General features: G+C 45.5%; 106 protein-coding genes, 2 pseudogenes, 1 CRISPR repeat array and 1 riboswitch (2 of these 110 cut by a window edge). Of the genes and pseudogenes, 27 read left to right on the top strand and 81 right to left on the bottom strand.

Going from position 1 to position 115,343, the window contains the following annotated elements; all coding sequences use genetic code 11:
* Together QP775_RS16065 and nrdR are read right to left on the bottom strand one after the other, a co-directional pair.
* Positions 1–682, bottom strand: partial view of a DUF4198 domain-containing protein gene (locus QP775_RS16065; protein ID WP_239326402.1) — the 5' portion only. 374 nt of this gene lie to the left of the window's left edge; 682 of the gene's 1,056 nt are visible here — the first part of the coding sequence; it begins with the start codon at positions 680–682; its stop codon lies off the left edge, out of view.
* Positions 683–1,247: 565 nt separating this feature from the next.
* Positions 1,248–1,730: a transcriptional regulator NrdR gene (gene nrdR, locus QP775_RS16060; RefSeq protein ID WP_239326400.1), complete on the bottom strand. Its 483-nt coding sequence runs from the start codon at positions 1,728–1,730 to the stop codon at positions 1,248–1,250.
* A 112-nt stretch (positions 1,731–1,842) separates the two neighbouring features.
* Between nrdR and QP775_RS16055 the strand changes: the two genes are divergently transcribed.
* A complete protein-coding gene (locus QP775_RS16055) occupies positions 1,843–2,064 on the top strand; it encodes an alpha/beta-type small acid-soluble spore protein (protein ID WP_028546229.1) in 222 nt (73 codons plus the stop codon).
* 79 nt (positions 2,065–2,143) lie between these two features.
* Here QP775_RS16055 and QP775_RS16050 read toward each other — a convergent pair whose 3' ends face one another.
* The 5 genes from QP775_RS16050 to polA form a co-directional block, all read right to left on the bottom strand.
* The gene (locus QP775_RS16050) at positions 2,144–2,725 is read right to left on the bottom strand and encodes a lytic transglycosylase domain-containing protein (RefSeq protein ID WP_285107520.1); all 582 of its coding nucleotides are present in this window, start codon (positions 2,723–2,725) and stop codon (positions 2,144–2,146) included.
* Positions 2,722–3,318 carry a dephospho-CoA kinase gene (coaE, locus tag QP775_RS16045; protein ID WP_285107518.1) on the bottom strand — a complete coding sequence of 199 codons (597 nt, stop codon included), beginning with the start codon at positions 3,316–3,318 and terminating at the stop codon, positions 2,722–2,724. The genes QP775_RS16050 and coaE overlap by 4 nt, the downstream gene beginning before the upstream one ends.
* A 34-nt stretch (positions 3,319–3,352) precedes the next feature.
* On the bottom strand, positions 3,353–4,069 hold the full coding sequence (locus QP775_RS16040; protein WP_285107516.1) for an MntP/YtaF family protein: 717 nt from the start codon (positions 4,067–4,069) through the stop codon (positions 3,353–3,355).
* Between the two features lie 211 nt (positions 4,070–4,280).
* Positions 4,281–5,111 carry a DNA-formamidopyrimidine glycosylase gene (mutM, locus tag QP775_RS16035; protein WP_239326392.1) on the bottom strand — a complete coding sequence of 277 codons (831 nt, stop codon included), beginning with the start codon at positions 5,109–5,111 and terminating at the stop codon, positions 4,281–4,283.
* A gap of 69 nt (positions 5,112–5,180) precedes the next feature.
* Entirely contained in the window at positions 5,181–7,853 is a 2,673-nt protein-coding gene (gene polA / locus QP775_RS16030) for a DNA polymerase I (protein WP_285107514.1), read from the bottom strand.
* A 252-nt stretch (positions 7,854–8,105) separates the two neighbouring features.
* On the opposite strand from polA, the gene QP775_RS16025 reads away from it, so the two are divergent.
* The 4 genes from QP775_RS16025 to QP775_RS16010 all read left to right on the top strand — a co-directional run bounded on the left by QP775_RS16025 (position 8,106) and on the right by QP775_RS16010 (position 12,578).
* Positions 8,106–9,584, top strand: a complete 1,479-nt coding sequence (locus QP775_RS16025) for a sensor histidine kinase (RefSeq protein WP_285107512.1) — start codon at positions 8,106–8,108, stop codon at positions 9,582–9,584.
* The gene (locus QP775_RS16020; RefSeq protein WP_285107510.1) at positions 9,581–10,276 is read left to right on the top strand and encodes a response regulator transcription factor; all 696 of its coding nucleotides are present in this window, start codon (positions 9,581–9,583) and stop codon (positions 10,274–10,276) included. Before QP775_RS16025 ends, QP775_RS16020 begins: the two co-directional genes overlap by 4 nt.
* A gap of 139 nt (positions 10,277–10,415) precedes the next feature.
* Positions 10,416–11,936 carry an S-layer homology domain-containing protein gene (locus QP775_RS16015; protein ID WP_285107508.1) on the top strand — a complete coding sequence of 507 codons (1,521 nt, stop codon included), beginning with the start codon at positions 10,416–10,418 and terminating at the stop codon, positions 11,934–11,936.
* 99 nt (positions 11,937–12,035) lie between these two features.
* Positions 12,036–12,578: a GNAT family N-acetyltransferase gene (locus QP775_RS16010; protein WP_285107505.1), complete on the top strand. Its 543-nt coding sequence runs from the start codon at positions 12,036–12,038 to the stop codon at positions 12,576–12,578.
* 367 nt (positions 12,579–12,945) lie between these two features.
* Here the strand turns inward: QP775_RS16010 and phoU are convergent, their stop codons facing one another.
* The 6 genes from phoU to QP775_RS15980 all read right to left on the bottom strand — a co-directional run bounded on the left by phoU (position 12,946) and on the right by QP775_RS15980 (position 18,747).
* Entirely contained in the window at positions 12,946–13,605 is a 660-nt protein-coding gene (gene phoU / locus QP775_RS16005) for a phosphate signaling complex protein PhoU (protein WP_239326386.1), read from the bottom strand.
* 107 nt (positions 13,606–13,712) lie between these two features.
* Positions 13,713–14,486, bottom strand: coding sequence for a phosphate ABC transporter ATP-binding protein PstB (pstB, locus tag QP775_RS16000; protein WP_028546221.1), 774 nt, complete (start codon positions 14,484–14,486; stop codon positions 13,713–13,715).
* A 12-nt stretch (positions 14,487–14,498) separates the two neighbouring features.
* Positions 14,499–15,374 (bottom strand): phosphate ABC transporter permease PstA, encoded by an 876-nt coding sequence (pstA, locus tag QP775_RS15995; protein ID WP_239326384.1) that lies wholly within the window; start codon positions 15,372–15,374, stop codon positions 14,499–14,501.
* Between the two features lie 3 nt (positions 15,375–15,377).
* A complete protein-coding gene (gene pstC / locus QP775_RS15990) occupies positions 15,378–16,271 on the bottom strand; it encodes a phosphate ABC transporter permease subunit PstC (RefSeq protein ID WP_481857233.1) in 894 nt (297 codons plus the stop codon).
* Between the two features lie 189 nt (positions 16,272–16,460).
* Positions 16,461–17,438, bottom strand: coding sequence for a PstS family phosphate ABC transporter substrate-binding protein (locus QP775_RS15985; RefSeq protein WP_239326380.1), 978 nt, complete (start codon positions 17,436–17,438; stop codon positions 16,461–16,463).
* A 121-nt stretch (positions 17,439–17,559) separates the two neighbouring features.
* Positions 17,560–18,747: a methyl-accepting chemotaxis protein gene (locus QP775_RS15980; RefSeq protein ID WP_285107500.1), complete on the bottom strand. Its 1,188-nt coding sequence runs from the start codon at positions 18,745–18,747 to the stop codon at positions 17,560–17,562.
* 539 nt (positions 18,748–19,286) lie between these two features.
* Here QP775_RS15980 and QP775_RS15975 point away from each other — a divergent pair.
* The 3 genes from QP775_RS15975 to cydS are packed head-to-tail and all read left to right on the top strand — an operon-like array spanning position 19,287 to position 21,833.
* Positions 19,287–20,642 carry a cytochrome ubiquinol oxidase subunit I gene (locus QP775_RS15975; RefSeq protein WP_285107499.1) on the top strand — a complete coding sequence of 452 codons (1,356 nt, stop codon included), beginning with the start codon at positions 19,287–19,289 and terminating at the stop codon, positions 20,640–20,642.
* On the top strand, positions 20,642–21,706 hold the full coding sequence (locus QP775_RS15970; RefSeq protein WP_285107497.1) for a cytochrome d ubiquinol oxidase subunit II: 1,065 nt from the start codon (positions 20,642–20,644) through the stop codon (positions 21,704–21,706). Before QP775_RS15975 ends, QP775_RS15970 begins: the two co-directional genes overlap by 1 nt.
* 25 nt (positions 21,707–21,731) lie before the next feature.
* A complete protein-coding gene (gene cydS, locus QP775_RS25880; RefSeq protein ID WP_481857212.1) occupies positions 21,732–21,833 on the top strand; it encodes a cytochrome bd oxidase small subunit CydS family protein in 102 nt (33 codons plus the stop codon).
* A 335-nt stretch (positions 21,834–22,168) separates the two neighbouring features.
* Here the strand turns inward: cydS and QP775_RS15965 are convergent, their stop codons facing one another.
* From QP775_RS15965 to QP775_RS15950, 4 genes are all read right to left on the bottom strand, one after another.
* The gene (locus tag QP775_RS15965; RefSeq protein WP_285107494.1) at positions 22,169–22,894 is read right to left on the bottom strand and encodes a response regulator transcription factor; all 726 of its coding nucleotides are present in this window, start codon (positions 22,892–22,894) and stop codon (positions 22,169–22,171) included.
* Between the two features lie 110 nt (positions 22,895–23,004).
* Complete coding sequence (gene pnpS, locus QP775_RS15960) at positions 23,005–24,816, bottom strand: two-component system histidine kinase PnpS (RefSeq protein ID WP_285107492.1); 1,812 nt, start codon at positions 24,814–24,816, stop codon at positions 23,005–23,007.
* Positions 24,817–24,884: 68 nt separating this feature from the next.
* On the bottom strand, positions 24,885–25,871 hold the full coding sequence (locus tag QP775_RS15955) for a bile acid:sodium symporter family protein (RefSeq protein ID WP_285107954.1): 987 nt from the start codon (positions 25,869–25,871) through the stop codon (positions 24,885–24,887).
* Positions 25,871–27,424: a fumarate hydratase gene (locus QP775_RS15950; protein ID WP_285107952.1), complete on the bottom strand. Its 1,554-nt coding sequence runs from the start codon at positions 27,422–27,424 to the stop codon at positions 25,871–25,873. Before QP775_RS15950 ends, QP775_RS15955 begins: the two co-directional genes overlap by 1 nt.
* Positions 27,425–27,707: 283 nt before the next feature.
* On the opposite strand from QP775_RS15950, the gene yfbR reads away from it, so the two are divergent.
* Entirely contained in the window at positions 27,708–28,343 is a 636-nt protein-coding gene (gene yfbR / locus QP775_RS15945; protein WP_285107490.1) for a 5'-deoxynucleotidase, read from the top strand.
* Positions 28,344–28,414: 71 nt separating this feature from the next.
* Here yfbR and QP775_RS15940 read toward each other — a convergent pair whose 3' ends face one another.
* The 4 genes from QP775_RS15940 to citZ form a co-directional block, all read right to left on the bottom strand.
* Positions 28,415–28,834 (bottom strand): hypothetical protein, encoded by a 420-nt coding sequence (locus QP775_RS15940; protein WP_285107488.1) that lies wholly within the window; start codon positions 28,832–28,834, stop codon positions 28,415–28,417.
* A 168-nt stretch (positions 28,835–29,002) separates the two neighbouring features.
* On the bottom strand, positions 29,003–29,944 hold the full coding sequence (mdh, locus tag QP775_RS15935; protein WP_239326362.1) for a malate dehydrogenase: 942 nt from the start codon (positions 29,942–29,944) through the stop codon (positions 29,003–29,005).
* 15 nt (positions 29,945–29,959) lie between these two features.
* Positions 29,960–31,258: an NADP-dependent isocitrate dehydrogenase gene (icd, locus tag QP775_RS15930; RefSeq protein ID WP_285107485.1), complete on the bottom strand. Its 1,299-nt coding sequence runs from the start codon at positions 31,256–31,258 to the stop codon at positions 29,960–29,962.
* Positions 31,259–31,394: 136 nt separating this feature from the next.
* A complete protein-coding gene (gene citZ, locus QP775_RS15925; protein WP_285107483.1) occupies positions 31,395–32,507 on the bottom strand; it encodes a citrate synthase in 1,113 nt (370 codons plus the stop codon).
* A gap of 483 nt (positions 32,508–32,990) precedes the next feature.
* On the opposite strand from citZ, the gene QP775_RS15920 reads away from it, so the two are divergent.
* Positions 32,991–33,416 carry a PH domain-containing protein gene (locus QP775_RS15920; protein ID WP_239326356.1) on the top strand — a complete coding sequence of 142 codons (426 nt, stop codon included), beginning with the start codon at positions 32,991–32,993 and terminating at the stop codon, positions 33,414–33,416.
* Between the two features lie 380 nt (positions 33,417–33,796).
* On the opposite strand, the gene QP775_RS15915 is transcribed toward QP775_RS15920, so the two are convergent.
* A complete protein-coding gene (locus QP775_RS15915; RefSeq protein ID WP_239326354.1) occupies positions 33,797–33,955 on the bottom strand; it encodes an aspartyl-phosphate phosphatase Spo0E family protein in 159 nt (52 codons plus the stop codon).
* Between the two features lie 562 nt (positions 33,956–34,517).
* Here QP775_RS15915 and QP775_RS15910 point away from each other — a divergent pair.
* Positions 34,518–35,561 carry a hypothetical protein gene (locus QP775_RS15910; protein WP_285107479.1) on the top strand — a complete coding sequence of 348 codons (1,044 nt, stop codon included), beginning with the start codon at positions 34,518–34,520 and terminating at the stop codon, positions 35,559–35,561.
* A 199-nt stretch (positions 35,562–35,760) separates the two neighbouring features.
* A complete protein-coding gene (locus QP775_RS15905) occupies positions 35,761–36,117 on the top strand; it encodes a hypothetical protein (protein WP_285107477.1) in 357 nt (118 codons plus the stop codon).
* A 620-nt stretch (positions 36,118–36,737) separates the two neighbouring features.
* Positions 36,738–37,528: direct repeats of the CRISPR family, unit length 32 nt; unit sequence GTTTCTATCCACGCACTCGTATAGAGTGCGAC.
* 177 nt (positions 37,529–37,705) lie between these two features.
* Here QP775_RS15905 and cas2 read toward each other — a convergent pair.
* The 11 genes from cas2 to QP775_RS15850 all read right to left on the bottom strand — a co-directional run bounded on the left by cas2 (position 37,706) and on the right by QP775_RS15850 (position 49,376).
* Positions 37,706–37,996, bottom strand: coding sequence for a CRISPR-associated endonuclease Cas2 (cas2, locus tag QP775_RS15900; RefSeq protein WP_239326348.1), 291 nt, complete (start codon positions 37,994–37,996; stop codon positions 37,706–37,708).
* A 9-nt stretch (positions 37,997–38,005) separates the two neighbouring features.
* Positions 38,006–39,037, bottom strand: coding sequence for a type I-C CRISPR-associated endonuclease Cas1c (gene cas1c, locus QP775_RS15895; RefSeq protein ID WP_285107474.1), 1,032 nt, complete (start codon positions 39,035–39,037; stop codon positions 38,006–38,008).
* Positions 39,034–39,693, bottom strand: coding sequence for a CRISPR-associated protein Cas4 (cas4, locus tag QP775_RS15890; RefSeq protein WP_239326345.1), 660 nt, complete (start codon positions 39,691–39,693; stop codon positions 39,034–39,036). Before cas4 ends, cas1c begins: the two co-directional genes overlap by 4 nt.
* Positions 39,683–40,543, bottom strand: a complete 861-nt coding sequence (gene cas7c, locus QP775_RS15885; RefSeq protein ID WP_239326343.1) for a type I-C CRISPR-associated protein Cas7/Csd2 — start codon at positions 40,541–40,543, stop codon at positions 39,683–39,685. Before cas7c ends, cas4 begins: the two co-directional genes overlap by 11 nt.
* A gap of 53 nt (positions 40,544–40,596) precedes the next feature.
* Positions 40,597–42,495: a type I-C CRISPR-associated protein Cas8c/Csd1 gene (gene cas8c, locus QP775_RS15880; protein ID WP_285107471.1), complete on the bottom strand. Its 1,899-nt coding sequence runs from the start codon at positions 42,493–42,495 to the stop codon at positions 40,597–40,599.
* Positions 42,492–43,217 carry a type I-C CRISPR-associated protein Cas5c gene (gene cas5c / locus QP775_RS15875; RefSeq protein WP_285107950.1) on the bottom strand — a complete coding sequence of 242 codons (726 nt, stop codon included), beginning with the start codon at positions 43,215–43,217 and terminating at the stop codon, positions 42,492–42,494. The genes cas8c and cas5c overlap by 4 nt, the downstream gene beginning before the upstream one ends.
* Positions 43,218–43,358: 141 nt before the next feature.
* Positions 43,359–45,866 (bottom strand): CRISPR-associated helicase Cas3', encoded by a 2,508-nt coding sequence (cas3, locus tag QP775_RS15870; protein WP_285107469.1) that lies wholly within the window; start codon positions 45,864–45,866, stop codon positions 43,359–43,361.
* A 461-nt stretch (positions 45,867–46,327) separates the two neighbouring features.
* Positions 46,328–47,098, bottom strand: a complete 771-nt coding sequence (locus QP775_RS15865; protein WP_285107467.1) for a LamB/YcsF family protein — start codon at positions 47,096–47,098, stop codon at positions 46,328–46,330.
* A 1-nt stretch (position 47,099) separates the two neighbouring features.
* Entirely contained in the window at positions 47,100–48,095 is a 996-nt protein-coding gene (locus QP775_RS15860) for a 5-oxoprolinase subunit C family protein (protein ID WP_285107465.1), read from the bottom strand.
* Positions 48,092–48,775, bottom strand: coding sequence for a 5-oxoprolinase subunit PxpB (gene pxpB / locus QP775_RS15855; RefSeq protein ID WP_285107463.1), 684 nt, complete (start codon positions 48,773–48,775; stop codon positions 48,092–48,094). Before pxpB ends, QP775_RS15860 begins: the two co-directional genes overlap by 4 nt.
* 208 nt (positions 48,776–48,983) lie before the next feature.
* Positions 48,984–49,376: a serine hydrolase gene (locus QP775_RS15850; RefSeq protein ID WP_285107461.1), complete on the bottom strand. Its 393-nt coding sequence runs from the start codon at positions 49,374–49,376 to the stop codon at positions 48,984–48,986.
* Positions 49,377–49,748: 372 nt separating this feature from the next.
* Between QP775_RS15850 and QP775_RS15845 the strand changes: the two genes are divergently transcribed.
* On the top strand, positions 49,749–50,603 hold the full coding sequence (locus QP775_RS15845) for a M12 family metallo-peptidase (protein ID WP_285107459.1): 855 nt from the start codon (positions 49,749–49,751) through the stop codon (positions 50,601–50,603).
* A 14-nt stretch (positions 50,604–50,617) separates the two neighbouring features.
* On the top strand, positions 50,618–50,971 hold the full coding sequence (locus QP775_RS15840) for a hypothetical protein (RefSeq protein WP_285107457.1): 354 nt from the start codon (positions 50,618–50,620) through the stop codon (positions 50,969–50,971).
* Between the two features lie 611 nt (positions 50,972–51,582).
* Here QP775_RS15840 and QP775_RS15835 read toward each other — a convergent pair.
* From QP775_RS15835 to QP775_RS15730, 22 genes are all read right to left on the bottom strand, one after another.
* The gene (locus QP775_RS15835; protein ID WP_285107948.1) at positions 51,583–52,206 is read right to left on the bottom strand and encodes an amino acid ABC transporter permease; all 624 of its coding nucleotides are present in this window, start codon (positions 52,204–52,206) and stop codon (positions 51,583–51,585) included.
* A 56-nt stretch (positions 52,207–52,262) separates the two neighbouring features.
* Positions 52,263–53,078, bottom strand: a complete 816-nt coding sequence (locus QP775_RS15830; protein WP_239326331.1) for an amino acid ABC transporter substrate-binding protein — start codon at positions 53,076–53,078, stop codon at positions 52,263–52,265.
* A gap of 223 nt (positions 53,079–53,301) precedes the next feature.
* Positions 53,302–53,946, bottom strand: coding sequence for a P-loop NTPase family protein (locus QP775_RS15825; RefSeq protein ID WP_285107454.1), 645 nt, complete (start codon positions 53,944–53,946; stop codon positions 53,302–53,304).
* A 36-nt stretch (positions 53,947–53,982) separates the two neighbouring features.
* Positions 53,983–54,333, bottom strand: coding sequence for a DUF3139 domain-containing protein (locus QP775_RS15820; protein ID WP_285107452.1), 351 nt, complete (start codon positions 54,331–54,333; stop codon positions 53,983–53,985).
* A 165-nt stretch (positions 54,334–54,498) separates the two neighbouring features.
* Complete coding sequence (gene eutH / locus QP775_RS15815) at positions 54,499–55,608, bottom strand: ethanolamine utilization protein EutH (RefSeq protein WP_239326327.1); 1,110 nt, start codon at positions 55,606–55,608, stop codon at positions 54,499–54,501.
* Between the two features lie 82 nt (positions 55,609–55,690).
* Entirely contained in the window at positions 55,691–56,236 is a 546-nt protein-coding gene (locus QP775_RS15810; RefSeq protein WP_239326325.1) for a BMC domain-containing protein, read from the bottom strand.
* On the bottom strand, positions 56,229–56,504 hold the full coding sequence (locus tag QP775_RS15805; protein ID WP_239326323.1) for a EutN/CcmL family microcompartment protein: 276 nt from the start codon (positions 56,502–56,504) through the stop codon (positions 56,229–56,231). The genes QP775_RS15810 and QP775_RS15805 overlap by 8 nt, the downstream gene beginning before the upstream one ends.
* 15 nt (positions 56,505–56,519) lie before the next feature.
* Complete coding sequence (locus QP775_RS15800; RefSeq protein ID WP_285107448.1) at positions 56,520–57,290, bottom strand: ethanolamine utilization protein; 771 nt, start codon at positions 57,288–57,290, stop codon at positions 56,520–56,522.
* An 18-nt stretch (positions 57,291–57,308) separates the two neighbouring features.
* Positions 57,309–57,944, bottom strand: coding sequence for an ethanolamine utilization phosphate acetyltransferase EutD (gene eutD / locus QP775_RS15795; protein ID WP_285107446.1), 636 nt, complete (start codon positions 57,942–57,944; stop codon positions 57,309–57,311).
* A gap of 10 nt (positions 57,945–57,954) precedes the next feature.
* A complete protein-coding gene (locus tag QP775_RS15790) occupies positions 57,955–58,761 on the bottom strand; it encodes a cobalamin adenosyltransferase (protein WP_285107444.1) in 807 nt (268 codons plus the stop codon).
* 128 nt (positions 58,762–58,889) lie between these two features.
* Positions 58,890–59,180 (bottom strand): BMC domain-containing protein, encoded by a 291-nt coding sequence (locus QP775_RS15785; protein WP_021252529.1) that lies wholly within the window; start codon positions 59,178–59,180, stop codon positions 58,890–58,892.
* 103 nt (positions 59,181–59,283) lie between these two features.
* Complete coding sequence (locus tag QP775_RS15780; RefSeq protein WP_285107438.1) at positions 59,284–60,753, bottom strand: acetaldehyde dehydrogenase (acetylating); 1,470 nt, start codon at positions 60,751–60,753, stop codon at positions 59,284–59,286.
* A 25-nt stretch (positions 60,754–60,778) separates the two neighbouring features.
* Positions 60,779–61,708, bottom strand: a complete 930-nt coding sequence (locus QP775_RS25875) for a BMC domain-containing protein (protein ID WP_285107436.1) — start codon at positions 61,706–61,708, stop codon at positions 60,779–60,781.
* Positions 61,709–61,719: 11 nt separating this feature from the next.
* Positions 61,720–62,373: an ethanolamine utilization microcompartment protein EutL gene (eutL, locus tag QP775_RS15770; RefSeq protein ID WP_239326311.1), complete on the bottom strand. Its 654-nt coding sequence runs from the start codon at positions 62,371–62,373 to the stop codon at positions 61,720–61,722.
* 21 nt (positions 62,374–62,394) lie between these two features.
* A complete protein-coding gene (gene eutC / locus QP775_RS15765; protein WP_285107433.1) occupies positions 62,395–63,396 on the bottom strand; it encodes an ethanolamine ammonia-lyase subunit EutC in 1,002 nt (333 codons plus the stop codon).
* A gap of 18 nt (positions 63,397–63,414) precedes the next feature.
* Positions 63,415–64,779: an ethanolamine ammonia-lyase subunit EutB gene (locus QP775_RS15760; RefSeq protein ID WP_285107431.1), complete on the bottom strand. Its 1,365-nt coding sequence runs from the start codon at positions 64,777–64,779 to the stop codon at positions 63,415–63,417.
* A gap of 30 nt (positions 64,780–64,809) precedes the next feature.
* Complete coding sequence (eutA, locus tag QP775_RS15755; RefSeq protein WP_285107946.1) at positions 64,810–66,240, bottom strand: ethanolamine ammonia-lyase reactivating factor EutA; 1,431 nt, start codon at positions 66,238–66,240, stop codon at positions 64,810–64,812.
* A 134-nt stretch (positions 66,241–66,374) separates the two neighbouring features.
* Positions 66,375–67,799, bottom strand: coding sequence for a sensor histidine kinase (locus QP775_RS15750; RefSeq protein WP_239326305.1), 1,425 nt, complete (start codon positions 67,797–67,799; stop codon positions 66,375–66,377).
* Positions 67,792–68,364: an ANTAR domain-containing response regulator gene (locus QP775_RS15745; protein ID WP_239326303.1), complete on the bottom strand. Its 573-nt coding sequence runs from the start codon at positions 68,362–68,364 to the stop codon at positions 67,792–67,794. The genes QP775_RS15750 and QP775_RS15745 overlap by 8 nt, the downstream gene beginning before the upstream one ends.
* Positions 68,365–68,428: 64 nt before the next feature.
* Positions 68,429–68,860 carry a EutP/PduV family microcompartment system protein gene (locus tag QP775_RS15740; protein ID WP_239326301.1) on the bottom strand — a complete coding sequence of 144 codons (432 nt, stop codon included), beginning with the start codon at positions 68,858–68,860 and terminating at the stop codon, positions 68,429–68,431.
* Positions 68,861–68,874: 14 nt separating this feature from the next.
* The gene (locus tag QP775_RS15735) at positions 68,875–69,228 is read right to left on the bottom strand and encodes a BMC domain-containing protein (RefSeq protein WP_285107944.1); all 354 of its coding nucleotides are present in this window, start codon (positions 69,226–69,228) and stop codon (positions 68,875–68,877) included.
* Between the two features lie 193 nt (positions 69,229–69,421).
* Complete coding sequence (locus tag QP775_RS15730) at positions 69,422–70,564, bottom strand: 1-propanol dehydrogenase PduQ (RefSeq protein ID WP_285107428.1); 1,143 nt, start codon at positions 70,562–70,564, stop codon at positions 69,422–69,424.
* A 386-nt stretch (positions 70,565–70,950) separates the two neighbouring features.
* Positions 70,951–71,102: riboswitch (adenosylcobalamin (AdoCbl) riboswitch) on the bottom strand.
* A gap of 357 nt (positions 71,103–71,459) precedes the next feature.
* Here QP775_RS15730 and ytvI point away from each other — a divergent pair.
* Entirely contained in the window at positions 71,460–72,575 is a 1,116-nt protein-coding gene (gene ytvI / locus QP775_RS15725) for a sporulation integral membrane protein YtvI (RefSeq protein ID WP_285107426.1), read from the top strand.
* A gap of 260 nt (positions 72,576–72,835) precedes the next feature.
* On the opposite strand, the gene QP775_RS15720 is transcribed toward ytvI, so the two are convergent.
* The 8 genes from QP775_RS15720 to QP775_RS15685 form a co-directional block, all read right to left on the bottom strand.
* Positions 72,836–73,228, bottom strand: a complete 393-nt coding sequence (locus QP775_RS15720; RefSeq protein ID WP_483312021.1) for an FxsA family protein — start codon at positions 73,226–73,228, stop codon at positions 72,836–72,838.
* Positions 73,229–73,277: 49 nt separating this feature from the next.
* Complete coding sequence (locus QP775_RS15715; RefSeq protein ID WP_285107422.1) at positions 73,278–73,796, bottom strand: acyl-CoA thioesterase; 519 nt, start codon at positions 73,794–73,796, stop codon at positions 73,278–73,280.
* A 95-nt stretch (positions 73,797–73,891) separates the two neighbouring features.
* A complete protein-coding gene (gene pyk / locus QP775_RS15710) occupies positions 73,892–75,322 on the bottom strand; it encodes a pyruvate kinase (protein WP_239326289.1) in 1,431 nt (476 codons plus the stop codon).
* A gap of 163 nt (positions 75,323–75,485) precedes the next feature.
* A complete protein-coding gene (locus QP775_RS15705; protein WP_239326287.1) occupies positions 75,486–76,451 on the bottom strand; it encodes an acetyl-CoA carboxylase carboxyltransferase subunit alpha in 966 nt (321 codons plus the stop codon).
* Positions 76,441–77,322, bottom strand: coding sequence for an acetyl-CoA carboxylase, carboxyltransferase subunit beta (gene accD / locus QP775_RS15700; protein WP_239326285.1), 882 nt, complete (start codon positions 77,320–77,322; stop codon positions 76,441–76,443). The genes QP775_RS15705 and accD overlap by 11 nt, the downstream gene beginning before the upstream one ends.
* A gap of 134 nt (positions 77,323–77,456) precedes the next feature.
* Positions 77,457–77,645 (bottom strand): hypothetical protein, encoded by a 189-nt coding sequence (locus QP775_RS15695; protein ID WP_028546168.1) that lies wholly within the window; start codon positions 77,643–77,645, stop codon positions 77,457–77,459.
* A 343-nt stretch (positions 77,646–77,988) separates the two neighbouring features.
* Positions 77,989–78,492, bottom strand: coding sequence for a phosphatidylglycerophosphatase A family protein (locus QP775_RS15690; protein WP_239326283.1), 504 nt, complete (start codon positions 78,490–78,492; stop codon positions 77,989–77,991).
* Positions 78,493–78,818: 326 nt separating this feature from the next.
* Entirely contained in the window at positions 78,819–82,454 is a 3,636-nt protein-coding gene (locus QP775_RS15685) for a DNA polymerase III subunit alpha (protein ID WP_285107417.1), read from the bottom strand.
* A 166-nt stretch (positions 82,455–82,620) separates the two neighbouring features.
* On the opposite strand from QP775_RS15685, the gene QP775_RS15680 reads away from it, so the two are divergent.
* The 3 genes from QP775_RS15680 (at position 82,621) to QP775_RS15670 (ending at position 83,934) form a co-directional block, all read left to right on the top strand.
* Positions 82,621–82,947: a YtrH family sporulation protein gene (locus tag QP775_RS15680; RefSeq protein ID WP_239326279.1), complete on the top strand. Its 327-nt coding sequence runs from the start codon at positions 82,621–82,623 to the stop codon at positions 82,945–82,947.
* A 5-nt stretch (positions 82,948–82,952) separates the two neighbouring features.
* Positions 82,953–83,438 (top strand): sporulation membrane protein YtrI, encoded by a 486-nt coding sequence (locus QP775_RS15675; protein ID WP_239326277.1) that lies wholly within the window; start codon positions 82,953–82,955, stop codon positions 83,436–83,438.
* A gap of 187 nt (positions 83,439–83,625) precedes the next feature.
* A complete protein-coding gene (locus QP775_RS15670) occupies positions 83,626–83,934 on the top strand; it encodes a YtpI family protein (protein WP_239326275.1) in 309 nt (102 codons plus the stop codon).
* A gap of 124 nt (positions 83,935–84,058) precedes the next feature.
* Here QP775_RS15670 and QP775_RS15665 read toward each other — a convergent pair whose 3' ends face one another.
* From QP775_RS15665 to QP775_RS15650, 4 genes are all read right to left on the bottom strand, one after another.
* On the bottom strand, positions 84,059–85,393 hold the full coding sequence (locus QP775_RS15665) for a DRTGG domain-containing protein (protein WP_239326273.1): 1,335 nt from the start codon (positions 85,391–85,393) through the stop codon (positions 84,059–84,061).
* 215 nt (positions 85,394–85,608) lie between these two features.
* The gene (locus QP775_RS15660; RefSeq protein ID WP_285107412.1) at positions 85,609–88,299 is read right to left on the bottom strand and encodes a YhgE/Pip domain-containing protein; all 2,691 of its coding nucleotides are present in this window, start codon (positions 88,297–88,299) and stop codon (positions 85,609–85,611) included.
* Positions 88,300–88,563: 264 nt separating this feature from the next.
* Positions 88,564–88,863, bottom strand: coding sequence for a hypothetical protein (locus QP775_RS15655; RefSeq protein ID WP_239326269.1), 300 nt, complete (start codon positions 88,861–88,863; stop codon positions 88,564–88,566).
* 213 nt (positions 88,864–89,076) lie between these two features.
* Positions 89,077–89,415, bottom strand: coding sequence for a YlbF family regulator (locus QP775_RS15650; RefSeq protein ID WP_285107409.1), 339 nt, complete (start codon positions 89,413–89,415; stop codon positions 89,077–89,079).
* Between the two features lie 306 nt (positions 89,416–89,721).
* Between QP775_RS15650 and QP775_RS15645 the strand changes: the two genes are divergently transcribed.
* The 5 genes from QP775_RS15645 to QP775_RS15625 are packed head-to-tail and all read left to right on the top strand — an operon-like array spanning position 89,722 to position 96,294.
* Positions 89,722–91,092 (top strand): YheC/YheD family endospore coat-associated protein, encoded by a 1,371-nt coding sequence (locus QP775_RS15645; RefSeq protein ID WP_239326265.1) that lies wholly within the window; start codon positions 89,722–89,724, stop codon positions 91,090–91,092.
* Between the two features lie 43 nt (positions 91,093–91,135).
* Positions 91,136–92,293: a YheC/YheD family endospore coat-associated protein gene (locus QP775_RS15640; protein ID WP_285107406.1), complete on the top strand. Its 1,158-nt coding sequence runs from the start codon at positions 91,136–91,138 to the stop codon at positions 92,291–92,293.
* The gene (locus tag QP775_RS15635; RefSeq protein WP_285107404.1) at positions 92,290–93,666 is read left to right on the top strand and encodes a YheC/YheD family endospore coat-associated protein; all 1,377 of its coding nucleotides are present in this window, start codon (positions 92,290–92,292) and stop codon (positions 93,664–93,666) included. Before QP775_RS15640 ends, QP775_RS15635 begins: the two co-directional genes overlap by 4 nt.
* A gap of 5 nt (positions 93,667–93,671) precedes the next feature.
* Positions 93,672–94,772: a YheC/YheD family endospore coat-associated protein gene (locus QP775_RS15630; RefSeq protein ID WP_483312023.1), complete on the top strand. Its 1,101-nt coding sequence runs from the start codon at positions 93,672–93,674 to the stop codon at positions 94,770–94,772.
* Positions 94,773–94,797: 25 nt separating this feature from the next.
* Positions 94,798–96,294 (top strand): YheC/YheD family endospore coat-associated protein, encoded by a 1,497-nt coding sequence (locus QP775_RS15625; RefSeq protein WP_350338979.1) that lies wholly within the window; start codon positions 94,798–94,800, stop codon positions 96,292–96,294.
* Between the two features lie 107 nt (positions 96,295–96,401).
* Here QP775_RS15625 and QP775_RS15620 read toward each other — a convergent pair whose 3' ends face one another.
* Entirely contained in the window at positions 96,402–97,079 is a 678-nt protein-coding gene (locus QP775_RS15620) for an HAD family hydrolase (RefSeq protein WP_285107400.1), read from the bottom strand.
* A gap of 208 nt (positions 97,080–97,287) precedes the next feature.
* On the opposite strand from QP775_RS15620, the gene QP775_RS15615 reads away from it, so the two are divergent.
* Positions 97,288–98,280 (top strand): YpdA family putative bacillithiol disulfide reductase, encoded by a 993-nt coding sequence (locus QP775_RS15615; protein WP_285107398.1) that lies wholly within the window; start codon positions 97,288–97,290, stop codon positions 98,278–98,280.
* A 219-nt stretch (positions 98,281–98,499) separates the two neighbouring features.
* On the opposite strand, the gene yfkAB is transcribed toward QP775_RS15615, so the two are convergent.
* The 4 genes from yfkAB to QP775_RS15595 form a co-directional block, all read right to left on the bottom strand.
* Positions 98,500–99,657 (bottom strand): radical SAM/CxCxxxxC motif protein YfkAB, encoded by a 1,158-nt coding sequence (yfkAB, locus tag QP775_RS15610; protein ID WP_481857232.1) that lies wholly within the window; start codon positions 99,655–99,657, stop codon positions 98,500–98,502.
* A 78-nt stretch (positions 99,658–99,735) separates the two neighbouring features.
* Positions 99,736–102,000: an MMPL family transporter gene (locus QP775_RS15605; protein ID WP_285107396.1), complete on the bottom strand. Its 2,265-nt coding sequence runs from the start codon at positions 101,998–102,000 to the stop codon at positions 99,736–99,738.
* Positions 102,001–102,031: 31 nt separating this feature from the next.
* Entirely contained in the window at positions 102,032–103,129 is a 1,098-nt protein-coding gene (locus tag QP775_RS15600) for an HD-GYP domain-containing protein (RefSeq protein ID WP_285107394.1), read from the bottom strand.
* Between the two features lie 132 nt (positions 103,130–103,261).
* Positions 103,262–104,086 carry an undecaprenyl-diphosphate phosphatase gene (locus QP775_RS15595; protein ID WP_285107392.1) on the bottom strand — a complete coding sequence of 275 codons (825 nt, stop codon included), beginning with the start codon at positions 104,084–104,086 and terminating at the stop codon, positions 103,262–103,264.
* A gap of 289 nt (positions 104,087–104,375) precedes the next feature.
* Here QP775_RS15595 and QP775_RS15590 point away from each other — a divergent pair, with 289 nt between their 5' ends.
* Positions 104,376–105,461 (top strand): HD-GYP domain-containing protein, encoded by a 1,086-nt coding sequence (locus tag QP775_RS15590; RefSeq protein WP_285107390.1) that lies wholly within the window; start codon positions 104,376–104,378, stop codon positions 105,459–105,461.
* 1,288 nt (positions 105,462–106,749) lie between these two features.
* A complete protein-coding gene (locus QP775_RS15585; protein ID WP_285107387.1) occupies positions 106,750–107,226 on the top strand; it encodes a hypothetical protein in 477 nt (158 codons plus the stop codon).
* Between the two features lie 88 nt (positions 107,227–107,314).
* On the opposite strand, the gene QP775_RS15580 is transcribed toward QP775_RS15585, so the two are convergent.
* The 4 genes and pseudogenes from QP775_RS15580 to QP775_RS25865 all read right to left on the bottom strand — a co-directional run bounded on the left by QP775_RS15580 (position 107,315) and on the right by QP775_RS25865 (position 108,834).
* On the bottom strand, positions 107,315–107,764 hold the full coding sequence (locus QP775_RS15580; RefSeq protein WP_285107385.1) for a hypothetical protein: 450 nt from the start codon (positions 107,762–107,764) through the stop codon (positions 107,315–107,317).
* 284 nt (positions 107,765–108,048) lie between these two features.
* Positions 108,049–108,303: a hypothetical protein gene (locus tag QP775_RS15575; RefSeq protein WP_285107383.1), complete on the bottom strand. Its 255-nt coding sequence runs from the start codon at positions 108,301–108,303 to the stop codon at positions 108,049–108,051.
* Positions 108,304–108,467: 164 nt separating this feature from the next.
* A pseudogene (locus tag QP775_RS25870) lies at positions 108,468–108,614 on the bottom strand (IS3 family transposase); the annotation flags it as partial.
* Positions 108,595–108,834: a hypothetical protein gene (locus QP775_RS25865; protein ID WP_483312020.1), complete on the bottom strand. Its 240-nt coding sequence runs from the start codon at positions 108,832–108,834 to the stop codon at positions 108,595–108,597. The pseudogene QP775_RS25870 and the gene QP775_RS25865, both read right to left, overlap by 20 nt.
* Positions 108,835–108,965: 131 nt before the next feature.
* Here QP775_RS25865 and QP775_RS15565 point away from each other — a divergent pair.
* Positions 108,966–109,920, top strand: a pseudogene (locus QP775_RS15565) (IS30 family transposase).
* A 347-nt stretch (positions 109,921–110,267) separates the two neighbouring features.
* Here the strand turns inward: QP775_RS15565 and sufB are convergent.
* The 5 genes in view from sufB to sufC are tightly spaced (at most 45 nt apart) and all read right to left on the bottom strand, a layout consistent with a single transcriptional unit that may run on beyond the window.
* A complete protein-coding gene (gene sufB, locus QP775_RS15560) occupies positions 110,268–111,665 on the bottom strand; it encodes a Fe-S cluster assembly protein SufB (protein WP_239326243.1) in 1,398 nt (465 codons plus the stop codon).
* A 45-nt stretch (positions 111,666–111,710) separates the two neighbouring features.
* The gene (sufU, locus tag QP775_RS15555; protein WP_028546142.1) at positions 111,711–112,133 is read right to left on the bottom strand and encodes a Fe-S cluster assembly sulfur transfer protein SufU; all 423 of its coding nucleotides are present in this window, start codon (positions 112,131–112,133) and stop codon (positions 111,711–111,713) included.
* Positions 112,120–113,346, bottom strand: coding sequence for a cysteine desulfurase (locus QP775_RS15550; protein WP_285107380.1), 1,227 nt, complete (start codon positions 113,344–113,346; stop codon positions 112,120–112,122). The genes sufU and QP775_RS15550 overlap by 14 nt, the downstream gene beginning before the upstream one ends.
* Positions 113,343–114,656 (bottom strand): Fe-S cluster assembly protein SufD, encoded by a 1,314-nt coding sequence (gene sufD, locus QP775_RS15545; protein WP_239326239.1) that lies wholly within the window; start codon positions 114,654–114,656, stop codon positions 113,343–113,345. Before sufD ends, QP775_RS15550 begins: the two co-directional genes overlap by 4 nt.
* A gap of 36 nt (positions 114,657–114,692) precedes the next feature.
* A protein-coding gene (gene sufC / locus QP775_RS15540) for a Fe-S cluster assembly ATPase SufC (protein WP_239326237.1) crosses the window boundary here: on the bottom strand, positions 114,693–115,343 show its 3' portion. 132 nt of this gene lie beyond the right edge of the window; the window shows 651 of its 783 coding nt (coding positions 133–783); its start codon lies beyond the right edge, outside the window; the stop codon is at positions 114,693–114,695.

Below are 115,343 nucleotides of genomic sequence, written 5' to 3'. Positions count from 1 at the left end.
TTTTAAAGGAAACAAGACCGTTTGCATCTGTCTTTAAAGCTTGCGCTTCGGAATTGCTGCGGCGAATCAATGATACGTCTGTGTCTGCCAACGGCTTGCCCTTCAGAAGTAGCTGTACTTTAACTTGCTGGTCTGGCGTAATAGCAGCCGGATTAAACTGCGGGACAAACTCCGCGCGATCCGTTGTCACTTGCTTGTTAAAGCCCTTTAACTGAGCAATACGCTGCAATGTAGGCAGATCGCTGATTGCTACAAAAGACTTCGCACTGCGTAAAGTACGGGAAGCCACTTCGCCGTTCTTAAAGATACTGTCTCCCTCAGCCGAAATAATATAAGCACCTGGAGAAGAGCTCTTCAACGAAGCAATGTAGCCGTTGTTCATCCCAGGATTCTCTGTATCCGTAATTTCACCTGTATAGTACAAGGTGGAGGAAATATCAACCTTCTTGCCAGCTGGTGTCGTCGCATACACTTTTGTCGTGTCTGTACTCCATTTTCCTTCAATCCGATAACTTGCATGATGATTAGAATGATTGCCGAGTTGTAGATCGACATAAGCAACTTCTCCAGCACCTACAATTGGCGCATGAGTCTGTGACCAACCGTCATGAGCCATAGCTGGAATAGCCATTGTAGCAGCAACGACCGAAGCAATAAGAATGGAAAGTAATTTTTTACGCATGTTTTGTTTCCTCCCTAGAATTTTTCATTTTTAGATATCGCGATTATTGTCGAGTATATTTATTGTAAATGTGATATTTATCATTGAAATGACTAACAAGAGTCATTAAATGTGAATTTTTTGTGAACAACGCAAAAAAACGTCAAAACAGAAGTTCCGACGCTGCTGCATTGAAATAAATGCTAGTTATAGACTAAAGTTATCAACTAACCTTGCGTTATAATCTTACGGACAAGATTGTGAAAAATGTAGCAATATTAAAAAGGAAGATCGGTTAGCGTAAAAGAAGACAAACATGCTAGTGGGGGAAATAAGGACAATGGAGTTCAATGGAGTACTCTGGAATCCAGATCATAATACAATAAGAGCACAACAATAGTTAAATGGATACAGCGGCAGTCCAGGGCTATATCCCAGTCCTCCTCTGCCGCTATTTCAATATCATTTCAGTTTATTGCTTATATTCTAAAGCTGAAGATTCTATATTCGTAAAGTCGCCCGAATCCACATCTCCAATTCATAGCTTCATTCTCATCGAACAACTACTTATTCGGTCACAAGATTATTAACTGTTGTTTGAAATGTCGTTCAGGTTGTCCTTGGACAGCAGGGTATTGAGCTCTTTCATAAACATGTTAATGTCCTTGAATTGACGATACACCGAGGCAAAACGAACGTACGCTACTTCATCCACCGGATACAGTTGCTCCATAACCAATTCTCCAATATCACGGCTTTCAACTTCCGCATGGGCTGTTGTACGGAGCTGTTTCTCTACTTCAGATGCGATTGTCTCTAATCGTTCAACCGATACAGGACGCTTCTCACAAGCTCGAATAAGTCCGCGCAGCAATTTCTCTCGACTGAACTCCTCACGGCTTCCATCTTTTTTTATGACGATCAGCGGTGTTTCTTCAACCATCTCAAAGGTTGTGAAACGACGACTGCACAATTCACACTCACGCCTGCGACGGATTGATTTGTTGTCATTTGCAGGCCTAGAATCAAGCACCTTGGTTCCAAAGTGATCACAATAAGGGCACTTCATCGGCATTCCCCCCACTTCTTTATCTTTTTCAAAAAAATCCCAATGGTTATGTGTAATGATATTCGCAACTTTGCGCACAATACAATTACCAACCGCAAGGAGGTGAACAAACATGAGCCAAAGCAACCGTTCCAGCAACAACTTAGTAGTGCCACAAGCAACTGGTGCTCTCGAGCAAATGAAATTCGAGATCGCACAAGAACTCGGTATTGCGATCCCGCAAGACGGGTACTACGGTAACATGGCGACTCGTGACACTGGTTCCATCGGTGGATATATCACGAAGCGTCTTGTCCAAATCGCAGAACAACAACTTGCAGGTCAATACAAATAATGATCCGTTGAGGCGTCGCGTCGAGCAGAATCATCTGCTTGTCCGACGCTTCTTCACTTATGACCCCGCTGCTATCGTGTCAAGTTCCATACACACGTTTATACTTCTCATAATAATGGAATACCCGCTGCACGTACAACTTTGTTTCGTTAAAGGGAATTTGTTGTTTAGCGGATTCAAGCGTTCCGTCCCACTTATTCGACCGCAGCCATTCACTCACATTGCCTGGTCCTGCGTTATATGCAGCTACCGCAGCAACTGTATTACTGTCATATTGTTTGATCAGCGACCTTAAATACCAGGTGCCAATCTGAATATTCGGATCTGCCTCTCGTCTCAGTTCATCTACCGTCCACATTTTTCGCAGTTTCATTTGTTTCATCGCCCAATCGGCTGTAGTTGGCATAAGCTGCATCATGCCAATCGCACCTTTCCGGGATTCTCTTCCGATCTCATAATTCGTTTCAACGCGGATAATAGCCGCTACCAGCAGCGGATCCAGATCCTGCTTTGCAGCATGTTCACGAATCGAGTCCTCATAATGGATGGGATACATCCAACGTCCGAGCCATTGGGATTGGACAAAGAGCACAAACATAAAACCAAGGAATAACACAAGCAGCACACTCTTTTTACGCAAAATTCGCATGAGTTTATTCATAGCAATCCCTTTTGACTAAGGAATTCATGAACTTGGCGTGCTGTATGCTCAATCCCTTGATCGTTATAGATGACATAATCTGCTCGTGATCGTTTCTCTTCAATATCCATCTGCGCAGCCAGACGGAGCTTAGCCTGTTGCTCTGTAAGGCTATCTCTCTTCATCAGACGTTCCAACTGAACTTGATGATGAACGTATACCACCATAACCGCTTCAAATAAACTCTCCATCCTGGATTCATAAATAAGGGGAACGTCCACCACAACCAGCTTGTCCGGCTGTTCCTGTTCGTAGCTGCGCATCTGTTCCAACATGCGCTGACGTATAGCTGGATGTGTAATTCCCTCTAGCGCCTTCCGTTCCGCCTCATCTCCGAACACAACCGCCCCAAGCCGCTTGCGATCCAACGCCCCATCCTGCAGCAGCATGTCCTGACCGAAGCGCTCCGCGATCTGTGCCAGCACCGGACTGCCAGGAAGCACAATCTCCCTGGCAATTCGGTCAGCATCAACAAGACGCGCACCTTTATCCACCAACATGGCAGATACCGTGCTTTTTCCGGAAGCGATACCTCCCGTAAGCCCAATGTTCATGCTTTCACCTCATTTCCGCTTTGAAGAGCAATCTCTAAAACAGTTTCATAATTCCCATAATGATAAGCAAACATCCCGGCAGAAAGGAGAGCTTACGAATCCAACTCCATTCGGCAAACCGTATGCCAAGCCGAATCCCAAACAGCAGAAAGCTGCCGCTGAACAACGCGATCACAATCGCAGTCAAGATCGGGGCAAAACCAAGCAGCGCTGCGCCGATTCCAGCACCAAACGCATCCAGAGATAACGCTACGCCAAGCCATGCCGCCTCAGCCGCACTGATCGTACCCGAACGATCAATGTCTGCTGCTTGTGGAGTTCGCAGTATTTGAATAATGATGCCTAATCTTCGCAACTGGAACTCAATTACAGGTCTAGAAGGATTCAACTCCCTTGTACTCGACAATGTAACATCTGAACAGTGTTCTTTAGCCGTCCCCGCATTGTCACAGAGAACTTCATGACCTGTTGTGACAGGCTGAGAGCGGACAAGCTGTATAACAGAGAAACATCCTATCGCAATCAAAATAAAGGAACCAATCCACCGTGCGACGGTATCAGAGAACCAATGAATAATAACGGAACCGACCTGCATCGACAGCAGTATAATAAGTCCCGAGCATACGGAAATAATGACAATGGACAACCACGGAATACGCAGCTTTCTGATTCCGTAAGTCATCCCTACCCCAAAGCTATCTAAACTTAGGGCAAACGCCAACACAATTAAAGATGCAGCATGAACGAGCAACCTTATTCCCTCCTGCTCCTTGCCTGATTTGAGTACATGCAGGCTGTAAACTGTTGTACCCTATCATATGGGCTGGAGCGGATATAGGTGCATACTGTGCTGTCTAGAATGATGTATTCGTAGGATTTGTTATGTTCAAAAAAATAACCGTAACGATTACGATTGAGCCATTTGCCGCATACGCTATGCGGCCTCCTTAACTATCTGCACTTTATGGACGCGGCTGGCATCGGGAACACGTATGTGTGCCTCGACCGCCAACCACCGACTTTTCAATGATGTGGCCACAAGTGACACAAGGCTCTCCCTCACGCCCGTATACTTGAAGCTGATGTTGAAACATCCCCATCTCCCCTTGTCCATTCACATAAGACTTTATAGAGGAGCCTCCAGCTTCTACAGCATCCTGCAAAGTGACCAGAATGGCGTCGTGCAGACGCTGCACTTGCTCATCCGTCAACGAATCTGCAGCTGTAAGCGGGTGAATGTTGGCGCGGAACAGTGCCTCATCTACATAAATGTTTCCCAATCCAACAACAACATGCTGGTTCAGCAGCACCGGCTTAATAAAGCTCCGACGCCTACGGAGTACTTCACCAAGCACTTTCGCATTGAACTCAGAACCAAGCGGCTCGATTCCCAGCTTGTGCAGCGGCGGCAGCTTCATCTCGTCTCCCGGCTTGAATAGATGCATCGTGCCGAACTGTCTGACGTCCTTATAACGAAGCTCGGTTCCATCTTCAAAGTGAAAAATGACATGTGTATGCTTCTCAACAGGCTCATTCGATGCGAATACGCCATATCGTCCTTCCATACGCAGATGGGATACCAGTACCAGCCCATCCAATTGGATGAGCAAAAACTTGCCGCGTCTACCTACTTCTTGTATCGTATGACCAGATAACGCAGCACAGAACGCTTCTATTTCTAAAGGACGTTGTATAATTCGAGGCAGCGTTACCGTCACCTGTTTTATTGTTTTGTTTGTCACTAGTGAATTTAATGTACGTTTAACCGTCTCTACTTCCGGTAATTCTGGCATATCTATCACCTCATGTTGTCTATTATACCGTAAAGCGTACAATAGAGGGCGCGCTGGTTGAATTTAGTGTTATTTGGACTCGTACCAGTTGGTTCCTACGCTGACATCCGCCTTAAGCGGCACTACCAATTCAATCGCTTGCTCCATCACTTCTGGTACCAGTTTCTTCATTATATCTACCTCATCGGCAGGTACTTCAAACACCAACTCATCGTGTACTTGCAGCAGCATACGGCTCTTTAACTGGAGCTTGCGCATGCGCTCATCCATCTTCACCATAGCCAACTTAATAATATCAGCAGCTGTGCCCTGTATTGGTGTATTCATCGCCGTCCGCTCCGCAAAGGATCGCAGGTTAAAGTTGGAGGCATTGATCTCCGGCAAATAACGGCGGCGTTCCAGCATCGTCTTCACATATCCATCTTGACGGGCCATCTTGACGATATCTTCCATATATTGACGAACACCTTGGAACACAGCAAAATACTGTTCAATAAATTTCGCCGCATCCTTACGTGTAATGTTCAAATTTTGTGACAATCCATAGTCGCTAATACCATACACGATTCCAAAGTTGACCGCTTTTGCAGATCGACGCATATTGGCATCCACGTCATCTGCCTTCACGCCAAACACATCCATGGCGGTCTTCGTATGGATGTCCATATCCTGAATAAACGCTTCCTTGAGCTTCTCGTCACCCGAAATATGGGCGAGTACACGCAATTCAATCTGCGAATAGTCTGCCGCTACGATGCTCCAGTCTGCTTCTGTAGGCACAAAAGCCTGACGGATCTGACGCCCTTCTTCCAGACGAATCGGAATGTTCTGCAAGTTCGGGAACTGAGAGCTTAGGCGTCCTGTGGCTGCAATCGTCTGGCGGTAATACGTATGGACACGACCTGTATCTGGGCGTACTTCCTTCAGCAAACCTTCAATATAAGTGGATTGAAGCTTTGTCATCTGCCGATAATGCAAGATTAACGGAATGACAGCATGATAAGGTTCCAGCTTCTCCAATACTTCCGCATCTGTGGAATAGCCCGTCTTGGTCTTCTTGATAACAGGCAGTCCCAACTTGTCAAATAGAATCTCGCCAAGCTGCTTTGGTGAACCGATGTTAAATTCGACCCCTGCCAGCTCATAAATCCGTGTCATCGTCTTCTCAATCGCATCTGTGAATTGCTCGCCAAGCTTCTCCAGACTCGATTTGTTAACTTTAATGCCGGTCTTCTCCATCTGTGCAAGAATGGATGACAGCGGAAGCTCAAGCTCATAATACAGCTTGCTCATCTCATACTTCTGTAAGTCCTGCTGCATCAGAGGCACCAATTCACCAATCAAATAAGCTTTGCGCGCCGTATGCTGCGCCACAAGTTCGTCTGCAGGCACTTTAAACTTGGCGCCTTTGCCGTACACCTCTTCATCCGCTTGCAGCATTGTCAGCTCATACTTGGCTGCCGTAGACTGCACGGTTGCAGCTGCATCGCTTGGGTCCAGTACATAAGCGGCCAATTGCACGTCAAATGCTGCTCCCTCCAGGACAATACCAAGCCAATGCAGCACCAGCTCGGTACGGTGCAGATCATATCCATATTTGGGCTGTTCAGCGTCAGCCAACCAAGCTCGAATCGGTGCCGCTTCTTCTGACAGAAGCATGTCCTTTGTCACATGCCAATAACGTTCCTTCGAGCCAAGAGTCAGTCCGAAGAAGTTAGCATAATGAGGATTGTCGCCATGTGCTTCTAGCACGAGCGTATCCACATCACCTTGCTTTAAGGCGGACGTTAGTTCCTGCACATTTTCCAGCGTCACCAGGATCGTCTCAAGCGCCAACTCAACTACCGGCTCCGCACTCACTTCTTCACCACTCTGCTTCGCCGCCAGCTTTTCCACCCGTTCAAGGATGGACTTGAATTCCAGTTTGCGCAGCATCGGCAAAGCCGTTGCGGAAGGGATACCTTCAAACGCCATCTTCTCACGTTCCAGTTCAATTGGAACCTCACGGTAGATCGTGGCCAGCTGTTTGCTCATCCGAGCATCATCCGCATGATTCTCGATATTCTCTTTCATCTTGCCTTTTAATTCCCCAACATGCTCCAGCACGCTTTCTACGCTGCCATATTGATGCAGCAGCTTTAATGCGGTTTTCTCGCCAACACCAGGAACACCTGGAATATTGTCGGAGCTATCCCCCATCAAGCCTTTCAAATCAATGATCTGCAAGGGCTTTAATTGATATTTCTCTTCGATCGCAGCAGGATCATACTTCTCGATCTCCGTGACCCCTTTGCGGGTAAGCACGACCGTAACATATTCTGAAGCCAACTGCAGCATGTCCTTGTCTCCGCTTACAACCATCATTGGCTTCTGCTCTTCGTCTGCCATACGTGTGAGCGTACCGATAATATCGTCCGCTTCATACCCGCTCAGCTCGAATTGAGCAATGCCCATCGCTTCCATCAATTCCTTCATTAATGGGAACTGCTCAGACAGCTCAGACGGAGTCTTAGAGCGGCCGCCTTTATAATCTTTGTAATCGCCATGACGGAACGTGATCTTGCCTGCGTCAAAAGCAACTACGATATGCGTTGGCTGCTCTTCTTCAAGCAGCTTCAGAAGCATCGTCGTAAAGCCGTATACGGCATTTGTATGTAATCCCTGCGAATTTGTAAGCGGCGGCATCGCATAGAACGCTCGGTTCGCAATACTGTTTCCGTCGATAATAATCCATTTTTCCATAATCGCACCTCAATCCAATCTCTTGTACTTCATGATATCATAGCGCGGCCCTGTTATGGAAATTGCTTGGTTGTGAACAGCTAAATGGATACCTACAATTAGTGAAAGACTGATGGATTAATGATGATATTAACATGAGTTGTGTATTCACGTTCATTTGATTGACAAGCCGGGTATTATGGATGTGAGTAGTTTGACAAAAACAGGTCAAGACTCAATGTTTCAGGGAATTCTTTTAGGATGGTGAGTGCAGTGTCGGTACGCGTGCGGTTATTACTTTCTTTTACGAGTGTACTTATGGTCACGATTATGTTGTTTGTACTAAGTGCTTATTTGGTTACGATCGCGATAACGGGAGATGTGCGGAGCTTTAGCGATTTTTATAAAAATCATTATAAGCTGCATCCGTTGTCAGCTTCTGAGGAGCGCATTTTTCTAGAGCTTAAATCGATTGCCAAAACAGATCCAGCGAAATTAATGAGTGCTGAATTGCTTAGTGATTACGACTTTCAATTGCGCATGATTCAAGCAGGCATGTATGTGCGTAAAGAGTCTAAACAGCTGTATGTGTCTCCCTCACTACGTGAGCCGCATTTAGGCGCAGCATTACCTGGATATGAAATGGGGAACAATCAAATTCGTAATACGATAAATGATGGGAATCGTTTTTTTGCTTATGCCAAGTTTGATTTTACCTTCTCTGATCAAGATCGTGGGAGTATTTATGTACTGCGGGAGCGCAGTCCATTTGCGGAAATGATTCGAAAGCTGTTTCCCATTTTTATTGGTGTCCTGTTAGCGGTCCTGCTCTTTACCAATTGGTTGTTATTTCGTCTCATTACACGTTCGATTATTAAGCCGTTAAATGAGCTTCGTCAGTCCGCAGAGCAGATCAAATCTGGAGATCTTCACTATGAAGTAAAGGCACAAGGACAAGATGAAATCGGACAGCTGTGTAGATCCTTTGAGGAAATGAGACTTCAATTAAAGCAGTCGGTTCAGCTGCAGTTGCAATATGAGGATAACCGCAAGGAGCTGCTGTCCAGTATTTCACATGATTTACGTACGCCGATTACGACTATTAAAGGTTATGTGGAGGGTATACGGGACGGTGTCGCAGATACACCTGTGAAGTTGAATCAGTATTTGGAGACCATTCATACCAGGGTGACCAGTCTAGACCGCCTCGTAGATGAGTTATTTTTATACTCCAAGCTTGATTTGCGTAAAGTTCCTTATTCATTCGAGCATGTTGATCTTCAAAGTTTCCTCGCGGATGCTTTAGAAGAGTTACACTTTGATTTAGATTTGCAAGGGATTCAACTGGAAGGAGTATTTCCTCACAGTCCATTACCCGTTCTGATTGACCGCGAAAAGCTAAAGCGAGTTATCCTGAATCTGATCGACAACGGTGTTAAATATATGGATAAAGACGCGAAGCAAATTATAGTAAGAGTCACGGAAAGTGACGAATACGCGACAGTTGAAGTTCGCGATAATGGAGCCGGTATTTTGCAGGAGCAGCTTCCTCATATTTTTGACCAGTTTTATCGAGGACTACCTCCCCACCACAAACAACCAGAGGGCAGTGGCCTTGGACTGGCTATTGCCAAACAAATTATTGAAGGCCACGGTGGGCGTATTTGGGCAGAAAGTGAATGGAAACAAGGCTGCTCTATTTATTTCACCCTTAAAAAGACAATAGAAACAGCAGATGGGGGCGATGCATGATGGCAAGCATCTTAATTGTAGAGGATGAATTGGCAATCGCGGAATTGCAGCGGGATTATTTCGCCTTGCACGGTTTTGAGATTGATATATGTACGACAGGAACAGATGGACTACGACACGCCAGCGAGGCCGTATATGATCTGATCATTCTTGATCTTCAACTTCCAGGTATTGATGGCTTCGAACTGTGCAGGCAAATTCGAAGTATGAGCGAGGTACCCATTCTGATTGTATCGGCCAAGAAAGAGGAGGTGGATAAGATCCGCGGCTTTGGGCTTGGTGCAGATGATTTTGTGACGAAGCCGTTTAGTCCAAGTGAGTTAGTGGCTCGAGCTAAGGCGCATTTATCCCGATATGAACGATTGCTTGGAAACCATAAAAAGGAAGAAGATAGAGCCATTTGCATCCGTGAGTTGACGATTGATAAAGCTGCACGTCGTGTGCATGTTCACGGTCATGAAGTTGTACTAACAGTGCGAGAATTCGATCTGCTTGTCTTCTTAGCCCTTCATCCCAATCGGGTATTCAGCAAACAAGAACTGTTTGAAAGGATTTGGGGAATGGAATCAATGGGCGATATTGCCACGGTAACGGTACATGTAAGGAGATTGCGAGAAAAGATCGAAACGGCCCCTTCGAATCCACAATTTATAGAAACCATCTGGGGGGCTGGGTATCGCTTTACGGTGTAAAGGTAAGCTGATCGGTTCTGTAATTATTATTTTCGAAGTTGTTTAGAAATTATTAATCTTTCGTTTCCAGACTGTTTCGATTCATCACGTATCATAAAGGTTAGGATCCACGAATCGAATACAGAAGGGAAGACAAATAATGAACAAACAACATTATAAAATAGCGCTTGCAGCAGCTGTGTCGGTTATTCTTGCAAATGTAAGTATGGGAGGCAGCGTGTCTGCTGAAAGTAAATGGTTGGTTGGAGCAAGTTCAGCAGTTACAGCTGTGCAGAATACTTCTGACAAAGCCACGTCTGAAGCTGCAATAGCTGTACTCGTAAAGCAAGGTGTCTTGTCTGGCTATTCGGATGGCACAATGAAGCCGCAGCAGAACGTTAAACGAGCGGAACTTGCCAAGATGGTTGTCCTTGCGCTTCAGGTCGATGGGAAACAAGCGGAACGTATCCCGTTAAATGATGTACAGCCTCAGCATTGGTTTGCGAACTATGTTCATACTCTGGTTGATCAGGAAATTATGCCAAGTAATGAGGGCCAATTTAAGCCTTATGAACATGTTACGCAAGCTCAACTGGTACAAATTATAGCTAAAGCGCTCCAAAGAGACGCTCTGTCAGTTCAATCATGGATAAAAAGCACGTTCACTGCCAATCAGCCGGCAACACGAGCTGATACTTCCCAATTGCTAGTGTCCGCACAAAAATCGATACGTTCTGAAACGGCGAAGATAACAAAACTTCGTTCACTTAACAAGGTCACAATGGAGGCGACGTTTGATCAACCATTGACACTAGCGGATGAGAGCCTCGATGCAGGTCTCAAACATTTTATCTTTAACAACGGTTTGGAGTTGGTGAATCAGCCTCGATTGAAGTCAGGCTCGTTTGCAACGTACATTTTACCTACGAAGACACAAGTACCTGGAACTACCTACACCCTTACTTATAAAAATGATCAAAAACTCACCGTTGAGGCAAGTGCTGAGCTGATCAGAATGAATATGGCACGTCAGGTAGATAGAGATTCGTTTGAGCTTGAAGCCTTAAAGGCAGATGGCGTAGCGGATTATGGGTATTTGATCTCGGCATATGCTGGTGGTCGAGGTGCCAATGCCTTTATACTGAACGACAACAATGAGCTGAACGGACAGCCCTTCCAGATTATCTCGTCTTTACGCAGTCGCAGTGTAACGATTACACCTGAAGGCGGGCAAGCTATGGTGGCAAGCTACCTACCATTTACCCAATCGACAGACGGCAAGCAGGAGCCAAAGTTCCGTCTCCCAAATGGCGCGCAGTTCAAGCCAGGAGTGAAATATACGGTCACCTCAGACTGGCTGACCGTGAAGAATGCTTCATTTGTAGCTGAGTCTGCAGCACAAGTCAAGCTAGACGCAGCTGCGCAAGTAGATGCAGCAACCGTTGCTGTTACTTTGCAAGAAGATCCAGCGGATGAGATCTTTGTACTACGTGAAGTAAAATTGACTGGTTCTGACGGCTCGGAGGCTAAGGCCCAATATGTTCTTCAAAGTCGAAAAGGCGCGACAGGCACATTCGAACTTCAGAACAATGCGAAGCTCACAGCAGGTGTCACTTACACGGTACAGCCGCTGGAAGATTGGGCGATTGCCGCTGAAGTAGTGACCTTTACCGCAAAGTAAATTATATTAGTTAGCTATGATGTTCCTCCCTTTTCATAGCTAACTAATTCGTTTAACATCTATATGAGGTTATTAAACCAATACAGGATGTGAACAAGTGTGACAAACAATAAACTTCCTGATTCTTGGGAATCCACCAATATGATATATAACAAGATGTTAGAGAATGAAATTGTAGAGATGCAGCATTTATTTTCAGGCAGCCGGTATATGAACCGATGGGATGGTAATGAATATAATCCGCAGCATATTAATCACTGCTATTATTCTGGGGATTTACCTCCTGATGGAAAGAAAGAAAACTATCGTATATTTACAATTAAGAGTAAAGAAAGCAAAGAATTAATAGGCATGATAAGTTTATATCACGGGTATCCAACAATTGAGTCTGTTTATATTGTATTTATCTATATAGATCAAAAATTACAAAGCAGAGGGTATGGGGGCGAAACAGAAGCTCAATTGTGTAAAGAACTTATTAAACTAGGATACAAGTATGTACGAGCAAATATTGCGATAAAAAATTGGCCTGCAGTCAGATTTTGGACGAAGGCAGGATTTAATGGGATAAGCGGTATATTTGGAGATAAGATTCATTCGGACAACACATTTGCGAATATAGAATTGATCAAAACTTTGTAATCAAATCAGAAAACCGCGCTACACATTTGACGATTATTAATCTGTTGAAATAGTAGTTTTTTTGGCCTCTCCCCTGCTAACAGGAATTCCTCAATAGGGATTCACAAGCAGCATTAAGAAAAGTAAGAATTTCCGGACAAATCCACCTTTCTCTTTGCTCTTGACTTTTAATTCCTACTGCTTGTTCACAGATACGCAATATGAGTAAAAGCAGTAGAACAGCACACATACCAATAAGCAGGCGGGCCTCTTTAATCCTACAAAGGGCCCGCCTGATCTTGATCTTATTTAACGTTCAATTTGAATGAATAGCATTATGCACACAACAGGCCAGATGGAAAAATCCAACTTGGCGTGTGTACCCTTTTTAGTTGTTCAGATCGGGTCTTTCGTTGGTTACTAAATACACGATACTTTCACCGATGTTGGTAGCATGGTCCGCAATTCGTTCAATATAACGACCAACAAACAGCAACGACATCGCTTGGGAAGCATTTTGCGGATTCTCCGCCACATATGTCAGCAGCTCGCGGAAGATCTGACTGTATAGTTGATCTACGTTGTCATCTTCCTTCGCCATTTTATAAGCCAAGTCTACGTTTTCTTCCACATAAGCTTGCGTGGATTCGTTAATCATGAGCTGTACGATCTCCGCCATACGTGGAATATCAATAAGCGGCTTAATTAGCGGCTGGCCATTCATACGAACGACAACCTTAGCTACATCGATCGATAAGTCTCCCATCCGCTCCAAATCGTTTGAGATCCGGAAGGCCACCAAAATACGGCGCAGGTCCTTGGCTACCGGCTGCTGGGTCAAGATAAGTCTGGAGCCAAGATCCAGAATCTTGGTTTCCATGCCATTCAGATCAACATCTTCCGCAATAATCTTTTTGGCACGTTCCACATCTTGAGTCTTTAACGCCCCTATGGATTCAGATAGCGCTCGCTCAACATGGCGCCCCATATCCACTAATAGCTGGCTAAGTTCTTCCAGTCCTAAGTCAAATTCTTTGCGCTTAATCATCGGTTCTTCCTACTCTCCTCGCTAGCCGAAATTTAGTCTATTTTCCATCTTTATTGACCACTCTACTTACCTATGCACATTCCCTATCTGAGTAACTTCATCATCCCTTAACCGAATCGACCTGTAATATAATCTTCCGTCCGCTTATCGCTTGGGTTTGAGAACAACGTTTCGGTCTGATCAAACTCTACCACTTCACCATTTAAGAAAAATACCGTCTGATCGGACACACGTGCTGCTTGATGCATGTTGTGTGTAACCATAACGATCGTATAGCGGTGCTTCAGTTCTTGTACCAGTTCCTCGATTTTCAGGGTGGAGATCGGGTCAAGTGCAGACGTTGCTTCGTCCATCAGCAAAATGTCAGGATTGACCGCTAATGCTCGCGCAATACAGAGACGCTGCTGTTGGCCACCTGAAAGGCTGAAAGCCGAACGCTTCAAATAATCTTTCACTTCTTCCCACAATACAGCTTGCTTCAAGCTTTGCTCCACAATCTCGTCAAGCTTTGCTTTGCTGCGAATGCCATGCAGCCTCGGTCCATAAGCAATATTGTCATAGATCGACTTCGGAAACGGGTTTGGCTGCTGGAATACCATGCCGACCTTCTTCCGCAGGGTCTCCACATCGACCTCATTGCTGTAAATATTCGTACCACCAATCTCTACTTTTCCTTCGATACGCGTCCCAATAATCATGTCATTCATCCGGTTAAGTGTACGGAGAAGCGTTGATTTACCGCAGCCCGAAGGGCCGATAAAAGCAGTAACTGCCTTTTCCGGAATCGTCATCGATACTTTCTTCAGCGCGTGATAGGTTCCATAATAGAGATCCAAATCTTTAATGTTAATGAGAGTCTTTAATGCCGTCGCTGTGCTCATGCGCTCGTCTCCTTACACATTTTTCTGATATTTATTGCGAAGAATAATAGCTGATATATTCATCAGGACAAGCATCGCCAGCAAGACGATGATTCCTGCCGCTGCCAACTCGTGGAATGCGACTTGCGGTCTGGATACCCAGTTAAAGATCTGGATCGGCATTACCGTAAACTGATCCATGATGCTTTCTGGCAAGAAAGCTACAAACGTCAAGGCACCAATCATTACAAGCGGAGCTGTCTCCCCGATCGCACGGGACAAGGCAAGAATGACTCCTGTTAAAATGCCTGAAATCGAGGACGGAAGCACCGAACGTGCGACCGTTTGCCATTTAGTTGCACCAAGTGCGAACGACGCATCGCGGCGAGCTCTTGGTACTGCTCGTATCGCTTCTTGGGCAGACACGATAATAATCGGCAGCACGAGCAGCGTCATCGTGAGAGAACCGGACAATAGACTTCTTTCGAGCGCCATACCGCGCACAAAGATCGTCAAGCCCAAAATGCCGTATACGATAGATGGCACGCCTGCCAACGTGCTTATATTCAATTGGATAAAGCGTGTGATGGCATTCTTCTTGGCGTACTCTTCCAGATAGATCGCCGCTCCTACGCCGAGTATGAACGAGATCGGTGCCATAATAAGAACCATATAAATGGACCCCACCACTGCTGACTTCATCCCCGCTTTTGAAGCGAGACGTGACGGATAATTCGTGAACAGGTCCCAATTCAATCGGGACAGACCGTCCATCATAATACTAATTAATAGGGCCATCAAGGCTACGATACCGATCGATGTCGCAACAATAAACAGCAGATGAAGGACAAGGTCGGTCTTGCGACGGTTGCTGATTTGCTTGCGGTTCGCATCCTGAAACATCGTCATGAATTAATACTCCTCCCTGAAACGTCTTGCCACATACAGAGCCAGGATGTTCAACAAGAATGTAATGATGAACAACGTCAACCCGACGGCAAAGATCGTTCCATACTCCACTGAGCCGTGCGGCGTATCACCCAAGCTTACTTGAACGATGTAAGCCGTCATTGTCTGTATGCTTTCCAGCGGATTAAGTGTTAAGTTCGGGGTAGATCCCGCTGCAACTGAGACAATCATTGTTTCGCCGATTGCACGTGAGAACGCCAATACAGCAGACGATACGATACCCGAGAAAGCAGCTGGCACGACGATCTTTAATGCCACTTCAAAGCGCGTTGCTCCGAGGGCATATGCACCGTGGCGTAAGCTTTTGGGCACTGCAGACATCGCATCCTCACTAAGGGATGATACCATCGGAATAATCATAATCCCGACGACCAATCCTGCACTGAGTCCATTAAACACACTCATATCCGGGAAAATTGACTTCAACAGCGGCGTAACAAACGTAAGCGCAAAGTAGCCGTAAACGATGGTCGGAACGCCGGCAAGCACTTCAAGTACAGGCTTGACGATTTTGCGAACACGCTCAGGCGCGTACTCGCTTAGGTAAATGGCACTGGCGAGACCGATAGGTACAGCTACCAATATGGCAATCAGCGTAATTAAGAAAGTACCGCTTAACAACGGCCAGATGCCAAATGCCTTCGGTTCGATCAGCGGACTCCACTTTCCGCCAAATATAAAATCAAAGATCGGAACACTCTTGAAGAATGAGATCGTCTCCGAGAACAGCGTGTACACAATTCCAATCGTGGTTAAAATAGATACACCCGCACATAGGAACAAAAGAATGGGCATCACTTTGTCTGCTACATTCATTTGCTTATTTGTAAAGGACATATTCGTTTCCGGCTTCGAAACGTTTACTTGCATAATGGTTAACCTCACTTTGCATCTTTTACAATTTGTTAACAATATCTCAATGAAAATGTGATGTCCCTATTTGGTTGCATCGTGGAGACATCACATTTCCATACCTGTTGTATGATGCTGATGGGATTGGACCTATCTAAGCGATTGATTCGCTTGTTATTGGCCCAGTTGCTTCAACTGCTCATCATATTTTTCCTGCGGAAGTGCTACGTAACCCGCTTCTGCCGCTACACTGCCTGCTGTCTTTAAGTAGTATTCAACAAAAGCTTTGACTTCTGGCTTCTCCATATGCTTCTTGCTCACATAGATCAGCAAAGGACGGGATAATGGAGCATAGCTGCCATCTTTGATCGTTTCCAAGTTAGGTTCTACCGTTGCTTTTCCGTTGTCAACCGGAACCAGCTTCAAGTTCGCTTTATTCTCTTCATAGAATGAGAATCCGAAGTATCCAAGTGAGTTTTTGTCACCCGTTACACCCTGTACAATCGCATTTGTATCAGCGGCAAACGTAATTTGACCATCGTTGCGCATCGCTTTGGACTCACCGTTAATTTCTTCTGTGAAATAGTCGAAAGTACCATGATCAGCACCAGGAGAATACACTTTGATCTCTTCTGCAGGCCAGCCTGCACGAACATCAGCCCATGTTTTTACTTTGGAATTAGGTTCGTAAATTTTCTTCAACTCATCCGTGGACAACTTGTCAACAAATGTGTTCTCCTTGTTCACAACAACGGTCAAACCATCATAAGCCACTGTCAGTTCCAAATACTCAATGCCATTCTTCTTGGCTTCTTCCGCTTCTTTGTCTTTAATTGGACGCGACGCGTTGCTGATTGCCGTCTCTCCCTTGGCGAAGCGCTTAAATCCGCCACCCGTACCTGCTGTGCCTACAGACACTCGAACGTCTTTATGCTCCTTGCCGAACTCCTCCGCTACAGCCTCCGTCATCGGGTACACTGTGCTCGATCCGTCTATGTCAATCGTTCCGGACAATTGAGCTGCGCTTTCTGCTCCTGCATTGTTTCCAGATCCTGCTTCTTCCTTCTTAGCACTGCTGCCGCATGCGGACATTACTACAGCTATTACTGTAATTAATGTCAAGAGCATGATTTGTTTTCCCCACTTCTTCAAGTAAATCCACCCCTTCTGAATTGTTACTACCATAGCTAGTAATTGTTGTTTGCTTACAATTCATAGTTTATCGTCCAAGTGTTAAGACTGTTTGGCATATATGTTAACGCAATGTAAAAATTCAAGCATTTTCAGACATCGCTGATAAATGATGCTGTGCTTCCTTCGCTTTCATCGACATCCGATTGGCATAATCATCTACCTGCACGAGACTTTCCCTATTATCAGCGATCATACGGAACAATCGTTCGAACTGTGACAACGCCGTCTTCAGTCCCGCAACCGTATGATGAGTCTCAGCTGCAGAAGCTTCGCTTGCTTGTACGGTGGCCGAGAGTGAGCGTCCCATCTGAAGCAGAGTCTCTTCAATCTGATCTGTCGCCGATTTCGTAAGTACAGCCAACTTGCGGACTTCCGTAGCTACGACCTCAAAGCCACGGCCATGTTCTCCTGCGCGTGCCGCTTCAATAGAAGCATTAAGCGCCAGCATATGGCACGTATCCGACCACCCTCTAATGATACCGACAGAATCGGCTACTGCCGCGGCATGCTCCGTTAGCTCTTCCGTCTGTCTCTTCTGTTCCTCTGCCTGCTGGGCAACAAGCTGAAAGGAACTTGCCACTTTATCCAGCACCGATTTCCCCTTCAGTGTCTCCTCGATCATTTCAGCCGCATGCTCTAAACCCTCTGATGCTGAAGCACGTACATGCTCCGCTTCTTGTCGAATGACAGTTAATGAGCCCATGGTCGACTTTACGGTCGATTGTTCTTGCTGCGCATGCTTTTCGCGCATGATTTTCGAGAGTGCGGTTATTGACTTGGGACCGATTACGCCCGCCAATCTCCCCTGCTTCGTAAATACAATGCTGTCGTACATTCGTTCTTCAGGGCGCGCAGCCACTAAATCCAAGAGCTCGGAGGTAGCGGTACCATATTCTACAAACAATCCGTCCTTATCCATCAATCTGGAGATGGGCTTATCATAGAGCAGGGCAGGAGAGAATCTTCTGCCCATCACTTCATAGAAACGATCGCGCATCACAAGACCAACTGGCCTATTTTCCCCATCGATAACAACTAGACAACGTAATGCTGCATCCGCATTAAATAATTGTTCTGCCTCCATTACGTTTGCGCTGCTTAATATAGAAGGTGCCCATTGTAATAGACCTTCATATTCCATCCGATTGCGTTCCACTGTCGTCCCATTCGGTAACGTTGAGGACTTCGTCTGCATAGTGGAACCTGTCGAATGCGCATCCACCGCTTTTATTGCTTCCTGTTGTGAACGGTTTAACAATACTGTCAAGACCCACCACTCCATCTCTACGATTGCATATTCAAGTGTCTTAAGTCCTAATGTAGCACCTTAATGTAAAAGCGTTAGCTTACTTTTGTAAAATGTTTGTAAAATATCAAGACAAAAACTTTATCTATCGTACGTTCTATTTAAAATAGTAGAATGACTTATTTCTGACAAATATTATAATAATCACCCAGTGACAAACTTTAGACACAGCTTGTTCAATCCCTTTTCACAATTGTTGTGAAAATCATCACACTTTTCACGTACACTAATACAAAGCTGTGATATTAATCATAGACGTACAGATTAGATCGCAGCATAGAAATATAGTGAAGGAAGGTGTGCATTATGGATCCGGCTCAACATGCAAAGCGTATCCAGAAGCAAGAGAAAATATTGATCACGGTGAGCTTTATCGTCGGAATCATTATGCTCTTGGCATTCATACGTCGTTTCTTCTAACGACGGACATTTGTTTGCGTGATTAAGTGAAGTTATTCACAATTTAGACACAGAGAAAAAAATGGAGGAGTAGATACAGGATGACGGCTGCTTACGATCCGGTTATTTTTAGCCGAATACTTACCGGACTTACCCTTTTTGTACACATCATTTACGCTACGATTGGCGTTGGCGTTCCCCTGATGATCGCCTTGGCAGAATGGATTGGCATTAAGCGCAATGATACGTATTACTTATTAATGGCACGGCGCTGGGCACGCGGCTTCACGGTCACTGTAGCCGTTGGCGTAGTGACGGGCACAGCTATCGGTTTACAATTAAGCCTCTTATGGCCTAACTTTATGCGTGTGGGCGGACAAGCCATTGCCCTGCCCCTGTTTCTAGAAACATTTGCTTTCTTTGTGGAAGCCATTTTCCTCGGCATTTATTTATACACATGGGATCGATTCAAAAACCGGATGGTGCATTTCGCCCTCTTGATTCCGGTTGCGATCGGCTCATCTGCATCTGCTTTTTTTATTACGACTGTTAATGCCTTTATGAACACACCGCAAGGCTTTGATTGGGTAGATGGCAAAATGGAGAATATCCAACCGCTGCTCGCAATGTTTAATCCAGCAATGCCAACAAAGGTCAGCCACGTTCTTGTGACTGCATATGTAACGTCTGCCTTCTGCCTCGGTGCTATTGCTGCCTTTGCTATGATTCGCGGCCGCAAGCATGTCTATTATAAAAAAGCGCTCAAGCTGACGATGACAGCGGCACTAGTCTTTGCCCTTGCATCCGCCGCGATTGGCGACCTGTCTGGTAAATTTCTGCATGAGTACCAACCCGAAAAACTCGCTGCCGCAGAATGGCATTTTGATACCTCGGATAAAGCAGAGCTTATACTGGGTGGAATATTAACTGACGAAAATGAAGTGAAGTTTGCGATTAAAATTCCGTTTGCATTAAGTATATTGGCCGGGGGCACCCCTGATACGGTTGTCAAAGGGTTAAATGAAATACCCGAGCACCTGCGACCACCACTAAAAGCAAGCCATTATTTCTTTGATATGATGGTGTTCATCGGGATTTATTTGACCGTCATCTCACTAGCATACGTAATCGCTCAACGCCGCAGCCGTAAGACAGGCAAGCCAGTCAGCCGATTACTGCTCTGGGGGGTCGTATTAGGAGCCCCATTAGCTATTATGGCAATCGAATCAGGTTGGATGTTCGCTGAGGTGGGACGCCAGCCTTGGATTATTAGAGGATACATGACGGTAGCCGAAGGAGCCACGACATCTGCTCATGTCGATACAATGTTATGGATATTTGCCCTATTGTACGCACTGCTTACCTTTACTTGCGTAAAAGTACTCATTAAGATGTTCAAACATAACCCGGCTGAGGACGAAATTATCGCTCGCGGCATTGAGGGGGGACATAAGTGATGAGCTATGAATTACTAGGCATTACGATTTTATGGATATTTTTGTTTGGCTATTTGCTCGTAGCGTCGATCGACTTTGGAGCCGGCTTCTTTAGCTACTACAGTACCATTAGCGGCAAGCGTCACATTATACACCGTATCATTGAAAGATACTTATCTCCTGTATGGGAAGTAACCAACGTATTTCTTGTCTTTTTTATCGTTGGGCTTGTCGGCTTCTTCCCTGATGCAGCGTATTATTATGGAACAGCACTGCTTATTCCGGGAAGCCTGGCTACTATATTGCTAGCAATTCGCGGCTCCTATTATGCGTTCAGCACGTATGGTTCGCGCGATAACCGTATTTATCAATTTTTGTATGGCGCAAGCGGGCTGCTAATTCCTGCGGCATTATCCACCGTACTGGCCATCTCGGAAGGTGGCTATATTACGGAGCAAGGCGGGAAAGTTAGCTTTGAATTCAGCAAATTGTTTACCAATGTGTATCCGTATTCTGTTATTCTACTTGCCATAGTTAGCGTGCTCTATATCTCAGCTATGTTCTTGACGTATTATGCCGCGAAGGCACAAGATGAGCCCGCGCTTCAAGTCGTACGTAAATACGCGCTCTTCTGGTCGCTTCCCACGATACTGGCCAGCTTGTTTGTCTTCTACTCTATAAAAGGACATAACGAGCAGCATTTTTACAATATGGTAGATAACGGTTGGATGTTTGTGATGTCATTTCTATTCTTCCTAACTGCCGTATTGTTGGTGTGGCGACGTCGCAATTATGGGATCGCTTTTGTGGCGGTTATGCTGCAGTTTGGATTTGCCTGGTTTGGATATGGAAAGGCTCATCTGCCTTACCTGCTCTACCCGTACTTAACGATTCATGACAACTTTACGAATCCAGCGATGGCTACTGCTCTAATCACGGTATTTGTGTTAGGTCTGCTCATTCTGATTCCGTCCCTTTTCCTGCTTATGAGGCTGTTCTTGTTTGATGCCAATTACGTTAAGGGCATTAAAGATGGCAAGGGCGGAAAAGGCGGACAGGATAACGCGGGTGCCACAAAAGCTTAAGCAAGCCAAAGGAGGATTAATGACTATGCATGAATTTTTAATTTTCTACGCTCCATTACTCATTGTAGCTTTGTCTATAGCTGCTGTGTTCATCTGGGGCGCCAAAGCTGATGTGTCGGATTCTTAACCCCGACTTCCATCACTACCGTGTAACTTATTGAGAAGGATACAAAAGGATAAGAACTTCTTATTCCCGGCGTACACCCAATAGGTTTAAGAACAACACAAGACCTCGCGATTAAACCGCGAGGTCTTGCTGTATCCTGTGGCTGGAGTTCGCTGCCATAATTAAAAAGACTTACTCCTAGTGGAGTAAGTCTATTAACTGACCTTCTATCGTCATTTGCGGAGCGCGGCGCTTTAATTCTTGTACAAACGACCGCTTGTCAGCAGGTCAAATCCTCCCCACGCTAGACATCTCTCACTGCTCGCAAAGTTTATACATACGCAGCTTGCCTGAGTCTATTTGAGCTGCTTCTTCTGTACGACCAGCTTATAGCCGACCCCCCGAATGGAATCGATCTGTACCGACTGCTGGTTCATCTCCAATTTCTTCCGCAAGGAGCTGACGTGAACGTCTACAGTGCGCTGCCCCCCGATGTAGTCGAATCCCCATACCGCATTCATCAAGTCATCTCGCGTAATAACGGTACCTGGCCGTTGGACCAAATACAGCAGCACCTCGAATTCCTTCGGACGGAGCGGAATCTGCTCATGAAGCAGTGTGACTTCATACTTCTCCGGGTAAATGCGAAGATCTCCTACCGCAATTACCTTCTCATCAGAGTCTCCCTCAATTGCAAGGTCTCCTCCATCAGCAGATGTTCGCCGTAGAACTGCTCCTACTCGTGCCAGCAGTTCTGCTACACCAAATGGCTTCGTAATATAATCATCCGCGCCGCACTTTAATCCCTGCACTACTTCTTCTTCCGCGTTGCGTGCAGTCAAAATAATGACCGGCGTTCTAATCCCTGCTTGGCGGAGCTTGGACAGAACTTCAAATCCATTCATGCCCGGCAGCATAATATCTAAAATGATGAGGTCAAACTTGCGATGGAGCGCTGTCTGCAGCCCTTGCGAACCATGATCGACAACGGTCGTCTCGTAGCCTTCCAACGTTAAATTATAAGATAACAAACGTGCTAACGTAGGCTCGTCCTCAACAACTAACACTTTAAGTTCTGACATACTCTCCTCCAGAATGTCCGATTTACAGCATCTGAAATCCAACCAGTATCTAACTGCATCCATATCGTAACATAACAGGATGAGTTCAACCATGATTTTTTAAAGAAATGTTAACGAATGTCAGGATGATGATCTTGCAGAACCGGCAGCTCAATCGTAAATGTGGTGCCTACTCCAATCTCACTGTCCACCTTAATCGTACCATGGTGAGAATCCACCAAATGCTTGACAATAGACAAGCCAAGTCCTGTTCCTCCGGACCCTCTGGATCTTGCTTTGTCCACGCGGTAGAACCGTTCAAATATTCGCGGCAGGTCCTTCTTAGGTATGCCAATTCCTGTATCCGATATCGTTAATTGAATCCGCTCATAATCGCCATCTTCGTTCACGTCAAGTGGAGCGGCAACTACCTTGGCCTGACCTCCATCTGAAGTATAATTAATCGCATTGGACAGCAAATTAAGGACGATCTGGCGGAGCCGATCCTCGTCAGCCTCCATATACATGTCATCTTCGACTACCAAGGAGACTTGGATACGCTTCTTGTCCGCCTCTTTTGAGAGCATTTCCACGGCCTGCTGCATAAAGCTTGGCATATGTACCGGTGAGAATTGAAGCGGAACCCGCTTAGACTCGATCTTTGACAATTCCAAAATATCACCTATAAGCCTATTCAACCGTTCACTCTCATCATGGATGATCTGCAAAAACGACTGGGCAATCTCCGGGTCATTCAACGCTCCATTCATCAACGTCTCAGCAAATCCTTTTACTGCCGCAATCGGTGTCTTCAATTCATGGGACACATTGGCCACGAATTCACTGCGCATACGCTCCAGCCTGCGGATGTCGGATACATCCTGCAGCATAATCAAAACACCTGCCCACTCCTGCTCTGAATAATAGACAGGTACAACATTAGCATCCAGCAAACGCTCCTCGGGGTAATAGATCGTCAATTCCTCGTGTACCAATAGCTTACGTTCGATGACCTCTTGTGTCATCTCGGCAAGCTCATAAGGTACCCGCACCTCTTCAAACTTCTTCCCCAAGCTAGCCTTGTTTTTAATACCAAGCATTTGCTCAGCTTTCCGGTTAATAAGCACGATCTCCCCTTGATCATCGATCATAACGATCGCATTAATCATGTGCTCCATCACCGTGCGAAGCCTGCCTTCATTCTCACGGATTTGTGCCATCTGGAGCTGCAAGCTGTCAGCCATCGCATTAATGGCATTCCCCAGCTGACCGATTTCGTCCGTGCTGGTTGTCTGTGCTCTCGCTTTATAGTCCATGTGCGCAATCTGATGCGCCACTCGCGTCATGTTCTCAATCGGACGTGTCAGATTAAAGGCAATTCGATAGCTGACCAGTGTAGCAACCAGGAACAGCACTAATAACCCAATACCCAAATAAGCCCACAGTTCCCTGACACTTTGCTCTACTTCCTGCAAGCTCATGGCCAGGCGAACATAACCTTCAAAGTTGTCATCATGAATGGGTGCAGCTACATACAACATGTTTTGCTTTATCGTATCGCTATACCTGATGACAGAACCTAAGCCCTCATCACGCGCATTCTTGATCTCTTCTCGATTCAGATGGTTATCCATCTGGCTTACTGCCGAGATAGAATCCCCAACCACTGTACCGTCTAACGTAACAAACGTCACCCGTGCGCCTGTTGTTTGCTCGAGTTTCTTGGACCAATCCGTATAGAATGCCATTGCTGATGCTGATGTCGGCTCAGCCTGCCACTGCAGTGTCTGCTCAATGAGCATAATTTCCCGGGACATATTTTGCTCCAACTGCGAGATATGATTGCTCTTAAATGAGGAAGCCATATAAATACCCGCAGCTAATACAGATACCCCGATTAGTAATACAAATATAAGCGTTAACCTAGATCGAAAACGTGCCATGCTCCATCTCTCCACTTCTTGTCACAGCGTTGTCTAGTGCTGCTGCAATCCATTACGTCTACTCTTGTTTATGGTACCGATGTCGGTTCTGTTTGACTAGTACGAATCATATTAAGCTTTTGTAAAATGGTATAAAACAAAGTCGCGGCAGGCTGTTGAATCAGAATCGACAGCACGACCACCACTGCTGTATCAGGTCCAAAGTACTGCATCGCCAATACAAGTCCGAGCGAGACGTTTCGCATGCCGGTTGCAAAGCCCAACGTTGTACACATCACGATACGTTCTTTCCTGAACAGCTTCCCCGACATATAGCCAATAACATAACAACCTGCAACCAGTATGACAATTACCAATATAACTACTAATGAGCCAACATTCAATTGACGGACATAGGGACCAATTGCCGCTGCATTTAAGATAACCACGCCGACAAAAGCCACTTTGGACAACGGCAGCAGTACTGGCGCAAGAACTGGCTTTGCCTGACCTTTGGTCCTGTTGTGAATGATTACACCAACTACAATTGGAAGCACAAGGATAAGCAGCAGGTCTTTTAACATCCCCCACGTATGAATAGGCACACTCTCCCCGTACAATAGCAGCAGCATACTCGGAACCAGAACAGGACTAAGCAGTGAGTCGATCACAACAAGTGCTAACATCAATACCACGGCGCCACGGGAAATATCCACCCACAGGACGGAGGATACGCCAAGCGGGATAATGGTAAACAGCACCATCCCGATACTGATTGGAGAAGTCGGTCCAAATAAAATGGCGCCGATGCTGTAAGCGATGGCGGGCGCAATCAAATGGGACGATACCAGCACCGTCAAGAAGACTGCGGGACGCTGGAAAGCCTGTGTGATATCCTTTACCCCGCATCCTAGTCCCATTACAAATGTAACAAAACCAAACAGCCACGGAACAAATATGACATAAGGTAGCAGTATTTGATCGCAAAGAACCCCCAGTACGAGACTGAGGGGGATCAACATAAACATATAGCGTTCAAACCATGAATTGATCTGCAAGCCCATTCCACGATTCATCACTTAAAGACCGTATCCTTAAATTGGCTCAGCTTCTCCAATGAGCTCTTATCTACTTCTGCATGAAGGCTGTTACCTTGTGAATCCATCGTAACAATCGCCGCAAAGCCTTCCACATCCAAATGCCACATCGCTTCCGGGATGCCAAATTCCATGAAGTCCACGCCATTCACGTTCTTAATACATTCCGCGTAATACTGAGCCGCACCGCCGATTGCATTCAGGTACACGCCTCCATGCTCCTGTAGAGCAGCTAACGTCTTGGCACCCATTCCGCCTTTGCCGATTACAGCACGAATGCCAAATTTCTTCATGATATCACCTTGATATGGCTCCTCACGAATACTTGTTGTAGGACCAGCAGCCTTAACATGCCAGCCCGCTTCATCCTTCAACATCACCGGTCCGCAGTGATAGATGACAGCCCCATTCATGTCTACCGGACAATCATGATCGATCAAGTAGCCATGTAGTGCATCACGTCCCGTATGCATCTCTCCGTTAATGATAACCACATCGCCCACACGTAAAGAACGAATCGTCTCCTCCGAGATAGGTGTTGTCAGCACAACCTGCCGACTGCCTGTATCGGATGCAGCCGCATCATCAGCCGCTGCCACAGTCTCTGCATGCTGGTCCATTTTAATATCAGAGCCGCGTTCGTACATCCATTCCTTTAACTCGCCAGTTGTACCATCCATCAGAATCCCTTGACGACGATAAGCCCAGCAATTATAAGCAACCGATACAAAGAAACTTGCCGGCAGTCGATTCATGACACCAATCTTGCAGCCCAAAAGGGTCACTTCACCACCAAAGCCCATCGTGCCGATGCCGAGCTCATTCGCCTTTTCCATGACATATTGCTCCAATTGATCCAGCTCAGGAATAGGATTACAGTCTTCCGCCTTGCGGAATAACTGGTGCTTGGCAAGCTCGTAGCCTGTTGTACGATCGCCGCCAATCCCTACGCCGATAAAGCCTGCACTGCAGCCTTGCCCCTGCGCTTGATAGACTGCATGCATAATACATTTGCGGATGCCGTCCAGATTGCGTCCCGCCTTACCCAGTCCTTCTATCTCTGCCGGAAGGCTGTATTGGATGTTCTTATTCTCGCAGCCGCCGCCCTTTAGAATCAGCTTTACTTCAATATCGTCTCGTTCCCACTGTTCAAAGTGAATGACTGGCGTTCCGGGACCTAAGTTATCACCGCTATTAGAACCTGTTAACGAATCAACAGAATTGGTACGCAGCTTGCCATCCAGCGTTGCCTGCTTGACCGCTGCTTGAATTTCGCGCTTCATCACAATTTGGTTGGCCCCTACAGGCGTGTGCACAATAAATGTCGGCATGCCCGTATCCTGGCATATTGGCGATACGTTACGCTCCGCCATCTGGATATTACGTGCAATCGTACTCAGTGACAGACCTGAACGTGTCGCTGCATCTTCGCGCTCTTGCGCTTTACGAATGGCACGGCGCACATCCCCAGGCAAATTTGTAGACGCTTCCACAATTAGCTCGTATACGCTCTTTCCAAAGTGCTGCAACATTGTGAACATGCTCCTCTCATCCTCGTCAATGTTCCCGTCGATTAGTTCCAAGCTGTCTGTACCGGATGTATCGGGAATCGTAATCTGGCTCATAGTATTCAAAAAAGTTCCAATAGTAATATAATAGCATGAGAACGCCATTTCTCATATCGGTATGCAGCTAAGTTCGTCACACCTGTTGAACAAAACTCGTTATCTCGGTACCAAAAAAAATTAATACCCAATATTACCGTAAGCAATAGGTGGATATTAAATATCTAACTATGAAAGGGAGGAATATCGCATGGATACAGGCAAACCTGCTCATTTACACGATCGATTCGATCAGGAGCCCTCTCAACATAATCACTTTTATGCATATATGTATCGATTAAAGCACATTGAACGTTGGAGTCTGATGCGAAATACGACAAAAGAGAACGTAGCAGAGCATTCTTTTCATGTCGCACTCACCACACATGTGCTGTGCACGATTGCCAATGAAATATTTCATCGAGAGGTAGACACGAATCTCGCCGTATCAATGGCCTTGTTTCATGATGCCACGGAAGTATTTACAGGAGATATCCCGACACCTGTGAAGCATCACAATCCACGCATTTTGGCAAATTTTCGAGAGATCGAGCATTTGGCAGCGGAACGACTGGTCGATATGATCCCGCCCGCGCTCAAGTCCATCTACACGCCACTTATTCATCCAACGGAAGAACACAAGCTGCGGAAGTACGTCAAAGCTGCGGATTTACTGGATGCTTATTTAAAATGTACATTTGAAATTGCCTCTGGAAATCGGGAGTTTGTCGTAGCCAAGCAGCAAATCGAGGGGAAAATAAAGCTGTTGGAGATGGACGAGGTCGATTATTTCATGATCACGCTTGCTCCAAGCTTTACGATGTCATTAGATGAAATGTCCGAGTAGGAATCAATGAAAAAGGGATGTCTACAAAATAGTAGCCATCCCTCTTTACTTGCCATGATGATGAATATCGGCTAGAAATTGTACACCATCAACACAACCGTTACGATAAACATTACAAAAATCAACGTACTGAACGTCGTAATTTTGTCCAAAGCAGCCTTGTTGGATTGATTGTTCTTTACAGATTGCAGCGCAAGCTTCATCTTTTTACCCATAATTCCGCTAAAAGCAGCTATCGCCAAGAACAGCAAAGTAACGATTCCCATCCATACATAGCTGTACTTACCTTGACTCATCAAGTAACCGCCGGTAATAAAATTCACGATAAGCATAAATTGCGCGATTCGGTTAGCTGTAATCATGCTTGTTAATACGCCTTCTTGTCCTGCTGCCGATACGGTCTTCAGCTTGCCCGCTACGAATGGTGCCAGTGCATAGAAGCCCATCAGGACAGCACCAAGAATATGTACAAGCATAAACGGTTGCCACATCTTTATTCCCTCCATGTTCAGGTTATATATGTTCTCTATCTTCATTATTATACTAAAATATACCGCTTTAAACAAAGAGAGTCGACTATAAAATAGTCGACTCTCTATAACAAATGTCACACTTACGCAACATTTTCGTTTCATTTCAGCAACATATTAACAAATCACTCACCCATTAACCACTTGAATGACGTTACGAACAGATTGAGCGGACTTGTCCAATGCCGCTTTCTCTTCCGCTGTTAACTCGATATCGATAATTTTCTCAATACCGTCGCCACCGACTACAGCCAAGATGCCCATAAACAGATTCTCGTAGCCATACTCGCCCTCAAGCAAAGCAATTACCGGAAGGATACGTTTCTTATCCTTCAGAATCGCTTCTGTCATCTGAACAAGTGAAGCTGCAGGAGCGTAATAAGCGCTGCCGTTGCCCAACAGATTCACAATCTCGCCTCCGCCGACGCGTGTGCGTTGAACGATAGCTTCTATGCGATCCTGCGGAATCAATTTCTCGATTGGCACGCCGCCTACATTTGTATATCGAACGAGCGGAACCATATCGTCGCCATGTCCGCCTAATACTACGCCGCGTACATCTTCCACAGACACGTTCAGCTCTTGTGCGATAAAGGTACAGTAGCGTGCTGTATCAAGCACACCCGATTGTCCGATAACACGGTTCTTAGGGAAGCCAAGAGCTTCAAATGCCGCATATGTCATCGCATCAACCGGATTGCTCAGAATGATTACATAAGCATTCGGGCAATAAGTCTTAATGTTCTCGCATACAGAACGGACGATGCCAGCATTAGTGCTGACGAGATCATCACGGCTCATGCCAGGCTTGCGTGCAATCCCTGCCGTAATGATAACGATGTCGGAATCCTTCGCATCCGCATAATTGGAAGTGCCGAGGATATTGCTGTCAAAGCCTTGCACAGGACTAGCCTCAAGCATGTCAAGCGCTTTGCCTTTTGTAGGGTTCTCCAATTGAGGGATGTCCAGCAATACGACATCTCCAAGTTCCTTTTGCGCTATCATCAATGCTGTTGTCGCTCCTGTAAAGCCTGCGCCAACAACGGTAATTTTGCCGCGACGAATTGCCATCTCTGTAATCGCTCCTTAGCTCATATGTTTGATAATCTGATCTGCAAATTCCGAGCATTTCACTTCTGTCGCGCCTTCCATCAAACGTGCGAAGTCATAAGTAACTGTCTTATTGTTAATCGCAGCTTCCATACCTTTATAAATGAGATCAGCCGCTTCCTGCCATCCCAAGTGTTCAAGCAGCATTACGCCGGACAAAATAACCGAACCAGGATTGACTACATCCAGATCAGCGTATTTAGGCGCTGTTCCATGTGTTGCTTCAAAGATTGCATGTCCAGTCAGGTAGTTAATGTTAGCTCCTGGCGCGATGCCGATGCCGCCTACTTGTGCAGCCAGTGCGTCGGACAAATAGTCACCGTTCAGGTTAAGTGTCGCAATGACGTCAAAGTCAGTCGGACGTGTAAGTACTTGTTGAAGTGCGATGTCTGCAATGGCATCTTTGATCAAGATCTTGCCAGCAGCAAGTGCGTCAGCCTGTGCTTTGTTTGCAGCGTCGGCGCCTTGCTCTTCTTTAATACGATCATATTGATCCCATGTGAAGGTTTGCTCGGCATATTCTTGCTCGGCTACTTCGTAACCCCAGTTCTTAAACGCGCCTTCTGTATATTTCATAATATTGCCTTTGTGTACGAGCGTTACACTCTTACGGCCATGGGCAATTGCATAGTCAATTGCAGCGCGCACAAGGCGCTTCGATCCTTCTGAAGATACAGGCTTAATGCCGATACCAGAAGTCTCTGGGAAACGGATCTTCTTCACGCCCATCTCCTGTTGAAGGAACTGAAGCAGCTTCTTCACTTCATCAGAACCGGAAGCATATTCAATACCAGCATAAATATCTTCTGTGTTCTCACGGAAAATGACCATGTCTACAAGCTCAGGACGTTTAACCGGGGATGGCACGCCTGCAAAATAACGAACCGGACGCAAGCATGTGTACAGATCCAACTCTTGACGAAGGGCAACATTCAATGAGCGAATACCGCCGCCGATTGGCGTTGTCAAAGGTCCTTTAATCGCTACGATATATTCACGAATCGCTTCCAATGTATCATTAGGCAGCCATTCGCTATAATTGTCAAACGCCTTCTGCCCTGCAAATACTTCGTACCAACCAAGCTTGCGCTCGCCATTGTACGCTTTCTCAACAGCTGCATCCAATGCGCGCTTTGATGCACGCCAGATGTCACGGCCAGTGCCATCACCTTCAATAAAAGGAATGATCGGATGGTTAGGCACTTGCAGCTTACCGTCTTGAATCGTAATTTTCTCGCCTTCTGTTGGTGGTGCAAATTGGTCTAATTGCAACATAATAGACGTTCCTCCTAGTGGTTATTGCCGCCCCTTATGACAGCATTCATACAAACAGGTGACGGGAGCTACTCTTCCATTGTAGCAACCCGCCATTTACAGTGACAACCATTCTCAAAAAAATATTACAATTTAATTAACGTTCTTCAATTGGAACAAAGGATTGACCGGAAGGTCCCGTGTATTCTGCACGCGGGCGAATGATCCGATTATTCTCATATTGCTCCAATATATGAGCAGTCCAACCGGACATCCGGCTAATCGCAAATATTGGCGTAAACAGATCACGTGGAATGCCAAGCATCGTGTAGGTCGAAGCGGAATAGAAATCAACATTTGGCTTCAAGCCCTTCTGTCCCGTAATCAGTTCCTCAATGCGAACACTCATATTGTACAATTCCAAATTGCCATGTGCTTTGCCGAGTTCCTCAGACATCTTCTGCAGATGCTTCGCCCGTGGATCACCGTTCTTGTATACACGATGTCCAAAGCCCATAATCTTGTCTTTGTTGTCCAGCTTCGCTTGAATGTAGTCATCTACACGGTCAAACGACCCAATCTCATCCAACATGATCATAACTGCCTCGTTTGCACCGCCATGCAGCGGCCCTTTAAGGGCACCAATAGCAGAAGTGACGCCTGAATAAATGTCAGACAACGTCGCAACCGTCACGCGAGCCGCAAATGTAGAAGCGTTCAACTCATGATCCGCATGCAGGACTAGCGCTTTGTCCATAGCTGCTACAGCAGCCTGATCAGGTTCATGACCGCTCATCATATACAAGAAGTTATACGCGATCGTGCGGCCTAATAAAGGCGTGATCGGCTCATGACCAGAGCGAATGCGCGCATGTGCAGCAATAACGGTTGGCACTTGAGCCTGCAGCTTAATGGCTTTCAGCAGATTTGCTTCATGACTCATATCATTGGCCGATTCGTCGTATAAGGCAAGTGCGGACACGGCAGAACGAAGAACCGCCATCGGGTTCGCATCGGACGGAAACAGCTTAAGTTGATCAATAACAGCAGATGGAATCGCTGCATGCTCGTTCAATTGAGATTGCAGCTCAGCAAGCTCTGCCTGGTTCGGCAACTTGCCATACCATAACAAATATACGACTTCTTCAAATGTAGCGTGTTCAGCCAAGTCGTCAATATTATAACCGCGATATGTTAACACGCCATCGATGATCGAGCTGATCGATGAAGCCGCCGCAACAATACCTTCCAAACCTTTTGTTGCTGTCATCTGTCCTCTCTCCTTTACACATTACATTCGGAATACGTACGAGTTAATAAGTGTATGCGCCCACATGATGTCTCATTTCAGTGATCGGAACTAAATTTTATATTCTAAATCATAATTGATTTTGTCAGTTATGTGAACGCATTCTGCCTATTCTCTGGGATAGAAATGCTTTATCGCGTATATATAATATTTTGTTTGCATGAGTAAAAGGGATGGAAATGTGTGCGTTTTCAACTGTTCTTAAATGAGATCCCTTAACATACCTCAGTGTGATTTTTGTGAACATTGCGTGAACAAACCCTTTTGATATACTTCTGTGACTATGCATAATGAGGTATAGTGGCATGATTTGACCAGCTTAACAAGAAGTACACCCAGTACATTTTTTTGAAGCAAAGCAGGATATTGGGTTTATCTAGGGAATTTGTATGAATATCACAATCGCAAGACATCACATTTTACACACATCAAGGAGGAATTACAGTGGGAATTCTAGGCGGTATACTTGGCAACTATTCAGAGGTGTCGATTCAGGATCTGACCAATCAGTATGGACCTTATTTGATGCCACAAGAAAAGATCGAAATGGGCTTTCGGTTAGTACGTGACACGTTTATCATTACAGATGACAGATTATTATTGATTGACCACCAAGGCGTGACGGGTAAAAAAACGAGAGTTGCTTCCATTCACTTAAATTCAATATATGAAGTGACGATGGAGTCGGCAGGTACCGGCTTGGATGATAGCGAGATTACGATTCATTATATTACGTCGCCTTACTACAAGGCCAACAGCATTCAGACGGCAACTTACAGATTTGAATTTGGCAAAAAGTTTAATGTGCAGCCTTTCTATGTTGCGTTAATTACTTTAGCTCATCAAAATAATAAACGAATTAACAGTTAAAACAGCTTAAAACAAATTAAGCCACCTTAACGGGTGGCTTTCAGATTGCAGATAAACCCAACGTTGTTAACAAGCTTGAGTTTGCTCTACATTCTGACCAACACGATCTCAATTTAAAGTGATAATGTCTTTTCGCTTATAAATACGACCGTTCTGCTGACGTTGGAGTTGTGCGGACCGAAATAACGCCTACATTTGCGATTAAGCATCTTTTAAAGTGCTTTACACAAGTCCGAAACCACGGACTGTCTTTGCATTGCTTCTAAATAGATACTTTGGATTTATATCATGGTTCATAATTTTAAAGATATGAGAAGAGAACTCTATATAAGTAGCCATCCTATCAACAAAAGAAGAATTAGACGCAAATATGGGATCACCTATCCGGTAGGAATCCGTTTTTGTGTGGATCGATGATAGTTGGTCACAATCTTATCAAAACGTTGACTTAGCTTTAGCATCTTATCATCGGTCAAGCTAGTACCTTCTCTATACAATCCGTTCATTAGGGATCGCAGGTCCTCGAGCTTCTCTTTCACTTTGCAGACCACCTTCCTCTAGTCCTTTATCTCTCTCCACTCGGTAAATATATCACGGGTTTCATTGAATCTCGGGAAATTAATTTTTGTGAAACCAAAATCAAAAGGGGCGGTCCAATAAGTGATATACTCCCCTTACGGCAGACAGGTGAAAGAATACAATATTATTTGTAGAGCTACGAATCCTTCGAGGATCTGAAGAGGGATATTGCTGCATACATCCGCTTCTACAGCTGCAAGACAAACTAAACTGCCTCAGTTTAAAGGATGCCTTTTTTGCTACACTATCGGGCAGGATAACGTGGAAATACCTTGAATAGTAATTAAGTACTCATTCACTATTGAGGTGACAAATATGGCATTTAGTAGTTATCAATTTTTCCTATTTTCAACGGGTAACATTCCTAATTTCTCGCTAGAAGGCAATGAGTTTGGTTGAGGAATTAGTGAAAATTAAGGGACGGTTCTTTGATTAATTGAATGTAATATCAATTTTATCATCTATGACTAAACTGTCCCCATATTTTTTGTTAAGGGTGAAAATATGATGTGTATGGATACTATGTTTCAACGGACAATAATTCATAGCTTATTATACGAGAGACGCAAAAAAATAGACAAGGTAGCATGCTCAAAAAATATTCAACTTAATGATTTCAGTTATATAACTGAAATTATTAACTCCGTTCAATTAAATGATTTGAGTCTGGAAAGAAAGTTAGAGCAGACAGAGCTCAATATTAATTTGATTTTAGACGGAACAGTCAGGAACTTCACCATTGAAGATGTAGAATCTGTTAAAAAAATTAGTGAACGTTTTCAATGGAGGAAAGAGCAATTTTCTGATTTCAAAAAAGATAGAATTAGAAGAGAGTCATCTCTAAAAGATGAACTTTCTTACAGTCATGATCCTGGAAGAACAATAATACACCATTTAAATATGGATGACGAGGATTTTATAGCGCGATATAATGCATATGTAAATTTTCAATATGAAATTGAAAACCCTCTAGCAGAAATTACATTAAGGAAGTGGGAGAGTCAACTTACAAAACCCAATGAGTATCGACGAGGATGTAAGTTTAAATTTCTTGTACACGCCATAAACACGAATACTGAAACTGCTCTTCAAAATGCCAAGAGTAACCCTATCATTTCTACAAGTCTAATTACTGACGAATTTCAAGGGACTTATAAAAAATCGAAATTTGGGTTTGTTTATCAGCCATATTTAAAGAATGTATTGCTCATTAGCAGCTCCGATTGCTATGCGGATGCGCTTCCTTTCCATACATCTATAAATGCTGAATTTTTCTCGCTTACTTCTATACCGCTAGGTGCAAATATGTATTTACAATATATAGATACCTATGCTTGCAAAACTATGCACATTGAAGAAATTGAAAACACCTCAAAAAAAGTACAGAAATGCGGTATTGAGGACGTAGATGGAAGTCAGGCATATAATGAAATTGTGCTAATTAATGACCCTTCTACAAATCCAATTGCAGTCTTTCTACTAGAAACAGAAGATACAAACGAATCAACGGTAGGTCAGGCAGAGGAACTAGCCACAAAATTAAACCTACCTTTACTACGAATTTAAAGATTGACATGATTGTATGTTCAATCTAAGCGACCATTTGATCAAGAGTTAAGGATTCTGCTTCAAAGCAGACAATAAAAACTATGCTGCACGCGTTGCTGGCTCCATTTGTAGCAACACTCCTTATATTTACAATTATAATGGATGATCACCTCTTATAGATTACCAGTAATAAATATGGAAATTGGGAGGGGATTTAATGACACTCGCAAAGTGCTTTAAATTTTTAATGACATTGTTATTCGTTGTAATAATTTGTTCAGCATGCCAAAGTAATAGGGAAGTAGGGCCAAGTGAATTTATTTCGTTAGACGAATTAAAAAGCTTATCTGAAAAGGGCGTATCACTGAATTGGGGCGATTTCACCAAGTATTCTTTCGAGGATATCGGTTCAGGATTATATATAAGAAAGTACAAAATCGAAGGACGGCACCAACTGTTAATCACGGGTAAAAGCCTAGAGAGTCCACCTGAGAAAATTTATATTGTTAATCAAAACGGTAAGGAGCTAGATCTTACTCAAGATGACTGGAGCGCATTGTATGAATTGAAGTAAATATGGAACATTTCATCGTAAAATCAGCATTAAAAATTGGAAACCAGTTCTCGTTTAATTTTGATTCGGAGTGAATGGCTTAAAGTAGATGTAGCGTTCTGTGATCTCTTCAATTGGAATAAGCAATAGCTAAAAGGGTGTGGTAATCAGGCGGAACGTGTCCCCTGTCTCATCAATTAACAACTGAATCGCACCCATTTCTTCACAAAATGATACCGTTTTTCTGTGGAAGAGGACCTCATTTCAGTAAGAATGGAGTTTAACTTTCTTTCCTGATCACATAATAAAGAGCAATCAACACTTTCGTACACATAACAACACTGCTTAATATAACAAACAATAAGACTAGTACATGGTTCAAATAGCCATTTGTAATTCCGATTGTGAGAAAAAATATAACAAGTAGAAGATTAACAATAATATTTGCAAGGTTCCTCGCTCGACTTCTTTGAGATACTACTTGTAATTAGTTTTTCAAGATCTTTTTCATTTTTGCCTCCGCTTACATACTACATATAGTCGTTAGCTATTTAATAGTCCTCTTATTTCTCATGCTCTACGCTCTCGTATAGAGTGCGACCAACGGCAAGCGCCGTTACTTCATCAGCGTATCACGCGGCGTTTCTATCCACGCACTCGTATAGAGTGCGACTTTTTGAAGCGGTACGAAATTAAAACGGTATGATGTGCTGTTTCTATCCACGCACTCGTATAGAGTGCGACCTGTAACATCTAAATACACAATTCTCGAAATTTTCCAGTTTCTATCCACGCACTCGTATAGAGTGCGACTCTATAGGTACATCATTGATTGCTCGTAAATTAAACGTTTCTATCCACGCACTCGTATAGAGTGCGACCTTGAGCGTACGATATGCTTCCCTCATCCACTCTAGCGTGTTTCTATCCACGCACTCGTATAGAGTGCGACTAGACGTCTTAACATAAAATCACCTACTTAAACAGTTTCTATCCACGCACTCGTATAGAGTGCGACGTTAGAGACAGCCAAAGCAACAGGAAATAAAGGATTAGTTTCTATCCACGCACTCGTATAGAGTGCGACCTGACCTCAGTTCTGACCACTATTCAAGATTCTATTTTAGTTTCTATCCACGCACTCGTATAGAGTGCGACTATCTAACGCTCTTCATTATTATCAACCTTTCGTAATTGTTTCTATCCACGCACTCGTATAGAGTGCGACAGAGACACGTATAGAGAGATATTGGGAGCGTCTAAAGTTTCTATCCACGCACTCGTATAGAGTGCGACCGAGGGTTGGTAGATAAATACAACATCATTATATGTTTCTATCCACGCACTCGTATAGAGTGCGACTCCCATGTCTCTCCTTGGATAGTCTTATGTTGTTCCACGTTTCTATCCACGCACTCGTATAGAGTGCGACAGCGAAATTTGATCAAAAGTGCCTAAAAGCATGCCTTTATCGATCAAATAACTCAATAAAAAGAATTTTACAATCAAATGCAACAAGATCAAAAATAAATAATTAGAATAAATGGAATTATCAAGAAGATAATTGGTGCGGAACCCCCGGGGTTTTCATGTGAACCTCACATCCGCACTACAAAATTAAGGGAGCATCCATATCTATTGATGCCTTCACACCAACATGCTCGACCTTATTTTTATAGTTGTTGCCTAATTGATAGAAACGGAGGCTATCCTCCCTCGGATCAATCATTTCTACCAATTGTAACTTCAGGCTGGCAAATTGGGCGGCGTCTACATTACATTCGAAGACCGAATTTTGGACGCGTTGGCCGTAGTTTTGACACATTTTGGAGACCATTCGTAATCGTCTCTGTCCAGCACTACTCGTGGTCCTAACATCATAAGTAATGAGCACTAACAATCATACCACCTACTTCCATAAAAAAGGAGGGTATTCATCCAAATCATTACGCAAATAACGTGCTAATAACAGCGCTTGCACATGAGGAACCAAGCCCCAGACTATTTTTTCACCTAAATAGGGGTGCTCCATCTTCTCTTGCTTTCTCTGCTGCCATGCCGCCAAAAATGTTTTCCTGGCCTCATCTGTCATCAGAACGGCTCCATTTTCTTTCTTAAAGAAGTCGTCCTTGTTGACAAGTCTCTTATTAATCAAGCTGAGAACAAACTTGTCTGCATAAATTCCACGAAGTTCTTCCATCATATCCAAGGCCAGAGACGCTCTTCCAGGTCGATCCCGATGCAGAAACCCTACGTAAGCATCCAATCCAACCGCCTCCAAAGCGGCAGCCGTATCTCTGGCTAACAACGTATAGGCAAAAGACAACATCGCATTAACATGATCAAGTGGCGGCCTGCGTGAGCGGGAATGAAAATAAAAATCGTCTGTCTGCTGTAGGATCATCTGACCAAATATTTTATAATAACGAACCGCCGCTTGCCCTTCCCAGCCTCTAAGCTGTTCCAAATCCTCGCAGACCCTAACTTCCGCTATAATCGTGGATAAATGTTGAGACACCTCTTTGAACTGATCCACATCAATGCGCAGCGGGTATTCCCGTGTCATTCGCTCAATCATCCATTTGTGATTATAAATCTTGCCTAATATGAAGTTACGTGCAATCTTGGCTGATTGAACTTCATCCTCAGATAGGAGATACTGCTTTTTCCGCAGCACAACATTACCTTTGCTTTGTCCAATAACTCGTGCCAGGAACCTCCCGCTTGTCGTTAAAAAGGTAATAAAAATATCCCGCTCCGCACAATACCCCATTAGAGCTGGACTTGCTCCTGTATATCCAAACGATACGACAGCTTCCAGATTATGAAGCGGATATCTGCCAAGCTTCTCTTTTTCCTTCATGACAACGATATTGTCGCCATCCAACGCTAAATACACGTCCGGCTGTGTAATATACAACGTATTTAGAAGCCGTTTCATTCCTTGATCTTCCCTTCGATGTAGCTCTTTACCGACCGTTTATTCATCAAGGCAGGCAGACATATGGCATGAAGCGAGCAGCTTTTACAGAAAGTCCCTGTCTTTACTTTAGGCGTGTATCTGCGCTTGTAGTAATCCTGCATCTCGCGTACGATCTGTCTTACCGATTCCTTCAACTCTGCCGTGAGCGGAATTTCAACCCGCTGCCGAATCTCGTTGTAATACAGATACCCTGTCGAAATGTCGCACAACAGCATTTCTTCCAAGCACACGGCTTGAGCTGCTAATTGCAGCACATCCGACTCATCCTTCTTAGGCTTGCCGCGCTTGTACTCGACCGGATAGGCCAAATATTTGCCCTCTGCCCCATGAATCTCCACACCGCGTTGATCTCGAATAAATTCCACCACATCACAAGTGCCGGTAATCTGAAGGACATGCGACTTCACTGACATCGCGCGGACAATAAGCTTCTCCCCGCGTTTTTCCCTTGTGAACGGCTTATCTGCATTCCGATGGAGATGCTGTCCTTCGATCGTTTTTACATTTTCCTGCCACTGCTGCTCAATATGGATTAATGCCCACTGCCGCTTGCAGAACCGAAAATGTTGTATCCCCGACAGCATCAAGTATTGATCTTCATCGTTACTGACCATCAAAAATCTCTACCTTTAAGCCTTCCAACTCTGTATATATAATTTGATAATCTGTAAATTGTTTTGGCTCATCAGTTATCGCTTCGACACGCATGGAGCGATGTACTTTCGCGGACGAGTATTGACCCAGCTTGGAGTTGTGCTCCCACCAGTACACTTTGACCACTTCCATACTTCCATCTGGTCTGGCTGAGGAAGCATCATTTTCAAATAATGTAACGAGTGCTTGCTTGATCTTCTCTGCATCCTCATGTGTGAAGCCCGTCTTCTCTGCAAGTTGAGTATTGATGCTGCCCTGAAATACATATACACCAAAATCTACCCGATGCTTCATCCCCATTGTATCTGAACCTTTCTCTTTCCCTGGCTCAGAGTTCACACTTTTGGTTATCTGCATACTTGTAATGTCAATCGGTGCAATACTCGTCGCTGTATGAACAGACACAGGCCCCCGCACCCCAACGGAAACCCCTTTATCTGAGCCGCCTTTAAAGGCAAACACTTGTCCAAAACTGCGCACATCTATCCATTCCTCACAAGCCAACTGTGCAAAGTCCTCGCTTGAACCATCTTTGGCTTTCATGATCTTAGCTAAGGCAGCATTTGCTTCAGCGCGCTCTCTTAAACTCTTGAATGCGTCGGTGTTACGATCATTGGATTGAACAAAGATGGATTCACCTGCATCCTGCAGCCGATTTCGAATCTTGCGTTTAAGCGCTACATCTGAAATTTCACCATATCCATCATAGTTTTGACGCGGTCTGTTGCCATTGAGGGGATCACCATTGGGGTTTGCTTTGGTTACGGTAAAAATAACAGCAAAATCAATTTTATGATTTAAGATGGTCATGTCTATATCTCCTTTGGTTATGTTTGTTTCAAACAAAGTCCAAGTTGTGTCGGTTACTCTAAGGCGTCTTCCACTTGCTCCTGCTTTTCTTTCTTCTGGAACAAATCATGTCTTTGACTATAGAAGCCTAGTAAATACTTGCCAGTCAACGGCTTGTTATTAAAATCGTCGAACTTGAATCTAGTGGCAATGTCATCTATTAATCCGGATAAATAGTAACCCTTTGAACCTAACCGCGCTTGATAGGGCTGCAAGCTTGCTTGTATCGTCTTCCAGGTTCGTTCAGGATGCTGAGCGAATGAATTCATGTAACGAATCGCGTTGCTGGAACGCGTTTCATCCGAACCTAACGCACGGCGTTCTAATACATCAGCAACCGCTAATAAGCGTCCAAACAAATAACTACGGTCATCTTGTTCCTTGTCTAATGCCAACGGATACTCCTCCTTTTTGTTAATTAAGGCACAGGTGATGCTGAGCGTCTTTTCCCATTCCCATTTCTCCATAGATACAGGGTTGGAAGCTCGTCGAAATGCACTATTTACAACGTCTGACGGAATGGCTCTCCCATCCACGATACAGGGCAGTATCCGCTCCATTAATCCTTTGACAACTTTATCATTAGCCCTAGGGCCATACGCTGCATAAGCGATATCTTTGGTTGCAGGCGCACCGTAAAAGGCAACGGAGTCACCTTCCTCATCCTTGCGATAACGATGAAGCCAAGCACATGTGGAATGCCATTTCAATAACTTGTCGAAGTATTGCTGCTGTTCCATGTGACGATAGTAGAGCACCGCCATACGGCCTGTCGTCGCCGAATCCAGAATAAGCAGGTTAACATCTGAGCTGTTCGATGCCAGTTCATTCTTGTACCCATCCAGCGCCTTGGCCAGCTCGCTGGCCAGTATGTCACTGGTGACAGACTTACGCTGTTGTACAATAGGTCGCCGTCGAAGAACAGACAGCGTGTCCTCTTCGGGAGCAGGAATTTCCTGTGCATTATTTGTCCATACGAGAAATACACGCTGGTCAATGATCTTGCCTTGGCGCTGAATCAGCCACTTTAATGCATTATGCGCTTTCTGGGATACGTCATAGCTAATACTTGCGACTTCAGCACTCTCGTTAAAGCGGCCACGATACGTAAATCCGCTCGTATCATTTGCCGAGATAAGCTTTGCTTTGTCCGCGGCATTTCTTATTTTATTCGCATGCTTTGAAGTTGCTGGAAGCTTGCTGCCGGTTACATAACATAACCTTTCATCTCCCAACCTGTCATTGTAATAACGAATAAAAGAGTCATACATCGCTTGATCTTTCCATACTTTAGCTAGCTGCTTCTTCGGCGAGTGGACTGTAAACCGAACAAAAGCACTTTCCTGCTCTCCAGCCACTACCGAGAAAATCGCTGGTTTCTCGCTGTACAGATTTGCATACTTTTTATCCCATTTCCCAATCAACTTTCCATTTCCATCTACTGCAAGTATCTTCCATTTAACTAAATCCTGAATCAAGCAGCCCTTACGCAAATAAGTGTAAATACTTTGAACTTTGGGGTCAGCGTATGGGGATGAAGCCCATTCCCCCAACTGCTGGATGTAGGCTGCAAATGGGTCTTCTTTTTTCACTTCTCCCCCATAAGCCGTATAATCTCCTGCTACATAACTTATCTTGTCGTGTAAGGGATAAGGTGCAACTTTAGATCCAGCCCGGCTAGCTGAATCCTCTGTACAAGGGATTAAAGTGCTTGCATCATTTTTTTCCACAACAACTGTGGCAAAATGAAACTCTCCCTCCTCTGTTACGAGCACTTCAATGTGAGCCGTCTGCGTCGTATGTGAGATTGGCAGCAGCGTATATTCCTGCTCGCTATACTTCTTCTTCTCGATGACACCGACTCGATCCAGATTGGATTCGTACGTCTCATATAAATGCAGCAGCCAGCTCATTGATTCCCCCCCTCTGCCAATTGCTCATACAATTCATCTACGGATTGAACGTTGGTCTCATTAAACAGCTTTGGTGTTAGTTCTCCCGCCAGTTGACGTACTTGTACACATTGTTCAGGCGGAATAAACGTGACAACCCCATTTTTCATGATCGGATTCCACAATCGAGTCTCCATTTGATGTCTCCCTGTTTCATCTGGATAGTTAATCCCATGAATCATCGTCCCAAAATGAATCTCCCCATCGTAGTTATCATAAAAGCCTTCTCCCTCATCAAATACAGAAGGTTCAACATAGCCTTGGCATTCCCTGGTGCCCAGAAAAATGTCCCTCCGGCCCCCTGCTTTTAAGGAGCGCTTTAAGATGTTGTGATGTTTGTGTTCATTGCGATCGTAGGCCAAGTCAGGTCGATGCGGGTTAAACACAAAATGCGCTCGGCACTTGTAGTGAACATCACGCAAGTAAGTATAATGAGCGAGCGTGTTGCCCCCGCCATAATCTATTGGCTTAATGCCTTTAGATTCCATCCGAATTGGCTTCATGACCCGCACTTCATCGATGATATACAGCAGCGTCGGCTTCCAATAAATACTCTCCACAATCCCTTTTAAGGCCTGATAGGTTGGAATCTGATAGGACAACTTCTCTCCACCCAGCTTCGTTAACGGGTCTGTAAACAGCGCGTAATTACCAACAATCTCAAACTCGATGCTGTTCCTCATCACGCTCACTTCCATTCCTTATTTTTCTTATATTTCCATTATATGAATATCTTTAAATATGTTCAATAGAGGCAAACTCATAACCTATGAACGTTTCGTGTCCTCAATTGCCGCTATTCCAAAGTGCTACATTTCCGAACTTTACGAATTCAAAAAACCCATTTGGCTATCATTTTCGATGTCCACACCAAATGTATCATTGTACGCTCCTTCTTTTAGCACGAGCACTTTCCCATCCAGACAACTGCCTAATCCTCCGCTTTGATCCATTCTTCGTATATCATATTCATATAGATTCACGGTAAATGGCTGCGCGCTGCGCAACAAGTCTGTCAGATCATCAATCGTTCCGCCCCCATTTAATTGGGCAATGATCTCTTCTCCCTTACCATAAGGAACGATCACAGGAGTCGTCAGGTCCTCAATCACTTTAAAATGCTCTGCGGCTGAGCCGTAGCTGTTCTTAATACACAACGACCGGATAGCATCCTCCATTTGCGGCTGTTTCTTCCGTTGCTGAAGATAAGCCTGATAGTACCCATCCGTATCATCTCCATATGCAAACAGGAGTGAAGTTAAGCTTTTACTAAGCTTGGGCACGGTATAGTCCAGATCAGAGGTGCGCTCCGTGTAATACTCCTGAAAGTATCGGCTTATGGCTGCACGTGACAATAAGTCACCTCCATGTGCTGTCGGATCGCACACCATGTCTTTGAGCATGATGCTGACAATTGCTTTCCCTTTGCGAATCTCCTCCAGTTGCTTCAGGTTTTCTTCTGCGTGGTCAATGATGTATACATTTTGCATGTTGTGCTCTCGATGACGGTTGCAACGGCCAGCCGCTTGGGCAATCGAGTCCAATCCGGCCAAGGAACGAATGACACACGCAAAGCTTATATCAACACCCGCCTCAATTAACGGCGTACTTACACAGATCACCTTTTCCTTGTGCTTCAAATGCTGTTTGACCTCTTCTAAAATAGCATTGCGATGCGCTGCACACATGTATGTGCTTAGATGATATACAGGGATCACCGTGCCCTGCTCGTCAACAACCTGATCACCTAACTGCTCACACAGCGCTTTGACCACGGATTTCGTATTCAAGATCACGAGCACGCTTTGCACTTCATTTAGGGCATCATTTACGAATTGAGCCAGCTTCTCTGTAGTAAACGTTTCCCCCGTCGCCTTATCGATCAGCTTTACACGTGTAAACTCTTTAATGACATCATCGATATTCCCTATTATTTCTTCATTCTGACTCATGTCCAACTTGTGCTCTACGAAATCCAGAGCTGGCTGTGTTGCCGTACACAACACAATGCTAGAGCCACCATAATTCCGCAAAAAATTCAACGTCAAATTAAATAACGATATACAGGATGTGGGTACCTTTTGCACCTCGTCAAATATAAGAACGGCCTCACATACGTTATGAAGCCGCCTAATGTTGCGACTGCTTTTGGCAAAGAACACGTTCAGAAATTGTACCATCGTCGTAAAAATGATCGGCGCATCCCAGTTGTCCTTCACCAGCTCTAATTTTTGCTCTTGTGTTACGGCAAGACCATCGAGCTCTTGATCCTCGTTGTGAGTACTTGGTGCATCTTTACGATCACGTCTCTCATGAACGACGTTAGAGTGGTGCTCAAGGATGTGGGTGTCATCCTCCAATATTTTGCGAATCTCTGCTGCATTTTGCTCGATAATAGTTGTGTAGGGTACGATATATATAATTCGTTTTAAGTGGAATGTGAAGGCGTGTTTCAAAGCATATCTGAGGCTGGCAAATGTTTTGCCTCCCCCTGTTGGGATGGATAAGGTGCGAATGCCTGGCGGCTGCTCCGCAAATTGATCACACTGCTCTGACATCTTGTGTCGCAGCCGATTAATGGGCATAGATGCATCTACAGCGGATTGAAACGTATGTACCTTCTTTAGCAATCGATCATAATAAGTGTGGAATAGTTGGTTCACATCAAGTTCTGGCTCATCAGGCAGGTTCATTTCGAATCCCCGTGTATTCGTTCGATCCGCATCAATAAGCGCACTAAACGTCAACTTCGTCAGAAACATCAATTGAAGCTCAAGTGACTCGTTATCGGCTCCCTTGTTCAGATACTGCTCCAATTCAACAGCAGCTTGATCTACATAAGCATTAAGATTCTTTTCACTAATCACATGTTCAAAGAAAGTCTGCTTACTTTGTTCATACTCCTCCAGTTCCTTGTCTATTACTCGCTTTAAATAGTCGGATTCCAGCTCAGGGCCGAAAAAATCTTTTAAGTAGGAATGGTGCGAAATAATTGCATTGCCCACGATTTCCGCAAGCACGACACGATAGGGCGACTTATCCCCGTGAAACAGGTCATATAACAGCTTGCCTCCTGCTGTCGAATGATCCACACTACCCCGCTTCGGCTTGGAGACACTAGGGTTGTTTGCAACTGCTACGGCTGCCAAGATGTAATCTGCAAACGCATTTGTATATTTCCCCATATCGTGCAGCAAACCGGCCAACCCTGTCACATGTTTAACGCCTAGCTTTTCTCCGTATTTCTCCGCCAGTTTGCATACACCTAACAAGTGTGCTTCAACCGTCTGCACCTGCTTATCACTAGCACGTATATGAGCAATTGATCTCACGTTATATCCCCTTCCTTCCCTGGAAAACATTAATAGCTGTTGCACTATTCTTTATCTGCTTCCAGTGAACGTCTCCGCCATTCCTTCAACTCAGTTCTTATCCGAATTCATTATCTTCCTCCAGAAGTTTACGAAATCTCCCATAAATATTAGATATTCGACAACTAAGATAAGCCTTCCTGCCCATATAAGTGAAAATTGGTGCAAAATCCCTCTTGACTCCGATTCAATATCATACTTTGTATCCGTAATAAGGGCATTGTGTGCAGCATGTTCTAACGCACAGCATGGTCCACATCATATCCGTGCATGTATGTCCACAAAAAAAAGAGCCGCATAAAATGCGACTGCCTTAACTCCTAGGTATGTTGATGATAATGCGCCTCATATTAACCGAGCTTTTCATTAAATATCGGAAGCCCCCTACACCATGATTATTCTGATGTCCAGCAGCTTCGTCGTCATGCCTGCCGCTGTGTGACGGATTGAACGACAATGTCTGTCTCTCCTAGTTGCTGCCAAAGACTTTGGGCAAATACAAGCGCATACGCACCATCACCATGAATACACACCGTGTCCGCCTGAATAGCAATATCATGTCCCTGAACGGAACGAACCACTCCTGCTTCTACCATACGGACAACCTGCTGCACTGCCTGCTCCGTATCCGTTATCAGCGCATTGGCTTCCCGGCGTGATGTCAGTGAACCATCGGCTTGATACGTCCGATCTGCAAATACCTCATGGGCGATGCGAAGCCCCACTTCCTGTCCCGCGCGGACCAACTCACTGCCCGATAATCCATACAGGATCAGCTCCGGATTCACATCATAGACGGCATGGGCGATCGCATCTGACAGTGTACGATTGGCAGCAGCCATGTTGTACAGTGCGCCGTGGGGCTTCACGTGCTGCATGTTCCCACCAGCTGCCTTCACGAATCCAAATAAGGCACCAACTTGATAAACGACCATATCGTAGGCTTCCTCTGGTGTAATATCCAGATTTCGTCGGCCGAATCCAGCGAGGTCTGGCAACCCAGGATGTGCGCCAATAGCGGCCCCATGCGCAAGCGCTGCGGTTACAGTACGCTTCATGACAGACGGATCACCAGCATGAAACCCGCAAGCAATATTAACGGATGTGACATACGGCAAAATCTCTACATCCGCACCTAACCGGTAAGTGCCAAAACTTTCTCCCATGTCACAGTTGATATCCACTTTGTACAACCTAATTCCTCCTTACAAGCTTACCTGTGATTCCCTGTTTGAATTGTTGAATGCTGTGTTCCTGCTGTATGTATAACTCCTGTGCTTCCTCAAGAGAAACCTCTGTAAATCGTACATATCCACCTGGCTTTACCTGTGCAATTAATGGCAAATCTACACTGATGATATGGGTAATACGCGGATAACCACCTGCCGTCTGCCTGTCTGCCAACAGCACGATCGGGTTGCCTTCCGACGGAACCTGAATGGTGCCGATACCTACAGCCGCGGATACCATCTCAAATGGATCTGCCAAGGACAAGGGTACATCTGCCAATCGATATCCCATGCGGTCAGACTGAGGTGTGACACGGAATGGCTTCTCCCAGAACATCTGCCTGCTTTCTTCCGTAAAACAGTTATATTCCGGCCCGCTCACCGCGCGAAGTACAGGATTGTCCCGATACATAGGCTGCAGCTCATGACTTGCACCCCACGACAGCACCTCAACTTTAGCCCTATCCTTAAAATGCTCATTCCATCCGCTCGCAGCCACTCCTGTCTCCAGTACATCTCCAGCCTGCAGAGCTCGACCATGCAATCCGCCTATGCCCGCCCGTAAATAGGTACTGCGGCTGCCCATTACATCTGGCACTTGAATCCCCCCAGCCACTGCAAGATAAGAACGACAGCCAGATATAGCCTTGCCAAAAGTCAGTTTGCTGCCCGCTGGTAGATAGACAGGCCTTCCTAGCGGAATAGCAGCACCATCAACTGCGGGTGACAAGCTGCCGCCCGCAAGAACCACAACTGTTCCCTGTTCAAATACAAGCTGAGGTCCTAACAGGGTCATTTCGATCGCTGCCGCATGCTCCTCATTTCCCGCTAGCAGGTTAGCCATTCTGAGTGCCATTGTATCCATTGCCCCGCTTGCCAGCACACCGAACTTCTGGAATCCAAAGCGCCCCAAGTCCTGAACCGTTGTTAGCAGACCCGGCGTTATTACCCTGATCGTCATCCTTCACGTCCCTCCCAACTCTCAAATTCCTTCTCCGTTATCGGCAGGAAGCGAACCTTATCTCCTGCTCGCAGTAAGGTTGGAGGTTTCATGTCCGGACGAAATAACGGCTCTGGTGTGCGGCCAATTAACTGCCAACCGCCTGGTGTGCCTATGGGATACACTCCCGTCTGCATACCCGCAATACCAACCGTCCCTACAGGAATCACAAGGCGCGGGGACGGCCGCCTCGGTGCAGCAATACGCTCCGACATGCCGCCAAGATACGGAAATCCTGGCGCAAATCCGATCATGTAGACCAGATACTCAGCGCTGCTGTGAATGTGAACAACCTCATCTGCTGTCAATTGGTTATGTCTAGCAATATCCTCCAGATCAGGACCATACTCGCCTCCGTAACATACCGGTATTTCGACAATACGAGCTGTCTGCTCGAGTTGTATCCCCTTAGCCTGCCATACCGCCTCTTCCAGCTTCGCTTGCGCTTCTGCATATCGTAAAACTAGCGGATTATAAAATACCGTCACCGTTGTAAAAGCAGGGACATATTCGACCATCCCCTTAAATGGGTGAGTATCCAGATAGGTAGACAACAATCGAACCATCTCATGAGAAGCTGGTCCAATAATAGAATCGAACTCCACAACTATTGCAGCATCTCCCAGTGGAAAGTATCGCACAACATTCTCCCCTTTTGCACTATTTACGACCCCACATTAGCATGGAATGCCAAAAACAACAAGCAGAAGCCTCTTGAGCGTCTGCTTGTTATATAAATCTGTCTAATGAGTAGATTAGTTACATACTAAGGCCTAGAAAGAGATTGGTAGAGTCAAATTATTATAACCCCAAATGACGGAATGACCAAACACACACAACTAGTAGCTCCTAATGATTGAATTGAAACGAGCCGCTTGGAAGCCGATCTCCCAACTCTGACAACGAACGTGGCGTATCCTGCACAAACCAAAAGAAACCATGTCTAGGCAGGTGATGTTTTAGACAGTTGGGACTGATAATAGATAGGGCTTGTTCAAAAATTCGATGATGGGTGGTCGCTATCCCATACATGTGCGTCAACCAATGCCTTATCGTTGTGTGGCTTATGATTTCTTTATTCCGTTCTTCCATATATTGTGCAATGTAGTCGTCTATGCTGTTTATTTTCATTTCATCTAAGGCAAGGCTGACCGCAAATCCTAAATAAGTCTTACGTATGGACGCAACATTAAACTGCGATTCTTTATCTACTGGCTTGCTATGTATTTTGTTTATTCTCAACAATGCTTTTTAGACTGTGTATAGATGTGTAATGATAAATAACAACTTCTGTTGTTTGCTTGATTTGGTACTCCCCAATACGCATTAGTATATTCCTCAAGCATTGATAATCACCATCCTACTAAAAGGATAAAAAGTATTATACTCTCGAAAGTAATAATTCCAAATAAAGCAAACAAAGACCAACAATTTAGGTGCTGCCGGTCTATTTTCATTGTGAATATTTAACTAACCTTTAGATTGTGTTCGCGCAAAAACACCACGCAAGAGAATTGCGGTAACCTCTATATTGATTTTCGTTGTCCTTCACATTCCTGTATTTGTAAAATGAGATTGTAATTTACTATAGGGACAAGAGAGGATGAAATGCACTTGAAGAAAATTTGTTTGATGATTTCCCTTTCATTGTTGTTATTAACAGCCTCTTTGCCGAGTTTTCAAGTTGCCCATGCTGTTGAAGCTAAACAGAAAGGACTCGATACTGTAAGCGAAGCAAAGTGGTATGCAGAAAATGCAACATTGTCTGAGGGACTGAGGGGTTATACAGATAATTCCCGTTCCGTTCAATCGCAAGATACTATTAAACCTAATATTGAACGATCAGAGGATGTTAGTATTACAGACGAGACTGGGAAGGAGATTGGAAAACTAACGACTACTAAGTCTATCGTTACACCATCTCTATCAGCTTTTGCAACTGGTAGGGTCGCTACAGTGGGAATTAAAGTAGATGAAGAGTATCGTAACGAGTATCTGGACTGGATTACTAGGGTGAGGGATATTGTAGAGGCTGCAGACGATGCTTTTAACAGAGATTTTAATATTGATTTGAGTGTGAGAAATATCGGATATTGGATGTCATCAGGCAATAATGACGCAGAACTCATTAACGAACTGAAAGGGTATGGAACGGATGAATATGACTTTGTCATTGGTTTTACCGCTGACAGCAAAATGAATACCGAAGGAGTGGCTTTCCAGTATAACAGTCCTCCACCCGGCGAAGCTTTTAGTTTAGTGCTTGATCAAGATGCAGCAAGGACGGCGAACGCTGTACAGCACGAAATATCCCATAACTATGGCCTAGGACATGACTCGACCGATCCGAATTCAACCTATCCAGTTTGTATCATGAATTATGGAACCGTATATATAACTACACAGTGGCATACAGAGCATAAAAACCTGTTATCTGGACGCACGCATTGGTATGGTGTCGGACCTTAAAGGGAGGTTATCAGATGACTGTTAAACGTGTTGCTTTGATATTAATAGTTCTCATCCCCATTTTCAGTTCAGGCTGTACGAGCGCTCCGAGCAATGAAAAAGCACTCAGAGACCCCGCTTTAAGCGAGGGCTTGACCGCTTCTGGATGGATCATGTTCGAGGGTAAAAAATACTCGCTATCCGAGATATACAAGGCAGGCACCTATGATGAGAAGGATTTCGAGTCAACAAATACGGTTACAGGATCTGATGATAAAGCACATCAAGGTTTAACGATATTTATTAATAAAAAGACAGGAAGCCTTTTTATAAAAGCTAAAGTTGGTGATTTGAACTGGATGGAATATAAGGTGGCAGAAAACAAGTAATGATCATGTGACAACCATCCTAACGAAAGCGTGACAAAAATCCCATTTTAAATTAGATACATTGAGTTAGGCGAGATTGACACGCACAGTGCTTTAACTGTTGCATACATCATCTCGTCTTTTTCTATTATTTTATTCAATTTAGAACGGAAGGATTATTCATTATGAAACCAACTATAGGACGAGTTGTTTATTATCAAAGTTACGACACACCCTGAGGAGAACACAAGAGCGAGTGCGACTGACACAACGGTGTTGTCCGATAAGGACGTAAAGGTTTCTATCCACGCACTCGTGTAGAGTGCGACGGTGTTTTTACTCTGACCAAAGAAACCATGCCGGTTTCTATCCACGCACTCGTGTAGAGTGCGACAGCGAAAATAAGCCAAAAACACAACAAATTGACTTCATTTCGATCAAAATAACACGAAAATCATATTTTCACAATGCTTTATACAACATTCCACTTACAAACTCAACATTATTTTACATATAATAGAAAATTATTGGTGCGGATGTCCCGGGAAAATCATGTGCACCTCACATTCGCACCAGACGTTGAAACTACTTTTAAGCTACCATAAATCTGTCTTCTGCGCCTGTTGTTGTACCTAACGTACAATATAACGTTCAAAATATTTCTCCACTCGCGCTTGTAAAGCAGACAGAATTGTACTGAAAAATAAATAGACAAGTGCCACTTCGCAGTATACGAGCATGGGCTCGTAGGTTGTCGCCGCAATCTGCTGTGCTCGCTGAAACATTTCTGTTACCGTAATGGTCGCAGCAAGCGACGTATCCTTGACCAAGCTAATAAAGGAGTTCGACAACGGCGGCACAGAGACACGCGCCGCTTGCGGCAATATTATACGGCGCAAAATCTGACTGCGCGTCATGCCAAGCGAGTCCGCTGCTTCCCATTGCCCTTGCGAGATCGAGTTGATTGCAGCCCGCAGCACTTCTGAATTGTAGGCTCCAACACTCAGTGTAAAACCAATAATTGCGGCTGGAAACGCACCAATTGTAATCCCAATGCTGGGAAGCCCATAAAAAATAATAAACAACTGTACCAGCAGCGGCGTCCCTCGTATAATCCACACATAAAATTGAGCAAGCCATACCAGCGGCTTAATAGAAGAAAGCCGAGCAAGTGCTGTCAATAAAGCCAGCACAAGCCCGAGTACATATGAAATCAGCGTAAGTGGAACGGCAAACAATAATCCCGCTTTTAACATCGGCCATAACGAGTCAATAAATATATCCCAATATTGATTCACGAGTGATCACCCAGCTACTTTGAAATATCTGCGTTAAAATATTTTTTGGAAATGGTCAAGTAAGTACCGTCTGACTTCATATCCGCAAGTGCCTTGTTAATTGCATCTACCAGTGTTTGCTCCCCTTTACGCAGCAAAATACCGCTGCTTGAAGCACTTTCATGCTCCGCTACCACTTTAACTTTTGCCTCTGGACGATGCTTCTTGAAGTCAAGGAAAGAAAGTCCATCGTTTACAGTCGCGTCGATGCGTTTGGATACGAGTAACTCGATCGCTTGATTAAAACCATCCGTCTGCACGATTTCAGCGCCATTCGCTTTAGCCAGCTCCGTCAAATTGGAAGTCAAGGATTGGCCTGCCTTTTTCCCTTTCAGGTCTGCAAATGCCTTCACATCTTGATTATCTTCATGTACGATCAGCACGGCTTTGGATACACTGTACGGATCGGAAAAGTCATACTTCTTCTTACGTTCATCATTTATGGATACTTGGTTGACGACAATATCAAATCGTTTGGCATCTAATCCAGCAAACATACCATCCCACTTCGCTTCAGAAAACTCAGCTGTTACACCCAACCGCTTCGCTATTTCCTCCGCAATCTCAACGTCAAAACCTGTCAGCTTGCCGCTATCGTCATGATACGTAAACGGGGGATAGGTTCCTTCTGTACCAATATGAATCTTGCCATTGGCCTTAATTTCACCAAGCAATCCCGACTCCGCAGCCCCGGCACCCGATTCTGACTTCGTATTCCCGTTCTGGCCACCGCATGCCGCCATCACCATTGCAAATGCGATAAGCATTAAAGTTAATGTTCTCTTTTTCATACCGTAGCCCCCAAATAACAAGTTATAGGATCATGCTTAATCTTGATAACTTTACAAATGTCACCTGATTCAGATGATGATTGTTCCGATAATATCACGCTTTCCAGAACTGCACAATACTTTTTCATATAAATCCGATCTGGTAACTATAGTATATCAAATTAGCATGATAACCCCCTATTATCCCTTGTTATTTTTTCCACAAACCGATATTTCTATGTAGTTAGTATTGATCTGCTTGATGGGTGTCGTAAAAGTGTAAAATTTGATCAAAAATCTCTACTTGTTTCCCTATTATGTCTGGTGTCTGCTGCAAATGCTGGAACATAAAATCTACGTTACTTTCCACCAAGGTGGCATTATGGATACCGACGTATCCAGGGATAAGGCCTTGCAAAAATGTGAAGTACTTTAATTGTGGCTTGACCATGTGCAAATGCTTGGTAAAATTCTTTCTCGTTCTGGAAGAGTCCGCTTCCCTGCGTGCACGCAGCTGCTCCTCATCTATCCATAAAGCTACGTATGCGTCTGGAAATGCTATCTCCTGCTGTATAATCTTATCTTTCAATAATTCACCTTGTTCTTGCACCGTAAGACCACTGTCGCCAAATACCCAGTCATACCATAGTTTAAAAATATCTCCATCCAGAATGACGTAATCGTACTTTAAACTTTGTTCCCTAGCGATGCTCCATCTATCTATTTGCCGATCCAACAACCATTTAGACAATGCTTTATCCTGAAGTCCTGAAGCCTTAAAGAGCTCGCTTGTCTCTGGTACTACATAAGTATGATAGCGGCGGGCGAACGCTTTGCAAGTCGTGCTCTTGCCTACCGCGCTTGCTCCTTCTAAACAGATGATACTCATCGCTGATTCTCCCTTTTTTCATAGAAGCAATTATTATTATTCATGTGGCACATAATGTTTTAGCTCAGACGTATGAATCATTGGATCTCCAACATGCTTCTCTGGTCTTTGAACAGAGAACTGTATGACTTCTGCATGTGCAAAATAAACATACTCAATATCAGGCTCATCTTGAAATACGACTACCGCATAAAATGCAGGCGCCTTGAAGCCCCATACTCCAGTGACTGATTGGATATCATCTTTGTTGTACTTCTTTTCTGCAATCAAATAATGGGTTACTCGGTTGGCATATATCCATTTGTTAGTTTCTAGGTAGATAAAATTGACCAATATGATGAATAAAATGAAAGCCGAAATAAGCACAATGACTTTTTTAATTTTCATTGCCCATTCTCCTTTTCTACGTTCCATAATTATACACCATCACATCAATTAAAAAGTCCAGAAGCAACTGCTGCTTAAATAAAAAAACAAGAACCGTTCTAAAGCTGTACAGCTTAGATCGGTTCTTGCTAGTTCCGCATTATTCATTTGTGTGTAGGGGTGAGCCTACGCCGACTCAGGCTGAGATTCTTTAGGTTCTGGAGCCATCTTCTTCGCCAAATAAATAGCTACAATGATAGCGGTAATCCCGCCAACAAGCTTGCCCACAATCATCGGGAAGATCATCTCTTTAGCAACCCCTGCCGTAAAGCCGAGGTGATCGCCAAACACAAAAGCGGCAGACACGGCAAAAGCTACGTTAATCACTTTTCCACGTGCATCCATATCCTTCATCATGCCAAACATCGGGATTACGTTGGCAAGCGTAGCTACCATACCAGCAGCGGCAACTTCATTCATCCCGAGCAATTTACCAAGCTTCATAAGCGGCTTGTTAAATACTTTCGTAATGACAAATACCATCGCAAATGCACCAGCCAACACAATCGAAATATCGCCGACGATCTTGATGCCTTCCTCAATTGGAGCCAACCCCGGAATTATCGTAATATCCGTAAGCTGCTGCGTAATGCCAACGGCCAGTCCTAATGTGGCAACAACGACGATAAATTGCCCAAAGATCGTAAAGCCCTTAATCATCCCATTCGGGAATCGCCATAAGCCTAGTACGATTAGTGCGGCAAACAAAATGATTGGCACCAGGTTGGCCAAGATCATCCCGATAGAATACCCAGCAACCAATCCTCCGATCAGACATCCAAGCGGAATCGTGACGATACCGGCCAATACACCGGTAGCCAAGTATTTCTGATCTTCTTTCTTAATAATGCCAAGCGCAACCGGAATAATAAATACAATGGTTGGTCCGAGCATCGCGCCCAAGATGGTTCCAGCAAACAAACCTGCCTCCGGTGTCTTCGCCAACTCCATGGCCAGCGAATAACCGCCCATGTCATTAGCTAGCAGCGTAGTTGCAAACATAGCTGGATCTGCGCCCAGCGCACTGTACAGCGGAACTACGATAGGGCTCAGCAGCTTGGCCAATACGGGAGAAAGAGAGATAATCCCTACCATCGCAAGGGTAAGCGACCCCATCGCCATAAGCCCTTCATCGAATTGATGTCCCAATCCGAACTTGTACCCAATACACTTGTCGATGGCACCAAGAACCATGAAAATAACCATGCCATAAATGATAATTTCATTAATTTCCACGAAAGTGCTCCTCCATTCTTTTGATGCGTGTTCAACAGCTCTTTGCGTTACTGTTCAAATCCTATCCGTTTTGAACTACCTCTCAGCGGAAATGTTGTTTGATTTCCTCCGTCGGGGAACGCAGCACGGCATGGTGAACGATTCGCTTCTGCTCCATGGAGGACACAAACACCTTCATGCCCTGCTCCACGTCGCTGACACTTCCCGTAAACACAGCGAGGAACTTGCCACCAATCGCCATGCCAAGGTTCATTTTTTTCACATGGATATGACACTGCTTTAATGCTTCATTAAGCGCGTACATGCCAGAAGATACTGTAGACGTTTCCACAATTCCAACAGCATCTACGGGATGTGAAGAGTAGCGCCGTTTCAATCCCTCTACAACATCTGGATGAACACCATGCAGCGTAAAGTCACTGATGCGGTATTCCCCTGCTTCCGCTATTGCAGCGTCCATTGCAACCTGTACATCCGCGGTGTCGCCACTCATAATGATAAGAAACTTTCCCGGGCAGATAGGCTTAAGATGGTGAATCGTTACCGGTGAAGTCTTCAGCATATGATCAGCTGTCTCGTAACCTTTACTTATACTGCGCAGCTCGATCACACCGATCGCACTACTCATGAGCGACCTCAATAGAATCAACGATACCTACGATAACCGCATCAACAGGCACATCCCCATTAGTGAGCGAAGCTCGGGCTGAACTTCCTGTCGTCACCAGCACGGTGTCGCCAATGCCTGCCCCTGCATTGTCGGCAGCCACAAATATGTCGCGCTGATCCGGCAGTTCATCATACGCAAGCGGCTGCACCATCAGGAAGGTCAGTCCATTCAGCTTATTGTCTTTGCGGGTAGCCCACATGCTGCCCACCACTTTTCCTACGATCATAAGCTCACCTCACCGTTATCTTCTGTGTACCTGCATCTGCTGCATGCGTAAATAATCCTGTGCTAGCGGTGTAATGATACTGTTCTGACCGATAACAATTTCATTCCGATTTTGAAGACGGCATTTTTTCACTTCCGCTTCCGTAATCACTTTACAAGATATTACTTCCGGAAGAAGACGCTGTTCAGCTTGCATCCTAGCAGCTTCAGTTGGGCTTGCTCCAGCTTGCAGGGGATGTACTGCTTGTTTGGCAGCTTGCATTCCTTCGACTTTTTGAACATCCTGCACTTCTATTACCTGTCCATGTGCAAGAACAATCTGTTCCAAGTCTGCCTCACGAACGAAGCGAACACCATAGCTGGAGAGCTTGTCCACCCATCCGTCGTACAGCTTATATAAGAGAACCGGTGCAGTTGACTTGTATTTGCGGTACATCAGTCCTTCTTCCAAAGCCACTACTTGTTTGCCCTTTAGCAGCATCGTCAGCACGAAGCGTTCACGCGAACCTGCGCTAATGCCTTGAGCAAGATTGGATAGTAGTTGGAGACACAACTGCGGGATGACAAGCAGATCACAGTCTCTCATCGACTCCTCGTAGTAACACAGTTCGTCCATTGCATTCAAGTTCAAGCCAAGTTCCAGCGCAGGCATCGTCTCTTCGGACATAACGACGATGCGTCGCTTCTGCACTGAAGGTTCATCCGCTGGCACATGTGCCAATCGCTTTAGAACCTCCGCCGTCACCGCCTGGATAAGTGCCGCACGTTCTTGAGCTTCTATGTTCATCTTTTCACACTCCTAAACCTAGATGCTCTTCTTGACGATCTTGCCCTTCGTACCTTTCACAAAACCACAAGCATTCGCTTCGTCATAATCAATATGCATGTACGTCTCATAATTGGCGCTTACGCGTACCAGCACATCATCAAAAATGAGCGGCCGTTTGCCATACACTTTGACTTGGACAATCTCACCATTAGTCACATTATATTTCTCAGCATCTGCTGCCTTCACATGAATATGACGCTGAGCAGCAATTAAGCCTCGCTTCAGTCTAATCATGCTGCTGCCCGATGCTATTATGATTCCTGGCGTCCCTTCAAGCTTGCCGCTTTCACTTACTGGCACTTGCACGCCCAGCACAACGGCGTCTGTCTGTGAGACTTCTACCTGCGATTCCTTACGTTCGGGTCCAAGCACGACAACGTTATGCAGCGTACCTTTCGGACCGATCAGCGTCACACGCTCCTTGCAAGCATACTGCCCTGGCTGCGACAGATCGCGTGCCTTAGTTAGTTGATAACCTTCTCCAAACAAAGCATCAATCGTCGCTCTGTCCAAATGAACATGCTTGCCTGAGGCTTCGATCTCAATGCAGCTTTCTTCCTGTACACGTTTGACTACTTCATTAATGATACTTGCTACCAGTTCATTATCCATCATTCTCACCTCATGAATTGTACTGTCCTACGCGAATACGAAACATAATAATCCAGAACAACGAAGACAGCCGATTCAACGTGCGGATAATATCCTCTCGCTCCGCGCTTCCGTGTTCCTGCTTAAAGGCCTGATAAGCCAGTAGCTCCGTCTCCCGCGTCATGGTGCGCAACGCATTTATGACAACAACCGCTTCGCCCATATCATAGCTGGGTTGAAAATGTTCCAATCCAAAATACTTCTTGGGAAAATGGGACTGCTCGCGCAGCTCCTTAGGGGTCATCCCAAGCAAGTGAAACTCTTCTATACTTTCGCTTAACACTTCACAACGTACGATTTTCCTTACAAATTGCAATATTTCTTCCAAGTCTTCAACCAATTTGGTCATATTTAACTTATGACAGCTGATTTGTGCCTCTAATAGTTTTGTTTCCAATGAATCGAGCTTGCCGCGGAATAAGATCCGAGGATGGTCTTTAAATACAAGCATGTTGCCGTATAAATGAGTCATGTGCTCTGGCTTTGTTTCCAAAAACCCGCCATACAACGTACGAAAACGCTTTTTTCCTTCTGTTGCCGGCTCAACGTCTAAATTTTTGGTGATTTGAAGCTTTACTTCTTTTGCTGGTTCCGTGACAGCAACTTCAGTTGTGTTCTCGGGAACCCGCACATAACGAAGCTCAATCTGATGATCGGTTAAAAAGCTCTTTGCCGAAGGGGTCAGAATGGTTCCTGCCGCTGCCTCGTATACCGCAATCTCTTTCATATTTTGATTTCGAAAGTGCTTGCGCAGCTCGCTTTCCGTAATCACAGCCATGTTCTCACATCCTTTTACTCGCGGTCTTCTGAGCCGCTGGCGTTAGGGCCGCGACAGGTAGGGGAAGGATGCAGACTGCTCCACACCCTTCCACACTCCTGATCTATTTGGCTTGTCCGGAATTCGTCTTATTCAACGATTTTAGTCTTTGGCAAAATAGCGTCTACTTCCGAATGTGGTCTTGGAATCACATGTACGGACAGCAATTCGCCGACACGCTCTGCCGCTGCTGCTCCTGCATCTGTAGCTGCTTTAACCGCGCCTACATCCCCGCGAACCATTACCGTTACAAGACCTGCACCGATTTGTTCTTTGCCAATCAAAGTTACGTTTGCTGCTTTTACCATTGCATCTGCTGCTTCAATTGCACCAACCAGACCTTTTGTTTCAACCATTCCCAATGCGTTTGCGTTTGCCATTTTAAAATTCCTCCTAGGTATATGTTAAATTTAGTGAATAACCGTAAAGTATGAAGCCCGTTTGAATTGTGCTGCTATCGCGAGCAATTTCCAATCATTCAACTTACATCTCCGCTAAAATACGTGTCACAATCATGCTGATCAACTGTTCTTTATCGTTGATGTTCAAGTTTGCCAGTTCAGGTTGCGCGGTCGGCTGTTTTTCTGTCAAATCTTCCAATTCTCTCAACCCGTATGCCATTCTGCGAATGTTAAGCAAATTCAGCGGGCTGATGTTGTCGGAAGTTGAGCTGCCGCCAACGGCACCGCAGCCCAGCGTTAGTGCCGGAGCAAGTGCTGTCGTTGCACCGATGCCGCCAAGTGCTCCAGCCGTGTTGACTAGCAATCGGGATACCGGCTTCTTCAAGGCGAACTGGCGCACGATATTTTCATTCTCTGAATGAATGATCATCGTATGACCAGCACCTTCGCCGTTCAAGATCTCGATGCAGCGTGCACACGCCGCTTCCCAGTTCTCTTCTGTATAGAAGGCCAGAATCGGTGCCAACTTCTCGCGTGAATACGGCACATTGTGCCCAACACGCGTTTCTTCAGCAATCAGCACACGCGTTCCAGCTGGAACTTGCAGGTTCGCCAGCTTGGCGATGTGATCTACGCTGCGACCGACGATTTGCGGATTCATCGTGCCGTTGGCCCGCATAATGAAGCGGCCGAGCTGTGCAGCTTCTTCGGCAGAAAGGAAATAAGCTCCCTGCTTCTTGAACTCTGCTACAACCGCTTCTTTGCTGCACGCCTCAACAACAACGGATTGCTCTGACGCGCAGATCGTGCCATTGTCAAACGTCTTCGAATCGAGAATACGTTTGACCGCAAGCGGAATATTGGCGCTTTGCTCGATGAATGCCGGGCCATTGCCTGGGCCGACACCGATCGCTGGTGTACCGGATGAATAAGCGGCCTTAACCATCGCCGTTCCGCCTGTAGCCAGTATTAAAGCCACATCATTATGCTTCATCAGCTGGTCGGTTCCTTGAATCGTCGGAACCGTCATAACCGCAATGGCACCTTCCGGACAACCTGCCTGCAGGGCCGCTTCATTTATAATTCTCACAGTTTCCAGAATGCTCTTAAGTGCATTCGGATGCGGGGAGAACACAATGCTGTTTCCAGCCTTGAGCGCGATCAGCGTTTTATAGATCACAGTAGAAGTCGGGTTGGTTGACGGGATCAAGCCAGCTACAACACCGACAGGCACTGCTACCTCCATGACCTTATGAGCTTGGTCATCCTTTAGAATACCAACTGTCTTCATATCCTTGATTGACTCATACACATGCTTGGAAGCAAATGCATTTTTGACAATCTTGTCCTGCCAGCGGCCAAAGCCCGTTTCCTCATTGGCCATTTTCGCCAGCTTCTCGCGATGCGTATAACCCGCATCTGCGATTGCTTTGACGATTGCGTCTATCTCTTCTTGTGTCATGACGGCCAGCTTAGCTTGCGCCTCTTTGGCTTGCTTGACCAGATTGCGGACTTCTTGAATGGATCTCAGGTCTTTATCCAATGTCTCCATCAATACTCCTTCTCTCTATCCATTTTTAAGAACTGACTTTGTTGTTACCTTTTGTTCGTTTAGCACTGTTCGTGCTGCTTGAACTTTTTGTGCTGTTCGAGTTTTTCGCACTGCTCATGTTAGCCGTGCTGGCGATACTGTTCGAGCTGGCGGTACTGCTTGTCATACTGTGACTGCTCGCGCTGGCGGTATTCTTTGTTATGCTCTGGCTGCTAGTACTGTTGGTAATACTTTGACTACTATCGCTATTGATACTGTTCGTTCCGCTGTTGCTATTGCTGATGCCTGTACTTTTATTGTTCATGCTGCTGCTCGCGGCTTTATTGCTCTTACCATTCTTTGTCTGCTTCACAGACTGTAGAGTAGCGGCCTGTACAGCAGCATTTACTGCTGGAGCCTGCTGAACGGACCTGCTATCAGTCAGCCTATCGGGCTGGTTGACTACACACGTGTCCGGCTTTACCACACCCGCCGCTTCACTCCCTGTTGCGGCTTCTATGCTGATCGAGGCAGAAGGTGCCTCCTCGCCTAGCGGTGCGGCTGCATGCGCCCCATCCGTTACTGCGGCTGCAATGGCACGTTCTGCTGCAACAGATGCTGCAGAACGCTCGGATTCAGCCTTTCCCCCGAGGATGACTCCCTCGGCGGCGTCCACCTCCGCTGAACCTTCATCAGCATCGGTTGGACTCACCATTTTAGCAGCGGTCTCTTCATGTAATCTTGCAATCACATGACGGGTGAGCAGCACATTTAATTGTGCCGCCGTCTCCGCTCCCGCTTCCACGGCAGCCTGCACAGCTCCCACATCACCGCTGAGCTTGACAGTTGCCAATCCGCCCTTAATGACCTCTACACCGATACAAGTAACACTTGCAGCCTTTAAGGCAGCGTCAGCAGCGGCAACGGCTCCCAGATAGCCTTTTACCTCTACCAGCCCTAGTGCGCTATTTCTCATCACCGGCTGCCTTAGTAACCTGTCGGATTGTCAGCGACGATTTGGACTGCATCCGCAAATGCATCACATGCAGCTTTGCAGGCGGACTGACTGCCCGTCAGCAGCGCACCGCCAAAGTTTGTTTCAGATGGCGGACCGAAAAAGGCTGCGATGGTCACATCTGCGGCTTTTAACGCCGCATCCAGCGCATACATTGCTTCTAGAGGCGGAGCGATCAAATAAGCGAGCGATTCCCCCTCTTGAATGTTGGCTGTCTGGGACAAATACGTTCCTGTACGGGAAACGCAGTGTGCGAAATACGTAATGCTGTTATCCTCATTGGCACTGACAAAGTGGGCACCGCTCTCAATAAAATTCACAACCGCATTTAAGCCGCTGCGCACTTCCTCGGGACTTGGCCCAGCCATAATGCCGATCACTTCACCCGCGAGCTTGGTCGAAGCATTAGCAGAACCGGCGTACATACTTTTAGCGTATACCACATCTACTGCAGCTGCTTTGGTTGCTTCATCAAGTGCCGCATAAGTGACATCATCAATGTCAGCGGTGATGATTCCCAAGCTCTTATGATGCGGCTTCAACTCCAGTCGGCTTGCCAGGTCCTGACTGACGTTCGATATCATTTTCATGCCCAATACTGTTGCACGAATCTGTTCGTTTCTCATATGGAGCCTCCTTGCCATTTTCTATAATTTCAAGTCAATACCCGATGCTTTGCGATCGATCATCGTCTTAATTAATTCAGCAATATGCGCTCCCGCTTCCACAGCAGGCGTTCCACCTGAGTGAATGTTTGAGATCACGGTACGTCTTGCCTCTGGCATCCCAACAGTTGGCTTATAGGCGATGTATGCACTCATTGATTCTGCCGTAACCAGTCCCGGACGCTCACCAACCAGCAAGCAAATCACATCCGCCTCGGTAACATCCCCGATCACATCCATGGAAGGAACACGACAATGCTTCACAAACAAAATGTTGCCAACATCAAAGCCGTACATTTTGAGACCTTGCGTAATAGCTGGCACGATGTCGCGCAAATTAGCCTCAATTGCTGCCGAGCTCAAACCGTCTCCAACCATCAGCTGTACTTTAGCTTGCTTGGTCGTATGCTTCTTGATCTGTTCAACCGTCTCAGGGGAGAATTGGCGACCTAAGTCTGGCCGTGTAATATATTCATCCTTGTCCCGGCACATCGTCTCCACCGCAACCATGTTCATTTCCTTCACGAACGCTTCAGACACGTAGGAGAAAACGGCATCCTGTGCAGCAGCATGGTCAGCACGGAATCTCAACGACGTAATCGTCTTGTAACGTGGGCCTGCACGCCACACGCCAAGTCGAGCTGGTGTTTTTTCTTTCATTTTCATGTAGCCTTCACGATCTGCAGGTTCGGGAACGAGCAGCAGCTTGCGAAGGTCTATTTCCGTAATATCATCCAAACATTCATCGTTGTCTTCAGACAGCGATTCGTGTCCTTGCGTCTGACCTACTTCATGGTGCGCTTTTCCTTGTTCTTGCGCTTCCACCGGCATGCTCGCCTGCATAAGTCCTGCCAATTCTGCTTCTGGCTTCAACGCTTGTGGAGCAGCTGTCGTAGCAGTCGCTGCTTGCTTCTCCCCTGGCGCGCCTCCTACCATTTCATTCAAAATCGATTCAATCATGGATTTCAGGTCTTTTTCGTTCATGTTAGCTACCTCCCTTCCTTATTTCAGAAATACAGACGCGTCGCCGGCTTTTTTAGTCAGCTTTCCATTCTCGATGAAGCCCATTTTCTCCATCCATTGTTCAAACTCACGGATCGGGCGCAAACCAAGGAGTTCACGCAGAGTAGCGGTCTCATGATACCCAGTCGTCTGATAATTGAGCATGACATCATCGCCATGCGGAATACCCATAAAGAAGTTGCAGCCTGCCGTAGACAACAGTACCGCCAAATTCTCAAGATCGTTCTGGTCAGCCTTCATGTGGTTTGTATAACAAGCGTCACAGCCCATCGAAATGCCTGTCAGCTTACCCATAAAGTGATCTTCCAGTCCCGCGCGAATAACCTGCTTTGCATCGTACAAATACTCAGGACCGATAAAGCCAACTACCGTGTTTACGAGAAACGGATTATATTTCTTTGCAAAACCATAGCAGCGAGCTTCCATCGTCACTTGGTCGATGCCATGGTGCGCTTCCGATGACAGCTCCGAACCTTGTCCCGTCTCGAAGTACATTACGTTAGGTCCCGCAACCTGTCCTTGACGAAGTACCAGATCCTGCGCTTCCTCAATGGTTGCCGCATCAAAGCCAAACGCCGCGTTGCCTTTTTGCGAGCCGGCAATGGATTGGAAGATCAGACCTGTCGGCGCGCCGCGCTTGACGGCTTCCATCTGTGTCGTTACATGGGCCAACACGCACGTTTGCGTCGGAATCTCCCACTTCTGACGGAATTCCTCAAAGCGCTTCAGCACACGAGTTACGCTTTCTACAGAGTCGTCCACCGGATTAAGCCCCAGCACCGCGTCCCCGATGCCAAAGGTCAGTCCTTCCATCAACGAAGCCATAATCCCATCAGGATCATCGGTTGGATGATTCGGCTGCAAGCGTGCAGACAACGTACCTGCACGACCAATCGTCGTATTTGCGCTGGCTGTAATCCGGATTTTCTTTGCCCCATACATCAAATCGAGATTGGACATGATCTTGCAAACCGCAGCTACCATCTCTGCTGTCAACCCACGAGATACACGCTTGATGTCCGACTCTGTTGTATTTTCATTCAGAATCCATTCCCGCAGCTCTTCTACCGTCCAGTTCTGAATTTCACTATATATACGTTCATTTACCTGATCCTGAATAATACGAGTAACCTCATCCAGTTCATAAGGAACCGCAGGATTGTTGCGCAAATCCGACATTTTTATCTGGGACAGCACCACCTTGGCGGCTACTCGTTCTTCTGAGGAAGTCGCCCCAAGACCAGCTAGCATATCCCCCGATTTTTCTTCATTGGCTTTCGCCATTACTTCCATCAGCGTGTTAAATTGATACACACGGCCAAACAATTTCGTTTTCAAAATCATAAAAGCTCCTCCTTCCAAATCCAGCTCAATTTAATGAAACACTAGCGTCTTAATTACAACGGGCAACACTTTGCCCCCCGCAATCGGCTTGCCAATGTCAATGTAGTCACCATTGTCCACCTGAACGCTATCGATACAAACGACATCTTTTTTATAGTCAAGCAAAGCATACAGCGACTGCCCCAATACCTTCGCCATATCGTGGTGAACGATCACGATGAGCGGATATTCCCGCTCCAACAGCTCCGCCATGCCCTTATACAGTCCACGGGCATACTTCTGCACCTCTTCGAAGCTCGGGCTGCTCTTCCCTTCGATCGCAATAGCAACCCGCTGCAGATCGTTGTTTAACTTGAACCAATTCAACTTATCGGCAATGGCCTGTGCCAGCACCTCATCGCTGCCAGATTCATCTGCCCCTGTCAGCTTCAGAATGGGAAGGCTTTTGATCGGAAAGCTCTCTTCCGTGTAGGTAATTGTGCTTCCGCTAATCTCCGTTGTATGCGATCCGGCTCCCACGACGGTTGCCCTGATCGTTTCGGCTGAACGCGCTACTGTCATCCGCTGTGTTAATGGAGAGGCGGCAATCGCCCTGCCAAGCAAAATCCCAATGTCTCCATACTGAAACACATCGCCAGAGGCTTCTTGGTAAATGTAATCGGCAACTCCACCAGAGAAGGAAATACATGGTATTGTCCGCTCTAGCTTCAATCCTTTGTTCGTCACAATCGTGTCATAGAAGTCACTTGGCTGACGAAGCCCTACGCTTTCTTCCAGCAGCTTGACCATTTCTTCGATAATTGGCTCCAACTCCAGCGGAGTAACAACCATGCCCAATGCTAGATTGATCCCCCGGCGTTCTGCCAACTGCTTAATCTTCGGCGCAATATACGTAATGGCATGCGTCCTCTGATCCACCTTAATCAAGCGGCCTCCAATATCCAGACACCCCGTATCCAGCAGCTCTCCATCCGTAAACAGCGCCAGATTGCTGGTGCCTCCGCCAATGTCGATGTTGACAATGGAGGTGTTATGATCTTTGGAGTAGGTGTGTGCGCCTGCTCCTTTAGCAGCAATAATGCTTTCCAGATCTGGACCTGCGGTAGCAACCACAAAATCTCCCGCAAAGCCGCTTAACGACAACAGCACTTCATTGGCGTTATCCTTACGTGCCGTCTCACCAGTAATGATGACAGCTCCTGTTTGAATCTCTTCCTTTTGAATACCAGCTTTTTGATACTGCTCTACCACAAACGTCTTGATTTGCTGCATATCGATCCGATTATCTGCCAGCACGGGTGTGAAGCAAATATCACTGCGATATACCACTTCTTTCTCCGCAATCACTAAGCGCGGCACCGAAAAAGCAGAAGCCAGATTCTGAATATGCAGCTTTGACAGCACGAGTTGCGTCGTGGACGTTCCCATATCGATGCCTACACTTAGCAGCTGCTCGTTCACTACTCTCATCCCCCATCGTTTGTTTACACCAAAATGAACACAAAAAGGCTTAAAGTTATAACCACCCCAAATGTGGGACATGGTTTACTCTAAGCCTCGTTGCTTACAGGACTACACCCTTGTAGCCTGATGATTTATTTTTTAAATGTAAACGTAACTGCCGTACCGCTGCTGTTGGACACAATCCCAAGCTTGCCTTTCAGCTTTTCCTTCACGTAACTGCGTACAATCGATAAACCTAAGCTTTTATGCGAACCCTCATCAGCGGCAAATCCAATGCCGTCATCAGCAACCTCCACTGTGACTAAGCCGCCTTCTAAATGCGCACTTACCTTTATCGTTCCATCTGAACAGTCATCAAACGCATGTTCATAGCTATTATGAAGCAATTCGCTCACAATAAGGGCAATTGCCACCGTACGATCACTGTCCAAGCAGATACTTTGTGCGGCCGATATTTGGATATCTACCGCTTGGCAGTCAACAAAACAGCGTTGAATGTTCGCAGCTATAAGTCGTATTACATCAAGCAGGTCCACCTGTGCATCGATTTCGGTGGATAACAGCTCATGAGTCGCCGCGATCGCAAGGACACGGCTGACGCTGTCATTTAAGCATTTTTTAGCTTCAGGACTCTCGCATTGACGCCCCTGTATTCGGAGCAGAGAAGCTACCGTCTGCAAATTATTTTTTACCCGATGATGAATTTCCCGAATGGCCACCGACTTGGATACAATTTCTGCTTCCTTGTCTTTGATCTCGGTCACATCATGCAGAATCACACCTACACAAAGATCTTGCTCTTCTATAAATAACCGTTTTACCTGATAGTAGCGGTCTGCGGCCTTTACATCTGTCGTCAACGGACAACTTGGAGCAACCGAATGCTGCCTCATTACCTCAGCAAACATGGTCTGATCGAGCGACAGATTGTCATAATGTAATCCTTGAATGTCCTCCAAATAACCAAGCTGCCGATAGTACACATCTGCTTTTATATTTTTCAGCTTCAAAAATCCATGCCTGTCGAATACGAGAACAGCATCCTCCAACTGATTGATGATCGAGTCCTTAAAGCGCAGCATCGCGGTCAGCATCGAGGACATCTCGCTATCTTCGTACGGTGTCCCCGTCACCTTGAAATGGGCTTGAATGTTGTCGCTAACATCCTTCTCGTAAATCACGACCGCAATGACACCCTCTTGGTTCTTAATCGGATATACGGTTTGTCTGACCAGATGATTCTCCTGCGTGTTGGCAACGAGCCCCTGAGACATAATGCCTGTCTCCAGCGTCCTTAGGACACCCGGTTCGTTTTCACGCAGTGCTTTTTCCCCCGTAACTGGATGCAAGTACAACGATTGCCCCTCTGTTGGACGGCGGTGATAGACTACGATAGCCTCGCTAGCCACACTAGACAACACATCGATAAATACATCGTCCTGCACCTCTGACATTTCAAAGGATTGCGCAATATTTACGATTCGTTCGATATCCGACTCTGTTAAGCCCGTATGACGATTACACAACTGTTCAATCTGTGCTTTGACATTAGTCATACGAAATGACGATTGTCGTTGCGATTTCGATCATAGGACAACGTCGGTCCATACTTAGTTTTCGCAGGGTCTGATAGGCTTCTTCTTCCGTACAGCCATTTTCCTTCATCAAGATTCCTTTAGCCTTTTCGACCGCTTTGCGCTCTTCCATTTTCTGCGTCAGCTTGGACAAATTCTGTTCAAGCTTGCGTATTTCCCTGCCTTTGGCAATCGTCACTTCAACCATAGGAATAAACGACTTCTCATCAAGCGGCTTCACCAGATAACCAAGCGCTCCGACAGCGGATGCCTTTTCGATTGTTTGTTTGTCGCTGAATGCGGTCAGCAGTACAATCCCGCCCGCCAGCTGTTCTGAAATGATTCGTTTACCCGCCTTTAGACCATCTAGAATGGGCATTTGCACATCCATGATCACCAAGTCGGGCAGATGCTTTTTACATAATTCGATAGCCTCAAAGCCATCGGAAGCTTCGCCTACAACATTGTAGCCCGCCTCTTCCAGCATCTCACGAATATCCATCCTTGTAATAGGTTCATCGTCGACTATTACAATTTTTCCATTCATGTGTCACGCACCTCGTTGTCTGCCGTATTTGCTTGTCTCTTGAACGCCCCTTAGGAGGATGTCATTACGCTTCCAAATAATGTTGAAGCGCCTCTACGCCTATGTCCTCTATCGTTGAGACTTCAAAAATCGCTTCTACACCCGCCGCCTGTAAATGTGCTCTCGCTTGTGCCACCTCATCACGGGATTGTGCCAGTTCTACTTTTGTCACAATTCCAATCACCGGCTTGGCAAAAACGGTAGCAAAAGCGGGCGGGAAATAACTTTCTTCCTTCGTGCAATCTTGCACAAGCCCAATCACGTCTGCATCGACACTAGAGACAAGCAGCATCTTGTACAAATAACGATTCTCGATGCACTCCCCCGGCGTATCGATCGCTTGCTCGAAGCTCTCGACAGCCTGTGTCTTCTTATAAGCAATTGCCTGACCGTGCAGCTTCTGGCACAGTGTTGTCTTACCTGAGCCTGTGCTTCCGGCAAAAATAATTTTCTTCATCGCAGCTTCTTCTCCTACGTTCTCGTAATCTTCGCAGCCGAGAAGCCAATAATATGTTGTAGTCCCAGCAGGACTTCACTTACTGCGGATTCGACGGATGATACATCCCCCGTGACAACCAGAGATCCGCTGAATCGGTCAACAAAGCCAATCTGAACGCCAGCCGCCTTCGTTGCAATATCAGCCGCAATAATAGAAGCCTCACTTGGCGTAATGGTCATAATGCCGATGGCATCTCTTGCCTCGCTTCCCAATCCGAGCTTCTTGTAAATGTCCGGATTCGGATTCGCGATAATATGAGCCAGCGTAACCTGTTTACCAGGCACATATTCTTGAATAACTCGTTGTTTCTCATTGTGTTGGTCCATACTCTCATCCCATCTCATGTCAGTGACACTTGAAATAGCTGTAAAAAAACATAAAGACCCCTTAAAAGTTCACACGGAAATTTTAAGAAGCCTCTTCGCTTTTATTTGTATGCAACACGCCGTTGTGTTACTTTTACTATATTTTAACCTGCAAGCGTTGTCAATATCATTACATCTGAAACTTCATTCCAATTTATGATTGATACATTTTGTTCAAAATTTCAACGACGTCAGCAGCAGTAGGTACACGTGGGTTAGTGGCCGTGCATCCGTCTTGCAATGCGCCTTCTGCAATGGCCCCGCGCATCTCTTCCAGCGCTGCTCGTTCCACGCCGCACTCTTGTAGTGTCTGCGGCATTTTTAATTGCTTCTGCAACTGCTTGATCGCTTGAATCAGACTGCGCACGCCGCTCTTGGCATGTGGTGCAGTCAATCCCAATATGCTGGCGATTTCCGCGTATCTAACCGCTGCAGCGTTGCTCTCTTCTTTACCGTAACCCGGCTTGTAGTCTGCATTATAGGCAATGACATGCGGCAGCAGCAGCGCATTCATGCGTCCGTGCGCAATCTTGAATTTCGCTCCGGCCACATGTGCAATTCCATGGTTAAGCCCGAGCGACGTAATATTAAACGCCATCCCTGCCAGGCAAGAGGCATTGTGCATTTTCTCGCGTGCCTCTAGATCGTTGCCATCCTGATAAGCACGTGGCAAATAAGCCAATACGAGTTTGATCGCCTTTTCCGCCAATGCATCGGAAATGTCGTTTGCTTTTGTAGACACATATGCTTCAATAGCATGTGTCAGTACATCCATGCCCGTATCAGCGGTGATGAAGTCGGGCACACTTTTGACCAGCTCTGGGTCCAATATTGCTTCTTGCGGCAGCATGTCATCGGAAACCAAAGGATATTTAATATTTTTCTCTTTGTCGCTGATGACGGAGAACGATGTCACCTCTGAGCCTGTCCCGCTAGTTGTCGGAATGGCTACAAATGGCATGTCATGCTGATCCAGCAATTTGTGGGCGAACAGCTTCATTGCCTTAGCTGCATCTATAGCAGATCCACCACCAATTGCAATCATCAGGTCCGCTTGAAACGCGCCGAGCGCTTCCACACCTTCTGTCACAATCTCAACGGGAGGATCTGGAACAATGTTGCTGAAAATGTATTGTTCGTTGCTGTCATGCAGTCGTTCGAACAGCAGGTTAATCATCCCCGACTTCACCATAAATGGATCTGTGACTACGAAGATCCGTCTATTTCTCCACTCTGACAGGCGATCCAGTGCACCTTGTCCCAGATAGATGTCCGTTTTCATTGAAATTTTGTCCATGTAAGGCACCTCCATGAAATTATTGGAAACAAAAAAAGAGACTTTCAAAGGGATACGTTCCCTTCAAAAGCCTCTTTGCTTGTATTATCATGTGCACGCCATTGTGCAGCAATCATTAAATTGTCTATCTCAACTGTACACTGTAACACCGATATTCGTCAACCGAATCTCAACTGCTACGCAATAGCATATAGGTGATCTTGTATAAAAAAGGGGCATGCACACCATTGTGCACCTTGTTCTTCTGCCTTGAAGAACCTCCCGCTTGACAAGCTATACTCCATTGTACAAGTTCGGCGGCGAGCACCTGGCCTTGCTAACATCAGTGTCAGCAGCCTGCTTACAACGTAAAAAAGCCTAGCGAGGCATCAATCGTCACTAGACTTGTAAACTAGTCACTTTCGCCTCGAAATGACTAGCCAGACAAAGTTACTAGGCAAACGACCTGACTTAAGACCGAATATTCGATCTATTACAGTGGCGGGACCGTGTTGGATTTGCACCAAACTTCCATTACCTATAACTTTTTCTATTGTACATGACGTGAATGGGCGTCCATTCGACATTATTATAGCACAATCTAACAGTTTGGCAATATGTAACGGCATAAATGAGGCTGCTAAAATGCTGAATACGAAACGAAGAGATTAACATGTAAGCATCAGTCATCCAAACTGATTGCACTTCTCTGTAAACCAAAAGATATCTTCTTCGCTAACAACAATGCCATGCGCGGCTCTGCATGCAGGGTCGGGATGTTACATAACCATAACAGTCTTCCGAAGCTCAAATTAGTACCAACTTTGCTTCTCCAGTTCTGTCACCCTGTGTGATTGTCATATGAATAACTAGACAACCTTCTTCATTCTATGCCCGATGGGAAAGGAGATTTGATGTGGATGCCGCTGTGTTGATGCGTATTTGGCGTGGGGGCTGGGTAACATTTTTAATTGTCGCTGCTTTAGCAGGCAGTTATTTTATCCTTCCGCTTATCTACCCGTTTCTATTCGCTTGGCTTATTGCACTGATGCTGAACCCACTCGTCAACGGCATGACGGATAAGCTGCGCATTCCGCGTTGGCTTAGTGTAACAATTGCATTGACGGTATTTATTACTGGTATGCTCACTGTAGCAGCGGCTGTCGTGACGCGTATCGTCAAAGAGATCATTACGCTGTCCCAGACGATTCAACAATATTTGGATGTATGGCGGTCTATTTTTATAAATCTGGTGGACAATGAAGAGGTACAATCCTTTATACGAACGATTAATTCCTTATATGTGGACAATCCAAACATCCAAGATACGATTAACAGCAACATCAAAAAAACGACGGAAACCGTTACAGATACAATTACCTATTTGGTCAGTAGTTTCCTAAACGGTATCGTCCTCTTCTTATCCAGCCTGCCTAATATCGCGACTATTTCTGTTGTGGTCATATTAGCAGCCTTCTTTATTAGCAAGGATTGGAAGAGGTGGATCGTAATCGCTGCTGATCTCATACCCGAACGTGTCCGCAAGCCGATTCGTACTATTTGGTCCGATTTAAAAAAAGCATTGTTTGGTTACTTGCGTGCGCAATTTATTCTTATCACGATTACCGCTGTTGTTGTCATTACCGGATTGTTGATCATCCAAGTTGAGTATGCGGTTACGATCGGTCTTTTGATCGGCTTCGTTGATCTGCTGCCGTACCTTGGCGTCGGTGCTGTCATGGTGCCTTGGATTGCATATTGCTTCTTGACGGGGAGTTCGTCAACAGGGATTGGTCTCTCTATCCTGTACGGCATCGTCCTAGTTGCACGACAGATTATGGAACCCAAGGTACTTGCTTCTAGCGTGGGCCTTGATCCCCTAGCCACTCTCATCGCTATGTTTATGGGGTTAAAATTATTTGGTGTGCTCGGGATCATTATCGGCCCCGTTTCTCTGGTATTCATTTCCGCCATTTACCGTGCGAATGTGTTCCGCGATTTAAGAAATTATGTGATGACTGGCAGGCGATAGTCATCGTACCTGTTGTATGTGTAAGTTTTTATGGTCTACAATGAGCTATTCTTAGCAATTGATCCTGCGTATGTGCAGCTGCTGCAAATGGCGCTACGAATTTCAGCGTTGCCTACATGAGCTGTTTTCTAAGGCGATTACGACAACCTCCCAACGCTTTTTACCTGTTTCATGCCTAAATGGGGACCAAAAAGAGGATTAGATTGTACGCAGTACAATCTAATCCTCTTTTCACTTCGAGCTGTAATAGCCATTTGCACTTAGAAACGGCGAAATGTAATGATATCACCGTTTTTCATCTTCTTCTCAATCCATTTTAACAAGTAATGCCGATAGATGGGACGTGTTAACGGAAATACAAGCGTAAAGCCGATAATATCCGAAAAGAAGCCTGGCGTTATAAGCAATACGCCTCCTGCCAGTATACACAATCCGTCGATCATGACGCGGCCTGGCACTTGTCCTGCCTGCATCTGCTGCTGCGCATCCTTCAGCACCTGTCTGCCTTCGTAACGGGCGACTACAGCACCAATAACCCCAGTCAGCAGTATTAAGAGTAGTGTGTTCCAGCCTCCAACCCAACCGCTCATCAGGACAAATCCGTAAATTTCAAGCGCCGGTATAACGGTTAATACAACAAGCAACCATAACATGTCCATTCCACCTTTCCAAACCCGCCTTCGGCACAATTAATCAGACAGACTAGCTGCTTGTCGGCAAAGCTCTCAACTCCTGCAGCAGCTTCCATATGTCGGGCTGAGCGCGGTCAAATCTCGTCAGATGCCAGTCTTCGTTCACCCATGCATGTGTCGTGCTCCCTTGAACCAGCAGTTCCCCCGTTGGTTCACTGATCCAGCCGTTACCACTGAGTTCATCTGCGAGAGGCCGCTGCACACGGCAGACTACGGATTGGAATGACATCCGAATCGGACTGCAATCCTGCAGCCGTGTATATACAGCAACCTGATCATCATACACAGCAGGCTGCTTGTACGACACTTGCAGATCTGTAACTGGCAATAGCAGCCCTTCTGTCTCCAAAGCCTTATAATTAATACCTAATGATCTTATCCATTCTGTACGTCCGACTTCGAACCAGGTTACATAATTGCCATGAAAAACAACACGCATACTATCCGTTTCTTGATAACGCACTCGAAGTATATGCCCATACCACGGTGTTAATGCTGACGGACAAGCAGCAAATTTAGGCTCTGACACCCTAATTTCCCCTTTCCGAATACAACAAAAGCAATGGTATGAACCATTGCTTTTGTGTCTATATATTAGCCTATTAGCTTCCTTGCGGAAAATGACTATTTGCAGCTTGTGCCGATCTGCGTTACTTTAACCAGGTTAGTGGAGCCTGCGCATCCAACTGGAACACCTGCCGTAATTACAACAAGATCACCTTCAGCTACAAGACCTGTATGCAGGCCGCCTTTAAGTGCAACATCAAACATTTCGTCTGTGTTAGTAGCTGGCTCGCCTTTAACAGGCACTACGCCCCAAGTCAATGCCATAGCGCGCATCACTTGCTCAGATGCTGTTACTGCAATAATTGGTGCTTTAGGGCGATACTTGGACACCATACGAGCTGTATAACCCGTTTGCGTAGATGTAATGATAGCTTTTGCGTCCAGGTCGAGTGCAGAGTTGGCTACAGCTTGGCTGATCGCGTCCGTTACCGTTACCTGTTGTTTCATGCTTTGTTTTGTCAAAATCTCACGGTATTCCAATGCGGATTCTGCTTTCTCAGCGATACGGGACATCGTCAATACAGATTCTACTGGATATTTACCAGCAGCTGTTTCGCCGGACAACATGATTGCGTCTGTGCCATCAAAAATTGCATTTGCCACGTCACTTGCTTCTGCGCGTGTTGGACGTGGGTTGCGCTGCATGGAATCCAGCATTTGTGTTGCTGTGACAACCGGCTTGCCTGCAAGATTACACTTCTGAATCATCAGCTTTTGAGCCAATGGTACATCTTCAGCTGGAATCTCAACACCAAGGTCACCGCGGGCAACCATCAGGCCGTCAGACACTTCCAAAATTTCATCCAAGTTGTCAACGCCTTCTTGGTTTTCAATTTTAGAAATGATTTGGATGCTGTCTCCGTTGTGCTCTTTAAGCAGTTTACGGATTTCCATCACATCACTTGCTTTACGAACGAATGAAGCCGCGATAAAATCAACGCCTTGCTCAATACCAAAACGGATATCGCTAGCATCTTTCTCCGTAATACCTGGCAAGGAAATGCTTACGCCAGGAACGTTAACGCCTTTTTTGCTCTTAATTGTACCACCGTTGACGATTTTGCACTTAATTTCAGTACCTTGTACGTCTACAACAGTCAATCCGATCAAACCATCGTCGATCAAGATTGTAGAACCGACTTCAACATCTTGCGGCAGCTCGTTATATGTAACCGAAATACGGTCTTTGTCCCCAAGAATCTCTTCAGTCGTCAATGTTACGAATTCGTCTTGAACGAGTTCAATCGGCTCTACAGCCAATTTACCTGTACGAATCTCAGGACCTTTAGTATCCAAGAGAATCGCTACTGTTTTGTTCAATTCTTTGGAAGCTTGACGGATATTCGTAATACGGTTGCCGTGCTCTTCAAAGTCGCCGTGTGAGAAGTTCAAACGTGCAACGTTCATGCCGGCCATAATCAATTGCTTTAACTTGTCCAAGGACTCGCTGGAAGGACCGATGGTACATACAATTCTAGTTTTGCGCATTCTGGGTTTCCTCCAATTATTGGGCTCTCTAGTATCTCTAAAACATCTACAATTCTTAATGGTTCTCAACTAATTAATTTACTATAACGTGCGGCATTTGTATATGAGGATCATCATATTATAAAGTTTTACCAATTTCATGCACGATTATATATGATTATTGTTAGCTGAGATCCACTGTTGCAAACTTGCCAATTTTGCGGAACTTGTTATAACGATCTTCACGCAGTTCGTCCGCAGACATCTCCATCAATTCGGACAAATGCTTGCAGAGCGCAGCCTTTACACTTTCGGCGGTATCCGCAATATTCTTATGTGCACCGCCTGGCGGCTCAGGGATAATCCCCTCAATAATTTCCATCTCCAGCAGGTCGTCACCTGTAATCTTCATCGCTTCGGCAGCTTGATCGGCCTTAGACGCATCCTTCCATAAAATAGAAGCCGCGCCATTCGGCGAAATAACCGAATAAATGGCATTCTCCAGCATGAGAACGCGGTTGCCTACGCCAAGCGCAAGTGCACCACCGCTGCCCCCCTCACCAATGACAACACACACGACAGGCACGCCAAGCATAGCCATATCCCGCAAGTTGCGGGCGATAGCCTCTGATTGGCCTCGTTCTTCGGCTGTATTGCCTGGGTATGCGCCCTTTGTATCAATAAATGTGATAATCGGACGCTTAAACTTGTCTGCTTGCTGCATAAGGCGAAGCGCCTTGCGGAAGCCTTCTGGATGAGGACTACCAAAGAAGCGTGCAATGTTCTCCTTTGTATCTTTCCCGCGTTGATGCCCAATAACAGTTACCGCCAAGCCATTAAGACGGGCAAGTCCACCAACAATGGCAAGATCATCGCCATACAAGCGGTCACCGTGCAATTCAACAAAATCAGTAAAGATATGAGATATAAAATCAAGCGTCGTTGGACGCTGGTGATGGCGTGCGAGATGCATCTTCTGTGATGGAGAAATACTTGTATATATCTCCTCCGCTATCTTCTGATAACGTTCTTCGAGACGTGCGATCTCCTCAGAGAAATCAATATGCTTCTCTTCCCCGAATCGCTTCAACTCTTCAATCTTCTGCTTGAGCTCGACTAACGGCTGCTCGAATGAAAGTTCACCCTTCATGGGACATCTCTCCTTTCACCGTATGCAATTCGATAAGTTTCGTAAGCGATTGACGCAAATCTTTGCGTGCTATAACCATATCCAGTTGGCCGTGCTTCAAATTAAACTCGGCTGTCTGGAATTCATCAGAAAGCTTCTGACGAATGGTCTGTTCAATAACGATGCGGCCTGCAAAGCCAAATGCTGCCCCTGGCTCGGCCACAATAATATCACCCAGCATGGCAAAACTAGCGGATACACCGCCATACGTAGGGTCCGTAATAACAGAAATAAATAAACCGCCTTGATTCTGGAACTTAGCTATTGCCGCGCTTGTCTTCGCCATCTGCATTAAGCTGAGAATACCTTCTTGCATACGCGCTCCGCCAGATGTGGAGAATATAAGAAGCGGATACTGTTTCAGCATCGCCATCTCGACTGCTCGTGTTACTTTTTCACCTACAACAGAACCCATGCTGCCGCTGAAAAAGTCAAAGCTCATGACAGCTACCACAACCGGAAAACCGCCAATTGTTCCTTCTCCCGTAACTACAGCTTCCGAGAGATCGGACTTGCTTTGCTGTTGTTCTAGTTTCTTCGTATAGCCAGGAAATTGCAGCGGGTCCTCGGGGGCAATGTCGATGTCGAATTCAAAGAAACGACCCTCGTCCAATGTCATTTGAATGCGCTCGTAAGCACTTAGACGCATATGATGCCCGCACTCGGAACATACTTTCAGGTTCTTTTCAAGCTCTTTATAATACTGAATATTGCCGCACTTGGGGCATTTGTTCATTATACCTTCAGGTATTTCACGCTTAGGTCGATTATCATCACGCACGGATGGAACCGTTGCATACTTTTTCTTTTTCTGAAACAAGTCTTTGAACACCCGTTACACCTCTTTGAGCGTGATAGTCTGCTTTAGACGCCAACGAACCAACGCTTGTCCACAAGCTGTTCGTATGATATCCAGACAACAAAAAGCGGCTGTCTGAACCTTGTTGCGTTCATCAAGCAGCCGTATTACGCATGCAGAATCGAATTAAGAACTTCTTGTACTTCTTCTACCTCACCGGAAGGCACCAGCACTTCAAATTGCTGCTTGGAAAGATGAATGGGACGTACTCGAATAAGGAATCCCTCTTCCGTCAGTCTTGCAAGTATCATGTCTGCGATTTTGGCAGTCGGAGCGATGTAGATAACCGTCCACATTCGCGGAGACCCCCCTAACGTTCCAATAGAGCTGTGTATAATGCCATTATGATAACATAATTGCCATTTTCATAGCAACCAAATCCATGGAAGCAGCAATGCTCCTTAGAGAATCCAAGCTCTTGATTTCGACGCTTAACGGCGTTCAACGCCTTTTTTCTTGCCTTATTCAGCTCGACATGTCAGGTATAAATTATTTTTCACGAATAAAATATGAAGATTTTTATGAATCAATGAGGGCGAGTGAAGACACATCACAGCGGAAGAAATAGCGAGATCAGTTCACTGGGAATGTCTTCACTGAGGACCTGCTGTCAGGCGATAATTATCGAAATTACTCAACTTAGCTATCCACACGATCAATCGTATCGTATATCGTAGCTTTCGTATCCTGATGCGCGATTCGCGACGAAGCTGCTGCTGCAATACCCGCCACTAGATCATCCAGAAAGACATGTATTTGCTGTTTATGATTGTTCAGGTGCCGAAGAATACCTATTTTGGTTTTATCCAAATAACCAAAGCTTGTCAAGCCAATCGTCCCATATACCCCCGTTATGCCTAACGCCAGCGTCTCATCCACACCATATAACGATTCATCCGCCTCCAGCATTGACTGCAGGGGTTCAGGCAATTGTTTCCTTTCGGCCATTACATCTAATGCAATACCCGTCATCAGCGTATACTGCACTTCACGCTTATGAAGCACCGCCTTAACACTTTCCAAGCACTCTTCCACCTTTAATGTCGCATTGTAAGGCTTCTGCAGCTCAAATGCAATCTCAGCTATCGAAAGCAGTGATACCCCACGTTGTTCCAGCCACTGCGCTGCTGCATCATATGTCACAGGCGCTCCCTCCATTCTCCCGATACGACAGTCTTGTCTTCTCATATAGGGTGTATCTACATGATATGCTCAAGGTGCAGGAAGGGTGAATAGCTTTACGAAAAAATAATGTAACATCCATGAAAACAAGAAGATTGTACTCGTCGTGCGCACAGCTTTGTAAAGGTTAGCATGCTAAAATGCCGCTTATCACGTTGTAAGCGCAGTACCCCGGATACATATTGCAGCACCATAAGATAAGCTGTAAAGATGCAGATCAGCATGCGCGTATACTATGCCCAACGACTAACACCTGACAAATGTGTTAGCCGCTGGACTTGGCTAGACTAGCGTACACGCACAGACCCTTCACCCAGCATCGTTTCGACGCGCCTGAACAACTCAGGCGAAGGCTTGACAGCATAAGCGCTGCTCAAAGCCCGCAGCTGCTGCTCGCGCTCGTAGAAGAGCACGGTGGAGAGCGGTCCCGGATGCGCTTGAATGAGCTGCTTCAGCTCATTCAACAGCTCAGGCCGTTCATGATCGGCCGTGATCTTGATGTACACGCGCTGGCTCTGCCTCGCGCGTGCATCGTCGCGCTCAGGCAGAGCTGCGCGTGACGCCGCCTGCGGCGCGGGGGCTGCCTGCATCGCAGCAGCGCTGCTCCCGGTCCCGCCCGCCCTGCGCGGGGCCGACGTGCCGCCAGTCGCTGGTGCGGCGGCACGAGCAGAGCCGCGGCTGCGACCGCCTGCGCCAGCGTCACGGCGTGTGCGCGCGCGGCTCGCAAGCTGCGCGACCGCCTGCAGCTCCAGTGGCGCAACTTCATGCGCCAAGAGCTTAAAGTCGTCATCCTGCTGCTGCACTTTCGCCAGCACAGCTACAAGCGCTCCTTTCGAGATAAGCGGCTTGGCCCGCCGCCATACTTCAGGAAACAGCACAACCTCAGTTCGCTCAATCCGATCTTCCAGACCGATAAACGCCATAGGCTTGCCTTTCTTTGTCATAATGACTCGTTCGGATACAACCATACCTGCCACCACGCACTCACTCTCATCCACCGCGTCATGCAGGTCCACGATACGATCCGCGTCAGCATGCTCTAGCAATTCTACGTAATCATCAAGCGGATGCCCGGATAAATACATCCCCAGCAATTCCCTCTCCAGTTCAAGCTGCTGTGTCATCGTAAAGGGCTGTACACTCGGATACTCAATCGATCGATTGTTTACCTCTACGAAATTAAACAATTGGATCTGTAAATCTTCACGTTCCTTGCGCCATTTCACTGCTGCTTCAAGCGTCTCGTCCAGCATCGCCAGCAGTTGTGCCCGGTGACCCGGCAAGCTGTCCATCGCCCCTGCCTGAATAAGAGATTCAATGACGCGGCGGTTGCACACCCGCAAATCAACCCGCTTGCAGAAGTCATGCAGATCTTGATACGGCTGCTCCGCTCGCTCGCGAATCATGCTCTCGATCGCCGTAGTTCCGACGTTCTTGATTGCTGCGAGGCCGAACCGGATAGCATCATGAACAGGCGTAAACGTAACGTTACTCTCATTAATATCTGGTGGTAAAACATCGATGCTTGTCCGTCTGCAATCCTCAATGTATTCAGCAGTCTTACGATGGTTGCCCATATTCGCTGTCAGCATGGACGCCATAAATTCAGTCGGGTAATGTGTCTTCAAGTATGCCGTTTGAAATGCCAACACGCCATAAGCTGCTGCATGCGCACGTGGGAAACCGTAATCAGCAAATCGTACGATCATATCATATACACGGTTCGCTTCTTCTTTCGTGTACCCTTGTCGAAGACTGCCTTCTACAAAATGGGCCCGTTCCTGATCAAGCACTTCACGCTTTTTCTTGGAGACAGCTCGCCGAAGCAAATCGGCCTCGCCAAGCGAGAAGCCCGCCATCCGGGAAGCAATATGCATGATCTGTTCTTGATACACAATAATCCCGTAAGTGTCCTTTAAAATAGGTTCCAGATCCGGATGAGGATATTCCACTGGCTTGCGACCGTGCTTGCTCTGAATAAAATTCGGAATAAACTCCATCGGTCCCGGACGATAGAGAGCCAATACGGACACGATATCTTCGAAACCGGAAGGCTTCAGTTCGCGTAATACTTTGCGAACTCCTGTTGACTCCAATTGAAACAAACCGGTTGTATCTCCCCGTCCGAGCAGTTCATAGGTACGCTCGTCTTGATCGTCAACACGGTTCAAGTCAAGCGCCTCTCCCGACTTCGCCTTGATCCATTCGAGCGTACGCTCGATAATGGACAACGTACGCAATCCAAGAAAGTCCATCTTCAACATACCGATGGCTTCCAGATGTTCCATCGAATACTGTGTTAATGCTGTGTGCTCCGTACCTGCTTGCAACGGCACGAAGTGTGGCAGTGGTTCGGGGGCAATGACTACCCCTGCGGCATGCGTTGAAGCATGTCGGGGCATACCCTCGACTTTAATCGCCATCTCTATAAGCTCACGAATACGAGGTTCCTTCTCGCACCATTCACGTAATTCACTGCTGACTCTCATCGCTTCTGTAAGCGTCATGCCCAGCTGATTTGGAATGAGCTTGGCAGCACGGTCCGTATCGCCGTACGATACATTCAACGCGCGTCCCACGTCTCTTACCGCTGCTCTTGCGGCCATTGTCCCGAACGTTATAATCTGCGCGACGCGGTCGTGTCCGTACTTGTCGGACACGTATTGAATAACCTCGTCTCTGCGCTCATCGTTGAAGTCAATGTCGATATCCGGCATCGTGATCCGTTCCGGATTGAGAAACCGCTCAAACAGCAGCTTATGCTTCAACGGATCAACATTTGTAATCTTGAGCGTATACGCTACCAGACTACCGGCAGAAGAGCCCCTTCCAGGCCCTGTCATTATCCCTGCTTCGTGTGCATAACGGATAAAGTCCCATACAATCAGAAAATAGTCTGAGAAGCCCATCTGCTCAATCGTACCCAGCTCAAAGGCAAGCCGTTCATGTGCCGACTGGACAAAGGCCTCTTCTTCCCATTCGGATAAGTGCTGATAGCGTTCTAACAATCCTTGTTCACACAGTTCACGCAAATATTGACCTGCAGCAAGGCCTTCCGGCAACGGCTGGAACTCCGGCAGCACCGAATGCCCGAACTCCAACTCCACGTTACAAGCATCCGCAATCCGGCTTGTATTGTGTATCGCCTCTGGTACATGCGCAAACAAGGCGTTCATCTGCTCGCCATTCTTAAAATAAAGCTGATTAGATGCAATACGCAATCGCGTCTCATCTTCTACCGTCTTGCCCGTGCCGATACAGATGAGCACATCCTGCATCGCAGCGTCTGCTTCCTCTATATAATGGACATCGTTAGTGCATACCAACGGAATATCAAGCTCGCGGGCCAGATCAATTAAGCCGATGTTGACTTTCTTCTGCTCCACTAAGCCATGGTCCTGAAGCTCCAGATAAAAGCCATCCTTAAATATATCTTTATATCTCAATGCAGCTTCTCGTGCTTCATCCATGCGGTCGTGCAGCACGTGCTGTGAAATTTCGCTGCCTAGGCAGGCACTGGTACAGATTATACCTTCACCATATGTTCGAAGCGTGTCCATATCTGCACGCGGCTTATAATGAAAACCTTCCAGATGAGCGATGCTTGATATCTTCATTAGATTCCGGTAACCCTGCATCGTCTTTGCCAACAAAATAAGATGATAGATCGGCTGATCCTTACGCGACACCCGCTCCGTCAAGGCACCAGTCGTAACATAAGCCTCCATCCCGATAATCGGCTTGATTCCGTGCTTCTGGCACGCCCGATAAAAGGCAATTGTGCCGTACATGACGCCATGGTCGGTAAGGGCAAGCGCCTTCATGCCATTCGCAGCTGCCCGCTCCACCAACGATTCAATACGTGCAGCTCCATCCAGCAAGCTGTATTCGCTGTGCACGTGCAGATGTACAAATTCATTCATGCGCTTCACTCCATTCCATTCCGTGTAACTTTCCATACTATTCTTTGCCTAACCGAACATACTTTCGTCTTTCATTGTATCATATTTTGAGCTAGAAAACCTATACATGTACAAGGGGCTAGTTTGTCCATTGCCTTTACTCCACACGTAAGAAAGGAGCATCACGATGGGAACTTTTTTGTCTAAAGCTATCATCGACTTCGGCATCGCATTTGGTGTTGTGCTCGGCGGCTCGTTGCTTGGAGGTATCGCAAGTGTTATCGCCCTGCAATCCCCTGCCGAGACGATGAAACATATTGCGGAGCATATCAAAATATGGGCCATCGTCGTTGCTGTCGGCGGAACCATCGATCCGCTGCGCGTAATTGAGTCTAATTTTTGGGTCGGAAACTTGTCGCCTGTATTTAAACAGCTGATGTTTATCCTTGTCTCATTTCTCGGCGCGCATCTCGGGACGGAACTTGTCCAATGGATGTGCAGGGCAAGGGGGTAAGCAGTATGCACCCTCGCAATTGGATTCGTGATGGAGCTGTTGTATTCGTAGGGATGATTATTGGGACTTGTGTCTATCATGCAGTCTTTATGCACCAGATAGACGAACTTGTCATGCGGAACCTTGACCTACAGGACCAGCTTTCTCATTTTCGCTCGGAAAATGAGGACCTAATCCGCTACAAAAATCGCGCTACTGTTATTAAAAGTATTTCCATTCATATTTATGGACCAGGCAGTAAAGATGACATTCCACAATCAGATGAGACTGAGCTCCGTAAACGACTATCCCGTGATCTCGCCGGACTTAAAGGACGCAACGTCTTTCAGATTGACGAGTATGCAAAACTGGTAGAAGGCCTTCTGACACGCAAACTTTATACCGATATTCAAGCTCGTGACTATGTTGTCTCTCTGCGAACGATGCTCGTAACAGAAGGCGTACTTCATGTGTGGGTAGATGTAAAATCTCATGTGCCATCTGCACCCTAACAATAGGTTCAGGTGACAATATTTGCAGCAGCGTAAGGAAAGCGTGTAATCCTTCTAAAATGGAAACCTTTTATGCTTCACGGCTCAACACATGAATTCGGATAGGCTCTTCTCTCACATTATGGTAATATAGGATTAACATTATGGACCATTATCCTAGTCAGCAGGAAGGAGCGACGTGCCCGTCATGTACGTGATTCAACTCATTCTTACTTTACTGATCTGCCTTGCCTCTATAAGCTCCGTCTTCTTCAGCTTCCGCTCAAGACGATCAAAGAACGTGCTGCAGCGCGGGTTATTCGCAGCAAGAACTAACATTTGTATGGGATTACTGCTTATTCTCATCGCGGTGTTTCAGATGACAATGTTTACAGGTTCAACCCTAAGAGTCATCATCGGGGCCATATTGCTCGCACTCGGCGTCTTCAATTTGTTTGCCGGGCTGCGCAATCATGGACATTTTAATCGTCTCTTGGCCCATGAGGGGACCAAATAACAAATAAGCGTACAGTCTGCACCGTCTCCTGTGTCAGCACTGTACGCTTTTTTATGTACGAGTCAGCAACCCTATCCCAACACTGCCGCTTTCATTTTACGAACCAACATTTCAGCAGCCTGTATTAATCATGATCAATAGACTGCGCTGTCATCATCGCCTTGGCAACAAGCTGATCTTGAAGTTTCATCTCGATCTCAAGCTTGCAAAATTTACGGCTCATCTCAATAAATCTCGGGCGGAGAATGACGATATCTTCAATCTGAATCGGACGGACGAAGTAGCTAGTCATATTTTCCATAATATGATCATGAACGCGCATATCTTTCACTGCACGCAAGGCGGCATTAGCCATAATGGACAATATTATACCTTCCGATACCGCACCAAGACCATTAACCATCTGTGGTGTTATAACACCCTGAAAGTACAACATACCATCGTCGTTCCGCAATTCTTCAAACCCATTCCAAATCAGGTCCTCGAATGTCTCACCTAATTGAGGTTCTTTTCGTGCATCACGCATAGCCTGCAGAACCTCTTTGCGAGTTATGACGGCAATCAGCTTCCGATTCCGGTCAATCACTGGCAGCAGTTCAATGCCTTCCCATACCATCGTGTGAGCCGCTGAAGCAAGCGTAGTTGTCAAGGAAGCCGTAATAGGATGGCGTGTGTACAGCTTATCTATCGTCTGGTCTTGCTGTGCACCTGCAATATCCTTGTACGCGATCATGCCCAAGACTCGATTCCATTCATCTACGATAGGGAATCGATTATGCCCCGTTTCTTGCTGCAGCTTTCTGAACTGCTCAACTGTACTATAAGAACGCATAATCGCAACTGGTGCCTTTGAGCCTACAATATCTTCAACGAGCATAATCTTCTTTTTAATAAGTCGGTCAAACAGCGCACGGTTAATCATAGAAGCCACCGTAAACGTGTCATGCTTCGAGCTGATAATCGGCAGATCAAGCGTATCTGCCAGCATCTTTACTTCCCTGCTTGTGCCAAACCCGCCTGTAATCAATACGCCAGCGCCATGCTGGAGAGCTAGACGATGCGCATCCTCTCGGTTTCCGACAATAAGCAGACTTCCAGCATCAATGTAACGTTCCATCGCGTCCATTTTCATTGCACCGATGACATATTTATTTAACGTCTTAGATAGTCCCCTCAGTCCACCAAGAACGTGTCCCTCTACGATGTCCACAACCTCAGTAAAAGTAAGCTGCTCTGACAAGTTGCGAGGCTTCTTCTCGACCCTTACTGTACCTATCCGCTCCTTCGTGATAACAAGGCCGACGCTCTCCGCTTCCTTTACAGCACGGTATGCCGTTCCTTCACTTACCTGCAGCTGCTTGGCCAGCTTACGCACCGATATCTTTGTGCCTGGCTTCAAGCTCTCAATATGATGGAGTAGCTGTTCATGCTTCGTGACCGTTGCGTCATGCATATCCATCTGTTACACCCCAATTCTCCGAACTGTCCTAATCTGTAGTCATTGTATCACAATCATTCCCATTTGTGCAAAACAGGAATACGGTTAAAATTCAAGTACTCGCCTCCTCTTTTAGTACATAAAAAGAGTCCTAAACCCACTAGATCTAGTGGGTTTGAAGACTCTCTTTCATCTACATTTACATATTTTCTGAGATAGGCTTGTATTCAAGTCTACTACTTAGTAGATATCACACTTCCGCTTGTGCTGTCTTTCTCCTGACGCTTTGACTTCTTCGAACAAAGAGCAAAATACATCCAGCTGCAGAACAGACTTGAGAACAAGTAAATACACAATACGCCAATGTTCTGCCACACATAATTCATGTCACCAAGTGAAACTACACCTCGGTATGCACGAATTGTATACGTCATTGGCAGCCATGGATGAAGCATTTGGAAAAATTCCGGTGTCAGCTCGATCGGGAATGTCCCCGCGGTTGCCGACAGTTGCAGAACTAGCAAGATAATAATGATAAACCGCCCCACATTGCCAAATGCCGTAACAAAAAACTGAATAAATGCAAAAAACATCAGGCTTGTGACCAGTGACACTAAGAAAAACATCGGTACGTTGGTCACGGTCAAACCAATTCCGTATAACACAACACTGCCTGCAATAAGGACCTGGAATATACTCTCAATCGTCATCGTGCCAAACTTACTTAACAACCACGCAAAACCGTTAGGTGGACGAAGGATCGTCTCTTTCATCGGGAATACAATAGAGAACATCAACGCCCCTACGAAGAAACCTAATGACAGGAAGTAAGGTGCCATACCAATACCATAAGTATTCACATCATGATTCTCTTCCTTGTCACTTGTAACCGGTGCCGATATCATATGATACGTGCTGTCAGTCGAATCTTGTGTTGCCTTCTCCGCACCATCCCGCAGCTTCGAGCGCAGCTCTGCACCGCCACTTATTAATTGCTGTTGTCCATCCATCAGTTGATTAAATCCGGTGTTAATCGCTTTATTGGCTGTATCTACGTCATGCAGCAGTGCACTCATTTTTTCAAATGCCATCTGATGTACTTTTTTAGCAGCCTCATCCAGCTTCATATTTGCCAGTTTGTGCATATTGTCTCTCACAATCGGCTCCAGCGTGTTTATTTTCTCCTCCGCTGTTTCATGAATTTTGCTGACCACGACAGGTTCAACACGATTGATCTCGTCATCTGCATGCTGATGAACTTCATTTATCACTTGTGGTTCAAGTTGTGACCACTTCTCATTTAATACTTCATGAGCTTTCGCCTGTACTTGCTCTGACTTTTCGGAGTAGATCTGATCCGCATAATTATGGGCCTTCCCGAGCAGAACGGGAGCGAGCTCTTCCGCCTTGCTCAGTGCTATTCCGCGTGCCATGGCTCGCGCAGTCGGATAATAAGCGCTAAATTTCTTATCTGCTTCACTGTGAACCTTAGTTAACAACTTCTTGTTAACTAAATTTAGTTCCTTACCCACAAGTTGATTTAGATCCAGCTTTATTTTAACTTTGAGCTTTTCGATCTGCTCCGGCTTGAGGGCTGTATGTACGTTATCCCGCAGGCCGTCCAACTGATCTTGAATCGCTTGCCATTTATCTGCTTCTTCCGGTATCGCATCGGCTTTCATGGCAGCAAGATCTGCTTGCAGCTTGTCAAATTGCCGATTGATCTGATCCTGATTGTCCGTCATGCGCTCAATCGTCTTGTCAAATAAGGCATCTATCTTCTCATCAATCCACTTATGTACGCTATTGCGAATAGACGCATCAATCTCACCTGACTCGTTATCGATAACATTATGCATCATAGCACGGGCTACAGGCTCCATTTTAACGACCGTGTTATCCACTTCCGTTACAATTTCCTTGTACACATCGTCTTTGTGTGATGCATAGGCCGCATTGATCTCATCATGGATCTGCTTGCGAACTTGTTCGCCGTACTGTCCAAAAGCACGATCAATCTCTTGATTTAACTTCTCTTGCGCAATTCCGCTGTTCTCACCAACCACTTCATCAATTCGGGCATGCACCTTGTCTCGCAGTTCAGTACCATATGTTCCTGATTGCTTGTCGATCTCCTGATGCAGCTTGTTCACTAAAGGCCCTTTATTGGATGCGATTGCTTGCTCAATCTCTTTATTGATCGTGTTTTCAAGCTTCACTTTATTTTCATCCAGCAGCTTGTCCACCATGGAGCCTGCTTGCGATGTCTTCGAATTAATCTGGCCGTTCAGCTCATTACGGAACGTCTCGATACCTGTCCCTAATTGCTTGAGCCCATTCTCCAGTTGCCCCGCACCATCACTTGCTGCTCCCAGGCCATCCGCTAATTGAGCAATAGCGCCAAACATCTGCTCCACATATGTTTCAGTTACTTTCTGTGACGTCTCGGCTTTAATCTTCTCTACCACTTTGTCAGATATTTGACCTGACAAGAAGTTAAAGCTGCTGTTCTCCTTGTACTTCAATTCCAGCGGCTTCGGATTAGGGTCCAAAATGGTTGTCGCATGCTGCGACATTTCTTGAGGGATATCGATCAGCAAATAATACGTATGCTCAGCCAATCCTCGCTCCGCTTCAGCTCTGCCGACAAAGTGGAACTCTACGCTATCATTGTCATGGAGTTTCTGCATCAATTCACGGCCGATCGCAATTTCCTTCCCCTCATATTGCACCGGCTTGTCTTCATTGACAACAGCCACTGGCATATGTTTTACATTGCTGTAGGGATCCCAGTTCGCTACCAGGTATACACCGCTATACAGCAGCGGCACGACGAGCAAGCCCAGAACGGGTATAAGCACATGCTTTGACTTCATCGTGGCAACAAACTCTTTGCCGAAATATCGAAGATTTTGAAACAACTTCAAATAGTGCTACCCCCTTCTTAACCGGCAAAATGACCAAGTGACCATTTTTACATATTGAGTTCTTAAATAACATGAACTACATGACATTCGCCTGGCTTTTGTTTTACAACTAAACATCTCCACAGGTTGTAATCATACAAAATCCCTTTTAACCATTCAACCTTTTTTTGTACTTGTCCTCAGCTTGTTACAACTCTTTCTCACAGCAAAAAGCCTCCTCGAACTTACTTTGAGGAAGCTCTGTTAAAAGAAAGCTCTAATAACTTATTGCTCATTACCCATAATCCGCCGTTCTATCTGCTTGTAACGTTGAGTCCGTACTTGACGCAGCTTCCGTTCTACTTCCTCATCAACTCTTAATAGACGATAGAGATGTGCGCCTATAATAAGCACAGCGAACAAAGCCCATACCGCGCCAAATACAGCAGCCAACGACCAGCCTTCGTTCAAAGGTATTGTCGGCAGTGCGATAAATAACATCACCAGAACAGCAGTAATGGAGATGACGGATATCGCGCGGCTTTGTGTGCGGCTGTATTTCTTCGTGCGTTTTGTCGAGTTCATGTTTTTACATCCTTTCTCCGATCATGATCACTTCATCTTGTCCGCTTGCACGATGAGAATAAGTGATGATGCACATGATGCAATTCATTTGCTACATTCCAGCATTCTGTCTAATAACAGCATATGTGGACGGGCGGGCAATTATGACCGCAAAAAGGCTGCCGTCCGCACCTCGCAAGGAAGTGTGACGCCAGCCTTTTTGATCCGCCTATTTTACTGATACAGATGACTGAGTGAATCAGTTACGATCTTGTTTACATCTTGAATGACTTGTGCAAGAAGACGTTCTGCCTCAAATAATTGTGCAATGCTCGTGTTCATGCTGATAACCTGGTAAATTTGCTCCAACTTTTCCATCTCAGCCTGATCAGGCATAGCGCCTGTCATCATCATTTGCTGCAATTCGCCCTGACGCTGACGGAAATCATCCAGCATACGTTTACTTTCCGGATCAGTTTCAATGACTTTCATCGCCTGTTCTACGGCTTTCGCTTCAGCCGAATCTTGCAATGCGCGCGCTAATTCATGCGCTCTATCGTATACGTTAGTCATATGTACGCATCCTCCTTATGTACGCCATTGTACAGTCCACGAATTCCGATCGTGACAACAGCCCATTCTCATGCACATCCTGCTTTGTTCATACGTCTAATATCTTAACGGATATCCATCCACTTGTCGAATCTCAAGGTATAACATACGTCCAGTCGCAACTCATTGGCTATTTTCGAACTAGGTCAATCACCAAGGAAAATATGTCCTCATATGATAAATCATTGGTCATAGTTCACCTGTAAACGCCTCGAACGGCGATTACCGAGATCATCCATGCAAGTGGTCGTTGGAAGGAGAACCAACATGTCTAAATGGAAAGTGGCGCTCCAGGTGATAAGCCCCAGTCTATTGCGCAATGAGGTGCTGATGATTGGCGAAGCGAAAGTGAAGCAGTGGAAGATTCCCGTAAATCAATCACTGACTTTACGATTTGGATCGTTTAAGCAGCAGATCATTGTAATACCGGTGCCTCGCTTCGACGGACTGCGTATGAATCAAACGCTTGCGGGCTCTCTAGGCGTCGTATCCGGCCAATCGCTGCGAGTTGTGTACCATGCCTCATCACAGACGCTCGCTATCGGTCCATTCATTGGCATTCTGATCAGCCGAGACCGACCTGATTCACCGGATAAACCGTTTGGTCCGATTACGGCGTTCTGCAAAGAGCTTGTGGATGCTTGCCAGTCACAAGGTGCCTGTGTCTGCTTTTTTACGCCAGAGCACATTGAACAGCATGTCAACAGCATCAGGGCCTGGGTCTATCAGAATAAATCGTGGCAGCAGACAGAGGTGCCTGTTCCTGACGTCATTAACAATCGCTTAACCTCCCGCAAGACTGAAAACAGAGAAACGGTACAGCACTTTATGAGGGAGGCGAAGGCACGGTATAAGTCACATGTCTTTAATGAAAAGTTTTTGGATAAAACCGAAGTATTTGACGCATTGAAGCGAGATTCCAATCCATCCCGCTATTTGCCGGAGTCGTATCTGCTTCGTAATTTCCAGACTTTAAAGACGATGTGCTCCCGATATCATACCGTCTTCCTAAAGCCCGCCAGGGGCAGTCTTGGCAAAGGTATTATCCGCGTAACCAGATTGAACGATCAATCCTATCAAGCGATGTACAGCACAGTTAACGGCACGCGAAGACAAAGCTTCAACAGCTTGGTCAAGTTGTTCTCTAGTCTTTCCTCCAAGCTGAAGGCCAATCGATATCAGATTCAGCAGGGACTTCATTTGATGGAAAACGGGGGTCGTCCGGTCGATTTCCGTGCTCTTGTTCAGAAAAATGCAACCGGTAAATGGACGCTTACTTCTATCGTCGCCAGAACGGCAAGCACACAGCATTTTGTGTCCAATTTGGCTCGAGGTGGTACATTAAGCACCGTTAAAGAAGCAGTTGTCAAGTCCAACTTACCAGCAGGTGCAAGATCAGATGTCTACAACCGCCTCCAGCATGCTTCACTTGAGATTGCGCGTGGCATCGATACGCAAATTCCTGCGCATTTCGGTGAGCTTGGCATTGACCTCGCGGTTGACAGCAGCGGGAAAGTATGGCTGCTGGAAGTAAACTCTAAGCCGTCCAAAAATGACAACACGCCGCTTAACGACAATAAGATTCGCCCTTCTGTCCGTAAAGTGGTCGAATATGCAAAATACTTGGCTGGGTTCTAATCTGTCTTACCTTGAGACATCCTCTAGAAGGAGGTGGAGTTCCATGAGCCTTATGAAAGGTCCACTAGACACGTTAGGCATACTACAAAATGAAAGAGTCGGCTCTCCTCCGTTCGCAGAAACGGCATTCTGCCGAAAATTGTGTCTATCCGGGCAAAAACGGGGTGTCCCCGTCCTTATCTTCTCTCCTCACTGGATCGATTGGGGCAAGCGACTGGTGAGGGGATACACGTACGAAGATCAAGAGTGGAAAAGTGTAACCGCTCCGATACCCAAACTTGTCTACGACCGTCTAACTTTTACCAACGAGGTACAATATCGGAAAAATCGAGCTGCTGTCGCCCGAATGAGGCTGTCAGGTACAGCATGGCTCAGTGTCGGACTAGGCGGAAAATGGGATATGTATCGTTCCCTGTCACGAATTGACAGCATTAAACATCTGCTTCCAGAAACATCATTATACAGTGGCGTTAAAGCACTGAATGACTTCCTCCATGAGCATCAAGGCAAAGCATTTCTTAAGCCTCACAGTGGTAGCAAGGGTAGATCCGCATTATTCATCCAACACCTTGGTTCATCGGCTCATGCCGATTCCTCCTCCATCAGAGGATATACCATCGTCGTTAAAGGACGCGATGACAGCAATCAGCCATTTGAGCACAACTTCGATCGCCTTCAAACTGGACTACATTGGATTCATAGCTTCATCAACGGTCGAAAATATGTGCTGCAGCCCTACTTGACCTTAAATAGTCCAAAGGAAGAGCCTTTTGATCTGCGGACACTTATGCAAAAAGACGAAACCGGCCGTTGGGCGCTCACCGGCATGGCCGTACGCATCGGGCTTGAAAATGGCATTACATCCAATCTTCATGGTGGAGGCCACGCTGCAGATGCGGCACAATACTTGAGGGCTCAATATGGCGCCAGCGTGTCACAGCAGCTCATTCACGACATTATTCAATATAGTGAATGTATCCCCGAGGCGCTGGAAGCACGCCATGGGCGTCTGGCAGAGTTAGGCATTGACTTTGGAATTGATAGAAGTTCGCGAATTTGGCTGCTTGAGGTTAATTCGAAGCCGGGTCGGGCCGTATTTGAACACACCGGTGAACGCGAAGCCGAGATGCATGCGGTAGAACGTCCCATTTTATACGCTCGCCATGTCTTGGTTCGACATCTTAGGAGGGTCTGTCCATGAGTTTGACGGTTTGCAACGTCCATCTGACGCCAAATTCCGAAAAAATGATCTATGTATCCCACACACTATTAAAACAACTGAAGCTGTCCAACAAAAGATCAATTCGCTTGCGTCTTGGCAGAACCAGTATTCCAGTTACATTAAAACCGATCAAAAAAGCCGGCAAACATCTGTATATTTCTTCAGGGATACGCACTACTGTAAAAGTTCCCAAATCAGGCAGCGTATTTCTGTTAAATGAAAGTGATGGTCATATTCAGCTCGGTCCGTTAATCGGCATATTGTCCGATGCCTCCATTCGTTCAACGACCAGCCCCTTTGGCAGCCGTACCGGATTTATTAAACAAATACTTCGCGCCGGCCACAACAAAGCTTATGTTTTCGCCTTTGCCCCACGCGATATTAATTGGTCTAACGAAACGGTATTGGCTTACTTTTTAAATGAGTACGGGGGGTGGGTAAGAAAGACCGTGCCACTGCCTGATGTTATATATAATCGCCTTCCAAGCAGAAGAGCTGAGACTTCTACTGGCATCAACAATTTACGAGAACGGTTTATTCGGAAAAAGATCCCTTTCTTCAATTGGAGTTTCTTTAACAAATCTGATGTGTATGCACTGCTGGAAGGTGAACTGGATGCAAACAGGTACGTGCCTGAATCCGTTATGAATCCAAATTCGGACACCATCAGGGAGATGCTGGAGCGGCATCAGTTCGTCTATTATAAGCCTACCGCTGGCAGCCTCGGCATCGGTATTTACCGCTTAACCTATCTCACGAAGAAAGGTTACTTTGCCCGTTACACAAATAATGGTAAAAACGTACTGCTGCGATTTAAACATTTCAGCAGTTTGATGCGGATGCTCGAAGGTCGGCACGGACGGCAGCTGCGGGGTTATGTCGTGCAGCAAGGCGTACGTCTTGCCGAGATCGATGGTTGTCCCATCGATTTCCGCTTCCATATGCACAAAAACGGGGACGATCAATGGGTCGTCGTCGGCATTGGTGCGAAGAAGGCGGGTAAAGGCAGTGTAACTACCCATGTTAAAAACGGAGGGCAGTTGATGGCTCCGAGGCAGGCACTTGAACGCACGTTTGGCGAACGCGCGGATGAAGTGCTGGATCGAGCCAAAGAAGTTGCCATTGAACTGGCTGAAGCGATAGAACGAAATCACCCGCACCTTATCGGAGAAATAGGCTTTGATCTGGGTATCGACCGTGATGAGCATGTATGGATGTTCGAAGCTAACGCCAAGCCTGGACGATCGATCTTCAAGCACCCTTCTTTGAAGATCGAAGGTAAGTCTTCCATCGAGCATATATTGGAACACTGCCTATTCCTAAGTAAATTTCGCAGGAGGGATGAGCAGTGAATGGAATGGAACAAGAGCAATTGCCGATTGTGGCCATTCTCACCATTGATGACGACAATGAATATTTCAGAGGAAATCGCGAAAATTTTACCGACCTGCTCATGACCGGTAAAGAGCTCGGCTTTAACGTCTATATCGTGACCGTTAAAGATCTTAAGTTAAATGCAAAACGGGTAATCGGTTATAACTATGTTCCAGAAAGCAACGTGTGGCAGCAGGGCTGGTTTCCTCTGCCTCACGTTATCTATAATCGCATTCCACTCCGGGAAGATGAAATGCAGCCAAGTGTGAACAGCAAAATCAAGTCGATTCTAGCCCATCCTACGATTCGTATGTTTAATCCGTACTTTTTTAATAAATGGAACTTGTTTGAATGGCTTAAAAAATCAAAAACGACTAAGCCCTACATTCCCAGTACACGAAAGCTCACGACTTCTGCCAGCCTTGGCAAAATGCTGAATCGTCATGCCTATGTGTATTTAAAACCAGAGACAGGCAAAGCGGGAATGGGAATTATGACACTGCGAGTCAACCAAGCGAAAACGTTAAAGTTCCGCTTAAAAATACAGGACAGAAAAGGAAGCACCTCGTATAAAAGCGCGCATATCAGTAAGTTATGGTCACGTATTCGCAAACAAGCAGGTCAAAGCCATTACATCATTCAACAAGGAATCTCCCTTGCAGCTATTAATCGTCGGCCGTTTGACTTGCGTGTACTCGTTCAAAAAAATCAAATGGGCGAATGGGACATAACGGGTGTTGGCGCTCGGATAGCTGGTGTATTAAGTATCACCACGCATGTGCCGCGTGGCGGAAGCATAGATGACCCGGAGAAATTGCTGACTTCAATTTTTGGCGAGGAGCAAGCCTCGCAAATCATGACCCGTGCGCGAAATGCTTCGTTAGTCATTGCTCGACAAGTGGAGCGTGGGTCAGGACACACGCTTGGCGAGATGTCTATGGATCTAGGCGTGGATGCAAGCGGAGGAATCTGGTTCTTTGAGGCGAATGCAAAGCCCATGAAGTTTGACGAGCCGCACATTCGCAGATGTTCTTTAGAACGAATTTTCCAATACAGCACGTATCTTGCCAAGAACAGCGGATAACGGACAAAAAGAAGGTGAATGCATTTTGACTCAGCCTATACTTGGCATACTCACGTTATATATGAATGAACAGAAGCAATTAGAAGAGCGTCCTGTATATCAGAAGATGATAGCAGCAGGCAAGAAGCTCGGCATCGAAGTCTTTGTATTTACGCCGCAAGATGTCAATGAGCAAATGCGAAAAATTCATGCTTTGGTATACAATCCAGACAACAACCGTTGGTCACGCAAATGGATGAAGTTTCCCCACCTTATATTTGATCGCTGCCGCTTGCAGAGCAGCTATCGGTTCGAGCAATTACGGAGATTTCGTACAAAATACCATCATCTTCATTTTATGAATCGACCACTCCGCAACAAATGGACCATCTATCAGGTGCTTGGAGAGGACGCTGAGATTCATCTATCCTTGCCTAAAACAAAGCTGTATTCGTCAGTTGCTGACGTACAACAAATGATCAAGCGAGATCCCGTTGTATACTTGAAGCCGATAAATGGCACAGGCGGCCGTGGTATCTTAAGAATTGAGCGTCTAAAGTCATCCAGTCAGACCGTATTCGTGCAAGGAAGAGACCATCAGCGGCGTATCATCAAACCGCAAAAAATGACGTGGTCTCAACTCACATTAAAGCTTGCCTCCTGGCATGCCAAAGAACGTTACTTGGTGCAGCAGGGCATATCGCTTAATTTACCGAATGGACGTGTTCACGATTATCGCATGCTCGTGCAGAAGGATGGCAGTGGGCAGTGGACAGTGACAGGATGCGCCGCCCGCATCGGCGCCGCCAAAAGCATTACCTCTAATCTACATGGCGGCGGAGAAGCGGTAAGAATGGATACGCTGCTCAGGCAGTGGATCGGAGATGAGAAGAGAATCAACGAAGTGAAAGCTAACGCTGAACAATTAGGAGTCGCCGTTGCTCGTTTTCTGGAAAAAAAGTACGGTGCATTATGTGAACTGGCCTTAGATCTCGCCATCGAAAGAAACGGTAAAATATGGCTACTAGAAGTGAATCCAAAGCCGGCACGTGAAGTGTTTGCCCGGATTGGAGATCGCGACACGTATCGTTTGGCTCTATCAAGACCTTTGGAATATGCGATCTGGCTGTATGAGAATAAAGTAAGTCCTGATGCACGTACCCGCGAACCTAAGCACTCGAATAAGGAAATTGTCTCCAAAGAACCACCAGCTAATGAAGAGACCGCCTCAACCTTAAAGCTGTCGGGCATGCCTCCATCAACAGAGCCGTTCGTAGGCATACGAATGCCGTCCAGATCTAACCGTGTAAAGAAGACACGCAGTTCTACTCCGGCCTATCGTCGCTTCCGCCCCTATTATCCATTCTATCCCTTAAAACCATCAGCCCGCAAAAGACCTACTCGGAGACACTGGCAGGGGGTTTCAGATGAAGATACGTCAGCGACACAGCCAGAAAGTCACGCTTGTAATCACATTGATTCCGATGAGACCCAGGCCATTCTGGATATTATCCAACAGTCCAAACATAAAGACTCTCATTAGTTACAGATTCAGACATATGATCAAATACAAGAGGAGCAGCCTGTCGCTTGCCTAGGCTGCTCTTCTTTGTGTCGTATCAAGTTTGCTGCACAGCACGTTTCCACTAATTATGACAGCTCAGCACTCCGCTCATACAGCGACAGCAACTCTCGGAAATGGTTAATATAGAAGTCAGAACCTTTCAGTTCTTCTTCTCCCCCAAAGCCTGCATACGTACAGCCGATCACCGTCAGATCATTCTCCTTGCCTGCCTCCACGTCCGATGAACGGTCCCCGACCATCCATGCCGATGTGATCCCATGTTCCTTAAGCAGAATACGAACCAGATCCACTTTGGAGGACGTACGATGCCCTCCCGCACTATACAAGCCATCAAACAGCTCATGAATACGATGTGCTTCTGCAACACCTTTCACATAAGGCTCCAGGCCATTACTTGCTACAAACAGCTTGACTCCCTGCTGATGCAGCTGATGAAGCACCCCTTCCACCTCAGGGTATAAAGAGGAACCTCCCTGCTTCAAGCCTGCCAATTCTTCTTCTAATAACAACACATCGGCACGCAGACGAGCTTCTTCGCTGGCATCCGGCATGACACGCTGCCAAATCGCCTCAAGCAGCATGCCTAACGAACTCAATATATACTCCTCAGGCGGTGTCGGACCTTCGAACAGCCCTTCCTCGCGAAGGCGATCAAACAATCGATGGTAGGCTGGCAGCAGCAGAGTCTCTGTCTGGAACAACGTACCATCCATATCAAAAATAATCGCTTGCGGCTTATTCATTCCACAATCCCATCCTTTGTATAAGTAATCAGAACCTATGTCTTCCTTAAAAGGAATGTGTCCAATATATCATACAAATGTTGCTAACACCCACCTGATTGTCCGAATTTTCATAAACTTTTTGTAAGCAAGCCATTGGATTTCCTGCAATCAACCTGCTACCATAAAAGGTGAATCTTTTATTATGCTAGACCTTGGAGGCGTATTCATGAATTATGCAGAAGCCATCATCGTTGGCGCCGGTCCATGCGGATTGTCAGCCGCGATTGAACTGAAGAACATCGGCATCGAGCCTTTAATAATTGAAAAGCATAACTTGGTGAATTCCATTTATCGTTACCCAACTAATCTTCAATTTTTCAGCACGCCGGAGCTGTTGGAGATCGGTAACGTTCCATTTACTACACCAAATGAAAAGCCATATCGACACGAAGCACTTGTCTATTATCTGAAGGTGGCGGAGCGTTACCAACTAAAAATTAACGCTTACGAGGAAGCGATCGCTATTACCAAACAATCAGACTGCACATTTCTTGTAACAACAAGAAAGACTTCTGGTGAGACTGTTATCTATTCCTCTCCCTATGTTATTGATGCTACAGGTTATTTCGACCACCCTAATATGCTGGGCATTCCTGGGGAAGATCTACCGCATGTATCCCATTATTTTCAGGAAGCACATCCGTACGCAGGAATGGACGTTGTCATCATTGGTTGCAACAATTCCGCTGTTGACGCCTCTTTGGAATTGCTCCGAGTTGGTGCAAGAGTAACGATCGTACACCGAGGACCTGTCATATCAGAACATATTAAGCCGTGGGTGCGCCCTATCTTTGACAGCATGGTTGCAAAGGGGCTTATCACGATACATTTAAGTTCTCAAATAACCACTATTGAACCAGATTATGTTACAATTGCCGCTGCAGAAGGTCAGTACATAGAGCGGCTGCCTTGTCGTTTCGTACTGGCGCTAACTGGCTTCAGGCCGGATCGTCGTATGTTGGAGCAGACAGGCGTCCAACTGCAAGAAGATAGAGAAAAGCCTGTATTCGATCCAGCAACTATGCAGACCAATATTAAAGGTCTTTACATAGCAGGTGTCATTGCCTCTGGCAGAAACGCCAATGAAATTTTTATTGAAACTGGACGTGGCCATGGGAAGCTGATTGCCCAACATATTCAAGCACAACGGACTTTATAAACTGACTGAACTTAAGCTGCTTGAGTGGGCTATTCCCATACCATTAATGCTCCATGCACATATTCCCGTTATCAGAACACACAACAGGCCCCACCTACAGGTATGCTGATCTGTAGGTGGGGCCTGTTTCTTTGTAATCGAATATTTACAAACCAATAGGATGATACGGGTAAATGTCCCCTGTTCTGCACCAAGAATAAACAAGATACCATCGCTTCACTAAATTGATAGTGTCGAAGTCCGCTTTCTAAAGTCAATACCTTGATAGTACATTTCAGCCACGAGCAAGTTAGGCCCGCAGCAGCGTGCCGCCGGACAATGGCAATTCACGGAGGCTGAGAGCGGATGTGCGGTTAGCCATTCATTAAAGATATCATCCAGCTTCGAGGCATGAATGCTGCCGAAGGATGGGATATCCGCAAAATCAGTTACGTACACTTCACCATTAAACATGTTTACATTTAAACGGTTGCGCCCGTCTGGGTCATTCCTAACGGTGACGTTAGGCTCTGTATGCAGACGACGAATGAGCTTCTGATCTTCTTCATTGCTGTTGCAGGCATAAAAAGGCAGTGTGCCAAACAACATCCACATGTCCGGATTTCGAACGTCAAGCAGCTTGTGAATAGACTGTCTGAGCGTATCGATCGGCAGCATTGGCAAATGCTGCGCAAACGAACTCGGGTACATCGGATGCACCTCGTGACGCTGGCATCCCATTTCTTGAATAAGGCGATGCATTTCCCCCAACTTATCATGTGTCCGATAATTAATCATCGTTTCCGCAGATACAAGCAAGCCGCCAGCTGTTAATTTACGGGTATTTTCCATCATTTGTTCGTACCACTTAGCCGATACTTTGGGAGAGATATGATGATTGGTATGAACAAATCCAACTTCATGGAAGTCTTCTGCATTCGTATAGTTAAAAGAAATATGCATGACATCCAGATAAGGAGCAATAAGCTCATAACGTCGATAATCCAAGGTTACGTTCGAATTAAGCTGTGAACGGATTCCTCGATCACGCGCATACTTTAGAATTGGTACGATATAATCGGTGACTGTAGACAAATGGAACGTTGGCTCGCCTCCGGTAATACTAATTGTCTCCAAATGCTCGACTTCATCCAGCCGTTTTAGCATCAAATCCACCGGCAGCATGTTTGGTTCGCGCATAATTAACGTGTGTCCGACAGCACAATGCTCACATCTCATGTTGCATACTTGGGCAACTGTCATCTCTACACTTGTCAGTTTATGTTGATTATACTGATGTAATGATCGAATAGGGTCCCAAGGATCATATGCGGGTGACAACGGCGTCAGCACTTGTTCTGTTCTCACATCAGTTTGCGGTTGTTGTTCTTGCATCATTTTCATTGTAGCTCACCATACTTTCTTATTGCCTATAAACTAGCTATCTATTATATAGTTAAATGACGGATCACTTCATTAAGCAGCGTCACGTGAAGAATTGGGGCGCTTATGCCAGGGCGACCACCAGTTGGCACGTCCCATCAGCTTCATTAATGCCGGTACAAGGAATATCCGAATTAAGGTTGCATCCAACAGTACCGATGTTGCTAAGCCTAATCCGATCGCCTTCATCATTTCATTATCTGTAAATATAAAAGCGCCGACCACTGCAATTAAGATAAATGCCGCACTCGTAATAATCCCGCCTGTCTTTTTCAGCCCCTCGGCAGTGCTGCGCTCATTATCCCCACTGGCCTCATACTCCTCAGCAATACGAGACAGAAGAAACACTTCATAGTCCATAGATATGCCAAATACAACACAAAAAATGATGACCGGCAGCATCGCAACTACAATTCCAGTTGAGGTAACCTTAAATAAGTCTGCCATGTAGCCATACTGGAACACGAGCACCACTATGCCGAGACTTGCGCCCAGACTCAGTACATTCATCAACACAGCCTTGAGCGGAAGCAGTACAGATCGGAAGGCCAAAAATAGCACAACATACGTCACTGTCAGTATAAAGATCACTACAAATGGCAGAGCAGTTGTAATTCGTTCTACAATATCAAGGCGATATGCGGGCCCCCCGGTCACATAAATATCTGTCCCCTGCAGCTCCAAGCCTCTCAAGTCTCGAACGAGGTTAAAGGCCTGATCCCCATCTGTATTGACTCTTGGCACAACATGGAGCATAACATAATGGCCATTTGCCAGATGCCGATGCTCCAATTGGCTTTGAATAGCAGGCTGGCGAATTGCGGCCAACTTCGCTTCTGTGGATGGCAAATTGCTGACTAACGATACGTAGCTCTGCACACGCAATACACTAGGCAGTGACGCGATCTCACGTTCCAACTGCTCTGCTTGCTCAATCGAGCGCGCTTCCGTGTAAGCCTGTTCCAACCTTAGCAGCACATGCAATGAATTGATCTCACGCTTATCATATACAAGCTCCATCAAGTCGGCGCCATGTCTTGATTCATATGTAGGCGGCAGCACTTCTGCATTGGGGATACCAATCTTCATACTGCCCACTGGCCAAGCACACACGATTAAACCAAGCGTAAGCAGCACAACAATTGTGATTGGGCGTGACATCACTCCATAAGCAACCTTGCCCCAGAACCCTTCTTTCAGCTTCCCTTCGCCTTGGCAGTTATCAGCCAACTTACGCTTTCGATGACGCCAACGCAGCGGAATAACTGGATACCTGTTGATTCGCTCCCCGATCATGCCAAATAGCGCCAACAGCAATGTATTGCCGACAACGACCGATATCGTCACCACAATTACACCGCCAAGCGCCAACGAACGGAATAAAGACAAATCGATAAAAGCCATCGCGACTAATCCAATAAGCACCGCAACACCTGAGAAAAAGATAGATTGGCCTGCTTTCTGAGCCGTCATGGCTACAGCACCTTCGAGAGTACCCTGATTGCGAAGCTCTTCCCTAAAGCGGCTGACCATAAATAATGCGTAATCGATACCAACAGCAAGTCCAAGCATCGACACCAAATTAGGCAAGAAATTACTGAGCGGGCTCGATACAAAGGAAATAAAATAAATAAGTCCAAGCGTAGTCGTCACACTTAATAATCCGACAACAAGCGGCAGTACACCGGCCAGCCATGTTCCAAATACGAGCAGCAGAACAAGCAGTGCAATCGGTAATCCGATCAGCTCCGACTTTACAATATCGTTCTTGCTTGCCACCTGCATATCATAGTACACAGGTGTCGCGCCGCTAACATAGGTATCCATATCCACCATCGATGGAATCAGGTTGCGTATGGAAGGATATAATTCCAAAGCATCGTTGGTATCCAGATCCAGCAACACACTCACGGCTATAATGTCATTGCGTTCTGAAACACGTGTATATTCCGCAAACAAAATGTCGGTTACATATGATTGCTGCCGAAGTTCAGATAACGAATCCATTATACGTGCCTTAGCACGCTCTGATAGCAGAGAGGAACTATCTTTACTCTTATACACGATATCCAGCGCATTGGATGAAATATGCATCTGTTCACGAAGAAGCTTTAATCCCTGGTCTGATTCGCTGCCATTAGGAGTAAAGCCGTTATCTTTTAATAACGAGGGGACCTGAACCGCAAATATAGCCATTGCTGCAAATAAAACAAGCCACAGACTTATCACCAGCTTACGATGGCGGTATATGAGCGTTCCCCATCTCCAGAACACGCCCTGCTTATCCGTTTCCCGCACTGAAAGTCCCTCCGTTAATGAACACTTTGCTCTAAGCCATAATATCCGTCCGATATCCCGTAATCACAACATTTAGCTTAAGTGACAAATCTATTTCTTTCATATCCGAGTATGGTTTACCCTCTGGATCAAGCAATAAACGCACAATGGGACGCTGAGGAATCTTCGAATTAATCTTCGATATGACACCGACCTCGCCCGTGCTTAACTCAACCGTCATTCCAAGCGGATACACAGCGATCCGATCACGGAACAAAGCGAGCATGGACTGATCATATAACGTGCCTGAGCCTGTATAAAGGATCTCCAACGCTTCATGTGGCTGCATGGCTGACCGATAAACGCGGTGTGATGTCATCGCATCAAAAGAATCCGCAATCGCGATCCATTTCGCATATTCATGAATATGATCTGACAGGATTCCCCTTGGATACCCACTCCCATTTAACCTCTCATGATGTTGATAGGCACAATGAGCCACAATTAATGGAATATTGGGTTCATTTTTAAGAATACGAAATCCAAGCTCCGTATGGCTCTTAATATGGGAAAATTCATAGTCAGACAGTCTTCCGGGTTTATTCAAAATTTGAAGGTCTAGCTGCGTCTTCCCAATGTCATGGAGCAAAGCGCCCATCGATAACATCTTAAGTTCTTCCTTGGCGTATCCATGATATATTCCAAACATCGTCGTATACACGCATACATTTAACGAATGCTTAAACACGTATAAATCCGCCGTCTGTATGTCTCCGAGCATAACCATCGCATCTTCATGGCTGGATATGTCATCAATGATACTGTCTAGCAATCGGGAAAAAGCTCCGCTCATGTCACTTGGACCGCTATGCTTTCGCAGTACGGATCCCGTCATCAGGCGCTTGAACTCGCGTCGAATCATACGATTGGCTTCTCTTCTCGTCTCCTCACTCAGTATATTCGGTGCGTTAATACCTTCCGTATGCATATCTTCTACATATACATACGACACCCCCATATCTCTGAGACGTTTGATGAAGCTGTCGTTGAGCTCGACGTTCTCACTTAACAGAACCATTCCTTCTTCATTATAAACTTTTTTGGCGAGACGCATGCCGCTTTGGCATGCAGATATCGGAACATAACGCAAACATTGTCAACCCCTGCTGTAGACTATCTTTGCTACACATATTGCATGGAGCACTTGTCCATATCATAACATTTCTTCGCGTCCATGACGATTATAAAGCGATCAGAAATCACAGTTGTCCGTCGATCAGGCCTAACGCATAACAAAAAACCAGAACGTTCCCGCCAGCACAAGCCGATATATTGCAAAATGCCACAGCTTAATATTTTGAATATGACTCAAAAAGGCCACCACAACTATGTATGCAACAGCAAACGACACGATAAATCCAAGTGCAAAAAAGCCAAGCACTCCAGGTGTAAACAACTTATAGCTGTTCATTAATTCATACCCGCAAACAACTATCATAATGGGTATGGCCATCAAGAAAGAAAAATCCGCCGCTGCCCGATAACTCACTCCGCTCAACATGCCTCCTGACATCGTCGAACCGGAACGGGAGAATCCAGGCCATAGCACGGAGATGATCTGATAAATGCCGATCATTAACGCCTGGCCGTAGCTAATGTTATCCAATGTTTCCGCCGAGGGACGACGTCGTGAACCGACCCACTCAGCAGCTACCATAAATATAGCTCCTGCGACTAATGCCCACAGTACCGTGCTGGCGCTGAACAAGTTTTTAATAAAGTCTTTGGCCAGATATGCTGTCAACAATGCAGGTGTGATGCCTAATGCTACATGCAGCAAATTAAGCTGTTTCTGCGGTACATATCCTTTAGAGACGGTTTGCTGCTTTAATCCAAACATCGATAATATGCGATTCCAGTATACAATTGTGATTGCTAATATAGCTCCTAGCTGGATCGCGATCTCAAATGATTTCAACAGTTCACTCTGATCATTAATCCCCATCAGCTTGGCCGTCAAAATCATATGTCCAGTTGAGGATACAGGAATAAATTCTGTTAGACCTTCTACCACACCTAGTAAGATGGCAACTAAAACGGTTAGCATATAAAATCACACTCCTCTCATTCGTAAGAACGCTACCTTATATGTATGTCCCAGAAGCCAACTATAAGCATATCAGAAACCATAAAGAATGACTATGGTCGGCAAATCCACCCCCTTGCGCACAAAAGTTTCCATTTCAACTTAATAGAAATCTACAAATTAGAATATATTTCATGATTATTCGTCAATATAGCTGTTTTTTTGCCTAATGTTATTGTATGGCTGGAATAATGTTGTTATGATAACTTTACATGAAGTCAAATACAGTTAGGGATCGGTGAATCGCACCATGCGCGTTCATGTTACTGAAGTACATGATGGAGATATTATCATCAAAGATATTTTTAATGAGAATGGAGTTAACATTATCTCAGCTGGCACCATTATTAGAGACCGAGATATAGCCATTCTTAAACGTCATAATATCGATATGCTGGATATTATGGAAAGAGTAAGCCCGCAATCCAATATCGATACCATGACACTGACGGCTGCCGCGGCAGAATTGAAGGAAGCTACTCCAGCCTCCGTTCATGATCGCTTTTTCCCGAGGTATGAGGAAGCGCTTAAAGACACTAATTTGTTGTTTAATCATGCACAGGCCAATGGTGTAATCGTCCATGAAGTTGTGGAGAATACGATTACCCCGCTGTTGGAGGAGTTCAAGAAAGAACGTGATGTCGTATCCTTATTATTGCAATTGAATTCAGAGGACGACTATACGTGCCAGCAATCGATTAAAGTCAGCATGTTATCGTATTTCTTGGCTACGTGGCTCGGTTATAGTCCAAGCGAATCACTGCGAATCGGCAAAGCAGGTTACTTGCATGATATCGGCAAATGCCGTATTGATCAAGCCATTCTGAACAAGCCGTCTCCGCTTACGCCAGATGAATTCGAGCAAATGAAGAAACACACAATCGCTGGACATGAGATTATTAATGCCAGCTACAATGACGACTGGCTTTCATTTGCCGCTTTGCAGCATCATGAGCGAATGAATGGAAGCGGATACCCGTTGTCGTTAACAGGCGATCAGATTCATAAAGTTGCCAAGATCGTTGCTGTAGCCGATGTATACAGCGCCATGATCTCCAAGCGAGCATACCGCGAGAAGCAAGATTTATTCAGCGTATTAAAGGAACTGTATCAGATGAGCTTCGACCAGCTCGATCCTGTGATTACACATACTTTCATTCGCTATATGCTTCCTAATTTCTTACATAAGCAAGTCGTCCTAACAGATGGCCGTACTGGAATTATCGTTATGAATCATAACACTGAATTTTTCAGACCGCTTGTCCGTGTGGACCAGCAATTTATCGATCTGTCCCAGAATCGCAAGCTGGAGATCGAACGTGTACTTCACGAATAGGATCAACAATAGGCTTGTCCTCTATGGACAAGCCTATTTTGTATCTACTGACATTGTCGAATGGCTGTTGTCACTTGCTAAGGTTAAAATGAACGACTAACTCAATGTTATGCGTACACTTCCCCTCTATATGAGTAATACTGAAAGGGAATCGAATCGATATAATAAACTACCGTTCCACATCATCGTCTATGATTCTTGTTATTGCAGTTATTTCTATGTTTTTTAAATCCGTTGGGAAATGAATGCACATATGTGGAGATAGATCTCGCGATTAACAATGTAATATAAAACACTCTCTTACATAAACAAATGTATGTGAAATCTAACAACCGTACGCCTTGTTCTAATAATAAATAACAAAAGAAGGCGAACTTAAAAGGTTCGCCTCCTATGCAAAAAGATAATCAAATCGGCATAAACGATTTCAACCAGAGTACATTAATACCCATGACCCTTGGGATACAAGTGTTTTCTACCTATTAACCTATGGAGCCTACCTTCTCGACTATACCTCAGCAAAAGTAACGCAAACAAACACAGATATAATAGAAGAAACTCGTTTCTCTCAGTATAGTTGTCGCTCTCTTGTATAGTTTTCGTAAGTATCGGTATCATAGATGAATCACTAAACTCCTACGATATCAATCTGATTTAAGCATTAATATAGAAACAAAAAAGCCTCTAGTAAATAGATATGTTGAATTTTTGCAGATGGAGTAGTCAGGAGAGCATTCCCTCATTAAAATTTGGGTATAGGGATTTCTAGAGTACGTAAGCTATGTGTTAAAATACAGATTATAGTACGAACAAACTTAAATGACAGTTAGCACATCACACGGGGATAAAGATACTTAGAGTCTTATTTATAATAAGACTTCCGAATCATTTACTTTTATTAACAATTTTGTTATCCTCAAATAACTCTATTTCAGACTCGAGTCTGAACCTCCGTTACAAACCAATAAACATATCAATTCCAAGGGTCTGTGATTAACGTGTGAAGAATACTTTGTCGATGGTTCTCCCGTTCGCTCCACAGCATGATGAATTTCTCAGTTATTTTTCATGGAGCTTTAACTAGCATTTAAAAATATGCAAAAGTTCCTCTGTTTCAAGTTTTTATTTTTACCATAAGGAGAATTGAATTCCTTGGGCAATTATTATTTCAACTAAAAAAATGATTTAGTTTTAATCTAACTCCTTTTTATTCTCACTAGTCCATTATGATAAAAAGGAGTTAACTTAATATTGTAATACACTCTGTGTAATAAAAGGAGAGAATAACATGAAGCAATACAAGAAATCTATTTTTATTTTTGTTGTATTATTAACCATTGGTATTATAGGAATCACTGTTTATAAAGCCCAGCTGACCGCTTCTTTAAACGACATGGTTATGGAATATTTAAAAGAAAAAGAAATTCAATCTATTCTAATACAGAAGTATTCTTCAAAAGAAATTAAAAAACATACTGATGTTTACATAAAAGATAAAAAGGACATAGAACAAATTATGAAGGCATTTACTGAAATGAAATTAAAAAATGATTCTTCTGCTAAATCTACTCCTAATGATACAGCTTATCAGTTCTCTATTGGAGGGGAGCACGAATTAATCTTTTCATTTATTATTTCCGAAGATGGTAGTGTTTCAACCTTTGATTTTGCGTCAGAGGAACATCATTCATACAGGATCACAGACCATTTTGATTTTAATGACTTGGACGATATTTATCGTTTATTTTCGCGGGTAAAAGAATAATCACATAAGGTATGTATTAATTTGTTTGTAATAGAAAAGAGACAACCTCGTCGGTTGTCTCTTTTACTCGAGAATTTAAATCAGATGATTAGTTCATATAATCCCAAGTACCACCGCGGTTATGAGCCCCTGTAATAATACCTTTTCCGGTGACAAATCGAATATTGCCATCTGCGTGTTCGTACTCAAGGAATGGAAGCTTAACCTTAATTCGGTCATATTGCGTGTTCGCCCTTAAGAAGTTTACAAGATTGGACATGTGAAAATGCCCATCTTTCACATAGCTTGCTAACAAAGACTTCTGGGAAGAAACCATACCAGTTATAATGCTGACAATGCCTGCCGCTAATCCTTTGGATGTTGATTTAATAAATACTACTCCCAAAACTGTGGAAAAAGCCCCCAACCGAGCAGCAAGCTGAGATCCGCTTGGTGTATCAGTGTTAAAGCTTTCTTCGTATATAGCATATTGCGCACCTTGCATAGCTATAATTTGATCCAAATTTAGTTCAAGTTCTTGAAGATATTCCGAAGCCATTATATAATCCTCCTAATATTAAATTATTTTGAAAAGGTTTCTTCAGCGCCGAATTTTCTCTTTTCACTATATAGGAGGTTTTTGAAGTAAAATAACAACCTAGCACAAAGAAATATTTCACATTTATTTCTTCAACATAACAAGAAGCTCTAACCTCAAAGTCTGCATAACGTCGTCTTTCGGCATTTTAATATGTTCCACATAAGACCACATATCTTCCTCAAACAACGCCATAGCGACTGTTAATGCTTTTCCATCCCCTTCTCTAACCTTTATTAGCAAATTTAAGAACTCATCTTCTGGTATAAATACTTGAGTGTCTTCCTTCTCCATTTACTAACCGCCTGTTGTGTTATTTTTAATTCTGCTGCCACTTCTGATTCCGTTTTTCCGTTAATAAATATCTCATAAATAATTTTTCTTCCTTTTTCAAAAGGAACTTCTCTTAATAAACCTTGAATGTAAAGTCGTTCAATAGTCTTTTCGTCTGGTGTTTGACTCATCTGAGTTTCATTAAACAACAGTAGTTCTTTATTCATGTAAATTCTATTTTTGTACTGCAGTCGCCAAGCTGCACATCTTAGCTCATATTTATATTTATAGAAAATAGAACTTTCAATAATAATGACCTCCCCTATCATTTTTAGCTGCTTGATATAACAACTTTAGATGGTGGAGGCTTTTGAAAATTCATCTGGTTTACAAATTCTGTTTTCATCACTTTGTAGGTGGCTTCAGCAACGGTGTTGTCGTAAGGACAGCCTTTCATGCTCAGAGAGCGACCAATATCAAAAGTCCCCAGTAGCTCGTCCATGTCTTGGTTCATAAATTCAATTCCACGATCCGTATGAAACCACCTGAATGTCGCATAAGTCGCCTTCTACTGTGGCAAAGGCACGGGAAATTAGAGCAGCGTCTTTATTGAAACCTGCGTTATGGCCATTGATTTCTCGATTAAATAAGTCAATGAGCACACAAATGTAGTGCCACTTGAGCTGAACTTTGACATAAGTGAGATCGCTGACCACGAAGCGTTTTGCTTCGGTTTGATCGAATTCACGCTTCAGCACATTCGCTTCGCTGTTGTTGCTTCGTTACAAACGGTCTTATGTGGTTTATACTGCGCTATCGTGTACGTAGACACAAGACCCTGCTCTTTCATGATACGACCGATTTGGCGCCTGGACAGGAGAATCAAACTATGGACTACACACATCTTAGCATAACCGAAGCAGTCAGCTAGAAATCTTGCTGCGATAGGGATCGTCCGATCGAGAGATTGGCAAGCAGCTAGGCAGACATCACTCCACCACTACTAGTGAGCCGAACCGGGTAAGTAGCGGTGAAACGTATACAGCAAAGATTGCACAGACTGCCTACACTCAAATTCGAGGATCCTTCAAACCAGTGGTTCAGTTTACACCTGAGTTGGCAAGCAAACTGGAAGAGAACCTACAGCAGACTTGGTCGTCCGAGCAAATCGCCGAGCATAGGAGAGTGAGCGGAGTATCGTTCGTATGCTTCAATACAATATACCGTTGGCTCTATGCTGGACGCCTTACTGCAGGTGAAGTAAAGGTGCTGCGACATAAGGGTAAACGGCGTAAGCCTAAAGTGACGCGCGGACGTTTCCTTGCAGGTAAAACGATTGGTGGGCGACCGAAAGTGGTGAAGAAACGCACAACAGTCGGACACTGGGAACTAGATACGGTTGTCTCTAGTCGAGGAAAGAGTCGTGCCTGTGCTGCGACCTTCATAGAGCGCAAGACGCGCCTATATGTAGCTATAAAGATGCCTGATCGTAAGCGCATTCTGTGGAAATTGCCTTTGGTGTTGCTTCCTCACAGTTTCCACAAGGGACATTTCTTACAACTACAGCAGATCGAGGGAAGGAATTTGCCTGTTATGCTTCGTTAGAATCCTTTCACGATTTATCTATATACTTTGCCGATCCCTACTCTTCCTGGCAGCGAGGTTCCAACGAAAACAGCACCGGACTTCTTCGGGAATTCTTCCCTAAAGGCAAGAATTTTGCTGAGGTCACAGACAAGGATTTGGCACATTCCATCTACCTTATCAATCACCAACCCAGGAAATGTCATGACTGGAAGTTCGCTCACGAATCTTTCGTTGATGTCCTGTCGCACTTAGCGTGACAATCCGTCAAACAAAAAAGAACCCGCACAAAAGATATACGGATTCAATGATGACATGTATGTGTCCGGCGGACCAACACCTTATCACTATTCACATTATTACAGTAAATATAAACAAGTATTGCCTTAGATACGTAATCATCATGATATACGATATAATCATGCTACTAATCATTAATACTGTGTTCATATATCTCGTATAAGAGCACATGTGACATGACAATACTCAGTACAAACACTTATTCACTAAAAGAAGAAAAAATAATGAATGTATTTGACTAAACGGTATCATAACGGTGTCAGCACACTAACAATACCGCTTAGCCTTTAATACATCTGTAATTATCTTAACCTATGGAGCCTTCCATCTCGAACTTGATAAGGCGATTCATCTCTACCGCATATTCCATCGGCAGTTCTTTCGTAAACGGCTCGATGAAGCCCATTACGATCATTTGTGTAGCTTCGTTCTCAGTCAAACCGCGGCTCATCAAGTAGAACAGCTGATCTTCGGATACTTTGGATACCGTAGCTTCATGTTCTAGTTGAATGTTGTCATTCATAATCTCATTATATGGAATCGTATCAGAGGTAGATTCGTTATCCAATATCAGCGTATCACACTTAACGTTAGACTTGGAACCTTCCGAATTACGACCAAACGATGCCAGACCACGATACGTCACCTTGCCGCCGTGCTTCGAGATCGACTTGGAAATAATCGTCGAAGTCGTGTCAGGTGCAAGATGAATCATTTTTGCTCCAGCGTCTTGATGCTGACCTTTGCCCGCAACTGCAATGGACAACACTGAGCCTTTAGCGCCACGGCCTTTTAATATTACCGCTGGATACTTCATCGTCAACTTGGAGCCGATGTTGCCGTCAACCCACTCCATGTTCGCATTTTCTTCACATACAGCACGCTTCGTCACTAGGTTGTAAATGTTAGGCGCCCAGTTCTGAATCGTCGTATAACGAACGCGAGCGTTCTTCTTGACGATAATCTCAACAACCGCACTGTGCAATGAATTTGTGCTGTAAATAGGAGCTGTACAGCCTTCTACATAGTGAACAAAGCTATCTTCGTCCGCGATGATGAGCGTACGCTCGAATTGGCCCATATTTTCCGAGTTAATACGGAAATATGCTTGTAATGGAATTTCACATTTTACGCCCTTCGGAACATAAATGAAACTTCCTCCAGACCATACCGCGCTATTCAGTGCCGCAAACTTGTTGTCTGCAATTGGAACAACTGTTCCAAAGTACTCTTTGAACAGCTCTGGATGTTCACGAAGCGCTGTGTCCGTATCTGTAAAGATAACGCCCTGGTCTTCAAGATCTTTCTGCATGCTGTGGTATACAACCTCAGATTCGTACTGAGCGGATACCCCTGCCAAGAACTTTTGCTCTGCTTCAGGAATACCAAGCTTATCAAACGTTTCTTTAATTTCCGCAGGAACCTCTTCCCACGTCTTTCCTTGCTTCTCGGAAGGGCGAACATAGTACTGGATATCGTTAAAATCGAGTCCATCGAGATCTCCGCCCCAATTTGGTGTTTCCATCTTGTTAAATTGATCCAGCGATTTCAAACGGAAGTTCAACATCCATTCGGACTCGCCTTTAATCTTAGAAATTTCCTTGACGATTTCCGGTGTCAAGCCTTTACCGGATTGGAACACCGCTTGGTGATTGTCGCGGAAGCCATATTTATACTCTTCCATTTCAGGCATTTGCTTAGCCATAGCCGTGTACCTCCTTTTGTACGGGTTACGTACTCACTCAAGAGCCTATTTAGGCTCTTCAATTCCTTTTCGCAACGCATTCCAAGCCAACGTCGCACACTTTATACGTGCCGGGAACTTGCATACGCCCGACAACGCCTCAATATCTTCATATTCGTCAAATGTTACATCTTCACCCTTAACCATAGCAGAGAAGCGGTCTGCAAACTCCAGCGCCTGCTCCAGCTTCATGCCCTTCACTGCGTCCGTCATCATCGAAGCACTGGACATGCTGATCGAACAGCCTTCCCCAGTATAGCGAGCATCCTGTACAATGCCGTCTTCAACCTTTAACTGCAGCGAGATACGATCTCCACAGGTTGGATTGTTCAGGTCTATCGTCACCGCATCGGCCTCAAATGTACCCCGATTCCGCGGTTTCTTATAATGGTCCATGATGACGCGGCGGTACAAATCATCCAATTGCATCGCTAAAATACTCCTTTGTCTCCAGCAACGCCTTTACAAGCTGGTCAATGTCATGCTCTGTGTTGTATAAATAAAAGCTCGCTCTAGCCGTTGCGCTCACTTCCAGCCATCTCATCAACGGCTGACAGCAGTGATGTCCTGCTCGAATAGCGATACCTTTAGCATCCAGAACCGTAGCTACATCATGCGGATGGATGTCATCCAGATTAAACGTCACCAGACCTACACGATCTTGCTCAGGACCAAAGATAGTGATGCCGTCAATCATAGATAACTTATCATATGCATATGCCGCCAACTTACGCTCATGTTCATGAATCGTATCCATTCCGATTTCCTGAAGGAAATCAATTGCCGCCCCCAGGCCAACTGCACCTGCAATAATAGGCGTTCCGCCCTCAAATCGCCATGGAGTATCTTTCCATGTTGATTCATACAAATCAACAAAGTCGATCATCTCGCCGCCGTATTCGATTGGTTCCATCTGATTCAACAGGGCTTTCTTGCCATATAAAGCGCCGATTCCAGTAGGGCCGCACATCTTATGACCGGACAAAGTATAGAAGTCACAATTCAAATCCTGTACGTCCACTTTCATATGCGGCGAACTCTGTGCCCCGTCCACAACCATTACGGCACCGTGACGGTGTGCAATCTCGCCAATCTCCTTAATCGGATTTACAAGGCCAAGCACGTTGGAGACATACATCACAGATACAACCTTCGTATGATCCGTGATCGTTGCTTCTACATCTGCAAGTGAGATCGTTCCATCATCCTGCAGCGGTATATATTTAAGTGTAGCTCCTGTTGCTTTAGCTGCTTGCTGCCAAGGGATCAGATTGCTGTGATGCTCCATTGGCGTAATCACGATCTCGTCTCCCTCTTTGCACACCGAGCGTGCATAAGAGCTCGCTACCAGATTCAGCGCAGTTGTTGTACCACGTGTAAAGACGATCTCCTCTGGGCTCTTCGCATGGAGGAAGCGCGCCACTTTCTCACGCGCACCTTCGTAAGCGTCCGTCGCACGTGAACCAAGGGTATGCACGCCGCGATGTACGTTAGAATTGTCCCATTCGTAATATTTCTTAACCGCCTCAATCACACGGTGTGGCTTCTGTGATGTAGCTGCGCTATCCAGATATACTAACGGGTATCCGTTGACGTTCTGATTTAGAATCGGAAACTGCTCACGAAGTTCGCGTCCAATCATTGTCCTAACTTCCTTTCAATGTAACGCTTGAGAAGCTGCTGCAGCTGCTCGTTAGGAATATCCGATACTACTGGTGCCAAGAAGCCGCGAATGATTAAGTTCTCAGCATCAGAGCGAGAGATTCCGCGTGACATCATATAGTAGACCTGTTCTTGGTTGACTTGACCCGCAGATGCTGCGTGTCCTGCCGTTACGTCATCTTCGTCGATCAGGAGAATCGGGTTCGCATCGCCGCGTGCTTTAGGGCTAAGCATCAATACACGTTCTGTCTGCTGGCCGTCTGCTTTTGTGGCACCCTTCTCGATCTTCGTAATTCCGTTGATGATCGCCGTAGCCGCTTCACGCATAACTGCGCGAGTAATCATCTGACTGTTTGTACTCTTGCCGAAATGAACGGCTTTTGTCGTAATGTTCAGCTTCTGCTCTCCATTACCAATGCAAATCAGTTTCGCATCCGAGTTTGCACCATTACCCTTCAGAATCGAAGTTGTTTCGGATACTGCATTGCCGTTATGCATTTCACCAACAATCCACTCGATCTCGCCGTCATTTTCCACAATCGCACGGCGGAAAGAGATATCAGCTGTTGCTTCAGATAAATGGTGGATAGAAGCATAAGTCACCTTCGCTCCAGCCTTGACAAATATTTCAACAACGCCGTTATGAACGGACGGTGTATCATGTTCATCGGAAATATAGTTATCCACGTAGTTCACACGGCTGTTTGTATCTGCAACAATCAGTACATGCGGTGCAAATGTCGCGTTCGCATCCTGATGATAGAACAAGGCTTGAAGTGGAATATCAACTTCGACGTTCTTTGGCACATACAAGAAGGCTCCACCATTCCATACCGCTGCATGCAGGGCAGCAACACGGTGCTCATCTGCTTGAACAGCTTGCATCAGATAAGGTTTGACCAGCTCTTCATGCTCACGAGCAGCTGTCTCCAAATCTGTAAAAATAACACCTTGTTGCTTCAACTCATCTTGAAGCGTTGCATATATAACACCGGAATTTACCTGTACCAGCACACTGCTTGGGTCAACATTATTCTCACCCCGCAAAATATTACGTGCAGCAGCAGGCACTTCGGAAAGGTTGGCTACTGCTTGCACATCAGCAGCCTTACCATACTCAGAAATGTTCCAGCGATCTATTTTTGTTTTCTCGAGCTTTGGATTCTCAAGTGTTGCTGCTTTATCCAGTGCTCGCAAACGTTGCTCCGCTAACCAAGCAGGCTCTTGTTTGCTGCGGGAAAGAGCAGCGACCGCTTCGCGGTCTACGGGTACTACAGTTTCGGTACTCATCGGTCTATCGCTCCTCCTGTCTATCGATCGTTACGACTACTCGTCATGACCAACAGTTTCGTCTGTAATGCCTAGCTCTTCTTTTACCCAATCGTAACCTTCTGCTTCCAGACGCTGTGCAAGCTCTGGTCCGCCGGATTTTACGATACGGCCTTGCATCATCACATGGACGAAATCTGGATTGATGTAGTTCAACAGACGTTGGTAGTGCGTAATAATCAAGAAGCCGCGATCTTCGTTGCGCATCGCATTTACACCGTTTGCTACGATCTTCAACGCATCGATATCCAGACCAGAGTCGATCTCATCGAGAATAACAATCTTAGGCTCGATCATCATCATTTGCAGAATCTCGTTACGCTTCTTCTCACCACCGGAGAAACCTTCATTCAGGTAACGATGTGCGAACTCATCGTTCATGTCCAATTCCTTCATCTTACTTTCCATTTGGCGAATGAACTTGATAAGGGAAATCTCGTTTCCTTCACCACGACGTGCGTTAATCGCACTGCGCAAGAAATCAGAGTTCGTAACGCCAGCAATCTCACTTGGATATTGCATAGCAAGGAACAGACCTGCACGTGCGCGCTCGTCTACTTCCATTTCGAGTACATCTTCCCCATCGAGAGAAACAGCACCATCTGTCACTTCATACTTAGGATGACCCATCAGAGCAGACGCAAGAGT

Source organism: Paenibacillus sp. UMB4589-SE434 (assembly GCF_030226685.1).
Taxonomy (GTDB): Bacteria; Bacillota; Bacilli; order Paenibacillales; family Paenibacillaceae; genus Paenibacillus_B.
This window is presented reverse-complemented; position numbering and strand designations above follow the sequence as displayed.

Excerpts from the sequence above, each read along its gene's own strand:
- QP775_RS15590 (WP_285107390.1), top strand. The coding sequence starts at position 104,376 with ATGCGCGTTCATGTTACTGAAGTACATGATGGAGATATTATCATCAAA.
- icd (WP_285107485.1), bottom strand. The coding sequence starts at position 31,258 with ATGTTGCAATTAGACCAATTTGCACCACCAACAGAAGGCGAGAAAATT.
- cas5c (WP_285107950.1), bottom strand. The coding sequence starts at position 43,217 with ATGAGGAACAGCATCGAGTTTGAGATTGTTGGTAATTACGCGCTGTTT.
- cas7c (WP_239326343.1), bottom strand. The coding sequence starts at position 40,543 with ATGACCATCTTAAATCATAAAATTGATTTTGCTGTTATTTTTACCGTA.
- QP775_RS15575 (WP_285107383.1), bottom strand. The coding sequence starts at position 108,303 with ATGAATAAAGAACTACTGTTGTTTAATGAAACTCAGATGAGTCAAACA.
- sufD (WP_239326239.1), bottom strand. The coding sequence starts at position 114,656 with ATGAGTACCGAAACTGTAGTACCCGTAGACCGCGAAGCGGTCGCTGCT.
- QP775_RS15810 (WP_239326325.1), bottom strand. The coding sequence starts at position 56,236 with ATGAGTAGTGCGATCGGTGTGATCGAGCTGCGCAGTATAAGTAAAGGT.
- QP775_RS15965 (WP_285107494.1), bottom strand. The coding sequence starts at position 22,894 with ATGTCAGAACTTAAAGTGTTAGTTGTTGAGGACGAGCCTACGTTAGCA.
- QP775_RS15705 (WP_239326287.1), bottom strand. The coding sequence starts at position 76,451 with ATGAAGGGTGAACTTTCATTCGAGCAGCCGTTAGTCGAGCTCAAGCAG.
- QP775_RS15785 (WP_021252529.1), bottom strand. The coding sequence starts at position 59,180 with ATGGCAAACGCAAACGCATTGGGAATGGTTGAAACAAAAGGTCTGGTT.
- QP775_RS15550 (WP_285107380.1), bottom strand. The coding sequence starts at position 113,346 with ATGATTGGACGCGAACTTCGTGAGCAGTTTCCGATTCTAAATCAGAAC.
- QP775_RS15805 (WP_239326323.1), bottom strand. The coding sequence starts at position 56,504 with ATGATCGTAGGAAAAGTGGTGGGCAGCATGTGGGCTACCCGCAAAGAC.
- pyk (WP_239326289.1), bottom strand. The coding sequence starts at position 75,322 with ATGCGCAAAACTAGAATTGTATGTACCATCGGTCCTTCCAGCGAGTCC.
- QP775_RS15940 (WP_285107488.1), bottom strand. The coding sequence starts at position 28,834 with ATGTGGCAACCGTTTATGCTTGTACATATTCTTGGTGCTGTCCTGATG.
- QP775_RS15650 (WP_285107409.1), bottom strand. The coding sequence starts at position 89,415 with ATGACTAACGTATACGATAGAGCGCATGAATTAGCGCGCGCATTGCAA.
- QP775_RS15585 (WP_285107387.1), top strand. The coding sequence starts at position 106,750 with ATGAAGCAATACAAGAAATCTATTTTTATTTTTGTTGTATTATTAACC.
- QP775_RS16015 (WP_285107508.1), top strand. The coding sequence starts at position 10,416 with ATGAACAAACAACATTATAAAATAGCGCTTGCAGCAGCTGTGTCGGTT.
- QP775_RS15790 (WP_285107444.1), bottom strand. The coding sequence starts at position 58,761 with ATGGCTGTGATTACGGAAAGCGAGCTGCGCAAGCACTTTCGAAATCAA.
- QP775_RS15580 (WP_285107385.1), bottom strand. The coding sequence starts at position 107,764 with ATGGCTTCGGAATATCTTCAAGAACTTGAACTAAATTTGGATCAAATT.
- QP775_RS16055 (WP_028546229.1), top strand. The coding sequence starts at position 1,843 with ATGAGCCAAAGCAACCGTTCCAGCAACAACTTAGTAGTGCCACAAGCA.
- pstC (WP_481857233.1), bottom strand. The coding sequence starts at position 16,271 with ATGTCCTTTACAAATAAGCAAATGAATGTAGCAGACAAAGTGATGCCC.
- QP775_RS15970 (WP_285107497.1), top strand. The coding sequence starts at position 20,642 with ATGAGCTATGAATTACTAGGCATTACGATTTTATGGATATTTTTGTTT.
- cas1c (WP_285107474.1), bottom strand. The coding sequence starts at position 39,037 with ATGAAACGGCTTCTAAATACGTTGTATATTACACAGCCGGACGTGTAT.
- coaE (WP_285107518.1), bottom strand. The coding sequence starts at position 3,318 with ATGAACATTGGGCTTACGGGAGGTATCGCTTCCGGAAAAAGCACGGTA.
- QP775_RS15730 (WP_285107428.1), bottom strand. The coding sequence starts at position 70,564 with ATGGACAAAATTTCAATGAAAACGGACATCTATCTGGGACAAGGTGCA.
- QP775_RS15745 (WP_239326303.1), bottom strand. The coding sequence starts at position 68,364 with ATGAATGGAAAAATTGTAATAGTCGACGATGAACCTATTACAAGGATG.
- QP775_RS15760 (WP_285107431.1), bottom strand. The coding sequence starts at position 64,779 with ATGATTTTGAAAACGAAATTGTTTGGCCGTGTGTATCAATTTAACACG.
- QP775_RS15825 (WP_285107454.1), bottom strand. The coding sequence starts at position 53,946 with ATGAGTATCATCTGTTTAGAAGGAGCAAGCGCGGTAGGCAAGAGCACG.
- mdh (WP_239326362.1), bottom strand. The coding sequence starts at position 29,944 with ATGGCAATTCGTCGCGGCAAAATTACCGTTGTTGGCGCAGGCTTTACA.
- QP775_RS15685 (WP_285107417.1), bottom strand. The coding sequence starts at position 82,454 with ATGAATGAATTTGTACATCTGCACGTGCACAGCGAATACAGCTTGCTG.
- QP775_RS15910 (WP_285107479.1), top strand. The coding sequence starts at position 34,518 with ATGTTTCAACGGACAATAATTCATAGCTTATTATACGAGAGACGCAAA.
- nrdR (WP_239326400.1), bottom strand. The coding sequence starts at position 1,730 with ATGAAGTGCCCTTATTGTGATCACTTTGGAACCAAGGTGCTTGATTCT.
- QP775_RS15740 (WP_239326301.1), bottom strand. The coding sequence starts at position 68,860 with ATGAAGAAAATTATTTTTGCCGGAAGCACAGGCTCAGGTAAGACAACA.
- QP775_RS15950 (WP_285107952.1), bottom strand. The coding sequence starts at position 27,424 with ATGTTGCAGCACTTTGGAAAGAGCGTATACGAGCTAATTGTGGAAGCG.
- QP775_RS15750 (WP_239326305.1), bottom strand. The coding sequence starts at position 67,799 with ATGACTAATGTCAAAGCACAGATTGAACAGTTGTGTAATCGTCATACG.
- QP775_RS15835 (WP_285107948.1), bottom strand. The coding sequence starts at position 52,206 with ATGTTAAAAGCGGGATTATTGTTTGCCGTTCCACTTACGCTGATTTCA.
- yfkAB (WP_481857232.1), bottom strand. The coding sequence starts at position 99,657 with ATGATGCAAGAACAACAACCGCAAACTGATGTGAGAACAGAACAAGTG.
- cydS (WP_481857212.1), top strand. The coding sequence starts at position 21,732 with ATGCATGAATTTTTAATTTTCTACGCTCCATTACTCATTGTAGCTTTG.
- QP775_RS15975 (WP_285107499.1), top strand. The coding sequence starts at position 19,287 with ATGACGGCTGCTTACGATCCGGTTATTTTTAGCCGAATACTTACCGGA.
- QP775_RS15780 (WP_285107438.1), bottom strand. The coding sequence starts at position 60,753 with ATGGAGACATTGGATAAAGACCTGAGATCCATTCAAGAAGTCCGCAAT.
- QP775_RS15840 (WP_285107457.1), top strand. The coding sequence starts at position 50,618 with ATGACTGTTAAACGTGTTGCTTTGATATTAATAGTTCTCATCCCCATT.
- QP775_RS16020 (WP_285107510.1), top strand. The coding sequence starts at position 9,581 with ATGATGGCAAGCATCTTAATTGTAGAGGATGAATTGGCAATCGCGGAA.
- QP775_RS15830 (WP_239326331.1), bottom strand. The coding sequence starts at position 53,078 with ATGAAAAAGAGAACATTAACTTTAATGCTTATCGCATTTGCAATGGTG.
- QP775_RS15680 (WP_239326279.1), top strand. The coding sequence starts at position 82,621 with ATGGGAACTTTTTTGTCTAAAGCTATCATCGACTTCGGCATCGCATTT.
- pstA (WP_239326384.1), bottom strand. The coding sequence starts at position 15,374 with ATGACGATGTTTCAGGATGCGAACCGCAAGCAAATCAGCAACCGTCGC.
- QP775_RS15695 (WP_028546168.1), bottom strand. The coding sequence starts at position 77,645 with ATGTGGACGGTTATCTACATCGCTCCGACTGCCAAAATCGCAGACATG.
- QP775_RS15645 (WP_239326265.1), top strand. The coding sequence starts at position 89,722 with ATGTCTAAATGGAAAGTGGCGCTCCAGGTGATAAGCCCCAGTCTATTG.
- QP775_RS15720 (WP_483312021.1), bottom strand. The coding sequence starts at position 73,228 with ATGTTATGGTTGCTTGTTGTATTAACCGTTATACCGGCGCTTGAAATT.
- QP775_RS15640 (WP_285107406.1), top strand. The coding sequence starts at position 91,136 with ATGAGCCTTATGAAAGGTCCACTAGACACGTTAGGCATACTACAAAAT.
- QP775_RS15655 (WP_239326269.1), bottom strand. The coding sequence starts at position 88,863 with ATGAACTCGACAAAACGCACGAAGAAATACAGCCGCACACAAAGCCGC.
- QP775_RS15800 (WP_285107448.1), bottom strand. The coding sequence starts at position 57,290 with ATGAACATAGAAGCTCAAGAACGTGCGGCACTTATCCAGGCGGTGACG.
- eutL (WP_239326311.1), bottom strand. The coding sequence starts at position 62,373 with ATGAGAAACGAACAGATTCGTGCAACAGTATTGGGCATGAAAATGATA.
- QP775_RS15820 (WP_285107452.1), bottom strand. The coding sequence starts at position 54,333 with ATGAAAATTAAAAAAGTCATTGTGCTTATTTCGGCTTTCATTTTATTC.
- cas4 (WP_239326345.1), bottom strand. The coding sequence starts at position 39,693 with ATGGTCAGTAACGATGAAGATCAATACTTGATGCTGTCGGGGATACAA.
- yfbR (WP_285107490.1), top strand. The coding sequence starts at position 27,708 with ATGGATACAGGCAAACCTGCTCATTTACACGATCGATTCGATCAGGAG.
- QP775_RS15735 (WP_285107944.1), bottom strand. The coding sequence starts at position 69,228 with ATGGACCAACACAATGAGAAACAACGAGTTATTCAAGAATATGTGCCT.
- pnpS (WP_285107492.1), bottom strand. The coding sequence starts at position 24,816 with ATGGCACGTTTTCGATCTAGGTTAACGCTTATATTTGTATTACTAATC.
- QP775_RS15630 (WP_483312023.1), top strand. The coding sequence starts at position 93,672 with ATGGAACAAGAGCAATTGCCGATTGTGGCCATTCTCACCATTGATGAC.
- pstB (WP_028546221.1), bottom strand. The coding sequence starts at position 14,486 with ATGAGCACAGCGACGGCATTAAAGACTCTCATTAACATTAAAGATTTG.
- eutD (WP_285107446.1), bottom strand. The coding sequence starts at position 57,944 with ATGGATAATGAACTGGTAGCAAGTATCATTAATGAAGTAGTCAAACGT.
- QP775_RS15665 (WP_239326273.1), bottom strand. The coding sequence starts at position 85,393 with ATGGATATGCATGACGCAACGGTCACGAAGCATGAACAGCTACTCCAT.
- QP775_RS16050 (WP_285107520.1), bottom strand. The coding sequence starts at position 2,725 with ATGAATAAACTCATGCGAATTTTGCGTAAAAAGAGTGTGCTGCTTGTG.
- QP775_RS15670 (WP_239326275.1), top strand. The coding sequence starts at position 83,626 with ATGTACGTGATTCAACTCATTCTTACTTTACTGATCTGCCTTGCCTCT.
- cas8c (WP_285107471.1), bottom strand. The coding sequence starts at position 42,495 with ATGAGCTGGCTGCTGCATTTATATGAGACGTACGAATCCAATCTGGAT.
- QP775_RS15955 (WP_285107954.1), bottom strand. The coding sequence starts at position 25,871 with ATGAATCGTGGAATGGGCTTGCAGATCAATTCATGGTTTGAACGCTAT.
- QP775_RS15675 (WP_239326277.1), top strand. The coding sequence starts at position 82,953 with ATGCACCCTCGCAATTGGATTCGTGATGGAGCTGTTGTATTCGTAGGG.
- QP775_RS15595 (WP_285107392.1), bottom strand. The coding sequence starts at position 104,086 with ATGCTAACCGTTTTAGTTGCCATCTTACTAGGTGTGGTAGAAGGTCTA.
- QP775_RS15635 (WP_285107404.1), top strand. The coding sequence starts at position 92,290 with ATGAGTTTGACGGTTTGCAACGTCCATCTGACGCCAAATTCCGAAAAA.
- sufB (WP_239326243.1), bottom strand. The coding sequence starts at position 111,665 with ATGGCTAAGCAAATGCCTGAAATGGAAGAGTATAAATATGGCTTCCGC.
- mutM (WP_239326392.1), bottom strand. The coding sequence starts at position 5,111 with ATGCCAGAATTACCGGAAGTAGAGACGGTTAAACGTACATTAAATTCA.
- QP775_RS25875 (WP_285107436.1), bottom strand. The coding sequence starts at position 61,708 with ATGAGAAATAGCGCACTAGGGCTGGTAGAGGTAAAAGGCTATCTGGGA.
- QP775_RS15615 (WP_285107398.1), top strand. The coding sequence starts at position 97,288 with ATGAATTATGCAGAAGCCATCATCGTTGGCGCCGGTCCATGCGGATTG.
- citZ (WP_285107483.1), bottom strand. The coding sequence starts at position 32,507 with ATGACAGCAACAAAAGGTTTGGAAGGTATTGTTGCGGCGGCTTCATCG.
- QP775_RS15905 (WP_285107477.1), top strand. The coding sequence starts at position 35,761 with ATGACACTCGCAAAGTGCTTTAAATTTTTAATGACATTGTTATTCGTT.
- QP775_RS15860 (WP_285107465.1), bottom strand. The coding sequence starts at position 48,095 with ATGACGATCAGGGTAATAACGCCGGGTCTGCTAACAACGGTTCAGGAC.
- sufU (WP_028546142.1), bottom strand. The coding sequence starts at position 112,133 with ATGCAATTGGATGATTTGTACCGCCGCGTCATCATGGACCATTATAAG.
- polA (WP_285107514.1), bottom strand. The coding sequence starts at position 7,853 with ATGGAAAAATGGATTATTATCGACGGAAACAGTATTGCGAACCGAGCG.
- eutC (WP_285107433.1), bottom strand. The coding sequence starts at position 63,396 with ATGAACGAAAAAGACCTGAAATCCATGATTGAATCGATTTTGAATGAA.
- phoU (WP_239326386.1), bottom strand. The coding sequence starts at position 13,605 with ATGATTAAGCGCAAAGAATTTGACTTAGGACTGGAAGAACTTAGCCAG.
- QP775_RS15620 (WP_285107400.1), bottom strand. The coding sequence starts at position 97,079 with ATGAATAAGCCGCAAGCGATTATTTTTGATATGGATGGTACGTTGTTC.